This window comes from Polaromonas sp. P5_D5 (genome assembly GCF_054049435.1).
In genome coordinates this window covers 556,623-667,467 of sequence record NZ_JBFUMJ010000001.1, presented here as the reverse complement: position 1 = coordinate 667,467, position 110,845 = coordinate 556,623, and the positions used below count along the sequence as shown (strand labels likewise).

General features: G+C 61.7%; 113 protein-coding genes and 1 tRNA gene (2 of these 114 only partly in view). 50 read left to right on the top strand and 64 right to left on the bottom strand.

Going from position 1 to position 110,845, the window contains the following annotated elements; translation table 11 throughout:
* From trxC to ACXJKE_RS03335, 4 genes are all read right to left on the bottom strand, one after another.
* On the bottom strand, window positions 1–97 hold the 5' portion of the coding sequence (gene trxC / locus ACXJKE_RS03350; RefSeq protein WP_457279151.1) for a thioredoxin TrxC. Its footprint begins 341 nt before the window's first position; 97 of the gene's 438 nt are visible here — the first part of the coding sequence; the start codon lies at window positions 95–97; its stop codon lies off the left edge, out of view.
* Between the two features lie 206 nt (window positions 98–303).
* A complete protein-coding gene (locus ACXJKE_RS03345; protein ID WP_457279150.1) occupies window positions 304–825 on the bottom strand; it encodes a hypothetical protein in 522 nt (173 codons plus the stop codon).
* 213 nt (window positions 826–1,038) lie between these two features.
* Window positions 1,039–1,962 carry a peptidoglycan DD-metalloendopeptidase family protein gene (locus tag ACXJKE_RS03340; protein WP_457279149.1) on the bottom strand — a complete coding sequence of 308 codons (924 nt, stop codon included), beginning with the start codon at window positions 1,960–1,962 and terminating at the stop codon, window positions 1,039–1,041.
* 28 nt (window positions 1,963–1,990) lie between these two features.
* Complete coding sequence (locus tag ACXJKE_RS03335) at window positions 1,991–2,206, bottom strand: hypothetical protein (protein WP_457279148.1); 216 nt, start codon at window positions 2,204–2,206, stop codon at window positions 1,991–1,993.
* A 254-nt stretch (window positions 2,207–2,460) separates the two neighbouring features.
* Between ACXJKE_RS03335 and ACXJKE_RS03330 the strand changes: the two genes are divergently transcribed.
* From ACXJKE_RS03330 to ACXJKE_RS03300, 7 genes are all read left to right on the top strand, one after another.
* The gene (locus ACXJKE_RS03330; protein ID WP_457279147.1) at window positions 2,461–2,796 is read left to right on the top strand and encodes an ArsR/SmtB family transcription factor; all 336 of its coding nucleotides are present in this window, start codon (window positions 2,461–2,463) and stop codon (window positions 2,794–2,796) included.
* Window positions 2,793–3,227, top strand: a complete 435-nt coding sequence (locus ACXJKE_RS03325; RefSeq protein WP_457279146.1) for an SRPBCC family protein — start codon at window positions 2,793–2,795, stop codon at window positions 3,225–3,227. The genes ACXJKE_RS03330 and ACXJKE_RS03325 overlap by 4 nt, the downstream gene beginning before the upstream one ends.
* A 30-nt stretch (window positions 3,228–3,257) precedes the next feature.
* Window positions 3,258–3,734 carry a DUF1801 domain-containing protein gene (locus ACXJKE_RS03320; protein WP_457279145.1) on the top strand — a complete coding sequence of 159 codons (477 nt, stop codon included), beginning with the start codon at window positions 3,258–3,260 and terminating at the stop codon, window positions 3,732–3,734.
* Between the two features lie 33 nt (window positions 3,735–3,767).
* Window positions 3,768–4,175 (top strand): DUF1801 domain-containing protein, encoded by a 408-nt coding sequence (locus ACXJKE_RS03315; RefSeq protein WP_457279144.1) that lies wholly within the window; start codon window positions 3,768–3,770, stop codon window positions 4,173–4,175.
* Between the two features lie 220 nt (window positions 4,176–4,395).
* Window positions 4,396–4,878, top strand: a complete 483-nt coding sequence (locus tag ACXJKE_RS03310; protein WP_457279143.1) for an SRPBCC family protein — start codon at window positions 4,396–4,398, stop codon at window positions 4,876–4,878.
* A gap of 13 nt (window positions 4,879–4,891) precedes the next feature.
* On the top strand, window positions 4,892–5,218 hold the full coding sequence (locus ACXJKE_RS03305) for an ArsR/SmtB family transcription factor (RefSeq protein WP_457279142.1): 327 nt from the start codon (window positions 4,892–4,894) through the stop codon (window positions 5,216–5,218).
* A gap of 22 nt (window positions 5,219–5,240) precedes the next feature.
* The gene (locus ACXJKE_RS03300) at window positions 5,241–5,591 is read left to right on the top strand and encodes a DUF2200 domain-containing protein (RefSeq protein WP_457279141.1); all 351 of its coding nucleotides are present in this window, start codon (window positions 5,241–5,243) and stop codon (window positions 5,589–5,591) included.
* Window position 5,592: 1 nt separating this feature from the next.
* Here the strand turns inward: ACXJKE_RS03300 and ACXJKE_RS03295 are convergent, their stop codons facing one another.
* On the bottom strand, window positions 5,593–6,483 hold the full coding sequence (locus ACXJKE_RS03295; RefSeq protein WP_457279140.1) for an SDR family oxidoreductase: 891 nt from the start codon (window positions 6,481–6,483) through the stop codon (window positions 5,593–5,595).
* Window positions 6,484–6,560: 77 nt separating this feature from the next.
* Between ACXJKE_RS03295 and ACXJKE_RS03290 the strand changes: the two genes are divergently transcribed.
* Complete coding sequence (locus tag ACXJKE_RS03290) at window positions 6,561–7,454, top strand: helix-turn-helix transcriptional regulator (RefSeq protein ID WP_457279139.1); 894 nt, start codon at window positions 6,561–6,563, stop codon at window positions 7,452–7,454.
* Window positions 7,455–7,459: 5 nt separating this feature from the next.
* Here ACXJKE_RS03290 and ACXJKE_RS03285 read toward each other — a convergent pair whose 3' ends face one another.
* Window positions 7,460–8,059, bottom strand: coding sequence for a pseudouridine synthase (locus ACXJKE_RS03285; protein WP_457279138.1), 600 nt, complete (start codon window positions 8,057–8,059; stop codon window positions 7,460–7,462).
* 50 nt (window positions 8,060–8,109) lie between these two features.
* Between ACXJKE_RS03285 and ACXJKE_RS03280 the strand changes: the two genes are divergently transcribed.
* Complete coding sequence (locus ACXJKE_RS03280) at window positions 8,110–8,814, top strand: SOS response-associated peptidase (RefSeq protein WP_457279137.1); 705 nt, start codon at window positions 8,110–8,112, stop codon at window positions 8,812–8,814.
* A gap of 121 nt (window positions 8,815–8,935) precedes the next feature.
* Here the strand turns inward: ACXJKE_RS03280 and ACXJKE_RS03275 are convergent, their stop codons facing one another.
* The 5 genes from ACXJKE_RS03275 to ACXJKE_RS03255 all read right to left on the bottom strand — a co-directional run bounded on the left by ACXJKE_RS03275 (window position 8,936) and on the right by ACXJKE_RS03255 (window position 14,423).
* Window positions 8,936–9,559: a DUF938 domain-containing protein gene (locus ACXJKE_RS03275; RefSeq protein WP_457279136.1), complete on the bottom strand. Its 624-nt coding sequence runs from the start codon at window positions 9,557–9,559 to the stop codon at window positions 8,936–8,938.
* 79 nt (window positions 9,560–9,638) lie between these two features.
* Window positions 9,639–10,820, bottom strand: a complete 1,182-nt coding sequence (locus tag ACXJKE_RS03270; RefSeq protein WP_457279135.1) for a DNA cytosine methyltransferase — start codon at window positions 10,818–10,820, stop codon at window positions 9,639–9,641.
* Window positions 10,813–11,427, bottom strand: a complete 615-nt coding sequence (locus tag ACXJKE_RS03265; protein ID WP_457279134.1) for an MAE_28990/MAE_18760 family HEPN-like nuclease — start codon at window positions 11,425–11,427, stop codon at window positions 10,813–10,815. The genes ACXJKE_RS03270 and ACXJKE_RS03265 overlap by 8 nt, the downstream gene beginning before the upstream one ends.
* Before the next feature lies 1 nt (window position 11,428).
* Window positions 11,429–12,523, bottom strand: coding sequence for a DUF262 domain-containing protein (locus ACXJKE_RS03260; protein WP_457279133.1), 1,095 nt, complete (start codon window positions 12,521–12,523; stop codon window positions 11,429–11,431).
* 55 nt (window positions 12,524–12,578) lie between these two features.
* Window positions 12,579–14,423 carry a glutamine--tRNA ligase/YqeY domain fusion protein gene (locus ACXJKE_RS03255; protein WP_457279132.1) on the bottom strand — a complete coding sequence of 615 codons (1,845 nt, stop codon included), beginning with the start codon at window positions 14,421–14,423 and terminating at the stop codon, window positions 12,579–12,581.
* A 118-nt stretch (window positions 14,424–14,541) separates the two neighbouring features.
* On the opposite strand from ACXJKE_RS03255, the gene ACXJKE_RS03250 reads away from it, so the two are divergent.
* Window positions 14,542–14,937, top strand: a complete 396-nt coding sequence (locus ACXJKE_RS03250) for a hypothetical protein (RefSeq protein WP_457279131.1) — start codon at window positions 14,542–14,544, stop codon at window positions 14,935–14,937.
* 120 nt (window positions 14,938–15,057) lie between these two features.
* Here ACXJKE_RS03250 and ACXJKE_RS03245 read toward each other — a convergent pair whose 3' ends face one another.
* From ACXJKE_RS03245 to ACXJKE_RS03215, 7 genes are all read right to left on the bottom strand, one after another.
* The gene (locus ACXJKE_RS03245; protein WP_457279130.1) at window positions 15,058–15,639 is read right to left on the bottom strand and encodes a DUF3455 domain-containing protein; all 582 of its coding nucleotides are present in this window, start codon (window positions 15,637–15,639) and stop codon (window positions 15,058–15,060) included.
* Between the two features lie 335 nt (window positions 15,640–15,974).
* Complete coding sequence (locus ACXJKE_RS03240; protein ID WP_457279129.1) at window positions 15,975–16,565, bottom strand: DUF3455 domain-containing protein; 591 nt, start codon at window positions 16,563–16,565, stop codon at window positions 15,975–15,977.
* 341 nt (window positions 16,566–16,906) lie between these two features.
* Window positions 16,907–17,461 (bottom strand): DUF3455 domain-containing protein, encoded by a 555-nt coding sequence (locus ACXJKE_RS03235; RefSeq protein WP_457279128.1) that lies wholly within the window; start codon window positions 17,459–17,461, stop codon window positions 16,907–16,909.
* Window positions 17,462–17,810: 349 nt separating this feature from the next.
* The gene (locus tag ACXJKE_RS03230; protein ID WP_457279127.1) at window positions 17,811–18,482 is read right to left on the bottom strand and encodes a DUF924 family protein; all 672 of its coding nucleotides are present in this window, start codon (window positions 18,480–18,482) and stop codon (window positions 17,811–17,813) included.
* A gap of 18 nt (window positions 18,483–18,500) precedes the next feature.
* Window positions 18,501–19,661, bottom strand: a complete 1,161-nt coding sequence (locus ACXJKE_RS03225) for a branched-chain amino acid ABC transporter substrate-binding protein (protein ID WP_457279782.1) — start codon at window positions 19,659–19,661, stop codon at window positions 18,501–18,503.
* 234 nt (window positions 19,662–19,895) lie between these two features.
* Window positions 19,896–20,921 carry an alpha/beta hydrolase family protein gene (locus ACXJKE_RS03220; protein WP_457279126.1) on the bottom strand — a complete coding sequence of 342 codons (1,026 nt, stop codon included), beginning with the start codon at window positions 20,919–20,921 and terminating at the stop codon, window positions 19,896–19,898.
* 136 nt (window positions 20,922–21,057) lie between these two features.
* Window positions 21,058–21,468 carry a DUF2306 domain-containing protein gene (locus ACXJKE_RS03215; protein WP_457279125.1) on the bottom strand — a complete coding sequence of 137 codons (411 nt, stop codon included), beginning with the start codon at window positions 21,466–21,468 and terminating at the stop codon, window positions 21,058–21,060.
* 301 nt (window positions 21,469–21,769) lie between these two features.
* Between ACXJKE_RS03215 and ACXJKE_RS03210 the strand changes: the two genes are divergently transcribed.
* The 3 genes from ACXJKE_RS03210 (at window position 21,770) to ACXJKE_RS03200 (ending at window position 24,338) form a co-directional block, all read left to right on the top strand.
* Window positions 21,770–22,603, top strand: coding sequence for an undecaprenyl-diphosphate phosphatase (locus ACXJKE_RS03210; RefSeq protein ID WP_457279124.1), 834 nt, complete (start codon window positions 21,770–21,772; stop codon window positions 22,601–22,603).
* Between the two features lie 44 nt (window positions 22,604–22,647).
* Window positions 22,648–23,853, top strand: coding sequence for a dienelactone hydrolase family protein (locus ACXJKE_RS03205; RefSeq protein WP_457279123.1), 1,206 nt, complete (start codon window positions 22,648–22,650; stop codon window positions 23,851–23,853).
* Window positions 23,854–23,951: 98 nt separating this feature from the next.
* Complete coding sequence (locus ACXJKE_RS03200; RefSeq protein ID WP_457279122.1) at window positions 23,952–24,338, top strand: DUF3597 domain-containing protein; 387 nt, start codon at window positions 23,952–23,954, stop codon at window positions 24,336–24,338.
* Between the two features lie 18 nt (window positions 24,339–24,356).
* Here ACXJKE_RS03200 and ACXJKE_RS03195 read toward each other — a convergent pair whose 3' ends face one another.
* From ACXJKE_RS03195 to mutS, 5 genes are all read right to left on the bottom strand, one after another.
* Window positions 24,357–25,862: an acyl-CoA-binding protein gene (locus ACXJKE_RS03195; protein ID WP_457279121.1), complete on the bottom strand. Its 1,506-nt coding sequence runs from the start codon at window positions 25,860–25,862 to the stop codon at window positions 24,357–24,359.
* A gap of 1 nt (window position 25,863) precedes the next feature.
* Complete coding sequence (locus ACXJKE_RS03190) at window positions 25,864–27,144, bottom strand: MASE1 domain-containing protein (RefSeq protein ID WP_457279120.1); 1,281 nt, start codon at window positions 27,142–27,144, stop codon at window positions 25,864–25,866.
* An 868-nt stretch (window positions 27,145–28,012) separates the two neighbouring features.
* Window positions 28,013–28,855: an alpha/beta hydrolase gene (locus ACXJKE_RS03185; protein ID WP_457279119.1), complete on the bottom strand. Its 843-nt coding sequence runs from the start codon at window positions 28,853–28,855 to the stop codon at window positions 28,013–28,015.
* Window positions 28,856–28,858: 3 nt separating this feature from the next.
* Window positions 28,859–29,686 (bottom strand): peptidase, encoded by an 828-nt coding sequence (locus tag ACXJKE_RS03180; RefSeq protein WP_457279118.1) that lies wholly within the window; start codon window positions 29,684–29,686, stop codon window positions 28,859–28,861.
* Between the two features lie 50 nt (window positions 29,687–29,736).
* Complete coding sequence (mutS, locus tag ACXJKE_RS03175) at window positions 29,737–32,349, bottom strand: DNA mismatch repair protein MutS (RefSeq protein WP_457279117.1); 2,613 nt, start codon at window positions 32,347–32,349, stop codon at window positions 29,737–29,739.
* A 311-nt stretch (window positions 32,350–32,660) separates the two neighbouring features.
* Between mutS and ACXJKE_RS03170 the strand changes: the two genes are divergently transcribed.
* Together ACXJKE_RS03170 and ACXJKE_RS03165 are read left to right on the top strand one after the other, a co-directional pair.
* Window positions 32,661–33,518 (top strand): lysophospholipid acyltransferase family protein, encoded by an 858-nt coding sequence (locus tag ACXJKE_RS03170; RefSeq protein WP_457279116.1) that lies wholly within the window; start codon window positions 32,661–32,663, stop codon window positions 33,516–33,518.
* A gap of 37 nt (window positions 33,519–33,555) precedes the next feature.
* The gene (locus tag ACXJKE_RS03165) at window positions 33,556–34,332 is read left to right on the top strand and encodes a glycosyltransferase family 2 protein (protein ID WP_457279115.1); all 777 of its coding nucleotides are present in this window, start codon (window positions 33,556–33,558) and stop codon (window positions 34,330–34,332) included.
* On the opposite strand, the gene ACXJKE_RS03160 is transcribed toward ACXJKE_RS03165, so the two are convergent.
* From ACXJKE_RS03160 to ACXJKE_RS03090, 15 genes are all read right to left on the bottom strand, one after another.
* A complete protein-coding gene (locus ACXJKE_RS03160) occupies window positions 34,320–35,120 on the bottom strand; it encodes a class I SAM-dependent methyltransferase (protein ID WP_457279114.1) in 801 nt (266 codons plus the stop codon). The genes ACXJKE_RS03165 and ACXJKE_RS03160 overlap by 13 nt on opposite strands.
* Window positions 35,121–35,131: 11 nt before the next feature.
* A complete protein-coding gene (fabG, locus tag ACXJKE_RS03155; RefSeq protein ID WP_457279113.1) occupies window positions 35,132–35,866 on the bottom strand; it encodes a 3-oxoacyl-ACP reductase FabG in 735 nt (244 codons plus the stop codon).
* Window positions 35,863–36,369: a 3-hydroxylacyl-ACP dehydratase gene (locus ACXJKE_RS03150; RefSeq protein WP_457279781.1), complete on the bottom strand. Its 507-nt coding sequence runs from the start codon at window positions 36,367–36,369 to the stop codon at window positions 35,863–35,865. Before ACXJKE_RS03150 ends, fabG begins: the two co-directional genes overlap by 4 nt.
* 14 nt (window positions 36,370–36,383) lie before the next feature.
* Complete coding sequence (locus ACXJKE_RS03145) at window positions 36,384–37,214, bottom strand: beta-ketoacyl synthase chain length factor (RefSeq protein WP_457279112.1); 831 nt, start codon at window positions 37,212–37,214, stop codon at window positions 36,384–36,386.
* Window positions 37,215–37,223: 9 nt separating this feature from the next.
* Entirely contained in the window at window positions 37,224–38,417 is a 1,194-nt protein-coding gene (locus ACXJKE_RS03140; RefSeq protein ID WP_457279780.1) for a beta-ketoacyl-[acyl-carrier-protein] synthase family protein, read from the bottom strand.
* Window positions 38,418–38,499: 82 nt separating this feature from the next.
* Complete coding sequence (locus ACXJKE_RS03135; RefSeq protein ID WP_457279111.1) at window positions 38,500–39,171, bottom strand: phosphatase PAP2 family protein; 672 nt, start codon at window positions 39,169–39,171, stop codon at window positions 38,500–38,502.
* Window positions 39,168–39,971, bottom strand: coding sequence for a polysaccharide deacetylase family protein (locus ACXJKE_RS03130; RefSeq protein WP_457279110.1), 804 nt, complete (start codon window positions 39,969–39,971; stop codon window positions 39,168–39,170). The genes ACXJKE_RS03135 and ACXJKE_RS03130 overlap by 4 nt, the downstream gene beginning before the upstream one ends.
* A complete protein-coding gene (locus ACXJKE_RS03125; RefSeq protein WP_457279109.1) occupies window positions 39,964–42,306 on the bottom strand; it encodes an MMPL family transporter in 2,343 nt (780 codons plus the stop codon). The genes ACXJKE_RS03130 and ACXJKE_RS03125 overlap by 8 nt, the downstream gene beginning before the upstream one ends.
* Window positions 42,306–42,950, bottom strand: coding sequence for a LolA-related protein (locus ACXJKE_RS03120; protein ID WP_457279108.1), 645 nt, complete (start codon window positions 42,948–42,950; stop codon window positions 42,306–42,308). The genes ACXJKE_RS03125 and ACXJKE_RS03120 overlap by 1 nt, the downstream gene beginning before the upstream one ends.
* Window positions 42,951–42,954: 4 nt before the next feature.
* Window positions 42,955–43,923: an LpxL/LpxP family acyltransferase gene (locus ACXJKE_RS03115; protein ID WP_457279107.1), complete on the bottom strand. Its 969-nt coding sequence runs from the start codon at window positions 43,921–43,923 to the stop codon at window positions 42,955–42,957.
* Window positions 43,920–45,584, bottom strand: a complete 1,665-nt coding sequence (locus tag ACXJKE_RS03110; RefSeq protein ID WP_457279106.1) for an AMP-binding protein — start codon at window positions 45,582–45,584, stop codon at window positions 43,920–43,922. The genes ACXJKE_RS03115 and ACXJKE_RS03110 overlap by 4 nt, the downstream gene beginning before the upstream one ends.
* The gene (locus ACXJKE_RS03105; protein WP_457279105.1) at window positions 45,581–46,252 is read right to left on the bottom strand and encodes a hypothetical protein; all 672 of its coding nucleotides are present in this window, start codon (window positions 46,250–46,252) and stop codon (window positions 45,581–45,583) included. The genes ACXJKE_RS03110 and ACXJKE_RS03105 overlap by 4 nt, the downstream gene beginning before the upstream one ends.
* Window positions 46,249–46,545, bottom strand: coding sequence for a phosphopantetheine-binding protein (locus ACXJKE_RS03100; RefSeq protein ID WP_457279104.1), 297 nt, complete (start codon window positions 46,543–46,545; stop codon window positions 46,249–46,251). The genes ACXJKE_RS03105 and ACXJKE_RS03100 overlap by 4 nt, the downstream gene beginning before the upstream one ends.
* 144 nt (window positions 46,546–46,689) lie before the next feature.
* Window positions 46,690–47,661: an inositol monophosphatase family protein gene (locus ACXJKE_RS03095; protein WP_457279103.1), complete on the bottom strand. Its 972-nt coding sequence runs from the start codon at window positions 47,659–47,661 to the stop codon at window positions 46,690–46,692.
* 152 nt (window positions 47,662–47,813) lie between these two features.
* Window positions 47,814–48,101, bottom strand: coding sequence for a DUF1330 domain-containing protein (locus ACXJKE_RS03090; RefSeq protein WP_457279102.1), 288 nt, complete (start codon window positions 48,099–48,101; stop codon window positions 47,814–47,816).
* A 104-nt stretch (window positions 48,102–48,205) separates the two neighbouring features.
* On the opposite strand from ACXJKE_RS03090, the gene ACXJKE_RS03085 reads away from it, so the two are divergent.
* The 3 genes from ACXJKE_RS03085 to cysE are packed head-to-tail and all read left to right on the top strand — an operon-like array spanning window position 48,206 to window position 50,679.
* Window positions 48,206–49,066 (top strand): LysR substrate-binding domain-containing protein, encoded by an 861-nt coding sequence (locus tag ACXJKE_RS03085; RefSeq protein WP_457279101.1) that lies wholly within the window; start codon window positions 48,206–48,208, stop codon window positions 49,064–49,066.
* Between the two features lie 14 nt (window positions 49,067–49,080).
* A complete protein-coding gene (locus tag ACXJKE_RS03080; RefSeq protein WP_457279100.1) occupies window positions 49,081–49,896 on the top strand; it encodes an RNA methyltransferase in 816 nt (271 codons plus the stop codon).
* Between the two features lie 9 nt (window positions 49,897–49,905).
* On the top strand, window positions 49,906–50,679 hold the full coding sequence (cysE, locus tag ACXJKE_RS03075; protein WP_457279099.1) for a serine O-acetyltransferase: 774 nt from the start codon (window positions 49,906–49,908) through the stop codon (window positions 50,677–50,679).
* A gap of 81 nt (window positions 50,680–50,760) precedes the next feature.
* Here cysE and ACXJKE_RS03070 read toward each other — a convergent pair whose 3' ends face one another.
* From ACXJKE_RS03070 to yjgA, 3 genes are all read right to left on the bottom strand, one after another.
* Window positions 50,761–51,099, bottom strand: coding sequence for a DUF4870 domain-containing protein (locus tag ACXJKE_RS03070; RefSeq protein WP_457279098.1), 339 nt, complete (start codon window positions 51,097–51,099; stop codon window positions 50,761–50,763).
* Window positions 51,100–51,173: 74 nt separating this feature from the next.
* The gene (gene mog, locus ACXJKE_RS03065; RefSeq protein WP_457279097.1) at window positions 51,174–51,767 is read right to left on the bottom strand and encodes a molybdopterin adenylyltransferase; all 594 of its coding nucleotides are present in this window, start codon (window positions 51,765–51,767) and stop codon (window positions 51,174–51,176) included.
* Window positions 51,764–52,372 (bottom strand): ribosome biogenesis factor YjgA, encoded by a 609-nt coding sequence (gene yjgA, locus ACXJKE_RS03060; RefSeq protein WP_457279096.1) that lies wholly within the window; start codon window positions 52,370–52,372, stop codon window positions 51,764–51,766. The genes mog and yjgA overlap by 4 nt, the downstream gene beginning before the upstream one ends.
* Window positions 52,373–52,397: 25 nt before the next feature.
* Here yjgA and pmbA point away from each other — a divergent pair, with 25 nt between their 5' ends.
* Window positions 52,398–53,834: a metalloprotease PmbA gene (gene pmbA / locus ACXJKE_RS03055; protein WP_457279095.1), complete on the top strand. Its 1,437-nt coding sequence runs from the start codon at window positions 52,398–52,400 to the stop codon at window positions 53,832–53,834.
* Between the two features lie 214 nt (window positions 53,835–54,048).
* Here pmbA and ACXJKE_RS03050 read toward each other — a convergent pair whose 3' ends face one another.
* The 4 genes from ACXJKE_RS03050 to ACXJKE_RS03035 form a co-directional block, all read right to left on the bottom strand.
* Complete coding sequence (locus tag ACXJKE_RS03050) at window positions 54,049–54,498, bottom strand: GatB/YqeY domain-containing protein (protein ID WP_457279094.1); 450 nt, start codon at window positions 54,496–54,498, stop codon at window positions 54,049–54,051.
* 111 nt (window positions 54,499–54,609) lie between these two features.
* Window positions 54,610–54,822: a 30S ribosomal protein S21 gene (gene rpsU, locus ACXJKE_RS03045; RefSeq protein WP_007872347.1), complete on the bottom strand. Its 213-nt coding sequence runs from the start codon at window positions 54,820–54,822 to the stop codon at window positions 54,610–54,612.
* A 227-nt stretch (window positions 54,823–55,049) separates the two neighbouring features.
* Window positions 55,050–56,306: an NAD(P)/FAD-dependent oxidoreductase gene (locus ACXJKE_RS03040; RefSeq protein ID WP_457279093.1), complete on the bottom strand. Its 1,257-nt coding sequence runs from the start codon at window positions 56,304–56,306 to the stop codon at window positions 55,050–55,052.
* A 136-nt stretch (window positions 56,307–56,442) separates the two neighbouring features.
* Window positions 56,443–57,567, bottom strand: a complete 1,125-nt coding sequence (locus ACXJKE_RS03035; RefSeq protein ID WP_457279092.1) for a sterol desaturase family protein — start codon at window positions 57,565–57,567, stop codon at window positions 56,443–56,445.
* Between the two features lie 214 nt (window positions 57,568–57,781).
* Between ACXJKE_RS03035 and ACXJKE_RS03030 the strand changes: the two genes are divergently transcribed.
* Window positions 57,782–58,456: a CPBP family glutamic-type intramembrane protease gene (locus ACXJKE_RS03030; RefSeq protein ID WP_457279091.1), complete on the top strand. Its 675-nt coding sequence runs from the start codon at window positions 57,782–57,784 to the stop codon at window positions 58,454–58,456.
* 75 nt (window positions 58,457–58,531) lie between these two features.
* On the opposite strand, the gene cobA is transcribed toward ACXJKE_RS03030, so the two are convergent.
* The 7 genes from cobA to ACXJKE_RS02995 are packed head-to-tail and all read right to left on the bottom strand — an operon-like array spanning window position 58,532 to window position 66,407.
* Entirely contained in the window at window positions 58,532–59,308 is a 777-nt protein-coding gene (cobA, locus tag ACXJKE_RS03025) for a uroporphyrinogen-III C-methyltransferase (RefSeq protein ID WP_457279090.1), read from the bottom strand.
* A complete protein-coding gene (gene ybiB, locus ACXJKE_RS03020; protein ID WP_457279089.1) occupies window positions 59,305–60,234 on the bottom strand; it encodes a DNA-binding protein YbiB in 930 nt (309 codons plus the stop codon). The genes cobA and ybiB overlap by 4 nt, the downstream gene beginning before the upstream one ends.
* Before the next feature lie 43 nt (window positions 60,235–60,277).
* Complete coding sequence (locus ACXJKE_RS03015) at window positions 60,278–63,166, bottom strand: nitrate reductase (RefSeq protein ID WP_457279088.1); 2,889 nt, start codon at window positions 63,164–63,166, stop codon at window positions 60,278–60,280.
* Window positions 63,159–63,281: a hypothetical protein gene (locus ACXJKE_RS03010; RefSeq protein ID WP_457279087.1), complete on the bottom strand. Its 123-nt coding sequence runs from the start codon at window positions 63,279–63,281 to the stop codon at window positions 63,159–63,161. Before ACXJKE_RS03010 ends, ACXJKE_RS03015 begins: the two co-directional genes overlap by 8 nt.
* A gap of 41 nt (window positions 63,282–63,322) precedes the next feature.
* Window positions 63,323–63,745, bottom strand: coding sequence for a nitrite reductase small subunit NirD (gene nirD / locus ACXJKE_RS03005; RefSeq protein ID WP_457279086.1), 423 nt, complete (start codon window positions 63,743–63,745; stop codon window positions 63,323–63,325).
* A gap of 24 nt (window positions 63,746–63,769) precedes the next feature.
* Window positions 63,770–66,205: a nitrite reductase large subunit NirB gene (gene nirB, locus ACXJKE_RS03000; RefSeq protein WP_457279085.1), complete on the bottom strand. Its 2,436-nt coding sequence runs from the start codon at window positions 66,203–66,205 to the stop codon at window positions 63,770–63,772.
* A gap of 52 nt (window positions 66,206–66,257) precedes the next feature.
* Complete coding sequence (locus tag ACXJKE_RS02995; protein ID WP_457279084.1) at window positions 66,258–66,407, bottom strand: hypothetical protein; 150 nt, start codon at window positions 66,405–66,407, stop codon at window positions 66,258–66,260.
* Between the two features lie 248 nt (window positions 66,408–66,655).
* Here ACXJKE_RS02995 and ACXJKE_RS02990 point away from each other — a divergent pair, with 248 nt between their 5' ends.
* Entirely contained in the window at window positions 66,656–67,936 is a 1,281-nt protein-coding gene (locus tag ACXJKE_RS02990; protein ID WP_457279083.1) for a type IV pili methyl-accepting chemotaxis transducer N-terminal domain-containing protein, read from the top strand.
* A gap of 69 nt (window positions 67,937–68,005) precedes the next feature.
* Window positions 68,006–69,754: a protein kinase domain-containing protein gene (locus ACXJKE_RS02985; RefSeq protein WP_457279082.1), complete on the top strand. Its 1,749-nt coding sequence runs from the start codon at window positions 68,006–68,008 to the stop codon at window positions 69,752–69,754.
* 731 nt (window positions 69,755–70,485) lie between these two features.
* On the opposite strand, the gene ACXJKE_RS02980 is transcribed toward ACXJKE_RS02985, so the two are convergent.
* The 8 genes from ACXJKE_RS02980 to ACXJKE_RS02945 all read right to left on the bottom strand — a co-directional run bounded on the left by ACXJKE_RS02980 (window position 70,486) and on the right by ACXJKE_RS02945 (window position 79,153).
* Window positions 70,486–71,700, bottom strand: a complete 1,215-nt coding sequence (locus ACXJKE_RS02980; protein ID WP_457279081.1) for an MFS transporter — start codon at window positions 71,698–71,700, stop codon at window positions 70,486–70,488.
* Window positions 71,701–71,886: 186 nt separating this feature from the next.
* A complete protein-coding gene (locus ACXJKE_RS02975; RefSeq protein ID WP_431097274.1) occupies window positions 71,887–72,345 on the bottom strand; it encodes a chemotaxis protein CheX in 459 nt (152 codons plus the stop codon).
* A gap of 10 nt (window positions 72,346–72,355) precedes the next feature.
* Entirely contained in the window at window positions 72,356–72,727 is a 372-nt protein-coding gene (locus ACXJKE_RS02970) for a response regulator transcription factor (protein WP_457279080.1), read from the bottom strand.
* Window positions 72,728–72,783: 56 nt separating this feature from the next.
* Window positions 72,784–74,925, bottom strand: coding sequence for an ATP-binding protein (locus tag ACXJKE_RS02965; RefSeq protein ID WP_457279079.1), 2,142 nt, complete (start codon window positions 74,923–74,925; stop codon window positions 72,784–72,786).
* Between the two features lie 118 nt (window positions 74,926–75,043).
* Entirely contained in the window at window positions 75,044–75,853 is an 810-nt protein-coding gene (locus ACXJKE_RS02960) for an ABC transporter ATP-binding protein (RefSeq protein ID WP_457279078.1), read from the bottom strand.
* Between the two features lie 28 nt (window positions 75,854–75,881).
* Window positions 75,882–76,709 carry a nitrate ABC transporter permease gene (gene ntrB, locus ACXJKE_RS02955; protein WP_457279077.1) on the bottom strand — a complete coding sequence of 276 codons (828 nt, stop codon included), beginning with the start codon at window positions 76,707–76,709 and terminating at the stop codon, window positions 75,882–75,884.
* Between the two features lie 198 nt (window positions 76,710–76,907).
* Complete coding sequence (locus ACXJKE_RS02950; RefSeq protein WP_457279076.1) at window positions 76,908–78,152, bottom strand: ABC transporter substrate-binding protein; 1,245 nt, start codon at window positions 78,150–78,152, stop codon at window positions 76,908–76,910.
* A 368-nt stretch (window positions 78,153–78,520) separates the two neighbouring features.
* Complete coding sequence (locus tag ACXJKE_RS02945) at window positions 78,521–79,153, bottom strand: ANTAR domain-containing response regulator (protein WP_457279075.1); 633 nt, start codon at window positions 79,151–79,153, stop codon at window positions 78,521–78,523.
* 238 nt (window positions 79,154–79,391) lie between these two features.
* Between ACXJKE_RS02945 and tsaD the strand changes: the two genes are divergently transcribed.
* Window positions 79,392–80,435 (top strand): tRNA (adenosine(37)-N6)-threonylcarbamoyltransferase complex transferase subunit TsaD, encoded by a 1,044-nt coding sequence (gene tsaD, locus ACXJKE_RS02940; protein WP_457279074.1) that lies wholly within the window; start codon window positions 79,392–79,394, stop codon window positions 80,433–80,435.
* Window positions 80,436–80,532: 97 nt separating this feature from the next.
* Here the strand turns inward: tsaD and ACXJKE_RS02935 are convergent, their stop codons facing one another.
* Complete coding sequence (locus ACXJKE_RS02935; protein WP_457279073.1) at window positions 80,533–80,934, bottom strand: Hsp20/alpha crystallin family protein; 402 nt, start codon at window positions 80,932–80,934, stop codon at window positions 80,533–80,535.
* Window positions 80,935–81,102: 168 nt separating this feature from the next.
* Between ACXJKE_RS02935 and ACXJKE_RS02930 the strand changes: the two genes are divergently transcribed.
* The 25 genes from ACXJKE_RS02930 to ACXJKE_RS02810 all read left to right on the top strand — a co-directional run bounded on the left by ACXJKE_RS02930 (window position 81,103) and on the right by ACXJKE_RS02810 (window position 105,289).
* The gene (locus tag ACXJKE_RS02930) at window positions 81,103–82,353 is read left to right on the top strand and encodes a branched-chain amino acid ABC transporter substrate-binding protein (RefSeq protein ID WP_457279072.1); all 1,251 of its coding nucleotides are present in this window, start codon (window positions 81,103–81,105) and stop codon (window positions 82,351–82,353) included.
* Between the two features lie 55 nt (window positions 82,354–82,408).
* Window positions 82,409–83,596, top strand: a complete 1,188-nt coding sequence (locus tag ACXJKE_RS02925; protein ID WP_457279071.1) for a pyridoxal phosphate-dependent aminotransferase — start codon at window positions 82,409–82,411, stop codon at window positions 83,594–83,596.
* A 145-nt stretch (window positions 83,597–83,741) separates the two neighbouring features.
* On the top strand, window positions 83,742–84,008 hold the full coding sequence (gene rpsO / locus ACXJKE_RS02920; protein ID WP_348046953.1) for a 30S ribosomal protein S15: 267 nt from the start codon (window positions 83,742–83,744) through the stop codon (window positions 84,006–84,008).
* A 220-nt stretch (window positions 84,009–84,228) separates the two neighbouring features.
* Window positions 84,229–86,346, top strand: a complete 2,118-nt coding sequence (pnp, locus tag ACXJKE_RS02915) for a polyribonucleotide nucleotidyltransferase (protein WP_457279070.1) — start codon at window positions 84,229–84,231, stop codon at window positions 86,344–86,346.
* Window positions 86,347–86,423: 77 nt separating this feature from the next.
* Window positions 86,424–87,410, top strand: coding sequence for an NAD(P)H-quinone oxidoreductase (locus ACXJKE_RS02910; RefSeq protein ID WP_457279069.1), 987 nt, complete (start codon window positions 86,424–86,426; stop codon window positions 87,408–87,410).
* A 7-nt stretch (window positions 87,411–87,417) separates the two neighbouring features.
* Complete coding sequence (gene tpiA, locus ACXJKE_RS02905) at window positions 87,418–88,188, top strand: triose-phosphate isomerase (RefSeq protein ID WP_457279068.1); 771 nt, start codon at window positions 87,418–87,420, stop codon at window positions 88,186–88,188.
* 33 nt (window positions 88,189–88,221) lie between these two features.
* Entirely contained in the window at window positions 88,222–88,638 is a 417-nt protein-coding gene (gene secG / locus ACXJKE_RS02900; protein ID WP_457279067.1) for a preprotein translocase subunit SecG, read from the top strand.
* A 114-nt stretch (window positions 88,639–88,752) separates the two neighbouring features.
* Window positions 88,753–88,837, top strand: a tRNA-Leu gene (locus tag ACXJKE_RS02895).
* A gap of 98 nt (window positions 88,838–88,935) precedes the next feature.
* The gene (locus tag ACXJKE_RS02890) at window positions 88,936–89,295 is read left to right on the top strand and encodes an NADH-quinone oxidoreductase subunit A (RefSeq protein ID WP_007864471.1); all 360 of its coding nucleotides are present in this window, start codon (window positions 88,936–88,938) and stop codon (window positions 89,293–89,295) included.
* A gap of 152 nt (window positions 89,296–89,447) precedes the next feature.
* Window positions 89,448–89,927, top strand: a complete 480-nt coding sequence (locus ACXJKE_RS02885; protein ID WP_007864469.1) for a NuoB/complex I 20 kDa subunit family protein — start codon at window positions 89,448–89,450, stop codon at window positions 89,925–89,927.
* A gap of 3 nt (window positions 89,928–89,930) precedes the next feature.
* Window positions 89,931–90,539 (top strand): NADH-quinone oxidoreductase subunit C, encoded by a 609-nt coding sequence (locus tag ACXJKE_RS02880; protein WP_457279066.1) that lies wholly within the window; start codon window positions 89,931–89,933, stop codon window positions 90,537–90,539.
* A 25-nt stretch (window positions 90,540–90,564) separates the two neighbouring features.
* Window positions 90,565–91,818: an NADH-quinone oxidoreductase subunit D gene (locus ACXJKE_RS02875; protein ID WP_457279065.1), complete on the top strand. Its 1,254-nt coding sequence runs from the start codon at window positions 90,565–90,567 to the stop codon at window positions 91,816–91,818.
* 17 nt (window positions 91,819–91,835) lie between these two features.
* Window positions 91,836–92,330, top strand: coding sequence for an NADH-quinone oxidoreductase subunit NuoE (gene nuoE, locus ACXJKE_RS02870; protein ID WP_457279064.1), 495 nt, complete (start codon window positions 91,836–91,838; stop codon window positions 92,328–92,330).
* A complete protein-coding gene (gene nuoF / locus ACXJKE_RS02865; protein WP_457279063.1) occupies window positions 92,327–93,730 on the top strand; it encodes an NADH-quinone oxidoreductase subunit NuoF in 1,404 nt (467 codons plus the stop codon). Before nuoE ends, nuoF begins: the two co-directional genes overlap by 4 nt.
* A gap of 19 nt (window positions 93,731–93,749) precedes the next feature.
* Window positions 93,750–95,906 (top strand): NADH-quinone oxidoreductase subunit NuoG, encoded by a 2,157-nt coding sequence (gene nuoG / locus ACXJKE_RS02860; RefSeq protein ID WP_457279062.1) that lies wholly within the window; start codon window positions 93,750–93,752, stop codon window positions 95,904–95,906.
* Window positions 95,903–96,976 (top strand): NADH-quinone oxidoreductase subunit NuoH, encoded by a 1,074-nt coding sequence (gene nuoH, locus ACXJKE_RS02855; RefSeq protein WP_457279061.1) that lies wholly within the window; start codon window positions 95,903–95,905, stop codon window positions 96,974–96,976. The genes nuoG and nuoH overlap by 4 nt, the downstream gene beginning before the upstream one ends.
* A 144-nt stretch (window positions 96,977–97,120) precedes the next feature.
* Window positions 97,121–97,618: an NADH-quinone oxidoreductase subunit NuoI gene (gene nuoI / locus ACXJKE_RS02850; RefSeq protein ID WP_457279060.1), complete on the top strand. Its 498-nt coding sequence runs from the start codon at window positions 97,121–97,123 to the stop codon at window positions 97,616–97,618.
* A gap of 38 nt (window positions 97,619–97,656) precedes the next feature.
* A complete protein-coding gene (locus ACXJKE_RS02845; RefSeq protein ID WP_457279059.1) occupies window positions 97,657–98,316 on the top strand; it encodes an NADH-quinone oxidoreductase subunit J in 660 nt (219 codons plus the stop codon).
* Complete coding sequence (nuoK, locus tag ACXJKE_RS02840) at window positions 98,313–98,621, top strand: NADH-quinone oxidoreductase subunit NuoK (RefSeq protein ID WP_007864437.1); 309 nt, start codon at window positions 98,313–98,315, stop codon at window positions 98,619–98,621. Before ACXJKE_RS02845 ends, nuoK begins: the two co-directional genes overlap by 4 nt.
* 144 nt (window positions 98,622–98,765) lie before the next feature.
* Window positions 98,766–100,790 (top strand): NADH-quinone oxidoreductase subunit L, encoded by a 2,025-nt coding sequence (gene nuoL / locus ACXJKE_RS02835; RefSeq protein WP_457279058.1) that lies wholly within the window; start codon window positions 98,766–98,768, stop codon window positions 100,788–100,790.
* Window positions 100,791–100,820: 30 nt separating this feature from the next.
* Window positions 100,821–102,296 (top strand): NADH-quinone oxidoreductase subunit M, encoded by a 1,476-nt coding sequence (locus ACXJKE_RS02830; RefSeq protein ID WP_457279057.1) that lies wholly within the window; start codon window positions 100,821–100,823, stop codon window positions 102,294–102,296.
* A gap of 31 nt (window positions 102,297–102,327) precedes the next feature.
* Window positions 102,328–103,830, top strand: a complete 1,503-nt coding sequence (nuoN, locus tag ACXJKE_RS02825) for an NADH-quinone oxidoreductase subunit NuoN (RefSeq protein ID WP_457279056.1) — start codon at window positions 102,328–102,330, stop codon at window positions 103,828–103,830.
* A gap of 8 nt (window positions 103,831–103,838) precedes the next feature.
* A complete protein-coding gene (locus ACXJKE_RS02820) occupies window positions 103,839–104,141 on the top strand; it encodes a DUF2818 family protein (protein ID WP_457279055.1) in 303 nt (100 codons plus the stop codon).
* On the top strand, window positions 104,138–104,752 hold the full coding sequence (locus tag ACXJKE_RS02815; RefSeq protein WP_457279054.1) for an NUDIX domain-containing protein: 615 nt from the start codon (window positions 104,138–104,140) through the stop codon (window positions 104,750–104,752). Before ACXJKE_RS02820 ends, ACXJKE_RS02815 begins: the two co-directional genes overlap by 4 nt.
* 21 nt (window positions 104,753–104,773) lie before the next feature.
* Window positions 104,774–105,289 (top strand): DUF1178 family protein, encoded by a 516-nt coding sequence (locus tag ACXJKE_RS02810; RefSeq protein ID WP_457279053.1) that lies wholly within the window; start codon window positions 104,774–104,776, stop codon window positions 105,287–105,289.
* A gap of 19 nt (window positions 105,290–105,308) precedes the next feature.
* On the opposite strand, the gene ACXJKE_RS02805 is transcribed toward ACXJKE_RS02810, so the two are convergent.
* The 3 genes from ACXJKE_RS02805 to ACXJKE_RS02795 all read right to left on the bottom strand — a co-directional run bounded on the left by ACXJKE_RS02805 (window position 105,309) and on the right by ACXJKE_RS02795 (window position 109,118).
* Window positions 105,309–105,635: a hypothetical protein gene (locus ACXJKE_RS02805; RefSeq protein WP_457279052.1), complete on the bottom strand. Its 327-nt coding sequence runs from the start codon at window positions 105,633–105,635 to the stop codon at window positions 105,309–105,311.
* Window positions 105,636–105,827: 192 nt separating this feature from the next.
* On the bottom strand, window positions 105,828–107,144 hold the full coding sequence (locus ACXJKE_RS02800; protein WP_457279051.1) for a Glu/Leu/Phe/Val family dehydrogenase: 1,317 nt from the start codon (window positions 107,142–107,144) through the stop codon (window positions 105,828–105,830).
* 189 nt (window positions 107,145–107,333) lie between these two features.
* Window positions 107,334–109,118 (bottom strand): ABC transporter transmembrane domain-containing protein, encoded by a 1,785-nt coding sequence (locus ACXJKE_RS02795; protein ID WP_457279050.1) that lies wholly within the window; start codon window positions 109,116–109,118, stop codon window positions 107,334–107,336.
* Between the two features lie 79 nt (window positions 109,119–109,197).
* On the opposite strand from ACXJKE_RS02795, the gene ACXJKE_RS02790 reads away from it, so the two are divergent.
* Together ACXJKE_RS02790 and ACXJKE_RS02785 are read left to right on the top strand one after the other, a co-directional pair.
* On the top strand, window positions 109,198–109,749 hold the full coding sequence (locus ACXJKE_RS02790) for a MarR family winged helix-turn-helix transcriptional regulator (protein WP_457279049.1): 552 nt from the start codon (window positions 109,198–109,200) through the stop codon (window positions 109,747–109,749).
* A 106-nt stretch (window positions 109,750–109,855) separates the two neighbouring features.
* Window positions 109,856–110,845, top strand: partial view of an efflux transporter outer membrane subunit gene (locus ACXJKE_RS02785; protein ID WP_457279779.1) — the 5' portion only. Its footprint extends 543 nt past the window's final position; 990 of the gene's 1,533 nt are visible here — the first part of the coding sequence; it begins with the start codon at window positions 109,856–109,858; its stop codon lies beyond the right edge, outside the window.

The following is a 110,845-nucleotide window of genomic DNA, read 5'->3' as shown; positions in this document are numbered from 1 at the left end:
TGCAGCTGCCGCAAGTTGGCTCGCTGCCCAGCTGGTCGGCGCGCACGCGGTTGGTGGTGTGGCAGTGCGGGCAGACGATGTGGAGAGGGTCGGTCATCAGGCGCAGCTGGGGGCCGTGGCCGGCATTTCAAGCGCGGGTCTGCAGTTGCCGGGTCAGCAAGCCGTCGGATTCCGCTCGTGAAAAAGCCGCCTGAAAAGGCGGCTTTTTCTTTGGGGCCCATGCGCTACTTCGGTATGCTACTGATTTGATAGCTGCTTGCGCCCGTCTGTAAAGGGCTAAAGCCCCCTTTTATTCAGAAATGTTCAGGCAGCCTTGGCGGTGCGGCGCTGGCTGAAAGCGGTCTTGCGCTTGGCGGTGCTGGCCTGGTCGCCGGCAATTTTGCTGGCGAGCTGGGCGGTCTTCTGCTCGATCTGCGCGGCGAGTTTGCTCAGTGCCAGGGCGCCCGGCGCGGTGGCCTGGGCCAGCGTGTTCAGGGTGGTCACGCCGGTTTTTTCTTCAAACAGGCTGGCATTGGCGGCAGCGCGTTCCACGCCGCTCTCCAGAACCTTGACCAGCTGGCTCACCACTTGCTGCGCGCCGTTGGTCGTCAGCATCAGGCCCTTGGTGTAATACACGCTGAAGGCCAGTTGTGCTGCCGTGGCATTTTTGGCCGTTTCGGCCGTCAGCTCGGTGCGCGACTGTTTCAGGGCGCGGTTCCAGCGCTGCTCCAGCAGGATGACTGCGCGCTCGCCGCCGGCGCGGTAGGCGTTGATCACGTGGCGGGCGGTGTTGCCGGAAGACTCGATGAGGTCGGTTGCAACGGTAGACAGGTTTTTGGCGGTCATGGTGTTTCCTTCAAAGGGGTTGAACAATGATTCATCATCAATGTTTTCCCTAGTGAGTGCGACCTACCGGGCTAGAGGGGCCGGTCCAGATTCGGTTACAGCCGGTTTTGGTGTGGAGGTGCTACGTTTTTAATAGCTGCTTGCGCAAGACCCTATTGGGTTCCGGCCACTTTTTCCATTAATTAGCCTGCCGCTACTCGCCACTGCTCACAGTTACTCGCTGCCTGCCCGGGCCCCCAGAAACAGCGCCGGGTCCACCATGGCGCGGTTCAGCATCACGCCCCAGTGCAGGTGCGGCCCGGTGACGCGGCCTGTGGCACCCACGGCGCCCAGGCGCTCGCCCGTCTTCAGTGTGTCGCCAACGGCCACGCCAATCGCACTCAGGTGGCACATCATGCTCAGCAGGCCGCCGCCGTGGTCCAGCCACACCGTGTTGCCGTTGAAGAAATAGTCGCCCGTGTCAATGACGCGGGCGGGCAGCGGCGCCACCACCGGCGTGCCTGTGGCTGCGGCGATGTCCATGCCGCTGTGCGGGTTGCGCGACTGCCCGTTAAAGACGCGCCGCAGCCCGAACGAGCTGGAGCGGCGCCCCGGCACCGGCACCTGCATGCGCAGCGGCGCTTGCGGCAAGGGCTCGCTGAAGGTGGACATCACCACTTCCTGGTGCGCGCGCTCGCGCTCGTAGCGCGCCTGGTCTTCGGGCGACAAATCCACCGTGCCGGGCGCTACTTTGAGACGCTGCTCAAGGTAATGCTTGGGCGCCACGGTGTAGGCAAGCTGCTGCTGGCTGCCGTCAGGAGCCAGCACCGAGATGCTTGCCTCGCCGGGCTCTGCAGACAGCGCAATGCCCACCAGCGCCGTCCACCCCGCAGGGTCACCGAGTACCAGCAGGGGCACCCCGCCTGCCTGCGCCACCGGCCGCACTGCCGCCGGGCCCAGTGGCAGCCGGGCAATGCCGCCGGGAACCTGCGACGCGTTGGGCCAGACGCCCGAGGGCGCCGGCGCCGCGGCAAGGCATGAGGCGGGCAAGGCCAGCAAACCCGCGCCCGCCAGCAGCACTGAGCGGCGGGTAGGCGGGGAGGGCTGCAGGGACGGCAAGAAAGGCAGGAAAGTGGAGCGTGAGGAGCTGACAGGCATGGAGTCGATTATTGCGGCGCCGCGGCGCTTACTGCGTGAGCGTAATTTTTCCTTTGCTCACGTAGTCGTCAAACTGGATGCGCGGAATCGCCGTGACGGCGGCAACACCGTCGCCGGCGTCCCAGCTGAGCGTGGCGCTGTCCGGCTCCAGCGCAACTTCCACGCGCACGCGCGGGATCTCGATGGGCGTACCGTCACCCGGTGTGTAAGTCACGTCACCGGTAATCATGGCGAACTGGGGCATGGCTATCTCCTGGAAGGGGTCGTTATGCGCCTCCAACGGCGGCGCTTGAAACCCATTTGGCACGCATCGCAAGCGTTTGTCTGTCAGAGAAAGGCGGCATTGTTGAATGGCGGCGTTCATGAACTGCCTTCCATGATGGCAACGGGCTGTCACGCTCAGGTCACGCTCTTGAAAGGGTTGAATCCCCCGGGCCTTCACTTTTCTGGATGCAGGGCAGGTTGACAAACAGATAACCATATGGTTATGATTTCGGCATGCAAACAGTTTCCAACGAGGTAGCCAACGAAGTTTTCAAAGCCCTGGCCGACCCGACACGCCGGGCGATTTTTGAGCGCCTGGCCCAGGACGGGGCGCAAACCGTGCGTGCGCTGACGGACCGCGCGGGCGTGTCGCAGCCGGCGGTGTCCAAGCACCTGCGCATCCTGAAGCAGGCACGGCTGGTTGACGACAGGCGTGAGGGACGCGAAACGCATTACAGCGCCCAGCCGCTGGCGCTCTCCGTCCTGCGCGACTGGGTGAGTTTTTATGGCGCCTTCTGGAACGACCGCATCGATCATCTCGAATCACTTTTAAAAAGGATGGACCAATGAGCAACACCGCAACCCTTAACACCACCACTGCTTCCACTGAAACGCGCGCCGTCGTCGTCGAACGCGAGATCCCTTACCCGCCCGAAAAAATCTGGCGCGCCCTCACGCAGCCGCACCTGATCGAAGAGTGGCTCATGAAGAACGACTTCAAGCCCGTCATGGACCAGCGTTTCAGCCTGCGCGCAGACTGGGGTGCTGTTGAATGCCAGGTGCTGGCCATTGAGCCCGACAAAACGCTGTCTTACACCTGGGCCGCCTATGGCCTTGAGAGCGTCGTCACCTGGACGCTTAACCCCACAAGCACGGGTACACACCTGCGCATGGAGCAGTCAGGCTTCCGGATGGACCAGGAACAGGCCTACCAGGGCGCCAAGCACGGCTGGCCACAGTTCTTTGCCAAGCTCGAACAGGTTTTGGCGCGGGCAGGTTGACCGCCCGGATCTTCGACACAAGGCATTGAGATGAACGCAATAGCCAAAAAGAAGCCCGATGCGACCAAGGTGCCGGCAAAGGCAGGCAAGCCGGCCCTGCTCGCCGGCGGCAACCCGCAGATTCCCAAGGGTGAGGGCGATGCGCCTGTGCAGGCCTACATCGCGGCCATGCCGGGGTGGAAGCGCGACATCGGCCAACGCCTTGACGCGCTCATCGTGCGCACCATTCCCGGTGTGCACAAGGCCGTCAAATGGAACTCGCCCCTGTATGGTATGGAAGGCGGCGCGAAGGGCGAAGGCCAAGGCTGGTTCCTCAGCATCCATTGCTTCACGAAGTACGTCAAGGTGGCATTCTTTCGCGGCACGTCACTGCGACCCGTTCCTCCTGGTGAGTCCAAGAGCCAAGACACGCGCTACCTCGACATCCATGAAGACGATTCCTTCGACGAAGCGCTGCTAACCGACTGGGTGAAGCAAGCCAGCCAGTTGCCCGGCGAAAAGATGTGAGCGAACACCAGACATGATGAATGGAGCAACAACATGAACAAAACCAAAAGCGCGCCGGCTGAAGCAAAAGAATCAGGCTCAGCTTCCGAGTTGATAGACGCAAAGATCAAAGGCCTCGATGACTGGCGCGCCGAGACGCTCGCCCGCGTCCGGGCCATCGTCACGCAGGCAGTTCCCAATGTGGTCGAGGAATGGAAGTGGAGCGTTCCCGTCTGGTCTAAAGATGGAATCCTCTGCACCGGCGAGACTTACAAGAAGGCCGTGAAGCTGACCTTCCCCAAGGGCGCAAAGATGGAAGACCCTTCAGGCCTCTTTAACTCCAGCCTCGAAGGCAACACCCGCCGCGCCATTGATTTTCATGAGGGCGACAAGGTCGATGAGAAAGCGCTGAAGGCATTGATACGCGAAGCCGCGGCGCTGAACAAGCCAGCGGCCAAATAGCGGGCTCCGGCGCCACTTTCACGCGTCCCTGGGGAATCTCGATCGGCGAACCACTTTGAGGCCTGTAGCGCTCTCACGCGCTGGTGAAGCATTTAGCGTGCAGTTTCACCATCTGGTTGCAATTTATCGCAGGCGATAAAAATGGTTTCAAATTAATGCAACCATTTTGTTGCGGTTTTGGATTGACCTGCGCATAATTAATGCAACCAGGAGATTGCATATGACTTCATCAACGACATCGTCTTCATCATCCACAGACCGCATTGAACGCAGCACCTTGATCAACGCCCCCGTGTCACGGGTCTGGCGCGCGCTGGTGAACGCCGAAGAATTTGGCGGCTGGTTCGGCGTGGCGCTCAAGGGCAAAAACTTTGTCGCCGGCCAGCAGGTGCAAGGCAACATCACCATTCCGGGCTATGAGCATGTGCTGTTTGACGTGCTCATAGAACGCATAGAGCCCGAAAAGCTGTTCTCTTACCGCTGGCACCCCTACGCGGTAGACCCGGCCATCGACTATTCGAAAGAGCCCACCACGCTGGTCGAGTTCACCCTCAAAGACACCGGCAAGGGCACCCTGCTCAGCGTGGCCGAATCAGGCTTTGACAAGATTCCCGTGGCCCGCCGGGCAGAAGCCATTCGCATGAACACCGGCGGCTGGGAAGGCCAGTTGGACAATATCCAGAAATATGTCACCTCGCACTAAAACCTCTGAAGTCTTGACCCCCCAGCCCGGCCCCGCAGGCGTTTTCGCCGCCCTGGGCGACGAAACCCGCCTGCGGCTGGTGGCCGTGCTCTGCGTGGGCGGCGCCGTTTCCATCGCCCAACTCACCTCCACAACCGACATCACCCGCCAGGCCGTGACCAAGCACCTGCATGTGCTGGCCGACGCGGGGCTGGTGCATCACGTCAAAGTGGGGCGAGAGCGCCTGTGGCAGTTTGACCCGCAGCAGCTCGACGAAGCCCGCCGCTCACTCGACCTGATTGCCCAGCAGTGGGACCAGGCACTGGGCCGGTTGAAGGCCTCGCTCGAGGCAGAGGCATAGCCGCTTTGCAGAAGGAATGACGATGCTCCAGCACAAGATATTCAAGATGGCTTTTGCCAAGGTCTACCCGATGCTGGTTCAAAAAGCCGAACGCAAAGGCCGCACCAAAGAAGAAGTCGACCAGATCATTTGCTGGCTGACCGGTTATGACCAAAAGGGGCTGGACAAGCAAATCAAACAGCAAAACGATTTCGAAACTTTCTTCGCCCAGGCCCCAGCCATGCATCCGAATGCGTCGCTGATCAAAGGTGTGGTCTGCGGTGTTCGCGTAGAAGAGGTCGAAGACCCGCTGATGCAAAAAATCCGCTGGCTGGACAAGCTGATTGATGAGCTGGCCAAAGGAAAGGCGATGGAGAAAATTTTGCGCTCTTAATTCACGCAAAGTAGCCGCTATCCCGCATGTCCGCCAGCAAGTCCGCCTCCCGCGGCTGCCACTCCAATACATTGCGCGTCAGCGCGCTTGAGGTCGGGTTGTCGATCGCAACAAACCGGGCCAGCCACCCGAAGTGGTCGGGCGCTTCGCTGGCCGCGATGCCGCGCACAGGCAGGTCCAGCCCCGCGCCTATGGCTTCGGCAATTGCGCGCAGCGTCAGGCCCTGCTCGGCCACGGCATGCAGGCGCGCGCCGGGCAGGGCGCTTTCCAGCGCCAGCCTGAAGAGGCGCGCTGCGTCCAGCCTGTGCACCGCCGGCCAGCGGTTCGCGCCTTCACCGATGAAGGCAGACACGCCCTTGCTGCGCGCGATGCGCACTAGCATCGGCACAAAACCGTAGTCGCCTGCGCCGTGCACCGAGGGTGGCAGCCGCACCACGCTGGCACGCACACCGCGGCTGGCCGCAGCCAGCACCATGGCCTCTGCTTTTGCACGCGGGTTGAGCGAGCTTTCAGGCACGGGCGTGTCTTCCGTCGCCGCGTGGTCCTGCGCCAGCAGCACGGTGACAGATGTGGCCACCAACGATTTACCCGAGCCTTCAAGCGCGTCCAGCATGGCGGTGACGGCCTGGCGGTCTGTTTCGGCGGCAGCGGCGTGTGCTGCAAAGTCATGAATGAAAGCGGTGTGAATCACGCCGTCGCAGGCCTTGGCCGCAGCGGCCAGGCTGGCGGTATCAGCCAGTTCACCGCGATGGGCACGCACACCAAGCCGCGCCAGTGCATCGGCCGCCGCATCGGTGCGCGCCAGGCCCAGCACCTCGTGGCCCGCGGAAAGCAGCTCTTGCACAATAGCTGAGCCGATGAAGCCTGTGGCTCCGGTCAAGAAAACACGCATACTGAACTCCTGAAAATCAATGAGCTCGCATCTTGCGTCGCCACCCCGATTTGCAAAAGCCGTGAGCGTATACAGGTATGAGTACTAACACCCTGACGACCCCCGCCACACCGACCGTACAAGCGGTAACGGCGTCACCCCTCACGCTGGGCGGCTTTCTGCGTGACCGCCGTGCGCGCCTGCCGCCCGCAGCGGGTGCGGACAGCCGCCGCCGCACACCCGGCCTGCGGCGTGAAGAAGTCGCCACGCGCGCCCATGTGAGCGTCACCTGGTACACCTGGCTGGAGCAGGGCCGCGGCGGCCCGCCGTCCGACGAGGTGCTCGAGCGGCTGGCCGGCGCGCTGACGCTGGACCGGGCCGACCGCGAGTTCATGTTTTTGCTGGCCCGGCAGAGGCCGCCACCGATCAGGGTCACCCCACCATCGGCCGCTGTCACGCCCGCCCTGCAGCGTGTGCTCGACGGCCTGACGGCCACCCCTGCCATCATCAAGACCCAGTGCTGGGACATCGTGGCGTGGAATGCCGCAGCGGCCGCGGTACTGAGCGACTACGCCGCGCAGCCGCCCGGCGGGCGCAACCTGCTCAGGCGCCTGTTTACCGACCCGGTCATGCGCGACTTGCCCGACTGGGAGGCCAATGCGCGCTTTGCCGTTGCCGCTTTTCGCGTCGATGCGGCGCGCGCCGGTGACTGCCCGGAAGCGGCAGCGCTGGCTGAGGAATTGCAGGCCGGCAGCAAAGACTTTCGCCGACTTTGGGCCGATAACGAAACCAGCAGTCACTATGAGGGTGTCAAGCGCATAGAGCGCCCGCTGGCCGGCGTCATCACGCTCGAGTACCAGTCCTTCCCGGTCGACAGTGCGATGGGGCTCAGCATGATTGTGTTCACGCCGGTGACGGCGGCGGATGTGGATGCTGTGGCCTTGCTCATGGCGAACAAGGCCAGGGAGTTGAAAAGAACTGAAAAGCGCTGAAAGCGCTAGCCGGCGTCCGCCCGCTCTTCCATTTCACGCCATATGCCCTGCGCCATGCCGTCCAGCGCATAAGGGCCAATGGACGAGCGGATCAGCCGCAAGGTCGGGTAGCCCACGGCCGCCGTCATGCGACGCACCTGCCGGTTGCGCCCCTCGCGAATGCCCAGTTCCAGCCACGTCGTGGGTATGGCCTTGCGCACACGCACCGGCGGCTCGCGCTCCCACAGGCCCGGCGGCGTATCGATCAGCCGCGCGTTGGCGGGGCGCGTCATGCCGTCGTTGAGTTGCACGCCCTGGCGCAATGCATCCACCGCAGCTTCGTCGGGCAGACCTTCAACCTGCACCCAGTAGATTTTTTCCATCTTGAAGCGTGGGTCACTGATGCGCGCCTGCAGCGCGCCGTCGCTCGTCAGCAGCAGCAGGCCCTCGCTGTCCGCATCCAGCCGGCCGGCCACATACACCTCGGGCACTGCAATGAAATCTTTCAACCCGCGCCAGCGGCCTTCGGGCGTGAACTGGCTCAGCACGCCGTAGGGCTTGTTAAAGCAGATCAGGCGCGGCGGCATGCCGGTTGCGGTGGGCGGGGGGAGGCTGGGGCTGGGCATGGGTGTCATTGGACCATGCCCTGGTAGCGGCACTGCGATAGCATCGCCGCATGAGTACCCAATACGAGAGCATCAAAATCGCCACGCTTTATACCGATGCCTTCGGGGTGGCCGCCCCGGCTTCGCCCGTGGAACGCAATGTATGGCCGCGCAAGCCGGGTGTTTTTATCCGCGCGATAAAAGTCGATGAAGCCGAAGAGGTTCACGAGGTCACAGGCGCTGAAAAGCCCGCGCGTGCGCTGCCCTCGCACGAGCTGGTGGCCGGGCAGTTTGGCTTGGTGCCGCGCTGGGTCAAGTCGGCGTCAGACGCCAAGCTGCGTTCGACCAAGCTGGTCAATGCCCGCTCGGAAACCGTCACCACGTCCAGCAACTTCCGCGATGCCTGGCTGGCCGGGCAGCGTTGCATCGTGCCCATGATGGCCTTCATGGAAGACGATTGGCGCAGCGGCAAGGCCGTGCCCACCCGCATTGCCCGGGTAGATGGCCAACCCATGGGTGTGGCGGGCCTGTGGGAGAGCTGGACAGGCGCGGATGGCGAAGTCATCGTCAGCTACGCACTGCTCACCGTGAATGCCAACAGCCACGCCCTGATGAGCCGGTATCAGCAGCCCGGCAACGAAAAACGCATGCTGGCGATTCTGAACGAGGGCGCCTATGACGCCTGGCTCAGTGCCCGCACGGAAAAAGCCAGGGAGTTCATGCGGGCCTATCCGGCCAATTGGTTGACCGCCAACCCGGTTGAGAAAAGCCGCTGATCGCTACGCTAACCGGGTTAGAACGAGAATTTATTGGAAATGATGCTGCAGCCCGTGATGGGAAAGCGCGAGCAGCTATAGAAACAATAGCGAATTCAGCTTGCCGCCGACGAGTGTGCAGCTAATGTTTTGCTGACTGCTGTGATTTGCCCCAGACCAGCAGCAGGTTGTTGGCCGGCATGGCATGCCGGACTTGCAACTGCAGGCTGGCGCGCGCGGCTTCCTGCTCTACGTCTTCCCTGCGCCTGATGCCCCAGGTGGGGTCTTGCGCGCGCAGGCTATGGTCAAAGCTGAGGTTGCCTTCCGATGTGGGCACACCGTCTTCCAGATAAGGCCCATAAGTCACCAGTACACCGCCCGGCGCCAGATGGCGTGCAGCACTCTGCATCAAAGCGGCGCAAGTCGCCCAGGGCGAGATGTGCAGCATGTTGGCGCAGTAGATCAGGTCGAACTTTGAATCGCCTGGCAGCCATTCAGGCGCCATCACATCGAGCACAAGGGGAGGGCGCACATTGCGCAAGCCCTGTTCCGTGATTCGTGCAGCGATGGAGTCCATGGAGGCAGGCATCGCGTCGGTGGGTTGCCATGTCCATTGCGGAAGGGCTGCGGCGAACCAGGTGACGTGTTGGCCTGTGCCTGAGGCGATCTCTAGCGCATTGCCGCGCTCAGGCAAGACTTCGCGCAGCACATCGAGGATGGGTTGCTTGTTGCGGTCTGCGGCGGGGCTGAAGTTGAGTGTTGGCATTGATTCGCGAGACTGTGAACTTAGCTCCTTAAGTTCAATGAGTTTGTCTTAGGAGAAGTATTTGTTGAGCCAGACCTCTTTAGCCAAGAAGCTTTGTGATGAGTGCGAACGAAAGTGCAGGCGCAACTGCATTCCCAATCATTTGACGAAGTTCGGTAGCCGAAGTTGCCGAATCAAACGAAAAATAATCCGGAAAGCCTTGAATACGCGCTGCCTCGTGCGGCGTAATCGTGCGTCTCCGATTTGGATGAACAAACCGGCCCTGACCCATAGAGCCAAATCCGCTGGTGATGGTTTGAGCGGGCTCATCGTTCTTTAGTCGACCGTACATTGATATGTACGAGTGCTTTTTGTCCCTATGGCAAGGCGGGCGTAGAGTGTTTGGAAGATCGAAGAGATCATTGTCAAACATGTAATCGATTCGGTTTCTATTCGTAAGAGAGGGGCGACCAGGAGACGAGAACAGTGATTCTCCGATGCTTGGACTATCTGCCAGGTCGGATATGAAATAGCCCAAGGGAACGTTCTTTCTAGCTATTGGGATAGTGGAAAGCAACGCATCTAATTCCTCTTGAGAGTGCTTTAGAGAAGCGACTAGCAGGTGTCTTCTACGTGTTTGAGGCAAACCAAGTGCTGTGAGGTCGGCGTGAAATTCACTACACGCATATCCGAATTTATTTAGTTTGGCGATGGATCGTGACACTACGTTTGAATGCCCATGCACTACCGCAGGAACGTTTTCAACAATGATCAAGCTCGGAGTCAAATTCTTCGCAAAAAGAGTTGGTACCAAGTACAAATCATTTCGCGGATCCATTCGGCGGCTACTGTTATTTAAATCGGAGTTTCCTTGGCAAGGGGGGCCGGCTAGAAGCACATCGATTTTTCCAATGCTCGAGACCAGCGCATCACCAGTGGTATTGAGTTTGGAAAATGCACTGCCCGCTACATATTCCGCGACGTCCTTTAGTACGACGTTGCGAGATATAGAAGAAAAGTTTGATTGATAAACATCAAGAGCTGGTCGGGATGTATCCAGAGCTAAAGCCACCTCTGGCTTCCTGGATAGGCTAAGAGCTGCTTGCACCGCTCCAAGGGTTAAGCCGCCACAGCCACAAAAAAGATCGACTATCCGAAGCTTTCTTGAGGTGCTTGGCATTTCTGGCCAAGTTTTTCTACGCAGCTCTTTGACTTGGCTTTGAATGCTTAATGATGTTTTTTTTTCTTCTGAAATCGAGGAGACTTCATGGGTTCTAAGCATAGGCTTTGGAATTTATATATTTTTCAAAAGCAGCAATTGTTTTCTCAAGAATCTTGCCCACTTTTATTTGCTTTTCACGTAAGTCTTTTGCAGAGTAGGTTTTTCCGGCATCTGCAAAAGACTTTGATCCGTGCGCAAGGTCATTGCGTGCGGTTTTGATTTCCAACAATACTGGCTCCTTGAATGCGGCCGAGGATGTCACTCCGAATTCCTTAAACGTTTCCCGGATTTTCTGAGTATCTACGTTGCCACTAAATGCGGAGGCCTTGTCAAAACTTGCTATTGCTATGTCAAGTGTTTCCTTGCGCATTTTTTCTACAAGGTTTGCCGGATTCCTTTTTCGAATATTTCCTAAAACCATAATTTTCATCACATCACTCATGCTGCTAAGGCCAATGCTTTTTTGTCGTAGATGGTCAAAAACAGCTTGGACCAAATTTGTCATTGTCGACTCAACGAGGTTGTAAAGCATCAGCAGGGCAGAGGCCTTCATGGTCGCCATAAGTGTCACGGAGAGTCCGGTTACCTTTTCGAGACCTTCAACGTAAGTGAGGTACTCTTCAATCTCTTGATAACGGCGTTGAAACTCAGCCTTTGTTGTGATCACGTTAGATCTCCAGCAACCGATCGCGTACGTATTCGATGCGACCCTTAAGTCGAGGGAGTGAATTACTAGCATCAGAAGAAACTAGATCATTGAACTTCTGAGAATTTATCCAAATCTCAGTATTTAGTGGATTCGGTTTTAACTTTGGGTTTTCTCTTAACGCTAAAGTAATTCCACAAGCCAGTGCCTCAAATCTCACACGCGGTACAGATTTGGAAGTGGGGTTTTTCTTAAAGCCATACGGTAGATGGTCAGTGGAAAACTTAACCATTTGATTAAACTGCTTTAGCAGTTTTGCTTTGCCGAAACTAGTTTGGTTCTTCTTTAAATAGTCGTTCAGAAATTTGCTGACGTCGTGTCTGAAGTCTAAATAGGTGTCGGAATATGCGAAGTATCGAAGAACTAGTTCTTCGGACTCTTCTCGACGCTGCTTCGAGTATGAAACGGGGCAGACCGCCTTGAAGTCTTCTCTCGACGCGCAATCTTTAATGAAATCGTAAAAAGGACCGGTGTAAATTCCTTTGCGCTTTTCCATATCGCGCAGCTCATCGCTTCCGGTGTTTATACGTTCAAAAATATCTCGGCGGCTTTGCTCGTCTGCTTTGTCAGAGAGCTCAATCACCCGTACAGGTTGGCGGTTGAATTTGCGTTGTCTAGACAGGTCAAGATCGCTAAAGCGGAAACCATTTAGTTGATCCAGCTTTTCCAGTTCAACGAGTTTCAATTCGTCGTTCACGAAAGCAGCCAAGGTGCGAATACGCTGAGACCCATCCACAATCTCTGCTCTGCCTTCGTCTTCGGAGATTTCTTTCGGAAGATTCGAGATGAATATGTACGGGATTGGCAGCCCTAACATCACTGACTCTACAAACTTACTCTGGCGAGGAGCATTCCATACAAATTGCCGTTGATATGCTGGAATAAAAATCTCATTCTCATCGTCTTCGAGCCCTGATTGATACTTTTGCACAAGCAGCTCAACAGTGAATTCTTTAGTTTGATAGTCGACTTCTCGTTGCAAGAGTCTTATCTGCTCTTCTGATTTAGTCTTCTGTTGATCGGTGATTGCGCTTTCTTTTTTTACCCTGGAAGCCATATATCCCCCCTTATGTTCACCGTTTATATCCACACAACTACAAGATTCGACTAACTTATTTGCTAAACGAATCCTTCATTCCTGTCACCCGATTGAATACGACTTTGCCAATCTTGTGGTCAACAATGTCTGTGACAAAGTACCCATGCCGCTCAAACTGAAAGCGCGTACCGGCGGGCACATTCGTCAGTGATGGCTCAACGTAGGCCGTCACGGCCTTGAGGCTGTCGGGATTCAACTCATCGTGGAAATCCTTGTCGCCCGTGCCGGGGTGTTCGGTGGTGAACAGGCGGTCATAAAGGCGCACCTCGGCCTGCACCGCATCGTTCACGCCCACCCAGGTGATCACGCCCTTGACCTTGATGGCGTCTGAGCCGGGCGTGCCGCTCTTGGTGTCGGGGATCAAGGTGGCGTGCACTTCTGTCACCTTGTCGTTTGCGTCTTTCACCGCGCCCGTGCATTCAATGACGTGGCCGTACTTCAGGCGCACCTTGCTTCCCGCAATGGCCTGCTTGCTGGCGTTGATGTGGGGCGGGAACAGGCGGAAGAAACCTTTGGGGGGAGTTTCTTCGTAGTCGGTGCGCTCAATCCAGACTTCCTTGCCGATCTTGAACTGGCGCTTGCCCATCTCTTCGTGGTGCGGATGAACCGGGGCGCTGCAATCGTCGAGCTTTCCTGCGCCCATGACTTCGTCCCAGTTGGTCAGTACCAGTTTGACGGGGTCGAGCACGGCCATGGCGCGTGGGGCAATCGGGTCGAGCGTATCGCGCAGCGAGCCTTCGAGCGTGCTGTAGTCGATCCAGCTGTCGCTCTTGGTGACGCCGATGCGTTCGGCAAACAGTTGCAGTGACTCGGGCGTGTAGCCGCGGCGGCGCAGGCCGACGATGGTGGGCATACGGGGGTCGTCCCAGCCGCTCACGCGCTTTTCAGTGACCAGCTGGGCGAGCTTGCGTTTGCTGGTGAGCACGTAGGTGAGGTTCAGGCGCGCAAATTCGTACTGGCGTGGGTGCGGTGTGGCAATGAGTTTGCCTTCGGCCAGGCGGTCGAGCAGCCAGTCGTAAAACGGGCGCTGGTCTTCAAACTCGAGCGTGCAGATGCTGTGGGTGATTTGCTCGAGTGCGTCTTCGACCGGGTGGGCGAAGGTGTACATGGGGTAAATGCACCATTTGTCGCCCGTGTTGTGGTGGTGGGCGCGGCGTATGCGGTAGATGGCCGGGTCACGCATGTTGATGTTGGGCGAGGCCATGTCAATCTTGGCGCGCAGCACGGCGGCGCCGTCGGGCAGCTTGCCGTCTCGCATCTCGCGAAAACGGGCCAGGTTTTCAGCGGGTGTGCGGCCGCGGAAGGGGCTGTTGGTGCCGGGGTGGCCGAAGTCGCCGCGGTTGTGGCGCATTTCTTCGGCGGTTTGTTCGTCAACGTAGGCGTTGCCGCTTTCAATCAGGTATTCGGCCGCGCGGTACATGAAGTCGAAGTAGTCGCTGGCCTGGTAGGGCTTGTCGCCCCCTTTGCCGTTGCCGATCTGCGCCCAGTCATAGCCCAGCCACCTGACGGCTTCAATGATGCTGTCGACGTATTCGGTGTCTTCTTTTTCGGGGTTGGTGTCGTCAAAGCGCAGGTGGCATACGCCGCCGTAGTCGCGTGCCAGGCCGAAGTTCAGGCAAATGCTCTTGGCATGGCCCACATGTAAGTAACCATTGGGTTCGGGCGGAAAGCGCAGGCGCACCTTGGCCGGGTCGGGCTGGCCCCCGGCGTGGTGGGCGGCGTCCCCGGGGCTGCCGCCCCAGCGGCGGCTGGCATAAGTGCCTTCGGCCAGGTCTTTTTCGATGATCTGGCGCAGGAAGTTGCTGGGCTTGTGGGTTTCTTTGTCGGCGGGGGCGGAGGCAGGGGCGGGGGTGGTCATTGGCTGATTTTAGGGGGTTACGTTTGGCTACGCTCTTCACTGTGCATGCGGTACGCCGTTACGGGGGTGGCGCGTTTAATAAACACATGGGCATTTCCTGCCCTGTTAAGGAGATCATATGAAGACAGCATTCAAGGCAAACCGCTCCGTCGCCATGGCTGGTGCCGCAGCCGCATTGGCCCTGGCCGCCTTCGGCTTTGCCGGTGCAGCCCAGGCCCGCGACAACGTGACCTTTTCTGTAGGGGTTGCCGCCCCAGGTGTGCAGGTCGGCGTGACAAACGCCTACCCGGTGTACCAGCAGCCTGTTTATGTGCAGCCGGCACCTGTGTATTACCAGCCTGCGCCGGTGTACTACCAGCCGCGCCCTGTGTACGTCAGGCCTGCGCCTGTGTATTACGCACCGCAGCCGGTGTACTACGGCCCCAGGCACGGCGGCTACTATGGTCCGCGCCCGGTGTATTACCAGGGGCATGGCCACGGCCGCGGACATGGTCACGGCCACGGATATCGCTAAGAATCGTTAAGGGGTTTTGAAAGGCATCCTGCCGGTCAATCACGCCCCAAAACCCTCAAACAAAAAGCCCGCTTCGTGCGGGCTTTTTGTTGGGCGCTGAAAGGTTGGTGGGTTGCAGTACTAGGCGGCCGGGCGCCAAAAGACATAGTCGGCCTCGTAAGGCACCGACACCCGCATGCCCAGGCTGGCGGAGGTGCATGGGGTGGCCGACACAACCCCGCCCGCGGTTCTGCGGCTCTGGATGTAGCTGACGCTGGCGAGGGCACCCGGGGTGTCTGAAGGGCTCACCATGGCCCGCTGCAGCGGAAGGCTGCTGCGGTCGGTGAACACTTCGACCAGTTCCCGCGCGGCGACTTTGGAGCCGTCGCTGTGCACCCAGCGTGAGCGCAAACCCGGGTAGTACATGACGGTCTGGCCATAACTGTCTTGCAGCCGCAGCCCGGGCGTCTGGAGCAGCCAGGCGTATTCATAGGGCGCACGTTTGATGGCCTGGCATTCGTACAGGAGGTCGCCCTTGCCCTGCGCTTCCAGCACGGCCTGGTGGCCCGCCGGCACGCGTATGGCTTCAGGCAGGGCCTGCTGGGCGTTGTAGGGGTTGGGCAGGCGTACGCTGCAGGCGCCAAGCACCCCCACTGCGCCGGTGACCATGAGCACGCTTCGCAGCAGGGCGAAGAAGGGAGCGCGAGAGGCTTTGGTGTTCACGGCAGGTTCCAGGTGAGGGGCGATGGTCTCAGGCACCAGTAAAACACAATAAGCCAGGCCCGCTGTAGGACGCCGAAGAGAATGGGTGCGGGCAAAGGTCGGCAGGTTTCACCGGGTAGGGTGATGGCGCATTGGAAGCGTCCAGCCGGTATTCCATGCCGGTGCCAATGCCGATGTCGTGATGCAGCTCCATCCCAGTGCCAAATATGGCTGTAGCCCAATAAGAATAAGCGCGAGCAGCTATAAATTCAGTAGCAGGTTGATTCTGCCAACGCCAGAAAAAAAGCCCGCAGACCAGGGGCCTGCGGGCTTTTGGGTTCCATTGCCGCTCTGCTTCAAGAGGCTTTCCAGAAAATATAGTCGGCCTGGTAAGACGTTGTCAGCTTGTCGCCGAGGTCGGCTTGCGTGCAGGCCTTGCCCAGCTCCTGGCCGCCCTTGGTCTTGATGCGCTGGATGTAGGTGATGTTTTGCAGGACGCCGGGCGTGGCGCCGGATGCACCGGTGGAAAGCTGGTTCGGCAGGTTGGTGGCGCCTATGCGGGGTGCCAGCGCCACCTGCGTGCCGACGACGCTGGAGCCGTCGATGTGCGTCCAGGTGGCAGGCGGGCCGGAATATTTCGCGACGGTTTTGCCGGTGCGGTCCAGCAGGTCGGCCTCGGGCCTCACGAGAACCCAGCCGATGGTGCCGGCCGTGTCGGCGTTGGCCTTGCACTCGTAATGAAGCAGGCCGCTGGCGGTGGTTTCAAGCGCCACAACATGCCCGGGCGGCACCTTGACCGATGCGTCCAGCGGGTCCTGCGTGTATTCCTTGGGAAGCGGCGCGACGCCGGAGCAGGCGGTGATCAGCGCGGCAGTGCCGGTGACCATGGCCAGCGTGACGGCAACGCTCTTGCTATAGGCCCAAAAGGTGTTGTGTGTGCTTTTCATGAAGGCTCCTCGGGTTGTTGTTTTGCCCGCTAACCAGTAAAGCCCGCTGAAATGTAAACATCTGTAGGACGCCGCGCAGCCTCGTTGCCAGCGCCTGGCCGGACCGTTTGCGGGCAAACGCGACAGCTCAGGCGACACGTCAAAAGACAGGTCACGCAACCAGCCAAAGAGGAGGCCAACTGCCCATAAAAAAGCCCGCAGCGCCGGCCTTGCGGCAAGCCTGCGGGCGTAAGACCAGCCCCGCCTGACTTCAGAGCTGGCGGCTCACCCTGAGGAGATGCGGGTGAAGGGTGTCGGGCGCCGGGAAGTGCCTGTGCGAACCTCCCTGCACTTTCCGGCGTTTACATCGCCTTGTAGAAGATGTAGCCGGCCTGGTACTTCACGACCTGTTTGGCGCCCATGTTGCCGGCGGCGCAGGGCATGGCGGGCGCAATGCCGCCCTGGGTGTCCACGCGCTGGATGTAGGTCACGCCGCTCATGGTGCCGCTGCCCATGGCCGGGTTGCCCTTGACGAGCTGCAAAGGGATGTTGCCCATGCCGCCGGGGGCGACCGCGATTTGCGTTGCCGTCAGTTTGGAGCCGTCCATGCTTTCCCAGGTGGCCGGCGGGCCGTAGTATTTGCCGACCTGCTTGCCGCTGCGGTCATTGAGCTTCGCGTCGGGGCCGACAAAGACCCATTCAAACTGGCCGGCCATGTCTTTTTTTGCGTTGCACTGGTAGGTGATGTCGCCCACGCCGACGGTCTCCATCGCGACCTTGTTGCCGGCCGGTACCTGCACGGCGGCAGGCAGGCTGGCTTGCGAGTACGTGGGCATCATGGGCGACATGCTGCCGCAGGCGGCGAGCAGGGACACGAGCAGAACTGAAGCTGAGGCGGTGGCTGTGCGTAAAGTCATTTTTGAACTCCTGGGTTTTTGTGAACCGGCCAGGCTGGCCGGCATGTACCGGACGTCCGCCCTTGTTGTTGGCGATGTGGCGCGGGACGTCCCGTTGCTAGTACGGCGTAGCCGAGGCTATGGATTCAAAAGCAGGAAAGATGAGGCCTACTGTTGCTTGCTATCAAATTAGTAGCTGCTTTCGCAAGTTCCACTTGGGCTGGAGGCCGATTTGATGCATAACTTCCGCAGAGCCGGTTCTTCGGCGTATTCACCAGCGGGGGCCGCGGAACCGGCTTTGCCGGGCCGCAGGCGCCGCCCCCTGAGGGGGGAACGGGCTACACGAAGTGAGCCTGGACAGGGGGGAACCTTACTGCCCGAAGCGCGGACCCTTGAGGAGAAAGTCGGCTTCCTCGGGCGTATCGGTACGCCCCAGTGCCGCGTTGCGGTAGGGGAAGCGTCCGAAGCGGGCGATGATGTCCCGATGCTGGTGGGCGAAGTCAAGATTGCCGCGCAGGCGCTGCTTGAGTGAATCGGGCGCGTCGTCCACCAGCCGGGTGAAGCGCGCCACGCATTCATCTTGCAGCGCCAGGCTTTCGGCATGCATCAGCGGCATGTACAAAAAGACGCGCCCGGCCCAGGGCAGCTGCAGGTCGGTTTGGGCGGTCAGCGCCTCCAGCACCAGTTGCTGGGCCCGCGCGTCGCCGGCAAAGGCCTTGCCGGAGCCGCGAAAGACATTGCGTGTGAACTGGTCCAAAAGGATGACCAGCGCCAGGCGGTGAAGGGGCGGTTGCGCCCAGCCTTGCAGGCCGCCGTCCACGGCTGCCTCGACCGCATGGCCGAAGCGCGTGCGGATGTCTTCGTCGAGTTCGGCGCCGCCGCCAAACCAGCGTTTGCCAAGGTCTTGCGTGGGCCAGTCTTTTTCGACGCCGTCGCCGAGCCAGAAGTCCAGGACTTCGGCGGGCGTGGCGTGGTGGCGGGCGGGCGCCGCGCCGGAAGATGCGCCAGGGAGTGCGGCAGGCAATGAGGTGGGTTCGGTCATGACGACCGAAAGCTTAGCCTACCAGCGGTCGGAGCGCAGCTGCAGGTCCCAAACACCCTTGCGGATCGAGTAAACGCCGACCACGCCGTAACGCTGCTCACCCACCGAGTCCCACTTCATGGAGCCGGTAATCGGCGCGTAGCCGTCAAAGGTGCGCAGGGTTTCGGTGATCTTTTCGGGCTTGACCGAGTTGGCGCGCCGCATGGCGCCGGCCAGGATGTACATCGCGTCGTAGGTGTAGTGGCCGCCGTAAGCCGGCTCTCTTTTGAAGGTGTCCTGGTACTTGCTCAGGAAGGCCTTGCCGTTGACAAACTCTTTGGCGTCCAGGATGGGCGAAGTGGCGTAGATGCCCTTGACTGTGTCGCTGCCCTTGAGCATGTCGGTCGTCTTGATGGTGTCACCGCCCAGGATGCTGACCTGCTGGTTGTAGTCGATCTTCTTGAGGGCATCAATCAGCGCGAGGATCTGGAAGTCGCCTTGCGTGGACACGACCACTTCGACATTGCCGTCCTTGATCTTGCCGGCCAGCTCGTCAAACTTGGTGGTCTTGTCGTCGGATGAATAGGTGACCACTACTGCCTTGCCGGCTTTCTTCAGCTCGACGGCCGCACCGGCGGCCAGGCCCTTGCCGTAGGTGGTGCCGTCATCGACGATGGCGAACTTGCTGGCACTGAGCTGGTTGGCGGCGAAGGAGCCGATCGCGCGGGCCTGCAGGTTGTCGTTGGCCACCAGGCGGAAGGTGGTGGCCAGGCCCAACTCGGTGAACTTGGGGTTGGTCGAGATGGCCAGCTGGGGAATGTTTTTGGCGGCATAGACCGGTGCGGCCGGGATGCTGACGCCCGAATTGAGGTTGCCGATCACGGCGACCACGCCAGCATCGACGAGCTGCTGCGCGACTTCCACACCGGTTTTTGGATCAGACCGGTCGTCCATGGCCACGATTTCAATCTTGACCGTCTTGCCCTTGATCTGGAAGCCCTCCTTGTTGATCTCGTCCACGGCCATCTTCACGCCGTTGTGCAAGTCTTGGCCGAGCGCGGCGAGGTTTCCCGACAGCGGTTGGGCAACGCCGATCTTGATGGTGTCTGGCGGGTTGTCACAGCCCGAGAGCAGGGCGCCGGCTACGGCAATGGCGGTCAGGCCGACCAGGGTATTGCGGCGGGAGGTGAAGCTGTTCATCGTGAGAACCTTGGTGGTAATGTTGGTGTAACTGAATGTATATTTCACCTTCATGAAGCGGTAGTAGGGTTCACCCATCAGCGAATGAATGTACGAGTAGATAAGTTTTACTAATGGTTCTTATTGGTTCGTTTTTGATTCAAAAATGCACCTGAAAGGCTCATTTTTGGTTCACTTCGATGCGTGACTGCCTGGCGTGCCTGTGGCCAGCCTCACAAACCCGTTGCCGGGAATTTAAGGGAGCAGGTGCCTGCGCAGGAAGCTGCTGATCTTCTGGTCCACCGCGGGAAGCTCGCTGCGGTCAAAGCCGGGCGGGTCCAGCAGCAGGTCTTTGGCCAGGGCCGACATGGCATCGGCCGGTGGCGGCGGCGACAGCAGCGCACCGTGGCCGCCGGTGGGCAGGTCGGCCACGTGTTCGCAGCGCTTGCAGGCCGCAAGCACCACGTCGCTGTGAAAACGGGGCACCAGCCAGCGGTCTTGCCGGGCGGTGACCAGCCCGAGCGGCACGGGCGGTGAGGCCAGCGAGGCCATGTCGAAATCGGCGGCCAGCGGAACGCCGGCAACCACTGCGCGAATGCGCGGATCGGTGTGGGTTTGCCAGCCTGCGTCGCTGAATCTTTGGCGAATCACTGCCAGCGCCACCGTTTTTTTCAGGCCGTCCAGCACGCCGCCCGAGAGCCGCGTGGTCAGCCCGACGCAGGTGTGAAAGTCCTCGGCAATGTTGGCCTCGCAATGCCGGGCCAGCAGCGCCGGGGACCAGCGGCCGCCGGCGAGCGTCAGGGCGGTGTGTCCGCCGGCCGACATGCCGTACATGCCGACCTTGTCCAGCGACAGCAGCGGTGCCAGGCGCTGGTCATGCGCTACCGCGTCAATGGCGCGGGACACTTCGGCGGGCCGCAGCTTCCAGCTGTCGGGTCCGGGGGTGGATGGGTCCATGGCGTTGTCGCCGCGGTGCCGGGGAAACGCGACCACGAAGCCGTCTTCGACCAGGCGGCGTGCCAGGTCGGTGTAGGTCCAGGGCGAGCCGCCCGAGCCGTGCGAGATCACCACCAGGCGCGTATTGCCGCGCACCGGCTGGCCACCGCGATCAAGTTTGAGGGAATAGGAGCCGAACTGGGCCTGCCGGTCTTCACCGGCGGAAGGGTAAAAAACGCTGATGGGGCCATCGTCCTGCAGGCCGGGCAGTTCGGTGAATCCCATGCCGGCCTGCACGCAGGTGGCGGCGAGCAGCAACAGGCCACTCAGGACATAACGGTGCATGGGTGTTCCTTCTTTTTCTGGGCGCCCAGGTGGGGCATTGTGTGCGTCTGAGGGATTTTCACCGGACTCCGTGCACGGACCATCCTGCCACGGGCTCGTCAAAAAATGCTGCGGCTTTTTCGGGCGATGTGGAAAGTCACAGCAGGCCGAGCTGCATCCACAGCATCTTGCCCAGGTAGCGGTCGGGCATCAGCGTGAACACGCCTGCCACAAGGCATGCGCCAATGTAGAGGGACTGCATGGCGCGGCGGTGGCCCGCAATGTTGCCGCGGCTCAAATGCCAGAACGCGCCGCTCAGGCTGAGCAGCGCGAATGGCACCAGCAAATGGATAGGTGTGTAGCCGGCGATATTGGGATAGTCATAGTCGCGGATGAAAACGGCCGTCGCGGCGGTGACCAGCATCATCGTCACAAAAGCATAACCAAAAGCCCGGTGCAGCTTGGGCCGCTGCACGCGTCCTTTGCGCGCCCACAGCGCGACGGGCCCAATGACGATGGCGGTGCTGGCAGCAAACAGGTGAATGGCGATCAGCGGGGTCAGTTGCATGGCGGCGGTGGCGAACGATGCAGGTAACGAATTGTATGAATAAACATTCACCCCTGTCCAGACTCACTGTGTGTAGCCTGTTCTCCCCTTGCAGGGGACGGTGAACCAGATCCACCCCCGTCCAGGCTCACTGCGTGTAGCCCGTTCCCCCCTCCGGGGGCGGCACCTGCGGTCTGGCAAAGCCAGTCCCGCGGCCCCTGCTGGCATGGAACCTGGGCGCCACGGCCTCTCTCTGTCTTTCTGGGCAAGGGGCAGGCCAACAGCTACAGCCATAATCTTGACTTCATTTTCTGGAGACCGCGTGGATATAGCACTGTTGATCAAAGCCGCCGTCATGGGCATCGTCGAGGGCCTGACTGAATTCCTGCCGATCTCTTCGACAGGGCACCTGATATTGGCCGGCGCTCTGCTGGGATTTGACGATGAAAAAGCCAAGGTGTTTGACATCGCGATCCAGACCGGCGCCATTTTTGCGGTGATCCTCGTGTACTGGCAGAAGATCCGCGCCACAGCCGTAGCCCTGCCGACCGAGAAACAGGCGCAACAGTTTGTGCTGAATGTGCTGGTGGCCTTTGTGCCCGCCGTGGTGCTGGGCCTGCTGTTCGGCAAGGCCATCAAGGCCCATCTTTTCACGCCGGTGGTGGTGGCCAGCACCTTCATCATCGGCGGCTTCATCATCCTCTGGGCCGAAAAGCGCCAGCAAAAGAACACCGCGGCTGCGCGCATCCAGGAGGTGGAGGACATGACCGTGATGGACGCGGTGAAGGTCGGCCTGGTGCAATGCCTGGCGATGATTCCCGGCACCAGCCGAAGCGGTGCGACCATCATCGGCGGCATGCTGCTGGGGCTGTCGCGCAAGGCCGCGACCGACTTCTCGTTTTTCCTGGCCATGCCGACGCTGATTGGCGCCGGCGCCTACAGCCTGTACAAGGAACGGGCGCTGCTGTCTGCTGCCGACATGCCCATGTTCGCGGTAGGCCTGGTGTTTTCGTTTTTCAGCGCCTGGCTTTGCGTGCGCTGGCTGCTGCGCTACATCTCGACCAACAGCTTTGTGCCGTTTGCCTGGTACCGCATCGCGTTCGGCATTGTGGTGCTGGCCACGGCATGGAGCGGGCTGGTGGTTTGGGCGGCGTAAACAACTGAGCGTCCGGTAAAAGAGACGCAGAGGAGGGGACTGCCATGACCTGGCTTCGTTATTTTTCTGTTCTTCTTTTTGGCTTTCTGCTGGCACAGCTGTCGCATGCGAGTGGCCCGGTATTTATCCCGTCGCAGGACGGCAAGCTGCAGATTCCCGGCTACTGGTTCGACACCGGCGACAAGGATCCGCGGCCCGTCATCATCGGCCTGCATGGCTGTGGCGGCGGGCTCGACAGCAAAGGCAATTTTGCCGAGCGGCTCTTCCGCTATGGCGGGTACTTCAACGCGGAGCGCATGCATTTCCTCGCGCTGGACAGCTTCACCCCGCGTGGCCAGAAATCGATTTGCGAGACGCCCAACAAGCTTCGCACCATTCACGAAAGCGACCGCCGCGAGGACGTGTTCGCCGCCATCGACTGGCTGGTGAAGCAGCCGTCCGTGGATGCTTCGCGCATTGTGGTCCTGGGCTGGTCGCATGGCGCGCAGACAGTGCTCAGCACCATCGACGCCACAGACAAATTCGTGCAGGCACAGAAGGTGCAGCCGCGCGCCGCCGTGGCTTTTTACCCTGGCTGCCTGCTGAACAACAGGATGTGGAACTATGAAGTCCATGTGCCGCTTTTGATCATGATCGGCGAGCTTGACGACTGGACACTGGCCCCGGAATGCGTCACCCTGCATGGGCGCCTGCAAAAGAACAAAGCCAATGCGCCGGTGGAACTGACGGTTTACCCCGGCAGCTACCACGGCTTTGACGGCCCCGGGCCTGTCAAGCAAATGGAAGGCCTGGGCAACACCAAAACCGGCAAGGCCACGGTGGGCGGCAACCCCGCAGCGCGGGAAGCATCGCATGCGCGCATGTTCGAGTTTCTCTCGGCGCAATTGGGCCAGCCTTTGCTGTTGTCGCACGCCCAGCGCTTCAAAGGGCATCACTACGTGGTGCCGCCTGCCTCCGGCTTTGCGGCGGCCGATGACACGGCGGCCGTGCCGCTCAGCGACGCCGGCAAGGCGCGTTATGCCCACTTCCGTACCTTGCCGTCCCCCAAAGCCTTTGCCGTGACGGAAAAGGGCGGCTGGTACTTCAACGCTGGCGAGCCCGAAGCGATCGCGACGACCTTCCAGCAGTGTGCGAGGGCGAAATCAAGGTGCTGGCTGTATGCGGTAGACGATCAGGTGGTGTGGCAGCCCGATGCGGCGGCGCGAGCGGGTGAAGCGGGCCTGAAACGCGTGAGTGCGCCAGCCCGTTGAGCGATGCGTTGCCCAAGCTGCGATTGGCGTGACGTCTGACAAAAGCTGTCACATCCCGGTGTTACGCTGGATTTTTAAACTTCACCCAGGGGCGCACCATGAGTATTCTCGGCAAAATTTTCGGCAAGATATTTCCCTCGCTGCAAACGCCCGATGCAGCGCCGCCGGTGGCTGCCGCCCCCGCTGACATAGCACCTGCCCCGGCGCCTGCAGCGCCACCCATGCAGCAGGTCGATGTCGAAGCCCTGCTCAACGGCATGGCCAGCAAGAACCCGGAAAAACTCAACTGGAAGACCTCCATCGTCGACCTGATGAAGCTCCTGCACCTGGACAGCAGCCTGGGTGAGCGCAAGGAGCTGGCGAAGGAGCTGGGTTACACGGGCGACATGAATGACAGCGCGACCATGAACATCTGGCTGCACAAGCAGGTCATGAACAAGCTGGCAGCCAACGGCGGCAAGGTACCCGCCGACCTGATGGACTAGGCTTGCGAGGGGTAACGCTCAGGCGGACCTGAGCTTTTCGACCAGGGCTGTGTAGCCGGCCATCGCGTCTTCGCGGGTCATGCCCTTGCGCTGGGCCCATGCATCGTATTTGGCGCGGCCGGTCACGTCCATCATGCCGGGGCGTTCGCCGGTCGCGTCGCCCAGCGTCGCCTGTTTGTACAGGGCATAGAGGCCCAGCAGGGCTTCGTTGTCAGGTGGTTGGGCCAGCGTCTTCACCGCGATGCCGGCGGCTTCAAAAGCGCGTTCGGCTTCGCTGGGGCCGGCAGGGGCCACCGGTTCACCGAAGTGCGCGTCTTCCAGCGCCACGTCGTCGGGAAACCAGCGCGCATCGAGCAGCCGGCCCGAGCGCACCGCAAAGGCCAGCACACCCTGCGACATCAGGCCACCGGCCGTGAGCGTGGCGGGCACCACGGCCACACCGGCATTGAACACCGGCTGCCCGAATGCGGTGAACCGCACTGCAGCGGCCCACGGCAGCATGGCTTGCAGACCCTTGTTGCCGCGGTAGACGCCGCTGGCGCGGTTGGCGCCGGGCTGGAACCATGCCATGTCCGAAGCGCCCCTGGCAAAGATGCCGGTGAAGTCGCCGGCTTCGAGCGCCGTGCGCAGCGTTTGCGCAAAGGCGGCCAGTGCTTCGGGGCTCATCTTCGGATCGTCTACCGCCATGCCCAGTGAGGCCGCGCTGCTGGCGCCGAAAAACTCCAGCACGTTGCGGGCAACCTGTTCGCGGTCGTTGTCGACGCAGATCATGTGATAGCTGTTTTCCAGCACCACCATGCGGGCTTTGGCGCCGCCGATCTGCTCGACCAGGTAGTTGGCCGAGCTCAGGCTGGTGAGTTCATCCTCGCGTGCATGGATCACCAGGGTTTCGCTGGCCATGTCTTTCAGGCCGGTCATGACCCAGCCGCGAAGCCGGTCTACCTGCCGCACGCAGGCCAGCGGTACCCAGCGGTAATGAAAGGCTTCACCGCGCGCAAATTTGGCTTTAACGATGGCGCGCAGCTGTTCGTTCTTGATGCCGAAAGGGTCTTCTTCCTCGACCTTCATGCGTGCCGCAACGCCGGGCACGTGGTACATCAGGTGGCGCAGCGGGGTGTACCAGGCGGTGGCCCAGCCGTCGATGTAGATAGGCGGCGCCAGCGCGATCAGCTTGCCGCGCGTGTGCTTTTGCCGCTTGGCCAGCTCGGTGGCCAGCAGCGCGCCCATGCACATGCCCATGATGTGGAAGTTGTCGTGCAGCGCGGCTACCTCGTGGTACTTGGCCGTAACGGCATCCATCCACTGTTCGGCGGTCACGTTCACCAAATCCTCGGGCGTGGTGCCGTGGCCGGGCAGCGTCAGCGAATGCGTGACGAAGCCCGCGTTTTTCAGCCGCTTGTGCATGGAGCCCAAATCGTATTGCGTGCCGCCCAGCCCGTGGATAAGGAAAACGGCCGGCGTTTTCGTGCCCGCGGCCGGCGCTGGCGACTCGGCGGACGCGGTGCTGGAAGTGTCCAGAGCCACGTCAGGCCTCGACTTCCAGCAGCGCTGCAACCTGTTCGACATTGCCGTCGGCGCCGCGCACACCCGACAGGCGCGCGTTCACGCTGGCCACGCGGCCGTCGCTCCAGCGCAGGGTGTTCTTCCACAGCACGTGGTCGCGCTGGCCCTGCGTCAGGTCGCGCCAGTCGGCTTGCAGTCCGGGCTGCTCTTGCGGGTCGGCGTGGGAGATGAAGTCCTGCACGGTCAGCAGCGCGTTGGCGTTGGTGCGCAGCAACTCGCTGGCGCCTTCGCCCCATTCGGCAGCGCCCGTCCTGGCGTCAAAATTGGCGACCACCGTGCGGTTGGAGTCCAGCACCTGGCGGTAGCGGGTGCGCCAGTCTTGCGCCTGCGCCAGGGCCTGTGCGGCGGTGGCGCCCAGGGCATTGACCACGCCGACCAGCAGCGCCATCACGGCGACATAACCCTGGATCTCGATCACGGCCTCACCGGGAAAGCCTTCCACCTCGGCGAAGGGGCCGCCGCCGGCGTTGGTCCATGCGACCAGGGCCAGCGCGCCGATGAGCGTGGCCACCGTGGCGCCGCGTTCTTTCCAGAGGATGGCGGTTACCACCATGAAGGGCAGCGGCAGGTAGGTGAGGGTGGGGCCCAGTGATGCGCTGAACCGGTCGGACACATCGCTCGAAAAGATCAGCCCCGCCACCACAAAGAAAAGCAGAAAGGTGCCGGCGCCCGCCAGGAACTGGCTGGTGGCCATGCCGCCCGATCGCTTGACCTTGAAGCTGGAAAACGCAGTGATGAGCGGCGCAATCAGCAAGATGCCGACAAAGGTGGTGCAGGTCCACACGCGCCATTCTGTCAGCAGGACAACGGGCTCGGGCAGGGCCCAGCTCCAGAGCATCACGCCGATGCTGGCACCCAGCGCGGAGGTCAGCAGTGCACCCAGCAGCACGCCGGCGTAAGCCTTGCCCGGCTCCATGCCGCCGTCAGGCCCGGTGCTGCGCAGCAGGCGCGCCACCCAGGCGCCCAGGCTTGCGCAGAGGGCTTCGTTCAGGCCAAAGGCGATGGCCGGCAGCACGGCCAGGCCGTCCAGCAAGGCCAGCGCGATGGCCGCCAGCGCGGCGCCCGCCAGCACGGCAGGGCGCTTGGGCGGTTTCACGGCCAGCAGCGCGCCAAAGGTGACACCCGTGGCCAGCCAGACGGATGCGCTCAGCGTCATCGCGTCGCCCATGCTTTGGGACAGCACCGCTGCAACGGCCCAGGCTAGAAAGGTCACGGCAAGGGTGACGATAAAGGACAGGGCCATGAGAAACCTCCTCTGAGAGTCGTTCTGATGCGCGGCGCAGGGGCTACCGGATGATGTGGGCTAGTTTATCCAGTCTGTTGCAAATGTAGAACCGCGGTCTTAAGGGTAAGTCCCCCGCGGCGTCAACATCGCTGAGATCTACACTTTTAGGTGATTTTTGGCCTTTGGGGAAATAGGAACGGGCGCTGGCAGCTATTGAATTGATAGCGGTTCCTTGAGGCCGGTTTGTGTTCCGACTGGGCGCTTTCGTCTAGGAGCTGCTGGCCGGGGGTTGCCCGGCATGCAAGTAACTTTCTTTTGCTTCGCCAAAAGAAAGTCACCAAAGAAAAGGCGACCCTGCTGTCTGCGACCCTTCGCTTCGCTACGGGCAACCTGCGGTGCTCCGTTCAGGCGGGGTCTCGCTCGAACTCGCTTCGCTCAGACAATCGCGATCCCTGATCCGCCTGAACCTCCGCTCCTCGGCGCAGACAGAAGGGGCTAGCGGGAGCGGGGACCGAATACCAATACCCAAGACAAATACCAACAAGGACTCGCCACGGCGAGTCCTTGTTTCTTCCGGAATTTGGGGTTTGTCTTCGGCTGTTGGGTATTGGGTGTTGGCTCCCTCCCACCCCCTTGTGGATGCGCCGAGGAGCGGAGGTTCAGACGGATCAGGGCAAAAACTTGTTTGAGCGAAGCGAGTTGTTTTTGACCCCGGCTGGACCGAGCACCGCAGGCTGCCCGCAGCGCAGCGGAGGGACGCAGGAACCAGGGTCGCCTTTCTTTTGCTTACTTTTCTTTGGCGAAGCAAAGAAAAGTGAGTTGCATGCCGGGCAACCCCCGGCCAGCCGCCCTCGGCAAAGAGTGCACCGCCGGAAACAACAGCAGCCTACTCGAGGAAATTCCTCAAAGCCGCCTCAATCGCAGCCGCCGTTGCCAACGGCTTCTCCATCGGAAACAGATGACTCCCATCCAGCATCATGATCCGCCCCTTCGTCACTTTTTCGGTCATCGCCATCCCAACCTGCTTCATCTCCACCGATTGCCGCCCGCCGATAAAGGCAACGGGGCATTTCAGCGGATGGCGTTTGAGCAAACCTTCCAGATTGTGCGGAAGCGTGTTGTAGATCGCGGTTTCGACGTCGCGGTCGAAGCTCAGCAACTGCTTTCCATCGTCGTCGCCGGTGCCTTCGTAGGTGCCATGCTCGATGTAGTCACGCAGCACTTGTTCGTCCCAGGCGGCAAACGCCTTCTTGCTGCGAAAGTGTTCAAACACTTCCTCCTTGCCCAGCCACTGGTTCTTGCGTTTGCGGCTGATGGCGCCGGGGGAGATGGAGCCCACCAGTTGTGCGCGCTTGGCCACGCTCAGCGCTGCGGCGCGCCAGCCGCCGAGGATGGGGGAGTCGACCAGCACCACGCCCTTGACGGGCTGGCCGCCCAGCACAGGATTACGTGCGGCGCACATCAGGCTTAAAAAGCCGCCCAGCGAATGGCCCACCAGGAAAGCCGGCTGGCCGGATTTTTCAACCTCGCGGGCCGTGAAGTCGGCCAACTGCTGCACCAGGTGCGGCCAGTTGCTGGTGACCGGGTAGCGCGGGTCGTGGCCGAATTTTTCAATCGCCTTGACCTGAAAGCCGCGTGCTTTCAGGCTCTGGAACACCGCGCTGTAGGTGCTGGCCGGGAAGCTGTTGCCGTGGGAAAAAATGACCAGCGGCTTTGCGTTGGCGGGCACGGCTTAAATCAGTTTTTCGTCAGGCGTGCTGATCTTCTTCAACGGCTCATGGCGCGTGGCCGGCATCTTCAACGGGATGTCGGTGTGCGCGTCGTCCCACACCGGGTCTTCGATGCTGTCGAACACCTCGCGCAGCTTCTGGCCCCAGCTGCTGTGCATCATGCGGTAGTAGGGGTTGTCGTTGTCGATGCAGACGATCTTGTCGCTCCGGTAGGTGTCGGCCTCATAGACCACCAGGTCCAGCGGCAGGCCAACCGAGAGATTCGACTTCATGGTCGAGTCCATGGACACCAGCACGCACTTGGCGGCTTCGGCCAGCGGCGTGGCCGGGGTGAGCACGCGGTCCAGCACGGGTTTGCCGTATTTGGATTCGCCGACCTGGAAATAAGGCGTCTCGTCGGTGGCTTCGATGAAGTTGCCGGCCGAATACATCTGGAAGAGGCGCATGTTCTCGCCGCGGATTTGTCCGCCGAAGACCAGCGAGACGTTGAAGTCGACATCGGCGTTTTTCAATGCTTCGGCGTCGCGGTCGTAGACGCGGCGTATCGCCGAGCCCAGCACGCGGGCTGCGTCGAACATGCTTTTGGCGTTCCAGATCGTGATGGCTTCGCCGCCGTCGGGGTCCTTGAGCTGCTCGACCTGCAGGATTTCGCGGATCGACTGGGAAATCGACAGATTGCCGGCCGACAGCAGCACCATGAAACGGTCGCCCGGCTTTTCATAGACGATCATTTTGCGGAAGGTGCTGATGTGGTCCAGGCCCGCGTTCGTGCGGGAGTCTGACAGGAACACCAGCCCGGCGTTGAGTTTGGCGGCGACGCAGTAAGTCATGAGGTGGCTTTGGTGGCTTGGAAGTGTGGGGGCGGTCGGGTTGCGCTGGGTCACGGTGAGGCGGAGATCTTTTTCAGGCGGTACAGGGCGTCCAGCGCTTCGCGCGGACTCAGTGCGTCAGGGTCTATGGTACCCAATGCCTTGTCCACGGCACTTTGCTCGGGCGCCGCCGCTTCGGGAGGGGCGGCAAACAGGTCGACCTGGGCGCGGGCTTCGGTCTGGTGGGCTTCCAGCGCGGTGAGCGCATGACGGGCGTGGTTGACGACGGCGGCGGGCACGCCGGCCAGCTTGGCCACGGCAATCCCGTAGCTTTTGCTGGCGGGGCCGGGCTCGATGTGGTGCAAAAACACGATGTCGGCGCCGGACTCGACCGCGCTCACGTGCACGTTGATCGCACCGTGGTGCTGCGCCGGGAATTCGGTGAGCTCGAAGTAATGCGTGGCAAACAGCGTGAAAGCCTGCGTCTTGTTGTGCAGGTAGGCCGCGATGCCGCCGGCCAGCGCCAGGCCGTCGAATGTCGAGGTGCCGCGGCCGATTTCGTCCATCAGCACCAGCGAATGCGGTGTGGCGGCGTGCAGGATCTGCGCGGCCTCGGTCATCTCCAGCATGAAGGTCGATTGCGCGTTGGCCACGTCGTCGGCCGCACCTATGCGGGTGTGGATAGCATCTATGGGCCCGAGCCGGCAGCTGGCCGCCGGCACGTAAGAGCCCACGCTGGCCAGCAGCACGATCAACGCCACCTGGCGCATATAGGTCGATTTACCGCCCATGTTGGGGCCGGTGATGACCTGCATGCGGTGTTTGCCGCTCATGACGGAATCGTTGGCGATGAAGGCGCCGCCGCCCGTCTCGGCCAGGCGTGCCTCCACCACCGGGTGGCGGCCCTGGACGATGTCGATGCAGGGCTCGCGCACAAACACCGGCGCGGCCCAGTTGAGGGTGAGCGAGCGTTCGGCCAACGCGCACAGCGCGTCGAGTGAGGCGAGAGCGCGCGCCAGGCGGCTCAGCGCGGGAATGAAGTCCTGCAACTGGTCGAGCAGCTGTTCATACAGCCACTTCTCGCGCGCCAGTGCGCGCTCCTGTGCCGACAGGGCCTTGTCTTCAAAGGCTTTGAGCTCGGGCGTGATGTAGCGCTCGGCATTTTTCAGTGTCTGGCGGCGTCGGTAGTCGTCGGGCACCTTGTCGAGTTGGCCCTGCGTGACTTCAATATAAAAGCCGTGCACCTTGTTGAACTGCACGCGCAGGTTGGCGATGCCGGTGCGGGCTTTCTCGCGGCCTTCCAGGTCCAGCAGAAAGTCGTCGCAATTGGTCTGGATGGCGCGCAGCTCATCCAGGTCGGCATCGCAGCCGTGGTTGATGACGCCGCCGTCGCGTATCAGCGCGGCAGGCTCGTCCAGCACATAGCGGCCGAGCAGTTCACGGCAGCCTTCCGGCGGCTTCAGGTCTTCAAAAATTTTGGTTAAAAGTGCCGGCAGTCCAATACTGGCGGGCGCAACCAGCTCTGTTTTTTGTAGCGTGTCTTTCAGGGCCACGAGCTCGCGCGGTCGCACCTGGCGCAGCGCGATGCGGGCGGTGATGCGTTCCACATCGCTGCAGCCCTTGAGCCTGGCGCGCAGGGTTTGCTGGGAGCCGCTGCGCAGGTGGGTAATGGCATCCAGCCTGTCGGCGGCCTGTGCCCGGTCACGGCGCGGGGTGAGCAGCCAGCTTTTCAGTGCACGGCTGCCCATGCCGGTGGTGCAGGTGTCCAGCAGCGAAAACAACGTGGGCGAATCTTCGCCGCGCAGGGTCTGCGTGAGTTCCAGGTTGCGGCGCGTGGTTTGCGGCAGCTCGATCAGCTCGCCCGAACGCACCACCTGCAGGCCTTGCACGTGCGACAGTGCCCTGCCTTGCGTGTGTTCGGCGTAGCCCAGCAGCGCCGAGGCGGCGGCGTGCGCCTCATTCAGTGCTTCGGCATTCCAGGATGCGAGCGAGGCGACCTTGAGCTGGTCCAGCAAGCGGCGCGCGCCCAGGGCGGAATCAAACTGCCATGCCGGGCGGGCGCTGACGGCGCAGCGCTGGGCTTTGAGGCGCTGCTCAAAGGCCGGCGTCACATCGACGTTGTAAAGCAGTTCGCTGGGCGCCACGCGCGCCAGCCAGGCTTCGAGTTCGTCATTGGCGCAGTGCGCCAGATGGATTTCGCCCTGCGTCACGCTGAGCCAGGCCAGGCCGCAGGTGTTGCGCGCGCCCTGGTGCACGGCCAGCAGGATGGATTCGGTTTTGTCGCTCAGCAGTTCAGTGTCTGTGAGTGTGCCGGGCGTGACCACGCGCACCACTTTGCGCTCCACGGGGCCTTTGCTGGTGGCGACGTCGCCGACCTGCTCGCAGATGGCCACCGACTCGCCGAGTTTGATGAGTTTGGCCAGGTAGCCTTCCAGCGAATGAAAGGGCACACCCGCCATGACGACCGGCTCGCCCGCGGACTGGCCGCGCCGTGTCAGCGTGATGTCCAGCAGGCGGGAGGCCTTTTCGGCATCGGCAAAGAAGACTTCATAGAAATCCCCCATGCGGTAAAAAACCAGGGTGTCGGGGTACTCCGCCTTGATGCGCTTGTATTGCGTCATCATGGGCGTGTCTTCCGGCGCGCTGCCTGTTGGGTTTTTGCCCCGAATTGTTTCTTTTTGCATCAATGACCTGGCGCATGCGCGCTTCCTTCTTTTCGCATTTTCGTCTCACCTGGCGCCTATCTTAGGGGCCGTTCTTCGATGTTTCCGGACCCTGATTGTCCTTTACTATCAGGCACTTACTGCCACCACCGGCTTTTGCCGGGAAAGATTGCGCTGGACCCGTCAGTCGGCATAAAACCTTACGCTGGAATCCGGAAATCCGCCAAAGAGAGGCATTTTTGGGGAGGTAGACTCGCTTGCATTCATCTATTCAAAAAGCAAACCGGATACGGTCTGCGCCAGGGCCCACGACCTCAACCGAAAGGCAAGCAATGACCGAGCCGAGTATCCCGCCTTTCAACAGCGTAAGCGGGGCGGAGCCGACTGACACTGTGCTGCTTGCCGAGCCGTCCCTGGCCAATAAGGGCCGCAGGGCGGTGCATGAAACTGCCCGTCTTTGCGTGGGTTACCTGGTGCTTGTCGGCGTCAGCCTGGCGGTCTCGTTGCTGGCGGTGGTCATGCGGCCATTGTTGCCGAGGGTATTAAGCAAACGCTGGGGGCGCAGGCTTGTCGCAGCCACTTTCCGGTCTTACCTGCGCCTGCTGGTGTTGATGGGGGCCTGCCGGTTCGACCTGACGGCGCTGGATGCGCTTCAGGCAGGCCCTCCAGTGATCATCGCGCCCAATCATCCTTCCCTGCTGGACGCCATCATGATCCTGTCGCGTTTGCCGGACGCCACCTGCATCATGAAGGCGGACATCGTCAACAGCGTTTTTTTTGGGGCCGGTGCGCGGCTGGTAGGTTATATCCGCAATACGCCGCTGCGCACCATGGTGCAGCTGGCTGTCGCCGACTTGCGCCAGGGCAGCAGCTTGTTGCTTTTCCCGGAAGGCACCCGCACGCGGCGGTTTCCTGTAGGGCGTATGCAGGGAACGACCAGCCTGATTTCCAAATACGCGGGTGTGCCGGTACAAACCGTTTTTATCGAAACCGATTCGAGGTTTCTGGGCAAGGGCTGGTCCCTGCTATGGACGCCGAAAATGCCGGTCACTTACCGTGTTCGCCTCGGCAAATGCTTTGAGCCGGTCAGCGACACGGCGCACTTCACCGCAGAGCTGGAGCAATACTTCCAGACCGAGCTGGGGCGTACCCGGGCGTCCTCCCTGACTGCTTCTGCGCCGCCGGCGTGAAGCTGCACGCAGTTTTCCGTTCAAGCTATATCCCTCGATGAATGACTCCCTTCGCGACATGTCCAGGACGCACCTCGTCCTGATTCCCAGTTACAACCCCGGTGTCAAAGTTGACGAAACAGTTCGCAGTGCGCTTGCGCAGTGGGCGCCGGTCTGGGTGGTCGTTGACGGCAGCACGGACGGTAGCACCGACCGTCTGCTGGCAATGGCCGCAGACGATGCGCGCTTGCGTGTCGTGGTGTTGCCGCGCAATGTGGGCAAGGGTGCCGCGGTGCTGCACGGCATTGAGCTGGCTGCGGCCCAGGGGTTCACGCATGTGCTGACCATGGACTCCGATGGGCAGCACCCCGCCCACCTGATTCCGGAGTTCATGGTCGCGTCGCTGGCCCAACCCGCTGTCATGGTGCTCGGCGTGCCGGTGTTCGCCGCAGATGCACCGCGCCTGCGTGTCAATGGACGCAAGGTGTCCAATGGATGGGCCGACCTGGAAACCCTGTGGGCCGGCATCGGGGACTCCCTGTTCGGCTTTCGTGTGTACCCGATCGCGCCGCTGCGTGATGTGATGGCCGGGCAGCGCTGGATGCGCCGGTTTGATTTTGACCCGGAAGCGGTGGTGCGCATGTGCTGGCGCGGCGTGAAACCAGTCAACCTGCCGGCCACCGTGAAGTATTTTCGGCCCGACGAAGGGGGGGTGTCGCACTTCAACTACTTGCGCGACAACCTTTTGCTCACCTGGATGCATTCCCGGCTTTTCATCGGGTTTGTGCTGCGCTTGCCGGTGTTGCTGGCCCGGCGCCTGTTTCAGCGATCGTGATGAGTTGAGGCCAGGGCCGCGGAGCCGGGCAGCGACTTGACTGCCTGGTATTCTGAAAATACGCCGGCTTCCAGGTGTTGCCGGACATCCGCCAGGCCCGCCGCGCGCAGCGTGGCCAGCACCTGTTCGGGCGGCACGCAGGCTTCTATGCTGTCCCAGTAGTAGCGCCAGATGGACGCGGTTTCTTTTTGCCGCGAAACGAAGCGCGTCAGCAGCGGTATGACGCCGCGCATGTAGGTTTTGAGCAACCAGCGGCCCCAAGGGCTTTTTGCCTGGGTGATTTCGAGCACGCAGAGCCGTCCACCGGGCTTCAACACGCGTTCAAATTCTGCAAATGCCACCCCCAGGTCGCTGATGTGGCGCAGGGCATAGCCCATGCTTAAAAAATCGAAATGGTTGTCTGGAAACGGCAGGGACTCGGCCCGGCCTTCCACCAGCACCATGGTTTTTGGCAGCTTGCTGGCGGCCATCATGCCGGGGCTGGGATCAAGGCCGGTCACCAGCGTGGGGTCTCCGGTCAAGAGACACGCCTGGGCGGCAACCAGGCCGGTTCCCACGCCCACGTCGAGCACTTTCATGCCGGTTTTCAGGCCGCCGCGAATCAGTGCGTCGCGTCGATAGCGTGAACCGCTGCCCCAGGCCAGGATCGCCTCGATGCGGTCGTAGTCCGGCGCCGTGCTGTCAAAAATCCTGCGCAGATAGGTTTGCCGGTCCTGCTCTGTCTGGTAATACTCGGTCAGCGGGACATGAGGTGCATGCACCGTGGGAGTGTTTTCAGGAATGGTCATGGAGTGCCTTTTTAAATCATGCCGCCGTTGATGGAAATAACCTGGCCGCTGATGTAAGCTGCGCGCTCTGAAGTCAGAAAACTCACGAGGTCGGCGACTTCTTCGGGTCGGCCGGCTCGTTTCATGGGTACCAGCTGCGCGATGGCAGTGGCATCAAAACTGTCCTGGCTCATCGGCGTTGCGATGATGCCGGGCGCGACCGCATTGACCGTGATGCCGCGGCTGGCCACCTCCAGTGCAAGGGATTTTGTGGCCGAATGCAATGCGCCTTTGGCAGCCGAATAATTCACCTGTCCGCGGTTGCCTGCCACTGCGGCGACCGACGTGATGTTGATGATACGCCCCCAGCGCGTACGGATCATCGGCATCATCAAGGGCTGGGTGACATGAAAAAAACCATTCAGCGAGACGTCAATGACCTGTTGCCATTGCCGCAGCTGCATGCCCGGAAAGACCGCGTCGTCATGGATGCCGGCGTTGTTCACGATCACCTGGACCGGCCCCTGCAGCAGCAGGGTTTCCAGGGCAATGGCGGTTGCGGCGGCATCAGTGACATCAAACGCCACAGCCTCCGCATGACCGCCTGCCGCCTGGATGGAGGCCACCAGCGCTAAGGCGGCATCAAGGCCGCGGTTGGCATGCACGATGACGTGAAATCCATCGGCAGCCAGTTGCCGGCAAATGGCCGAGCCAATGGCGCCACTGCCACCGGTGACCAGCGCGCGTTTGAGTACGGAGGCGTTCATGCAGTCCCCTTGGATGGTGCGCCGAGCATCACCACGGCGCGGCCTGACAGAAGCAATGCAGGGCCCGCGTGGACCGTGAACCCATAAAGAATACTGCCGGCGTCGCCGCTCGTGCGCTCGGCATGGATGGTGAGCGCGAGGTTGATGTCGTCGAGTCTTTCGACATGCAGGGTGACGCCGCGAACGCTGACCAGGTAGCCGAAGGGGGCGGCATCGCCGGCCTGCGGGTGATTTTCCTGGGTACCGGCCACGGCTTCCGAGATCAGTGCGCCATGCACGGCCATGGCTTGCGCCGCATATTCAATCCCGCATGCGGCGCCCAGCCTTCCGTAGGCACGCAGGGGATTGCCGGCAGCGCGGTGGCTCGTGGCTTCGCAAGAAATTTGACTGTTGTCCCACGCCGTGACGCGTTCAAGCAGGCACATGCTGCCTTGATGGGGAATACGGCGCGCGATCTCGTCGTGCCCAAGGCTCAAAGGCGCGCTGCAGGCCTTGGTGGGCATCAGGCCTGCAAGTATCACGGTGCCACCTGCAGGGCCAGCTGCCGGCCGTCAAGGTAGTCCAGCACGATCCGGCCGCTTTGCTGCCGCGCGATGCTGCGCAGTAGAGGCAGGCAGCGTGCCGCAGGAATGTCTGTGCGCAGCTGTTCGAGCGCGGCGTCATCGAGCCGGTCGGCAGGCAAGGCCGTCAGGCAGTTGTCTGGTTCCAGCGTCCACTGCGCCTGGCTGCGTTCACTGCGGTGGGGTGTCAGCACCAGTCCCAGGCCGAAGGTGTCGGGAATGGGGCGTGTGCTGTACAGCGGCTCCGGGTAATCGGTGTCATAAGCGACCAGCAGCACGGGTATCTGGTCCACCGCTACCTGGGTCATGGCCTCCAGCAGGCCTGCCGAAAAACTTGCATCGCGCGCGCAAAGCACCGAGGACGAAACCATCGAGCCGCTTGAAATGCTCCAGTAGCCGGAGGCGGCGTTGTGCACTGAATTGTGAAAGCGCGTCGGGGAGATCAGCCTGTCGCTGGAGGCCAGCGCATTGCAGATTTCGTGGCAATTGACGGCGTCGCCGCTGGAAGATGAAAACACGGATGCCAGCATGGCAGCTTGCAGGCCCGAAGCTGCAACCGCTTCCTCGCTCACTGCCAGCGACACCTTGACCACCGCGCCGGCCCGGCGGCGTTCGGCCTGCGGCAAAGCCATGGGTGGCGGAAGAACGCAGCGCGTGGCTTGATAAGCGGTGCTGCCTTTGAGATATTCGCGCCCTTGCGCCCACCCCGCCAGTCCGGGGCCCAGCAGCCCGATACCTTCGACAAAAACCGTCAGCGCTGTTGCGGATGGGGATTGTGCTTGTGTCATGTCGGAACCTTAACCGGCACGGCCAAAAATCAGGCTGCAATTGGTTCCGCCGAAGCCGAAGGAATTGCTGAGCACATGCCGGGGGGCGGCCTCCTGGTTGTCCATGAGGTAGTTGACGGCCAGGGCCGGGTCGCGCTCGTGGGTGTTGATGCCGCCGGGCAGCAGGCCGTGCTGCAATGCGAGCGCGCAGATCACGGCTTCAAGCCCGCCTGCGGCGCCCAGCGTGTGGCCGGTGGCGCCCTTGGTGGAACTGCAGGGGGTGCCAGGGCCGAACAGCCCGGACACTGCCTTGGCTTCCGCGGCATCGTTGCTTTGTGTGGCTGTGCCGTGCAGGTTGATGTAGTCGATCCCGGCCGTGGTGAGGCCGGCCATATCCAGGGCCTGCTGCATGGCCAGCCGTGCACCCAGGCCGTCGGGATGGGGGGAGGACATGTGGTGGGCGTCGCTGGATTCGCCGACGCCCAGCAGCAGCACGTCACCTGGGGCGGGTTGTGCCGGCGTGGGCTCCAGCAGGGCGAAAGCGGCAGCTTCGCCAATGGTGATGCCGTTGCGCGCGGCGTCGAATGGCCTGCAAGCCTGGGGGGAAATCAGACCCAGCGAGTTAAAGCCATACAAGGTTGTGAGACACAGCGAATCTACCCCACCGACCACGGCAGCATCGATCAGACCCGCCCGCATCATTCTTCGCGCTGAAGCGAACACCTTGGCACTGGATGAGCAGGCTGACGAGACGACGGCGGCCGGGCCGGTCAGCCCAAGGTACTGGCGCGTGAAATCAGCGACAGAAAATGTATTGTGTGTTGTGCCGTAAATGAAATCGGGGGGCAGGGCGCCGGTTCCCGGGTCGCGCCGGCGATAGGCCAGTTCGGTTTGCAAAATGCCCGATGTACTGGTGCCGATGAAGACCCCCACGCGGTGCGCGCCGTATTTTTTGCTGGCGGCTGCCGCCGCTTCAGTAAAGCCGTCCTGTTGAAGCCCCAGCAGGGCGAGCCGGTTGTTGCGGCAGTCGAAGCGGGCCCATTGCGCAGGAAGCTGCACGCTGTCCGTGCCCGTGACCTCGCCTGCAAAGGTCGGCAGGTCGACTGTGTCGAACGTGCATGGGGCGAGCCCGCCCCGCCGCGTACGCAACGCGTCGAGAGTTTGTGCAAGACCGCGACCCATGCTGCTGGTTGCGGTGAAGTGGGAGAGCCAAAGTGGATACAGAGAAAAAACCAATCTGAAGAAAAAGACACTTTAGCAAATCAGGTGGAAAATCCGGCGCCGTTGCGATGCCGGACACCAGCTGTTACTTGCCTGCGGTGTGCTGTTTGTGAAGATACAGGGACAACCAGGCTGCCACCCCCCCGAGGAGCAGGCCCCCGGCTACGTCCACCGCGACGTGCTGCCTTGTGGCCAGTGTGGAATAGGCAATGCCGAAACACCAGAGCGCGTTTACCGCCAGCAACCACGCGGGTACGGAGAATCGGCGCAGCAGATGGTGCAGCCAGATGCCCGAAAAAAAGGCTGTTGCCACATGAAGCGAAGGGCAGGCGTTGCCCGACGCATCCATGTTTTTCAGGAAAAGCATCTGAGGGTATTTCGGCCAGTCAATGTCTGGAGCGGGTGCGGCCGTGGGCCAGAAATAAAACACCAGCAGGCCCGCCAGGCAGGTCAGCGCAATGGCGCCGCCATAGCGCAAGAGTTCACGCCGGTCACCAAAGAAGAGGGGTGGCAGCGAGACATAAACCCACAGCGAGAGGTAAACCGGCAAGGCCAGTGGTTCAAAACCGATGAGGTGGTCGGGCCAGGTGAGAGGCATCACCGCGATCGGAAAGGCCGGGTGCTTGAGCAGGTAAAAGTAGGCGCCAAAAAATACGCCGATGAAAAGCATCGTCCCGATGGCTTTCAGATAGATGTGCTGAAAGACGACCCGTCCCATGTGTGACCACGGGCCTTGCCGGGTTTGCACGGGATTCATGCGAGGGCCTGCTGCAGGGTCACGGTGCGCAGGTCGGCCGCTGCAATGGACTCCAGCAAGGCGGGCAGGACATCCAGGATGACCGGAACACCTTGCGGTGTGCGTGCCGCATTGCCGTCATGCAACAGCAGGATGGCGCCGGCTTGCAGCCCGGCCGTGAGTTTGCGTTTTACACGCTCGGCATTGGCGACGCGGGTGTCGAAGCCGCGCACGGACCAGCTGGCGAGCTTCAGGCCGAGCCGGGCCAGTACCGGATCAAGAAAGGGGTTGCGCAGGCCGGCGGGAGCGCGAAAGAAGAGAGGCCGCTGGCCTGTCAGGCCGCTCAGTGTGTTTTGCGCTGCCTGCAACTCGCGAAACATGCTGCGCGGGCCCGTCAGGGCAAAGTAGTGGCGGTGGTGCTGGCTGTGGTTTTCAACGGCATGTCCGCGCCGCACCAGCTCGCGGCACAACTCGGGATGGCGGGCGGCTTTGTCACCGACGCAAAAAAAGGTCGCGCGGGCCGCATACCGGTCGAGCAGGTCCAGGACTTTGGGTGTCACGGCGGGGTCGGGGCCGTCATCGATGGTCAGGGCGATTTCCCGCCTGGCGACGGAGGCCTGGGGCAGGCGGGTCCAGTTGGGGCCCAGCCACTGGCTGCGGGGCCACATACCCACGACGGTAAGCAACAGATGGTTGAGGACCACGGCGGCAAGCGCCCAGCGCCACCAGCCGGAATCAACAAGAACGGCCGCAAGTGCCGCCGCGTGTAGCGCGATGCTCGCACGTACCAGGATGCTGGGCTTCCACCGGAGGTCAGGCATGGGGCTTCCTGGCAAAAATTGCGGCATAGACCAGCGCCAGGATGACGCCCGGTGCAACGGTGACACCCATGGCCTGCAGGATGGATACTTTGGAAAATGCGAGCAGGCCAAACCCTGCGACGGTAGTCAGATTGGCCAGCAACATGGACGCCAGGGTTCGGGGCGCTATCGGGGCATGGGGATCAGGCCGGTCAAAAAACAGCGCGTAGTTGGAGCCCACGGCCACGACCAGCAACAGGCCCACCAGGTGCAGGATGATCAGTTGCTGGCCCAGCAGGGCCAGCCCGGCCGTGACTGTGACGACCGCGGCCGCCAGCGGCGCAATGATCCGCAGCACCCGGGAAGGGGAGCGGAAAACCACCAGCAACAGGGCCACGAGGACTGCCAGCCCGCCCAGTGACAGCACGATGGCTTCGTGCAGGTAGCTGGAATACAAACGGTCAGACTCGGTTTTCATGTCGACAAAAAGTACGCCAGGCAAGGGCTTGGTGGCCAGCGCGGCACGAATGTTGTCGGCGTCGATGTTTCGTCCCTGGGACGCAGTCAAAGGTAGCAGGGCGCTCCAGCGGCCGTCCTTACCAATGAGCAGTGCAGCCAGGGCCATGGCCATCGAGGTTTTTTCAAGGTCGGCTGGCTGCAGCAAGGGCTGGCTGCGGGCGGCAGCGACCTCTGCCAGGAAAGGTGAAAACACCCCCGGGCGCACTGGCAGCCCTTGCGTGGCCTGGGTCATGCGGGCCTGCAACACCTCAGCAGCGGGCAGGCTGGCCTGGCGGGCGCGTTGTGTGGCCACGCTGGGGAGGTAGCGGCTGGGGCTCTCAAACCCGGCAATTTCACCGCGCTCGACCTGTGCCTGGAGCAGGGTTGAAACCTGTTCGGCGGTCTGGAGTACCGACTCCTGGCTGGTGCCGGAAACCACCACCACATAGCGCACGTCAGGCGCTCCCATATCGGCACGCAGGCTTTCATCCAGCGCCACATCGGCTTGCGAGACCGGGCTGAGCGAGGAAATCTTGTCGTTGAACAGGCTGGCGTGATTTCCCGCAAGGACGGCACAGGCGGCTATCAGCAGGGCCGCGGCAGGCCATCGCAACAAGGCCGCATGTTGCACCAGCCCCTCCAGCGCCCGCCCGATGGCCGACACATCATGGATGCGGAAATGGCGCGGTAGCAGATGCGGCAGTACATAGCGGGTCACGGCGGCGGCCACGACCAGGCCGGCAATCGAATACAGGCCGAGTTGCGCCAGGCCCGGAAAGCCCGAGAACAAGAGAGAGGCAAAACCGGCTATGGAGGTCAGAACGCCGAGCCGGACGGTCGGCCAGAAGCGCTTGACCCAATGCGCCTGGTCGGCGCCTGCATCTTCGGACTGCACAAAAAGATAGATGGAGTAGTCCACAGCTTCGCCGATCAGCGCTGTGCCGAAGCCCAGTGTGATGCCGTGCACCGACCCAAAACCCAGGCTGACTGCGGCAATCCCCGCCAGCGCGCCGCTCAGCACGGGCAAAAATCCGAGCAAAAGGGCGCTGACAGAACGGTAAACCAGCAGTAACAGCGTCGCGATCAGCATCACGCTGATCAGCGAGAGGTGGCTCACCTGGCTTTGAATGGTTTCGCGGGACGTGACCGAAAATACGCCAGGGCCTGTCATGACGAAGCTGGCACCAGCTGAGGAACCGCCCGCCGCATCGAAGGCCTGGCGAATCGCGGCCATGGCACGTTGCTGGGCATCGGTGTCAGAGCCTGCTGCGTGGGTCTGCAGCAGCATCAGTGCCCGCTTGCCGTCACGGGAAGTCCAGGCGCCATGGGCCTGTTGCGGCTGGCTTCCGCCGTTGAGCTGGCCCAGCAACTGCACCATTTCGCCGGTGGGGTCGCGGGGCAGCAGGGCCTTGACCATCAGGCCTGCGGGCGATGCGAGCAATTCGATGCTGTCAGTGAGGGCCGTGTGCAACCCATCCGCGCTGAATCGTTCCGGCGTCACTGAAGGGCTCAGCAGATAGCGATGGTTGAGCAGGAAATTGCGGTCCCGCTCGCTATTGACGGGTTCGCCATTCGCCACGCTGGCAAAAGCGGAATCGGTGCGCAGCTGCTGCGCCATTTTTTTGGAAAGCGCTGCACGTTGAGGGGCGTCGGAGTCTTCTATGCCTACCAGGACAAGGCGCGAGGCCAGGCCCTCGGTCAGCTGGTCCATCAGCAGTTGTTGCTCGGGTGTGGGAGTACGCGGCAAAAACGCCGACAGGTCGGTCGTGAACTGTGTGCGGCTGATGACAATGCCGCAACCGATCAGGAATGCCAGCCATACCGCAATGGCTGCCATGCGGCCGCGTGCGCCGTTCATCACGGGGCGGCCACTTGCTCGATGGTCATGGTGGAGCTGTCGCCATCGGCCTGGGCGATGTCGATGTTGCGCAACTGGTCACGCACACCCGTAATGCGGATGCGTTGGATCACCGCCTGCATTTTGGGATCGACGGGCTGCAATTGCAGGGTCCAGCGTTCGGCCGTGCCTTCGAGGCTGAGCCGGTAGTTGCGCTCCAGGGCGCTGCGGTCGCCCGCCAGGGTGCCGCGAATGCTGTCAATGAATGCGGCCAGCTCGGGGTACGCCTGGAGCCGCAACTGGTATTTTTGCTTCCCGCGTTCAATCACCAGTTCTCCGCCGTTCACCACCATGGATTCAGGCTTCGGTTTGAGCGTCCGCTTTTCCAGCCGGTCTGGCGCGGTATAGAGCAGTTCCCCGGACGATTCCACCGGTTTGTCGAGCAACGCAATGCTCTTTTTTTCGACGAAGGTGGCGCGGCCCGACTTGGTTTGCGCCAGCGAATCCATCAGTTGCTGAAGGTCCCAGGCGGCCAGCGCTGCCGGGCTCAATGCGGCCAACACCAGACCCACCACAACTGCGGCCACCGCGAAGACGGGCCGTGACGGCTGTTGCGTGATGTGCGATGAGGCGGGGGTGGATGTTTGCTGAATAAGGTGTGTCATATGCTCAGGTGTTTTGTTCGGGCTGGCCGGACTGCCGCGGCGCAGGTCGCCAGAAATCAAAAAAATTGAACCAGTTGTAAGGCGCGCTGCGGCAGTATTGCGCCATCAGTGCAGCATAGCGCGTCATGGCGGATTGCACCGCCGCTGTGCGGCCGCGCGAAGGTAGCGTCGAGAAATCCGCCAGAGGTTCGAAATGAATGTCATAACGATTGCCGCCGCGGTACAGCCCCGTCATGAACAACACGGGGCGTTTCAGTATGGCGGCCATGCGAAAAGGACCCAGCGGCAGCTCGGCGGCGTCTCCGAGGAACTCGATGGAATAGGTGTCGTCCTTACCCAGTGACCGATCACCCAGCATGCCGACGACGGCACCCTCATCCAGCAGTTCGTGCACCCTGATCATGGAATCGATATGTCCCAATGCCACGACGTCCAGCTGCGCTTTGGGATTGATGGCGCCCATCGCCGCGTTGATTTTCCGCGCGTTTTCCTCGTACATCACCATGGCAATGCGCAGGCCCGGTTGCTGGCGCCCGATGGCCCGCAGAACTTCAAAACTGCCCAGATGGGCGCCGATGAGGAACACGCCTCTTCCGTCAGCCACCACCTTGTCGATCAGTTGCTGGTTGTGCACCCGGATATCAAACAGCTCGAAGCGGTCATTCAGCAGGTAAACACGGTCGTGAATGGCAGAAGCAAAACTCAGGAAATGCCGGAACAGATGACGCCAGCCGACCGCAGCGGGCGACGGCAGGTCGAACACGCGCCGCAAGTAGTTTCGCGACGTCCGGCGCGCCGCCGGCGCGAAAATAAGGAAATAGGCTGCAATCCCGTAAAGGACGATGCGGCTGGCGCTACGGCCCAGGTTCAGCGAGATCCCGGTCATGACACGCAGCATGAAGCCGTTGCTGCGTTCCGGGAGCTGCTGCCATTCGGCGCCGGATGTCGCATTGGCTCCGCGTGGCGTGTTCATGGCTGCGGCGATAGCAGCAAGGTTCCGGTGGCAACTTTTCGGTCGCCGCTGGAAATGTCAAAGCGCGTGCTGCCGGAGGCGGTGGTGCTGCAGGAGATGGTCAGCGTCTCACCGGGCCCCACCGTGCTGAGGAATTTCGCCGAGCTGATCTGGCAGACCTCCGGGGCATGGCCGGTACGTGCGTGTTGTACCGCGTGTATGGCGGCGTCGAGCAACACCACACCGGGAACAATGGGTGTACCGGGGAAATGCCCGGCAAGCGCCGGATGGTCAGGGGCGATGGAAAACCGGGTTTCGCCCGGAACGGGAGATTTCTTTTGAAGATGGTCGCGCGCCAGGGTAACCAGCGTATCGCGCGGCAATTTCCCGGTGCTGTTGCGTGGCAGGCTGCCCAGCAGCACGAGGGGCCGCGGGATGAAGATGGCGTCAATCCGCTCCCTCAGTGCCGCCAAAAGGGCCGGCGCCGTCAGGCCCGGTGCCACAACGAAAGCCATCAACCGGACCACGGTGTCGCCGGAACCCTCGTCCGGCATGAAGAAGGCGCCGTCCATCACGCCCGGTATGGCGTGGAGCTGATGGTTCAGGTAGCCCAGCGAGCTTCGCTTGCCCGCGATATTGATCAGGTCGGCAGTCCGGCCGTGCAAAAGAAATTGTGTGTCCGACACCGACTCCAGTTCATCGGCCAGCGGGGTGGGTTGGTCGACATGGCCGCCTGAGGCCCAGGTCTGGCCTTGCCTGATGCTCAGCGTGACGTCCGGAAAGAGTGTCCACGCCAGGGCCTCGGTCATGCGTCGCGTGGCGATTTGTCCCGTTTCGGTGGAGCCGTAGATTTCCAGCAGAGGAACCTGCAGCCGGGCTTCGGTGGCCAATGCCAGCTGGGGTGGCAGGGGTGCCGTGGCGGACAGCACGAGGTCAACCTGCGGAATGTCCAGGCCTGAAGCCAGCAGCGCTTTCAAATGCACGGGCGTGGTCACCAGCATGCGGGGGCGCTCCGCTTGCGCCAGTGCGGCGCAGATATCGGCCGGATAAAACGGATGGGCCGCGACCAGAATGGCGCCACTTTGCAAAGGCTGCAACACGGTGGATTCGAAGCCGAACATGTGCTGCGGCGGCACCGTCGCCACGATGCTGTGCTTGCGGCCATCCAGCAAGCCGAGCCGGCCGGCTTCAGCCCGCGTGCTGCGAACCAGCCCGCCCCAGCTTTTACGGTGCGCCACCGGGGTGCCGGTCGAGCCGGAGGTGAACATGATGGTGGCAATGCGCGATGCGGGAATTTGCGGAATATCGCACTGCGTGCCAGTTGCGGTTCCTGGCGGACGTGGCGTCATCGCATCCGTCCAGCTCAGTAACGGCAGGGCCAGAGACTGTGGTTGGTCCGCGAGGCAAAACACGTCGGGTGCAAAGCTGCGGACCTGTTTCACCATTTCCGGCGTCAGCGTGGGTGGCAGCAGGCTGACCTTGTCTGCCAGCAGGGCGGCCGCCATACCCACGGCAAATCGGTAGCGGTCTGCGCAGACATTGAGAACATGCTTGCCTGAGGGCAGGGCCGCCGCAAGCTGCCTGACATCGGCCAGAAAATGTTCAACGGTAACGGCCTGGCCATGGCTGCAAGCCACAACGTCTTCAGCCCGGGTGTGCGAGATCAGCGGAAACGTCGTCATGGCCGGCGCGCGCGGCTTTCTGCGGAAGCCTGCCGGTAGGCGCGAATGGCCTCCAGCGGACCGGCACGATCTGCTGCCGGCAATGCGTAGCAGCGAACGGCATATTCCGCTGCAAACATCAGTGCGAGCAGGGGAATGCCCAGAAGATTGGCAAAAGTGGACCACACAGCAATGGGCGCCAGCCAGAACAGCAGTAATGAAAAGCCCGCAATGATTCCGAAATACAAGGCCCACGCCAAGGTGGCCGACCGCGTGTACGAAACAAGCGCAGGCGAAAGCTCGCCATGCACGATGCGGGCAAACTGCGCAATCATCGGTGTGCGTCCTTGCACGAGTGTGCGGCCGAAAGTTCCGCATAGCAGGGCATATGTGCCCGCATGCTGAAGCAGGAAAACCCAGTTGTAATGGGTGATCAGCCATTCCCTGAACAGATAAAACCCGAGGCAGGCTACACCACAAAGGGCCAGCATGACAGGGCGCTGCGGTGAACGCCAGGCCAGGACAACGGCCAGCACCAGCAGCGGAAGCACGGCGACCAGCGCCTCAAGCAAGCCCGGCGCCGTCGATGCCGCGGCCAGATGGGAAAGCACGGCGTAGCCGATTCCCAGAGCCGCGATGCCGCCCCAGCGACAGGCTTGGGTAAACCGTGTCGCCAGCACAGCTGTCACTGGGTTCGCCAGGCGGCAATATGGTCGCCCAGGCTTCGCAGCGAATGAAAGATGGCGTGGTTGTCTTCGTGGTCCGCCCTGAGCTGCAGGCCATAGTGCTTGGAGACAACCAGCGCAATTTCCAGGATGTCGATGGAATCCAGCCCCAAGCCGTCGCCGTAGAGCGGTTCGTCGGGTTGTACATCGTCGGCGCTCACCTCAAGGTTGAGGGCGCTCACCACCAGTTCCGCGACCTCGCGCAGCAAGGCTGCATCAGCCGATGTGGAAGAGGTTTTTACGGTGGATTCAGGCATAGTTTTATTACTAGTTATTACCAGGTGCGAAAACAGTTCGGTCGGGGCCGCTGCATGCATGCGACTCCCTGCGCAGTGCGGAAATTTTAGCTGAGGCTATACGGCTCAAGCCTTCATCGCGGCCTTTGCCTACAACGGCTGGTGCTAGAAGGGTGCGTCCGGTGTGGTATCGGGGCGTGCCGCGGGGGCCTTGATCTTTTTGGCGGTCAGCTTTGGTTTGTCTGCGGGCTGGGCGGTGGTGTCGGCGGTCTCGGTGCTCACAGTGTCTTCCTGCAGGGTCTGACGTACCGTGGCTTTGTCGCCGGCGCCGGCAAATTTGCTGTATTTACCCAAAGTGGCCACCATCTGCCCGTAAATGCGCGGATTGCCGGCCACGCATTCGCCGTGGTCGATGAAGTCGGCCTCGCCGGTGAAGTTACCGATCAGGCCGCCGGCCTCGGTGACCAGCAGTGAGCCGGCCGCCACGTCCCAGGGCTTGAGGCCGGTTTCAAAAAAGCCGTCGCTGAAGCCCGCTGCCACGTAGGCCAGGTCCAGCGCCGCAGCGCCCGGGCGGCGCACGCCGGCGCACTGGCTCATGACTTCACCGAGCATGTTGAGATAGCTTTTGAGCTTGTCGCCGGGGCGGTAGGGGAAACCGGTGGAGATCAGACATTCCTGCAGGCGGGTGCGCTTGGCCACACGGATGCGGCGGTCGTTCATGTAGGCGCCGCGGCCTTTGGTGGCGCAAAAAATGTCGTTGCGGGTGGGGTCGTACACCACGGCTTGCTCGACCTTGCCCTTGACGGCCAGCGCGATGCTGACGCAATAGACGGGAAAGCCGTGGATGAAGTTGGTGGTGCCGTCCAGCGGGTCGATGATCCACACGAAGTCGGAGTCTTTGGCGCCATGCTCGCTGCCGGATTCTTCGGCCAGGATGCCGTGGCCGGGGTAGGCGGTCAGCAGGGTTTCGATGATCGCCGCTTCAGCGGCCTGGTCGATTTCGGTGACAAAGTCGTTGGTCTGCTTGACCGAAATGCGAACCGATTCGACGTCAAGCGCCGCACGGTTGATGATGGCGCCTGCAGCGCGCGCGGCCTTGATGGCCACGTTGAGCATGGGGTGGAGATTGCTGGACATAACTTGTAGGGAAGAGCGGAACGAACCGGCGCCGGCGATGCGGGCGGCGGGCAATGCCGGTATTTTCCCATAAACGCGATACGACCCTTTCCAGTCCCCTTTCAACCCCTCCTCAAGGGCGATATCGCGTCCCAATCGTCCAGAAACCTGTTCTAGGCGCCTTCCGCGATCAGGAAATCTGCGTCTGCATGTTGCTGGCGTATCGCCCGGGCCGCCTGGTATTCAGGGCTGGCATAACAGGCCCTTGCGGTCACCATGTCGGCAAACTCCACGACGACGTTGCGCTCGCGCGAGCTGCCCTCCATGCATTCGTACGCGCCGCCGCGCACCAGAAAGCGCGCCCCGAACTTCTCGAAGGCCGGCCGCGCCGCCGTGAGGTAACGAGGATATTCCTCGATATTGCGCACCGAGACGCGCACGATCCAGTAAGCCTTTGCCATTCTTGTTCCTTGGGTGGTGTGAAGTGATGAAGGCTGGACGATACGCGTGACAATTCATTCTGAAAAATGAATAATAAAGATAATTAATATCTTTTCAAGAGATCATGGAGCTGAGCGACTTGGTTATTTTTCGCGCCGTGGTGGAGGCGGGCGGTGTGACACGTGCCGCCGAGCGCCTGCACCGCGTGCAATCCAACATCACGACGCGTATCCGTCAGCTGGAGGAAAAGCTCGGCGTGCCGCTTTTTATCCGTGAGGGCAAGCGGCTGCACCTGTCGCCAGCCGGGCAGGTGTTGCTGGACTATGCCGGGCGCCTGATCAGCCTGGCTGACGAAGCACGCGATGCGGTGCAGGGCGGGCAGCCGCGCGGCGCATTTGTGCTTGGCGCCATGGAAAGCACTTCGGCTGTGCGGTTGCCGGCCCCTCTGAGCGATTTTGTGCGTCTCTATCCGGAGGTCAGGCTTGCGCTTAAAACCGGCAACCCGCAGCAACTGGCCGCAGCTGTGCTGGCGGGAGAGATGGACGCGGCGCTGGTCACTGGGGCTATTGCGGAGGGTCCCTTTGAACGAGAGGCGATTTACACCGAGGAACTGGTCATTGTTGCGAGTGCCGGGCACCCGCCCATTACGGCAATCCACAGTGAGCCTCCGCGTGCCATGGTGGCTTTCGAAAAGGGCTGCCCGCATCGCGCGCGGCTGGAAGCCTGGTACTTGCTGAAAAACAGCATGCCGGTGCAGACGATTGAAATCACGTCCTACCATGCCATGCTGGGCTGCGTGGTGGTGGGCATGGGCATTTCGCTGGTGCCGCGCAGCGTGCTGGCAACCTTTCCGGAGCGGGGCCGGCTCAGCATCCACGCATTGCCGCCGGGCAGCGACTGCGCCCAGACTGACCTGATCTGGCGCAAAGGGGCGAAGTCGCCGAAGGTGGAGGCATTGCTCCGCGTCCTGAAGCCGCCGGCATAGGACAATCCAGCTCCATGCACACGCGATTCATCCTGATCAATACCAGCCATGCCGGCAATGTGGGGGCCACGGCCCGTGCCATGAAAACCATGGGCTTTGACGACCTGGTGCTGGTGGCGCCGCGCTGGGCCAATGTGCTCAACCGCGAAGAAACCATCCAGCGGGCCAGCGGGGCGCTCGACGTTCTCAAAAACGCCCGCATTGTGGCCACCCTGGACGAAGCCGTGGACGGCATGGCGCACCTGTGCGCCACCGCCATGACGCCACGCGACTTTGGCCCGCCCACGCGGGCGCCGCGCCAGCACTTTGCGCAGCTGCTGGGCCTGGCAGGTCTGCTATCAAAAGAGGAGCTGCTTGCGCTTTCCCCTATTGGGCAGAAGCCCGATTCCGTTGCTTTTTTGTTTGGTTCCGAGCGTTTTGGCATGCAGAACGAGGACGTTTACCGCTGCCATGTGGCGCTGAGCATTCCGACCGACCCGAAGTTCGGCTCGCTCAACCTGGGCGCGGCGGTGCAGCTGATTGCCTATGACTGGCGCCAGGCGCTGGGCGGTTTCAGCGTGCAGCCCGCCACGGCGGAGCCGACGCTGGCCGACGCGGCCGCAGTGGCGGGCATGCTCAGGCACTGGGAAGAGGCCTTGACCGGCATCGGCTTCCTGGATCCGGCCTCGCCCAAAAAACTGATGCCGCGGCTTAATCAGTTGTTCAACCGTGCGCAGCTCAGCCCCGAAGAGATCCACATTCTGCGCGGCGTGGCCAAAGCCATGCTGCAGAAGGCCTCCGAAGCCAGGGGCAAAAGCGTGGTCCCAGCAAGCAGCTCACAGCCTCAGTAGACTTCGCCTATGTTTTCCCGACTTCGCTCAGACATTCAGTGCATTCTCGACCGCGATCCTGCCGCCCGTACGGCCTGGGAAGCACTGACCTGCTACCCCGGCGTGCATGCGCAGGTGCTGCACCGCCGGGCGCACTGGTGCTGGAACCACGGTTTCAAGTGGCTGGGCCGTTTCATTTCACATTTTTCACGCTGGGTGACTGGCATTGAAATCCACCCTGGCGCCAAAATTGGTGAACGCGTGTTTTTCGACCATGCCATGGGGGTTGTCATCGGCGAAACCGCTGAAATCGGCGACGGCTGCACGATCTACCAGGGCGTGACTTTGGGCGGCACCTCGCTGTACAAAGGCACCAAACGCCACCCGACCCTGGGCCGCGATGTGGTGGTGAGTGCGGGGGCCAAGGTGCTTGGCGGTTTCCTGGTGGGTGACGGTGCCAAGATTGGCAGCAACGCAGTGGTGATCAAGCCCGTTCCGGCAGGCGCCACGGCGGTGGGCATCCCGGCGCGCATCATTCCTTCCAAGACCGGGGAAAGCGCCGACGTCACCATTACCCAGTTTTCGGCTTATGGCATCACGCAAGAGGATGACCCGCTGTCGCAAGCCATGCGCGGGCTGATCGACAGCGCCGCCGGCCAGGAGCACCAGATCGCCCTGCTGTGGCAAGCGATTGAGAAACTCTCCGGACCGCAGACGGCCATGAGCAAGGATTGCGTGCCGCAGGACGCCGCGCTTACAGAAACCTTTGAGGCCGACAAGCTCAATCAGCTGGTCGGTAAATAAGGCAGTGAGACAGGCAGGCGAATAAGACGGGCAAAAAAAAGGAAGGGCGAGCCCTTCCTTTTTTGTTTTCGCCGGTGGGCTTCAGTTGATCAGGCGAAGCGCGAACGGCACGCGGAAGGCCTTGCCATTGGAGGCGCCCAGCGCGCCCATGACGCAGAACACCAGGTGGCAGATGCCCAGCGCCGCGAACACCAGAAAGCCGATCAGCACAAAAGTCAGGATCAATGCCGCCACATAGCCGATGGTCGCGGTGATTGACCAGTTGAGCGCTTCCTTGGACTGGTCCAGGATATAGGCGTCGTCCTTTTTCACCAGGTAGACAATCAGCCCCGGAATGAAACCCAGAAACAGGGTTCCGATCCAGATCAGCACGGCGGTGTTTTTCGATTCCTTGCTCGGTGTTTCAATCAGGTCGTCCATCTCAGCTCCTCGTGTTGTAAAGCCCGAATACTACGTGAGAAAGAGGCCAGGCCCAAACTGGCGAGCGGCAAGGTTCAGCGCGGCGGGCGTATGGCGCTTTTGGGCCTGAAGGCCCGGCACACCGCTTCATCGGTTTCCAGGTAAGGGCCGCCGATCAGGTCGATGCAATAAGGCACGGCGGCGAAGATGCCCGCCACAGCCTGGGAGCCGTCGGCGTTTTTGAGCCCTTCTAGGGTTTCGGCAATCGATTTGGGCTGGCCCGGCAGGTTCATGATCAGGCATTTGTCGCGTATGACGGCGCACTGCCGCGACAGGATGGCCGTCGGGACAAACTTCAGGCTGATCTGCCGCATCTGCTCGCCAAAACCCGGCATTTCCTTGTGGGCAACAGCCAGCGTGGCTTCAGGCGTCACGTCGCGCAGCGCGGGGCCAGTGCCGCCGGTCGTCAGCACGAGCGAGCAGCCGGTGTCGACCAACTCAATCAATGCGGCGCTGATACCCGCCTGCTCGTCGGGGATCAGGCGCTCTTCAAAGGTGATGGGGTTGCGCAGGGCGCGGGTGAGCCAGTCCTTGAGTGCCGGCAGGCCTTTGTCGACATAGACGCCGGCGGATGCGCGGTCGCTGACCGAGACAATACCGATCTTCACCGCGTCAAAGGCGCTGCTCACGCTTCTGGCTCCTCGCCATCTTCAGGACCTCGTGCCATGCCTTGCCTGACCAGCTGAAAAATCTCGCGGTAGGACTTGCCGTGCCGCGGCGCTTCGCCGGGTTTTTCGGGCTTGGCGTCCTTGCGGGCCTGGCGGATCAGCGCGCGCAGTTGCTGGGAGTCGGTGCCGGGGTGTTCTTCGAGCCAGGCGCCCAGCGCGGCGTCGTCGGCGATCAGCCTGTCGCGCCACTGCTCGGCCAGGTGCAGGGCCAGCGTCAGGTCGGCCGATCCGTTGAGCTGCTCATTGATGGCTTCGCGGATGGGGTCAGGGTCCAGCGGGCGCATCAGCTTGCCGATGAACTGCATCTGGCGGCGTCTGCCCTCGAAGTTGGTAATTTTTTTGGCATCGGCGATCGCGTCGCGCAGCTTGTCGGGCAGGTCCAGGCGCGCCATCAAATCGGCGCGCAGGGTCAGCAGCGCTTCACCGAGCGCCTGTTTTTCGTCGGCCTCGGCCTTGAGCTGGGTTTTGCTGGGCGGGCCGACTTCTTCAAGCGCGATTTCCTCGGGTTTGACGAAGCGGCCGTTGGACCAGTAGCCCTTGATGGCCTTGGGAGTCTTGTTGTTCATAGCAGTCAGTATCATAGCTACCCATATGACCCAAAAAGCTTCTTCTCGCGCCAGCGGCGCAACACGCAGTGCTTCCCGCCCCGTCCCGGGCCCCAAGAGCCAGTCAGCCCAGCCCGAATCCGGTTTCAGCTACCACCGCGATTTTTTCGAGGAACTCGTCGACAGTGCCCTTGGCCATGCCAAAAAACTGGGGGCCACCGATGCCGCCGCGGAAGCCTCCGAAGGCTGCGGGCTCTCAGTCAGCGTGCGCAAGGGCGAGCTTGAAAACGTCGAGCGCAACCGTGACAAGTCGCTGGGCATCACCGTCTACATCGGCAAAAAGCGCGGCAATGCCGCCACCAGCGACTTTTCCAAGGCGGCGATTGAACAGACCGTGAAAGCGGCATACGACATCGCGCGTTTCACGGCGGAAGACGAAACCTCCGGCCTGCCCGATGACCGCGACATCGCGCGCGTGCATCCGGCGCTCGACCTCTTTCATCCCTGGTCCATCAATTCGGAAGAAGCCGCCCAGCTCGCCCTGCAGTGCGAAGCCGCCGCCCTGAGTACCAGCCGCCTGATCACCAACAGCGAAGGCGCCGGTGTGTCGGCGCAGCAAAGCCATTTTTTCAGTGCGCATACCAAGGGCTTTCGCGGCGGTTACGCCAGTTCGCGACACAGCATCTCGGTGGCGCCGATTGCGGGCAAGGGCGACCAGATGCAGCGCGATGCCTGGTACAGCTCCATGCGTGATGCAGGTGAATTGGCGGCCCCCGAAGCGGTAGGCCGCTATGCCGCCGAGCGTGCACTGGCACGGCTCAAGAGCCGCAAAATCCCGACCACGCAATGCCCGGTGCTGTTCGAGTCGCCGCTGGCAGCGGGCCTGCTGGGCGGCTTTGTGCAGGCCGTGAGCGGCGGCGCGCTGTACCGCAAAAGCACCTTCCTGGCCGACAGCCTGGGCAAGCCGGCTTTCCCCAAACACATCGACATCGCCGAAGACCCGCACCTGCGCAAAGGCAAAGGCAGCGCACCCTTTGACGAAGAGGGCGTCAAGACCAAGGCACGACAGGTGGTGGAAGCCGGCCGCGTTGAGGGCTATTTCCTGAGCACTTACTCAGCCCGCAAGCTGGGCATGCGCACCACCGGCAACGCCGGCGGCTCACACAACCTCATCATGACCAGCCGCCATACCCGCAAGGGCGACGACCTGGACGCCATGCTGCGCAAGCTGGGCCGCGGCCTTTTTGTGACCGAGCTGATGGGGCAGGGCGTGAACTATGTGACGGGCGACTACTCACGCGGCGCTTCGGGTTTCTGGGTCGAGAATGGCCGCATCGCCTTTCCGGTCGAGGAAATCACGATTGCGGGCAACCTCAAGGACATGCTGATGGGCATTGAGGCGGTGGGTGCGGACGCCTACAACTACGGCGCCAAAACCGTGGGCTCGATTCTCGTCAACCGGATGAAGGTCGCCGGTAGTTAGAGCCCCCACGGTCGCTCACTTCGTGTAGCTCCCGAGGCCTTGCAGGCCGCGGCTCGCGAGACGCTTCGCCTCTGTCGCCTGTCCAAAGCTGCTCAAGCAGCTTTGGAGCCGCAGGCTCCAGCCCCTCGGGGGCCGCCCGCCTGCGGCCCGGCAAAGCCGGTTCCGCGGCTTGAACTGGCTTAAGGCGGGTACATGTAGCCGCCCACCTCTGTATTCAGCCGGCTAGCGCTGCCTTCACTGCGGCAGACACCTGGCCCATGTCGGCCTTGCTGGCGAGCTTGGCTTTCACCGCGCCCATCACTTTGCCCATGTCGCCGGGACCGGTGGCGCCCAGTTCGGCGACGATGGCTTTCACGGCGGCGGCGACTTCGTCGGCGCTCAGGCGCGCTGGCAGGTAGGCCTGCAGCACGACCAGCTCGGCCGCTTCCTTGTCGGCCAGATCCTTGCGTTCGGCCTTCTGGAATGCTTCCAGTGAGTCCTTGCGCTGCTTGATCAGCTTGTCGACGATGGCGACCACGGCTGCGTCGTCCAGCACCACACGCTCATCCACCTCTTTTTGCTTGAGGGCCGCCAGCAGCAGGCGGATGGTGCCCAGGCGCTCGCTGTCCTTGGCGCGCATGGCGGTTTTCATGTCTTCGGTGATCTGATCTTTGAGTGCTGACATTGGTGATGCTCCTGAAGCGAATAGGGTGGGGTGGCGCATTGCGCCAAAAACACAAAAGCCCGCAGAGCGTCCTCGTGCGGGCTTTTTGTTGCCGTGAGGCGGTACTAAAGATTAGTACAGCTTTTTCGGCAATTGCATCGAGCGGATACGCTTGTAGTTGCGCTTGACGGCGGCTGCCTTCTTGCGCTTGCGCTCTGCCGTTGGCTTTTCGTAAAACTCGCGGGCGCGCAGGTCGGTCAGCAGGCCGAGTTTTTCAATGGTGCGCTTGAAACGGCGCAGAGCCACGTCGAAGGGCTCATTGTCTTTTACACGGATGGTGGTCATTGTTCAGTTGATCCAAAAGGTGCGCCTTAATTGATCTGATCAGGATCAGGCCAGGCGCGGGTTTGCTAGCAAAGCCTTGGATTATATACCACCCCCACGCTTGTCACTTTGTGTACTGCGCTGCCCCCCGAGGGGGCGCTGCGCCTGCGGCCCGGCGAAGCCGGTTCCGCGGCCCCGGCTTGCCTGAAAACCCCGGGGCCGGGCTGTGTTTTGTGGCCTTTTTGGCCCTATTCGGCTACCGCGCGGGCGGCCAGCGCCTCCGCGCAGGCGTGGGCGCTGGCCCACGCCCACTGGAAGTTGTAACCGCCGAGCCAGCCGGTGACGTCGACGACTTCGCCGATGAAATAGAGGCCTGGCTGCTTCGATTCCAGGGTCTGGGAGGATAAATCGCGGGTGTCTACGCCGCCAACGGTGACTTCGGCCTTTTTGTAGCCTTCGGAGCCGTCGGGGGTGAGTTCCCAGTCGGCCAGGCGTTGCGCAAGGGCCAGCAAGGCCTTGTCGGTGGCTTCGCTGATGGGGCGCTGCAGGGCAGGGTCCTGGCTGACCCACGCGTCGGCCAGGCGGCTGGGCACCAGGGTGGCGAGTTCGTTGGCGATCAGTTTTTTGGAGGTGGCCTTGGCGCGCAGCAGCAGGGCCGGAAGGTCCACGCCGGGTGCCAGGTTGATGCGGATGGGCTGGCCTTCGCGCCAGAAGCTGGAGATTTGCAGGACTGCCGGGCCGCTCAGGCCGCGGTGGGTGAAGAGCAGGTCTTCCGAAAAAACCACGGCCTTTTTGCGTTGCTTGGGCGTCGCGTCGGCGGGGCTGGTCTCGATGAGCACCGGCAGCGCCAGGCCTGCCAGCTGGGCATAGGGCGCCCAGGCTTCGCCGTCAAAGGTGAGGGGTACCAGTGCCGCGCGGGGCTCGACCAGGCGCAGCCCGAACTGCTTGGCGATGCGGTAGCCGAAATCGGTGGCGCCAATCTTCGGGATCGACAGGCCGCCGGTGGCGATGACCACTTGCGGCGCTTCGACCGGCCCGCGATCGCTCTCAATTTGATAGCTGCTGGCGCCTGTTCCGTCTGGGCTGGAGCCGTATTTGATGCTTTTTATGGCGCAGGGTTGCCAGCGCGTCACGTGCCCGGCATCGCATTCGACCAGCAGCATATTGATGATGTCTTCGGCCGAGCGATCGCAAAACAGCTGGCCCTTGTGCTTCTCATGAAACGGGATGCCATGGCGCTGCAGCAGTTCGATGAAATCCTGCGGGGTGTAGCGCGACAGGGCCGAACGGCAGAAGTGCGGGTTCTCGCTCAGGAAGTTGGCGGGCGTGGCGTCGCGGTTGGTGAAGTTGCAGCGGCCACCGCCCGAGATCCGGATCTTCTCGGCGACCTTTTCGCTGTGATCGACCAGCAGCACTTTCAGGCCGCGCTGGCCGGCCTGGGCAGCGCAGAACAGGCCGGCGGCTCCCGCGCCGATCACGACCACATCGAATGATTGGACGGGCACGCTCAGACCGCCGCTCGCCGTTCTGCGAGTTTCAGCCAGCAGGGGCCGCGGAACCGGCTTTGCCGGGCCGCAGGCGCAGCGGCCCCCTCGGGGGGCAGCGCATTACGCGAAGCGAAAAGCGTGGGGGCCAAGTACTTCAACCTTTCCAGGTGAAAGGAAACTTCAGCTGCTTCAAAAAGCCATTCGGCACGTAGTCGCCCAGCACGCCGTAGCGCTCCGGCCAGAGCCGGGTGCTTTTCACGGCTGTGCCGAAGAGGTAGTCGATGAAGGCATAGTGGGCCGAGTAATTGCGGTCCAGTGCTTCCTGGTCCTGGCTATGGTGCCAGTGGTGGAAGTTGGGCGTGACGATGACGTAGCGCAGCGGGCCGAGGCGCACGCTCACGTTGGCATGGTTGAAGACCGCCTGGAAGCCGACGATGACGATGTAGGCGTCGATCACTTCCTTGGAAAAACCCAGCACGTAGATGGGTGCCAGGATGAGCGTGCGGGTGATCAAGAGCTCCAGGATGTGCTGGCGCGAGCCGGCGAGCCAGTCCATGCTTTTGGCGCTGTGATGCACTGCGTGCAGGCGCCACAGCACCGGCACCTCGTGGTAGGCGCGGTGGGTCCAGTACTGCACCAGGTCGGCCACAAGAACGATCAGCAACACGCCACCCCAGAAGGGCAGGCCCTGCACCCAGCCGCGTATGCCGTCGTTGGCGGCCCAGCCGAAGAACTTGTGTACCAGCAGGTTGGTTGCCAGCAGCACAAAGCCCACGATCATGTGGTTGACGATGAAGTGATGAAAGTCGGTTTGCCATTCGGCGCGAAACACCGGCTGCTCCTTGCGCAGCGCAAACAGCTTTTCAATGAAGATGAAGATCAGCGAGGAGCCCAGCAGGTCGAGGATGAACCAGTCCAGGCCGATGTAAGGCGTGTTGTCGGCGAAGTCGTTCACCGGCACCTTGTGCCCGCCCAGCAGCGCGGTGGCCACCACCAGCAAAAAGGCGGCGCCGGCCAGCCAGCGCGAGCGGTTGAAGATGATGTTGACCAGCGAGATGCCACCCGCGATCACCAGCGACGTAAACATCACGATGCGGATCACGTCGACGTTGTAGCTTTTGCGCAATTCCGGTGTGGTGAGGTATTCGGGGAAGTGAAAGGCCAACACGCCCAGGAAGCACAGCACACCCAGGCTGAGGGCGATCACTCCGCTCATGAGGCCCTTGCCGCGGCGCAGCTCGCCGTGGCTTTCCGTCAGTTCATTGAGTTTTTCAAGCATTTTTCGCCTCTCCAGCGGGTGATGTGTTTGCAAGGAGTTTAGCTGGCGGCGACTGCGAGCCAAAAGTGATCGAGCGTGGGCAAGAGTGCGCAACTGCTGCTGTATTCGGTAGTTTTTGGCACTCCTTGCAGATTGACGGAATGGCGCCGTCTTGAGCCGGGGCACACTGGCGCGCATGAATGGAGTGATTCGATTTGCTGTCAGGGGGAGGGGCTTGACGAAGCGGGAGGCCGTTCTGGCCGCTGCATTCCCGTTTGTTGCGCTCAGCTTGCTGAATGACTTTTACCACGGCTGGCTGTTCTCGTTTAACCCGGGCCTGTACTGGTTGGTCGATGTTGTGCAATTCATCGTCGCACCTGCTGCGGGCTGGTATTTTTTCCTGCGACCCGCTGGCATCACGCCCCGTGATTGGGGAATGCCAGGGCACAAGAGACCGCACGAACGACGCGACGGCGCCGCTGTCATGCTGTTCGTTGCGTTTTTGCTGGTGGCGGCCGACTGGCCAGTGATCCTGTTGACTCAACGCCTTTACTGGGCGTATGCGGACCATTTTCAGCCCGTTCAAGCCATGCCCGTCGGCTTCTCCGCAAAGCTGGCGTTAGCCGTCTACATGTCGGCAAGTGCGGCAATGGTGGAAGAGGCCGTATGGCGCGGCCTGGGTTGGCTCTACCTGTCGGCGGTTCTTCCGCCCAAGAGGCTGCACCTTTGGTATGTGCTGATCACGTCGGCGGCCTTTGCACTTGCCCATTCGGAGCAGGGCATCGGCGGCGTCATCGCCGCTTTCTGGTTTGGTGTTCTGGCCGCAGGGCTCTACACGAAGCTGCGAATCCTGTGGCCAATCGTTCTGGGCCACTTCATCATCGACATGATTATTTTCGGCCCGTGGTAATGCGACAGGGCAGATAAAGAAGGTGCCAACAATTGTGGCCCGTACGCCGTTTTACCGCGCGGCAGGAGACGGTAATTAGGCAGCGCGCCCACCCACCAATGCGCGGTCATGCGAAACAGCAGCAGCCACACCACGAACCACGTCCCCGACAACGATCACCGAGGGACTGGCCAACTGTTCACGCTCAATGGTCAGATGCAGTTCACCGAGCGTGGTGACAGCATGACGCTGCGAAGCCAGGCTCACCCCTTGAACGATGGCCACGGGGGTGGTGGCAGGCAGGCCACTCAAAAGCTCGTCCTGGATGCGACATGCACTACTGACACCCATGTAAATCACCAGTGTGAGGCGTGCGCTGTGCGCGGTGGCGGCCAGGGCCTTCCAGTCGGTGCCGGTGTCGCCGGGCTTGGCATGCCCGGTGACAAACACCACGCCGTGTGCATGTTCGCGGTGCGTGAGCGGCACGCCCAGCGAAGTGACGGCGGCCAGGCCTGAAGTAATGCCGTTGATGACGTCCACCGTAATGCCCGCGGCGCGCAGGTGTTCAACTTCTTCGCCGCCACGACCGAAGATGAATGGGTCGCCGCCCTTGAGCCGCACCACGTCTTCGCCTTCGCGCGCGGCCATCAGCATGAGCTTTTCAATAAAGGCCTGGGGTGTGGACTTGCAGCCGCCGCGCTTGCCCACATACACGACGCGGGCTTCGGGCCGCGCAAACGCCACGATTTCGTCGCTGACGAGGTCGTCCACCAGCAGCACGGTGGCGCGCTGGATGGCTTTCAGGGCCTTGAGGGTCAACAGTTCCGGGTCGCCGGGGCCGGCGCCTACCAAAGTGACTTTTCCGTTGTTCATGATGTCGTGATGTGAGGCAGCTTGATTTGAGGGAGCAACTGCAAGATATGTTCCACTTGCCGTGCAATCGAAGGCGGCACAGGCACGCCGCCTGCCAGCACGGCGCGAATGTAGTCCGCTGTGGTGGCGGCGTCCACTGTTTTGGGAAAGTCGGGGATGGAGGCGAGCGTGCCGGCCTGGGTTTCCTGCAGAAGTGAGCGCTGCCCGCCGATAAAAGCGTCCATCTGCGGCATGCGGCGCGCGTCGGCCACCACTTCGCCTTCGGTGCCGCGCAACAGCAGTGCATTGGCGCCCGTCAGCTCAAAGGTCTGCGCCATCGACACAGCGTATTCCGGGTGCGTGTAGCTGCTCACGACCAGGCTCTTGCCCAGGCAGGGTGTCATGATCTTGACCAGGCTGTGCGCCGGGTTGCGCAGGCCCACGGCACGGCGCACGTCCAGGAGGCGCTTTAACGCAGGCAGCAGCAGCTCGGTGGGGGCAAATACCACTTTGCCGTTTGCTATCTTTTTAATAGCTGTCTGCGCAGGTATATCAAGGGCTAGAAGCACTTCTGATGCAAAAATCCGGCTCGATTCGGTGGGTGTTCCGTGGATCAGTACCGGAACGCCTTCACGCGCCAGCAGCAGCGCCAGCAGCGGCGTGAGCACCGGCAGCTTGCGCGCGCCGTTGTAGCTGGGCAGCACCACCGTGGGGCTGTCGCCGGCGGGCAGATGATTGAGGCGCTGGTGCAGCGCATCGAGGAAACCCGCCATCTCTTCGGGCGTTTCACCCTTGATGCGCATGGCCAGGCAAAAGCCGCCGATTTCCAGATCAGTCACGGTGCCGTCGAGCACCTGACCCATCAGGTCCGTAGCCTGCTCGCGTGACAAAGCGCGGGCGCCATCCTTGCCGCGACCGATTTCCTTGATGTATTGGCTAATGCCCATAAGCGTGATTGTCCGCCAATGCAGATAACTTCTTGTTATGAGCTTAAGCCACTTGCCGGATAGGGATCACGGTACGGGGTGCTGAAGGCGGTGCGTCGTTGCGCGATGACCGCACCCGGCGTTTGAGTTCGGGCACACAGGAGCCGCAATTGGTGCCGCACTTCAGCGTGGATTGCAGCGAGGCCAGGCGCTCTTCATCAGTGCCCAGATGGCCGGCGCCGCCACCACCGGCCACTAACAGCGACAAGTGCTCGTCGATGGCCATGTCGCTGACGTTAAAGCAGGTGCACACCGGCTTGCCGCGCGACTGCACCGCCACCGGTGGCTTGGCGCCGGGCAGCAGCAACAGGCGTCCATACGATTGCGCGGCCAGCTCGTCCTGCAGCAAGGTTTTGATCCAGGCCTGGGCGCTGGTGTCGCCCGCCAGTACAAAGCCGGCGAGGTGGACGTCGCCTTCGCTGCGCATCAGTCGCATGGTGCGGCGCTGGCCTTTTTTGCGGTCGGCGTAGCGCAGCACATCGGCCGCATCCAACCCGAGGATGCGTTCCAGCGCGGCCAGTGTTTCGTCAGGCGGCGCCTCATGGCTGGCCGCGCGAAACAGCACGCCGGTGCGTTCGCGGCTGCGGTCGGCCAGCGGGGTGTTGTTGGAAAACGGCACGCAGCTGGTGAAGGGAAATTGCGCCATCAGCGGCTTGAGCTGCTCACGCGCCGCCAGCGCATCGCCCTCGGGCAGCCAGGCCATCGCCAGCAGCGTCCACGGCATTTCGGCTTTCAGGATCTTCACCGCAGCGTGCTTGAGCTCGGGCTGTTTGGAGCTCGGGCAATAAGCCGACGTGGTCAGCGCATTGACGCCTGCCAGCGGCGTGCCGCCGGTCGACTGACCGCTTAAATACTCTTCGCCCCAGTGCATGGCCATGAAAGCCTGGCTTACTGCCACTTCAGGTGAAGACTGCAGCGGCACCACGATGGAGCCACGCTTGGACGTGACATGCACCAGATCGCCGTCTTTCAGCAGGCGCCGCGCCATGTCCTGCACGTTCATTTGAATCGAGGGTTCGGCCACGTGGCCGAACAAGCGCCCCAGCGTGCCGGTGCGGCTCATGCCGTGCCACTGGTCGCGCAGCCGGCCGGTGGTAAGCGAAAACGGGTAGCGCGATTCGCGCGGCTCGGCTACCGGCTTGTAGACCGTGTTGACAAAGCGGGCCTTGCCGTCGGCGGTGGGGAACACGCCGTCTTCATACAGCCGCACTTTGCCCGCCGTGTCGCCCGTCTTGAAGGGCCACTGTTGCGGTGCGTCGTCGAGCAGTGCGTAACTCAAGCCGGTGATGTCGAGGTCGCGGCCGCGGGTGGATTCGCGGTGCTCGTTCCAGATGGTTTCCGCGCCTGATGCTTCCTCGGCCAGCGAATAGGGGAAGAGGGTGGCGCCGGCTGCCGCGCGGCTGGGCAGCAGCTTTTCAAGCCGCAGTGCAAAGTCCACCGCGATGGACCAGTCATGGCGTGTCTGGCCTGGCGCAGCCACGGCCGGCCGCACTCGGCTGATGCGGCGCTCGCTGTTGGTCACCGTGCCGATCTTCTCGCCCCAGGTGGTGGCCGGCAGCAGCAGGTCGGCGTAGTCGCAGCTAGACGTGGTGGAAAAAGCCTCCTGCACGATCACCAGCTCGGCGCGCTCCATGGCGCGGCGCACGGTGGCCTGGTCGGGCATGGACTGGGCCGGGTTGGTGCAGGCAATCCATAGCGCCTTGATTTCGCCATCGGCCGCGGCCTGGAACATTTCGACGGCAGTCTTGCCTGGTGCTTCGGGCACGGATGGGATGCCCCACAGCGCGGCGACTTCGGCGCGGTGATCCGGGTTGGCCAGGTCGCGGTGCGCGCTCAGCAGGTTGGCCAGGCCGCCCACTTCGCGTCCGCCCATGGCATTGGGCTGCCCCGTCAATGAAAAGGGGCCGGCGCCCGGTTTGCCGATCTGGCCTGTGGCCAGGTGGAGGTTGATGAGTGCGGCATTCTTGGCGGTGCCGCTGCTGGACTGGTTCAGGCCCTGGCAGTACAGGCTCAGCGTGGTGGCCGAGGTGGCGAAGAGTTTGGCCGCGGCCAGCAGGTCTTCTTTTTTGATGCCGCAGGTTTCGGCCACCAGGTCGGGCGTGTAGTCGCGCACCGTGGCCTTGAGCGCGTCAAAGCCCGTGGTGTGCGCCGCAATGTAAGCGGCGTCCGTCCAGCCTTCCCACAGCATGATGTGCAGCATGCCGTTGAAGAGCGACACATCGGTGCCCGGCTGTATGCCCAGGTAGAGGTCGGCGATCTCGGCCGTGTCGGTGCGGCGCGGGTCGCAAAAAATGATCTTGAGCGCGGGGTTCGCGGCCTTGGCGTCTTCAATGCGGCGAAACAGGATGGGGTGCGCGTAGGCGGTGTTGCTGCCGACGATAAAAATGCACTGCGCATGATTCACGTCGTCGTAGCAGGCAGGCGGTGCGTCTGCGCCCAGCGTTTGTTTGTAACCCGCCACCGCGCTGCTCATGCACAGGCGCGAGTTGGTGTCGACGTTGTTGGTGCCGATCAAGCCCTTGGCCAGCTTGTTGAAGACGTAATAGTCTTCCGTTAGCAATTGGCCTGAAATGTAAAAACCGACCGCATCGGGCCCATGCTCGCGGATGATCTGCGCAAAGCTTTCGCTCGCAAAGCCGAGCGCGTTGTCCCAGGACACCGGCTTGGGCGCTTCATGCCGATGTTCGCGCCGCATCGGCTGCAGCAAGCGCGTCTGTCGCGTAACGGCCGCCGTCGCGGTCAGCGCCAGCGTTGAGCCCTTGGTGCACAGCCGCCCGAAATTGGCCGGGTGATCCGGGTCACCGCGTACCCCGGTGATTTCGTCGCCTTGCGATTCAATGATGACGCCGCAGCCGACACCGCAATAGGGGCAAGTTGACCGGGTCTCAGCCATGATGGACGAAGCCAAGGCTGCGGCCTTTGTCGTGCATCGCAAAGCGATCAACAGCATGAGCTGTTAGATCGCAGCCGACACCGCAATACGGGCAAGTTGATCGGGTATCAGTCATGAATGTTCAGGGAGCCTTCGCGTTTATTCCGGTGATGCGGCTTATGCCGTGTGAGGCGCCTGCACGCTGAAGCTTTCGTCGCCCAATGCGCCACTGGTTGCACCCGGGCCGGCGCGAGGGGGCTGCAAATCCAGCGCCAGCGTGTCCAGCTCGACAGCGTCCAGGAAGACCTGGCCTGTTTCTACCTTGCAGGTGAATTTGGGCGTGCAGCCTTCGTCGGGCTGCTTGGCGCAGCCGTCCGCCAGGCCTATGGTCCAGTTGTGCAGGGGACAGGCCACGCTGGTGCCGAACACGATGCCCTGCGACAGCGGGCCGCCCTTGTGCGGGCAGCGGTCCAGCAGCGCAAACACCTGGTCCTGGTCGTTGCGGAACACAGCCACATCAATACCCTTGGCGCGTGACACACGTCGCGAGCCGAGCACCGGGATGTCGGTGACCAGGCAGATTTTTTTCCATTCAGACATAGTGATCTCTCAAAATTCGGCCGGTCAGGCGGGTGTGAGTTTTTCAAACTGGCGGGCATCCACAGACGCTTCTTTCAGGTCGAACCAGGGGTCCGGTTCACCGTCCAGCGCAAACTGCAGCTGCTCCCACAGGGCTTTGCGGCCTTCGTGGTCTTCCAGGATTTTTTTCTTCACATAGTCCAGGCCGACGCGGTTGACGTAGTGCACCGTGCGCTCCAGGTACCAGCCTTCCTGGCGATAGAGCTCGCAGAAGGCACCGGTGTATTCGAGCACCTCGGCCGCGGTCTTGAGCTTGGTGAAGAAATGGGCCACTTCCGTCTTGATGCCGCCGTTGCCGGCGATGTACATCTCCCAGCCCGAGTCGACGCCGATGATGCCGACGTCCTTGATGCCGGACTCCGCGCAGTTGCGCGGGCAGCCGCTCACCGCAAACTTGACCTTGTGTGGTGCATACATGCGCCACATGGCGCGCTCCAGGTCCTTGCCCATTTGCGTGCTGTCCTGCGTGCCCATGCGGCACCATTCGCTGCCCACGCAGGTTTTCACCGTGCGCAGGGCCTTGGCGTAGGCGTGGCCCGAAGGCATGCCGATGTCTTTCCAGACGTTTTGCAGGTCTTCCTTTTTCACGCCCAGCAAGTCGATTCGCTGACCGCCTGTCACCTTGACGGTCGGGATCTTGTATTTGTCGACCGCGTCGGCAATGCGGCGCAACTCGCTGGCCGTGGTTTCGCCGCCCCACATGCGCGGGATGACGCTGTAGGTGCCGTCTTTCTGGATGTTGGCGTGGCTGCGTTCGTTGATGAAGCGGCTTTGCGGGTCGTCCTTGGCCTGTTTGGGCCAGGTGCTGATCAGGTAGTAGTTGACGGCCGGGCGGCAGGTGGCGCAGCCGTTGGGTGTCTTCCAGTCCAGGAACTTGAAGGTGTCGGAGATGCTGAGCAGCTTGTTGGCGCGTATGGCGTCGCGCACCGCCTGGTGACCGTGGTCGGTGCAGGCGCACATGGCCTTGAGCTTGGGCGTGGCCGAGTAGTCGCCGCCGGCGGTGAACATGAGGATCTGCTCGACCAGCCCGGTGCAGGAGCCGCAGGAGGCGCTGGCCTTGGTGTGCTTGCGCACTTCGTCAAGCGTGAAAAGGCCTTTTTCCTTGATGGCCTTGCAGATGGTGCCCTTGTTGACACCATTGCAGCCGCAGACTTCCGCATCGTCGGCCATCAGCGCCGCCTTGTTTTGGCCTTCGTGGCCGGCGTCGCCGAGGTTGGACTCTCCGAAAATCAGCTTGTCGCGGATGTCGCTGACATTGCGGCCGTCACGCAGCAGCTTGAAGTAATAGCTGCCGTCCACGGTGTCGCCGTAAAGGCAGGCGCCGATGAGTTTGTCGTCCTTGATGACGAGTTTTTTGTAGACGCCGCCGAAGGGGTCGCTCATCACGATTTCTTCAGCGCCGTTGCCGCCCATGAATTCGCCGGCGCTGAAAAGGTCGATGCCGGTGACTTTCAGTTTGGTTGACGTGAGCGAACCGGAATAGCGGCCTATGCCGAACTGCGCCAGGTGGTTGGCTGCAACCTTGGCCTGTTCGAACAGCGGGGCCACGAGGCCGTAGGCAATGCCGCGGTGGGCTGCGCATTCGCCGACCGAGTAGATGCGCGCATCGGTGACGGTCTGCATGGTGTCGTTGACCACGATGCCCTTGTTGCAGTGCAGGCGCATGGATTCCGCGAGCTGTGTGTTCGGCCGGATGCCGACCGCCATGACCACGAGGTCAGTGGCCACTTCCGTGCCATCCTTGAATTTGATCGAGGTCACGCGGCCGTCTTCACCACCCACCAGTTCCTGCGTCTGCGCGCCGATCATGAACTTGAGGCCGCGGTCTTCCAGGGATTTTTGCAGCAGCTTGCCCGCCACGTCGTCAAGCTGGCGCTCCATCAGCCAGGGCATGACGTGCACCACGGTGACTTCCATGCCGCGCAGCATCAGGCCGTTGGCCGCTTCCAGGCCCAGCAGGCCGCCGCCGATGACCACCGCTTTTTTGTACTTCTGGGCTGTGGCGATCATCTCGTTGGTGTCGGCGATGTCGCGGTAGGCAATCACGCCCTTGAGGTCTTTGCCGGGCACGGGCAGGATGAAGGGGTTGGAGCCGGTGCACATCAGCAGGCGGTCGTATTCCTCTTCGGTGCCGTCTTCGGCGCGGACCACGCGCTTGATGCGGTCCACTTCAACCACTTTTTTGCCGGCATGCAGCGTAATGTGGTTGTCCTTGTACCAGTCCCAGCTGTTCAGCACGATTTCGTCGAGCGTCTGCTCACCGGCCAGCACGGGGCTGAGCAGGATGCGGTTGTAGTTGGGATGGGGCTCGGCGCCGAAGACTGTAATGTCGTAGAGGTCGGGGGCGACCTTGAGCAGCTCCTCAAGGGTGCGAACGCCGGCCATGCCATTGCCGACCATCACCAGTTTTGATTTTTTCATGGGGCTACTCCAGATTGATTCGATGTCATGTTCAAGGTCCAATGTGCAAGCGTCATGCCACGGCGAACGCGGCAGCAGATGGGCAACGGGCGGGCTGGGCGCGGTGAATGGCCTCGGCGCCAGGATGAGGCGCAGCAACGCAGCGGTAGTTCGCCAACACCAGCGGATCTGTCTGATTTGTCAAAAATTGAGTGGAAATCATGATGCTCTCTCCCGGAAACAGGGATCCGGGCTGTCAACCCGGTATGAGGCACACCATTACGCACGTCGTTGTGCGCAGAACCCGCAGTGCATTCGCTAAGGTTGGGCGCGTCGTTACGCCCGCTGCAAATGACGCAAGACTTGTGCCATATCATTGGGATTCGCAGCTTTCCCGGCACCGGCGTGGCGGTGGCATGGCCTGCGACTTGCGAACTGTGTCGCTGTTCCCCGCTTAACCTCTTGATTTGTATGACCTCCGCATTGGTAAACCTGAACGGCCCTGGTGGCGCACATCCCCTGGTTTCAGACCTGGAGGCAGCTGGTATCCAGGTACTGGGGCCTGTGGATGAGCGCAGCAAACTGGTGCAGGAAGTGCTTCGGCAAGCACCCGATGTGGTGATTTGCCATGACCCGCTTCCGGGTGATGAGCTTTTCAAGGTGCTGCAGCTGGTGGCTGACACGGCGCCGTGTCCCGTCATTGTTTTCACCAGCGACACAGACGCGGGAAAGATCACACGGGCCACCGAGGTGGGGGTTCATGCCTATGTGGTCAACGGTTATGGTGCGCAGCGCCTGCGGCCCCTCATTCACCTCGCCAAGGCGCGTTTTACCCGCGAGCAGGCCCTGCGCGCCCAGGTGCAGGAGGCCGCCAGCCGGCTTGAAGAGCGCAAGGCGGTGGACCGGGCCAAAGGTATTTTGATGCGGGCCCGGCAGATGTCGGACGACGACGCTTTCCACATTTTGCGGACCGCCTCCATGCATACCAACCAGCGGCTGGGGCAGGTGTCGGAGCACATCATCCATTCGGCGCGCTTCGCCGAGGATGTCAACCGTTCCGGCCAGTTGCGCATGTTGTCGCAGCGGCTGGTCAAGCTTGCCCTGCTACAGCTTGCGGGGGTGCAGGCCGCCCGGGCCAAAGAGCTGCTGAAAGAGTCGGTGCTGCGCATCGACGCCAACCTGGTTTCGCTGGGGAAAAGCCTTTCGCAGCCCACATTTGGAGACCTGCTCGGGCAGGTGTCCATTACCTGGGGGCGGCTCAAGATTGCCTTGCAGGACACGCCCACCGCTGGCAGCATGGCTCACCTGGATGAACTGGCAGACCTGCTTTTGCAGGATGCCGAGCGCATGACCAGCAGCCTGGAGAGCGCCGGCGCAATGCCTCCCTTGCAGATGCTGAACCTGGCTGGCCGGCAGCGCATGCTGAGCCAGCGTTTTGCCAAATATGCCCTGCTCAGGGCCACGGGTGGCAAGGCAACGCTGGCCCGCAGCGAGGCCGGCATGGCCGAGTCCCAGGCGGCATTCGAGCAGGCCTTGCAATACCTGAACGACATTCCGCTGACCAGCAAGGACATCCGCCTGTCGCTGGACCGGGCGGCCATCAGCTGGCAGCACATGCGCGAGGGCGCGCTTGCCATGGACAAAGATCCCCGGCGCCTGGAGGGTCTGGCGACGGCCAGCGAAGACCTCCTCGACGTCTTTGAGCAGCTGTCGGCCCAGTACGAACACAGCATGCAAATGCTGGTGGGCTAGGGCCTGCACGCCAGTCGTGCATTGTTGCGATGCACCAAATTCGGGCATTAAACTTGCTTATCTTGGTGCATGGCATTTGATCTGGACATTGGCTTCGCTTCATTGGCGGGCCGCAAGAACACCAACGAAGACTTTTGCGCTGCGATGCTGCCCGAGGCGGGGCAGGAGGGTATGGGTTCCATCGTGGCGATTGCTGATGGCGTGAGCACAGGCGGCATGGGCCGGGAGGCGGCGCAGACCACCGTGACCAGCCTGGTCCGTGACTACTACGGCACGCCCGAAACGTGGGACACCACCGTGGCCCTGGACCGCATCATCGGGGCGCAAAACGCCTGGCTGGCGGGTATCAACCAGCGCCGCAGTCCGGCCATGGGCCTGACCACCCTCACGGCGCTGGTACTGCGCGGGCAGTCGTACACGCTTGCGCATGTCGGCGATTCGCGGGCCTATTTGCTGCGCGGCGGCAAAACCCAGCAGCTCACGCACGACCATGCAGTCAATCACCCGGACTTTCGGCACCAGTTGCTGCGTTCGGTGGGGGCCGAGGACCATGTGGTGGTGGACTACATGCAGGGTGACCTGCAGGTCGGCGACGTTTTTGTGTTGCTGACGGACGGCGTGCACGGCGTGGTGCGTGACGCGCGGCTGCAGGGCTTTGCCGATCTTGAGGAGCCTGGAGGTGCCCAGCTTGCAAGCCAGAACCTCGTCGAGGCGGCCCTGGCGGCCGGCAGCAACGACAACGTGACGGCCGTGGTGGTGCGGGTGCGCGGTTTGCTCGACGCAACACTGCAGGACGTCAACCGCATTGCGCAGACCCTGCCCATCCCGACCCGCCTGAAGGTGGGCGATGTGATGGACGGCCTGAGCGTGACGGCGCCGGTGGCCGACAACGGCATCAATGTGCTGTATCAGGTGCGCGATCCCGCTACACGGGTGCTGTATGCCCTCAAGACGCTGCACCCGTCGAGGTCGCATGACGAAGAAGAGCGTGCCATGCTGGCTCACGAGGCCTGGCTGGCCATGCGCATGCAGTCGGGCCGGGCGGCGGAGCATCTGGTCAACCTTCATGAGCGCCTGCCGGGCGGGCAAGAGCGCAGTGCGTTTTACCTGCTGTATGACTGGCACAGCGGCGAGACACTTCAGCAGCAGCTTGACCGCCGCCACAAGTTCAGCGTGGAGCAGCTGCTGGGCGTGGCCACCCAGGCCGCGCGGGCCTTGGGCCGGCTGCACCGGCAGTGCGTCATTCATCGCGACATCAAGCCGGCCAACCTCCATCAGGGCGAAGATGGCGTGCTGCGGCTGCTGGACCTCGGCGTGGCATTGAGCGGGCGCGAGCCCGAAGCGATGCGAAAGCTGCACGCCGGCACGCCCAGTTTTATCAATCCCGAGCAATGGGGCTTCAGCGCAAGCAGCACAGATGGGCCGGAGGAGCTGCCCGATGTGCAAAGCGATTTGTTCGCTCTGGGTGTGACGCTGTACCAGTTGCTGACCGCGCGCCTGCCGTATGGCGAGGTGCTGCCCTACCAGGCCGGCCGGTATTACCGCGACCCGGTGGCACCCAGCCGCATCAACCCCGAAGTGCCGATCTGGCTGGACCACATCGTGCTCAAGGCCGTGGCGCGCGACAAGCGCCGGCGCTTCGAAACCGCCGAAGAGCTGCTGCTGGCGTTGGAGCGCGGAGCCTCGCGGCCGCTGACGGCACCGCAGGCGACGCCGCTGATCCATCGGGATCCTGTGGTGTTGTGGAAATTGCTGCTGGGTGTGAGTGTGCTGGTCAATGTGTTGCTGATTTACTGGCTGCTGTTTTTGCCTCGGTAGGGTGGTTGAGTATTGAATTGACTTCTGGGGCAATGGGGACGGGCGCCAGCAGCTATTGAATTGATAGCGGCCTTTTTTTGGGGTTGTTGTTGGTTTGATGGAGGCGCTCTCGTCTGAGGGTTGCTGGCCGGGGGTTGCCCGGCATGCAACTCACTTTTCTTTGCTTCGCCAAAGAAAAGTAAGCAAAAGAAAGGCGACCCTGGTTCCTGCGTCCCTGCGCTTTCGCTACGGGCAACCTGCGGTGCTCGGTCCAGCCGGGGTCAAAAACAACTCGCTTCGCTCAAACAAGTTTTTGCCCTGATCCGTCTGGCCCTGCGCTCCTCGGCGCATACACAAGGGGTGGGGGAAGGAATACCGAACAGCCAACAACCGAATACCAGAACCCGAACGCCTGAAGAAACAAGGACACGCCATGGCGTGTCCTTGTTGGTATTGGAGTTGGTATTGGAGTTGGTATTTGTCTTCAGTCCCCGCTCCCGATTACCCCTTCTGTCTGCGCCGAGGAGCGCAGGTTCAGGCGGATCAGGGATCGCGATTGTCTGAGCGAAGTGCAACGTAGCGAGTTCGAGCGAGACCCCGCCTGAACCGAGCACCGCAGGTTGCCCGCAGCGAAGCGGAGGGACGCAGACAGCAGGGTCGCCTTTTCTTTGGTGACTTTCTTTTGGCGACGCAAAAGAAAGTTACTTGCCGCCGGGCAACCCCGGCCAGCGGCCTCAGCTAAACGCCCATCCTCAAGCAGTCCTCGCCCGTCCACCTTTCTCCGCCCAGGTCCGTGTCCACCGGATCTGCATCACCCGCAGCATCACCAGCATGCCCAGCGACAAGGCTGCAAAGAAGAAGAACCCCCACATGTAAGTGCCCGCATACTGCTTGGAAATACCCATGGCATTGGGCACCAGGCCGCCGCCCAGTGCGCCGATTTCCCCGATCATGGAGCCGGCCACCGCGGTGGCCAGGGGCCAGCGCAGCGGTACCAGCTGGAAAAGGGCGCCATTGCCTGCACCCAATGCGGCAAAGCACAGCATCACCAGCAAGGTGGTGGCGACCAGGGATTTGCTGGCCAGGCCGCATGCCACGAGCGTGACGGCAATCGTCAGCAGCACGACGCTCAAGGTGTTCACGCCGCCCCAGCGGTCCGAGATCCAGCCGCCGAAGATGCGCAGCGCCGCGCCCATGAAAGCTGCCAGCATGGACAACTGGCCCGCCTGCACCTTGCTGACACCGAACTGGTCGTAGTAGTAGGAAGGCAAAAACGTCGCCAGCCCGATGAAGCCGCCAAAACTCACGGCGTAGATCAGGCTGAAAGCCCAGCCGTCTTTTTCGAACAGGCAGGCCACGTGTTCGCGCAGGGTGGCGTGGCTGTCCACATCGTCGGGTTCTTTGGCAAAAAGAATCATCGCGATCATCGGCAGCAGCATGGCTACGGCGGCAATGCCGTAGACCGACTGCCAGCCGAAGCGCTGCGCCAGCGCCGGCGCGACAAGCACGGAGACAGCGGTGCCCACGTTGCCCGCACCGACCAGACCCATGGCCAGGCCCTTGTAGCGGGGAGGGAAGGAGCCCGAACCCAGGCTGAGCGCTACGCCGAAACTGGCGCCGGCAATGCCCAGCAGCACGCCCATGGCCAGCAGGCTGCTGTAGGAGTCAACCACGAAGTAGCCGAACAGCAGCGCCACCATGATCAGGCCCATTTCGACCAGCGTGGCATTTTTGCGGCCAATGTATTGCGCCAGCACGCCCAGCGGAAAGCGCATCAGCGCGCCGGCGAAGATGGGAACCGACAGCATCACGCCTTTTTCTGTGGGCGAGAGCTTGTAGGTTTCCGAAATGAAAGGCGCCATGGCGCCGTTCATGACCCAGATGCAGCACGAAAACGCGAAGTAGAAAAACGCTGCACCCAGTGTGGGCGCGTGGCCAGCCTTGAGAAAATTACGAAACCCCGCCATGGTGCAAGCTCTTTCTGTGAAGATGGTTGATTCACAGAAACAGTGCGAAAAGCATGCCAACTTGGGGCATGCAAAACGCACCCTTGCAGCGCAATTTAGGGGCGTTGGCCTGATTTTTTTGGTGCGCCGCACAAATAGCGTGCGCGCGGCCTCAAGAGAGGTTGCGTGTAGCGCTGGGTGTGCGGTTCAGTTTTTGCGGTCCATGTCGACGCAGACCATCGCCGCGTAGTGGTTCCAGCGCAAGGTGATCACGTAGGGGCGCTTGCGTACCCGGGCCTTCATGCCCTGCGCGCCCTGCAGCTTGATCGGCACTGAAATCTGCAGCTCGGACCCCAAAGCCTTGCGTGCATTGCCTGCCAGGGTGTTGGCGATTTCACCCACCGCGTCAAGCAGGTTGCCATCGCTGAGGTCAGTCTCATGCTGGAGCAGCAAAATTTCCCGCACCAGTTTCCCCGGCATGGACACCACCACATGTCCGTTGTGGCTTCCCGAGAAGGTGACGATGCCGTTGAATTCAAAGGCTTCGATATCTCCCGTGCCGAGATAGGCCGAGGTGATCTGCGGTTCCTGCCGGGTCGTGATCTTGAGGTAATGCCGGATGGAATCGACAAAGAGCTTGAGGTCGTTTTCGTTCAGTGTGGCCATCGCAGTGTCCTTAGCGCACGTCTGCAACGTCGAGCAGTGCAATCTGCAGCTCTTCGTCGGTAAAGGGTTTGGCAACGAATCCGCGGGCGCCCAGCTTGAGTGCCTGGATGGCTGTCGATTTGTCGCTGAGCGCGCTGACCACCAGTATCTTGATGGACGGGTCGAACTTCAGCAATGCGGTGATGCATTCAATGCCGTCCATCTCGGGCATGGTCAGGTCCATGGTGACGACCTCGGGGCGGGTTGCCCGGGCCAGCCGCACGGCTTCGAGGCCGTTCTTGGCCAGGCCTGCGAGCACCACGCCCTTGATGCCGCCGTTTTGCACCACTCTCGAAATCCGGGTCCGGATCATGTTGGAGTCGTCAACAATCAGCAGTCGCATGGAGAAGCTCCTGTGTGGGGTTTGTGATGGCCATTGCTGGATTGCTTCAGGAAAATTCAGGAAAAAGAAACCTTGAATTCGGTGTGCTGGCCGGGCGTGCTGGACAACAGCAGGCGCGCCCCCAGCTGCTGCACGTTGGTCTGCACCAGGTCCAGGCCCACGCCGCGGCCTGCGTGGCGGGAGGTGGCCCCGGCCGTGGAAAAGCCCGGCTTGAAAATATGCGCAACGATCTGCTGCTCACTGAAGCTTTGCAGCTGCTCAGGCGTATACCAGCCCAGTTCAAGCAGACGGCGGCGAACGTCGGCCGCATTCAGGCCCGCGCCGTCGTCGCGCACGCTGAGCTGCCACTGGCCGTCTTCGTTCCGGGTGAGGTTGACGGCAATCCGCCCGGCCTCCGCCTTGCCCGCAGCGCGCCGCACGGAGGGCGCCTCCACGCCGTGCACCACGGCGTTACGCAGCAACTGGATGGCGATTTCGCGCAGCAGGTTCATCTTGTCGGCCGGCATGTCCTGGGCACTGCCCATACGCACCTCGGCATCCACGCGTTTGCCGCAGTCGGTGCCGACCTCGTTCGCCAGCTGGGTTAGCACGGCGTTCAGTCCTTGCGATGCGGAACCGTCCGGGGCGGGCGCCGTGTCACCGCCTGAGCGCTTCTGGCCCAGCGCCTTGAAGGCGCCGACCTTGGCCAGCAGGTCCTCGAGCGGCAAAGGCAGGGCCAGCAGAGCGTCGCCGGTGGCGGCGCCGTTGTCCTTGAGCTTTTGCAACTCGCTTTCGAACTGATGGGCCAGTGTGGCCAGGATTTCCAGTCCGAGCGATGCTGCGTCGCCCTTGAAGGCGTGGATGCGGCGGTAGGCGCCGTCCACAGCTTTGAGCACCTGGACTTCCGAGGCGGCCGATGAAGTGCTTCGCAGCAGGTCGTTGACTTCCAGCAGGGACGCTTCAGCCCGCTCGACAAAGGCGCGCATCATGGCCGGCTCCGTCTCGAAAGCCTTGAGCATCATGGACAGCTCTTTTTGCGAGCGCTGGCGTTCGCCGGTCAACCGGGCCTGCAACTCGACCTTTTGCGTGATGTCCTGTACGGTGACCAGCAGGTGCCGCACCGTGGCGCCGTCCTGCACCCGGTTGAAATGGAAAGAAAGATAGCGCTTGGTGTCCTGGCCCAGCCGGTTCCTGACGGTGAGTTCCACTTCCGACAGCGGGTTGATGCCCTGGATCAGCTGCTCCTTGACGTGTGGAGAGAACAGCAACTCGACATAGTCCCGCGCATCGGTCAATGCCTTGTCGGAAACCAGGGTGGACAGCTGGTAGAAAAAGTTTTGCCCCGGTGCCAGTGTTTTGCCGAACAGTGCATGGGTCGAGCGGGACAACTGGGAGCCGAGCTGGTGCTGGGGTGTCAGCAGGAACAGGCCTTCGCGCACGCTGGCGAGAATTTCCCGGTTTTCTTCGGTGGCAGCTTCAATCGCGGCGTCTGAAGTTTTCAGGCGGCGCAGGAACTTGAACAGAATGAAGGCGAAATTCAGCAGTGCCAGCACGATGCCGACGGTTTGCACCATGCGCAGTACGCTGGCGCGCGAGGCGCCGATCTGCTGCGTTTCCGTGACGAAGTCGTTGGCAACGCCCAGCAGTTTGATGTTGTTGGCCTGGCTATAGGCCAGCGCGGCAGCCAGTTCCGTCTGCGTGAAGCCGTCGCCGGCAAGCAGGGGCTGGAGCAGCTCGAAGTAGGGCTTCCACAGCGCATCCACCTTGTCCTCCAGCTCGCGGCCCCGGCTGGACACCACGGGCTCCAGGTACACCGGTTTGCCGTCGCCGCCGGGAATGGTGCCGCCTTCGCGGAATGCGACATGGGAGGCCTGGAAGATCTTTGCGCCTGAACGCAGCTCGGCCAGTGTCTCGGGCTTGTAAGGCGTGCCCGCCACCCGCATGGCGTCGAGTTCGAGCAGGGTGCGTGCGACACGCTGAGAAACATAGCGCTGGCGGCCGGAAAGGTTGATGGCCACGGTGTCCTGGTCGATCTTGAACGAGGTGTAGAAGTTCAGGACCAGCACCCCCAGGTCAAACAGCAGGAAAAGCGCGACCGCGATGATGATTTCACGGTACTTCCCGAGCGAGGCGAGGCCGCTCGAGCGCGCAGGCCGTGTGCTGGCCGGTGCGCCATGGGCGATTCTGCCGGCGCCGGGGATTGGCAAAACTGCAGACATTGGAAACCTCCTGCTTGGTTGTTTAGTCGCGGGCCACCGCAGAACCGGCTTTGCCGGGCTGCTGGTGGCGCCCCCTCGAGGGGGAGGCGCCAAAGGCGCTTCGGGGGCGAGTCTTTACTCAGGCTGCTTTTTCGACGTGACCCTGGCGGGTGTAAAGGAAATCGATCACGGCTTTGCGGTAACCCAGGTAGCGGATGTCTTCGGCCAGCGCCACGCGGGAACGCGGGCGGGGCAGTTCCACCGGCAGCACTTCGCCGATCGTGGCGGCGGGACCGTTGGTCATCATCACAATGCGGTCGCTCAGCAGCACGGCTTCGTCGACGTCATGGGTCACCATGACCACCGTGCTTTGCGTGGTGGCGACGATTTGCAGCAGTTCGTCCTGCAGCTTGGCGCGGGTCAGGGCGTCAAGGGCGCCGAAAGGCTCGTCCAGCAGCAACACCTTGGGTTCCATCGACAGCGCGCGTGCAATGCCGACGCGTTGCTTCATGCCGCCCGAAATCTCGCCGGGACGTTTTTGCGCAGCCGGCGTCAGTCCGACCATGGCCAGTGCGGCGTCGGTGCGGGCCTTGAGTTGCGCCTTGCTTTCGGTGGCTGAGAACACGCGCTCGACAGCGAGGTAGACATTTTCAAAGCAGGTGAGCCAGGGCAGCAGCGAATGGTTCTGGAATACGACAGCGCGCTCGGGGCCGGGTCCGGCAATCTCGCGGTTGGCGCACAGCAGGCTGCCCTCTGTCGGCGTGGTCAGGCCGGCAATCAGGTTGAGCAGCGTGGATTTGCCGCAGCCTGAATGGCCGATCAGTGTGACGAACTCGCCTTTGGCGACCGTGAGGTTGATGTGCTGCAGTGCGCAGAACGGCCCCTTTTTGGTCTTGAAGGTTTGCTCGACGCCCTGGATTTCGATGTATTTGGTGGTGAAGGATGTCATGGCTTGGTTCTCCTTTTGTTCGAGCGGTTCAGTTCTTGACTTCTTCAAACGTGAAGGCTGTGGCGAGCTTGATCAAGGCGAACTCCAGCACCAGGCCGACGATGCCGATCACGAAGATCGCGATGATGATGTTCTTGACGTTGAGGTTGTTCCACTCGTCCCAGACCCAGAAGCCGATGCCGACGCCGCCGGTCAGCATCTCTGCCGCCACGATCACCAGCCAGGCGGTGCCGACAGCCAGACGAACGCCGGTCAGCATGTAGGGCAGCACGGCAGGAAAGAGAATCTTGGTCACTATCTTCCACTCGCTGAGGTTGAGCACGCGAGCCACGTTCATGTAGTCCTGGGGCACGCGTTGCACACCTACAGCCGTGTTGATGATCATGGGCCAGATGGAGCAGATGAAGATGGTCCAGATGGCGGCCGGGTTGGCGCCCTTGAAGACCAGCAGACCAATCGGCAACCAGGCCAGCGGCGACACCGGGCGCAAGAGGCTGATCAGCGGGTTGAACATGCGGCTCAAAAAATTGAAACGGCCGATCATGAAGCCGACCGGTATGCCGACGACAGCCGCCATGCCGAAGCCCATGGCCACGCGCTTGAGTGACGACAGCACGTTCCAGCCCACACCCTGGTCATTCGGCCCCTTGCTGTAGAACGGATCACTGAAGATCTGCACCGCCTGCACAAAGGTGTCTTTGGGCGAGGGAATGCTGCCGGCCGTGCCCATGAAAACAAGCTCCCAGATCAGCACCAGCAAACCCAGGCCCAGGAGGGGGGGCAGGACGCTGAGCCAGAGCCAGGAGGCATCGCCGGATGGCTTGGTGATGGGGGTGGGTTTTGTTGGAGCGTTCATGCTGTTTTGGGCTGTAGCGCCCGTTGGATGAGCGCCACCAGCTATCGAATTGATAGCGGCAGCATCTCTGGGCCTTTCGTTGCTGCGGCTTGCCGGGGTTGCCGCCTCCAGCGGGTTGTGAAATACGGCACTGACCATGGCGTCACCTCTTTACGTAGGAAGGTTGGGTGGGGTGTAGCGTGGATATCGCGTGGGTGTTCAGGCGTGAACCTTGAAACTGTCGGCGTATTTTTTCGGGTCCTTGCCGTCCCACACGGTGCCGTCCATCAGCTTGCTGCTGCGCATGATGTCTTTGGGAACGCTGGCCTTGGCCGCCGTGGCTGCCTGCTTGTAGACGTCGATGTGGTTGATTTGCTTGGCAATGCCCAGGTAGTCTGGATGGTCCTTGATCAGGCCCCAGCGCTTGTGCTGTGTGAGGAACCACATGCCGTCGGACAGGTAAGGGAAGCTCACCGCACCGTCGTTGTAGAACTTCATGTAGTTCGGGTCGTCCCAGGTCTTGCCCATGCCGTTCTGGTAGCGGCCCAGGATGCGCTGGTTGATGGCGTCCACGCTGGTGTTGACGTAGCTCTTGTCGGCCACGGTCTCGGCCATCTTGTTTTTGTTGGAGAGGCTGGCGTCAATCCACTTGCCGGCTTCGATGATGGCGGCGGTCACGGCACGCGCGGTGTTGGGGTATTTCTTGACGAAGTCGGCGGTGGTGCCTAGTACTTTTTCTGGGTGGTCCTTCCAGACGTCCTGGGTGGTCACGGCGGTCACGCCGATGCCGTCGATGATGGCGCGGTGGCCCCAAGGCTCGCCCACGCAGAAGCCGTCCATGTTGCCCACGCGCATGTTGGCCACCATCTGCGGCGGCGGCACGGTGATGACTTTGGCATCCTTCATCGGATTGATGCCATTGGCAGCCAGCCAGTAGTAGAGCCACATGGCGTGGGTGCCGGTGGGGAAGGTCTGGGCGAAGGTGTATTCGCGCTTGTCGGTCGCCATGAGCTTGGCCAGGCCCGCGCCGTCAACCGCGCCTTTGTCGGCGAGTTTTTTGGACAGCGTGATGGCCTGGCCGTTGTTGTTGAGCGTCATCAGCACAGCCATGTCTTTCTTGGGGCCTGCCGTGCCCATGTGCACGCCGTAGACCAGGCCGTAGAGCACGTGGGCGAAGTCCAGCTCGCCGTTGACGAGCTTGTCGCGCACACCGGCCCAGCTGGCTTCTTTGGTCGGGATGATCTTGACGCCATATTTCTGGTCAATGCCCAGCACCGAGGCCATGACCACGGAGGCGCAGTCGGTCAGCGGTATGAAGCCGATCTTCACTTCCTTTTTCTCCGGCGCGTCGGAGCCCTGGGCGTACACGGCAGCGCGCAGGGCGGGGTTGATGCCCACGGCGCCTACGGCCGCGGCCTGCAGCACGGTGCGGCGTGTCAGCGAAGATTTCAGCAGTTCAGTCATGTTGGCGGCTCCTGATAGTTAAAAACGAAAGACAAAAACAAAAAAGGCGCTCGACCCGGGCAACACGTTGAACGTGATGCAGGGTGCGAACGCCTTTGTTCCTTGGGGGCACCACACACTTCGCCATTGAAGTGCTGTGCCGGTTGGCCATCTTTGACCAGTGCCTAGGGCATTGCAAAAGCTGTGCCAGGGTTGGCGGGTGTCGTTAGGACGCGGTGGTTTTGAGAGTGGGTGCGCCCAGTTGCGCGAGCCATGTGAAGTGCGCTGTGGGCAGTTGCGGGGCGGGATGACGCAGGGTTGCAGGTTGATGCTTGCACCGTATTTGTGCGCCGCACCAATTGAGGGTTTATTGAGGCCTGGCCGGCGATTCAGCCCAGCAGGTCCAGGGCGTCCAGCATGCGCTGGGCAACTTCACCCAGTCGAAGGCCCTTGTCCATGGCGGCCTTGCGCAGCTTTTCGTAAGCGGCCTGCTCAGACAATCCCTGGCGCTGCATCAGCATGCCTTTGGCCCGGTCTATGACTTTTCGGTCATGCAGCTCTGTTTTGGCATGGGCCAGTTCTTTGCGCAGGCCCTGTTCGTGTTCAAAGCGCGCCATGGCCACATCCAGGATGGGGCGGATTCGATCCGGGGAGAGGCCGGCCACCACATAGGCCGACACGCCGGCGGCGACGGCATCCTTCACGTGGCTGGTGTCGTTGTCGTTGGTGAACAGCACGATGGGCCGGCGGGCGTCCCGCGTTGCCATGACCACATGCTCCAGCGAATCGCGGGCCTCACTTTCGGCGTCCACGATGATCATGTCGGGTTGCAGTTGCGCCAGGCGCTCGTCCAGGAAGGTATCGGCCGGGAGCACTGCGACGATGTTGTAACCGTTTTCCAGCAGGCCGATACGCAGCTGGCGCGAGCGCTCGGCCAGCTCCCGCGCATGGGCGTCATCGGACACGGACTCCAGCAGATCCGGGGCGATGATGACAAGGCGCAGGGATTGGGACGGTGTCATGTGCGTAGTCGTGCAAGAAACGTGCCCCCACAGTCGTTCACTGCGTGTAACTCCTTGCCCCACGAGGGGTGCCGCCCGCCTGCGGCCCGGCAAAGCCGGTTCCACGGCTCATGCTGGGTTAAAGAGTACCAGCGGGCAGCCGCGGGACTGGCTTTGCCAGACCGCAGGCGCCGCCCCCTGGAGGGGGGAACAGGCTACACGCAGTGAGCCTGGACGGGGGTGGGTCTACACTTGGACGATGCTAGTTCTAGGAATCGAATCGAGTTGCGATGAAACCGGTGTGGCGCTGGTGGATGCCAGCGGCGGCGGAGTGCCGCGCCTGCTGTCGCACGCCTTGTTTAGCCAGATAGACATGCACCAGGCGTATGGCGGTGTGGTGCCCGAGCTGGCCAGCCGGGACCATATCCGGCGCGTCTTGCCCTTGACACATCAGGTCATGGCAGAGGCGGGAAGCAGCCTTGCACAGGTAGATGTGGTGGCTTATACGCGCGGCCCTGGGCTTGCAGGTGCGTTGCTCGTGGGGGCGGGTGTGGCCTGCTCGCTGGCGGCGGCGCTGGGCAAGCCGGCCATGGGTGTGCATCACCTGGAAGGGCATTTGCTGTCGCCTTTTTTGAGTGCCGACCCGCCTGAATTTCCTTTTGTGGCGCTACTGGTATCCGGCGGGCATACCCAATTGATGCGCGTGGACCGTGTGGGAAGTTATGAATTGCTGGGTGAAACCATTGACGATGCGGCGGGTGAGGCCTTTGACAAGTCGGCCAAGCTGATGGGCCTGCCTTATCCAGGAGGGCCACATCTGTCGAAGCTGGCTGAGGGCGGTGACGGCGCGGCCTTTAAGTTGCCGCGACCCTTGCTGCACAGCGGCGATCTTGATTTTTCCTTTGCCGGGCTCAAAACCGCGGTGCTGACGCAGGCCAAAAAACTGGGGCCGGATCTGGAAAGCCGCAAAGCCGATCTGGCCGCGTCTACGCAGGCGGCCATCGTTGAAGTGCTGGTGAAAAAATCACTCACAGCCATGACGCAAACCGGGTTGAAGCGCCTGGTGGTGGCTGGCGGCGTGGGCGCCAATGCGTTGCTGCGCAGCCAACTCAATACCGTATGCAAACAGCGCGGCATCCGCGTGCATTACCCCGAGCTGCATTTATGCACCGACAACGGCGCCATGATTGCCCTGGCGGCTGGCATGCGCCTGCAAGCCGGGCTTGAAACGCTTCAGCGCGACTACACGTTTGATGTGAAGCCGCGCTGGAGTTTGACCCCCACGGTCGCTCGCGCCGCGTAGCTTCCTGCCCCCCGAGGGGGCCGCTGCGCCTGCGGCCCGGCAAAGCCGGTTCTGCGGCCCTGGCTGGCAGGGACGGCTACCCGGCTTTGGTCGGTGGCTACTGGATGTCGAGGTGGGTGACGTTGCTGACAGGGACTTTTTTGCCCAGTGTCAGGGTCAACACGCCGTTTTCCAGTTTGGCGCTGCTGTTGGCGGTATCGATTTCCAGCGGGAAGCGCCATGCGGCCTTGATCTTGCGGGGTGCGTCTTCCTTGCTGGAGACACGAACCACGTCGCCTTCAATGCCGATATCCAGTTGTTCGCGGGCCAGGCCGGGAACGTCGAATTGCAGGGTATAGGCCTTCTCGAGGTCTTCCACGTTGGCAGCCTTGGCGGCGCCGGTGTCAGACAGCGACGAGAAGGTATCGTTGAGGAATTTTTCCAGGGCGCCGTTGCTCACGACGGGTGCGTAGTGGCGTTGAAAGGCACGGGCAGGGCGATGGGCGAGAGAGTAAAACATGGCTATTCCTTGATGGATGAACAAGGGGTGTTTTCCCCTTACACTGCGCGGCGCTCACCGTGATTGCCGCTTGCACCCCAGTTAGGTGTGCAAGCGGTTTATTCAAGCCAAATCAGGCAAAAGACCAGGGTCTATTTTTTTATGCAGAAACACTTGAAACGCTTCCTCATGGCCCTATGTCTTTGCGCCTCGGCGGCGGCGTTCGCGCAGACCGCAAGCCAGCCGCCTGTGCCGGCACCTGTTCGTATTGCGCTGATCGAAAGCCTGTCAGGCGCATTCGCCAATACCGGCGAAGCGGTGTTCCGAAACCTCGTCTGGGCCACTGAGCGCGTCAATGCCCGCGGCGGTGTGAAGCTGGCAGGCGGCCCGCGCAACCTGGTCGTTGAGCGCTACGACAGCAAGGGCCAGAACGAAGAGGCGCTGGCGGCATTGCGCTCGGCGATCGACGACGGCGTGACCATCGTTGCACAGGGCAATTCCTCCGCGATTGCGGCTGTGCTGATCGACGCCATCAACAAGCACAACGAACGTGAGCCGAACAAGCGCGTGCTGTTTCTCAACTACTCGGCGGTCGACCCGATCCTGACGAATGAAAAGTGCAGCTACTGGCATTTCCGCTTTGATGCGCATGCAGACATGCGCATGGCCGCGCTCATGGATGTGCTCCGGGACGACAAGGCGCTCAAAAGCATTTACCTGATCGGCCAGGACTACAGTTTCGGCCAGGCCGTGCTGCGCGAGGCGCGCAAGCAACTGGGTGCGCAGCGACCCGACGTGCAGATCGTGGGCGACGAGTTGCACGCGCTGGGCCGTGTCAAGGACTTCATTCCCTATGCCGCGAAGATCAAGGCCAGCGGAGCGCAGGCAGTGCTTACGGGCAACTGGGGTAACGACCTGACGCTGTTGATCAAGGCGGCAAGGGAAGTCGGTTACGAGGGCAAGTTCTATACCTTCTACGGCAACGCGCTGGGCGTGCCGGGCGCGCTGGGCGATGCCGGCGTAGGCAAGGTGATCGCGGTGGCCGACTGGTTCCCGAATGAGGCGGGCGTGCAGTCCGAAGCCTTCTACCAGTCCTTCCGCCAGCGCTTTCCCAAGCCTCAGGACGACTATGTGCATATGCGCATGCAGCTGATGATTGAGGCCCTGGCCCAAAGCCTTGACAAAGCGGGCAGTGCTGACGCCGGCGCGGTGGCGGCGCAGCTTGAGCGCAGTACGGTCACTTTTGCGGGCCACAAAGGCGCGATGCGCTCGGCCGACCACCAGTTCCAGCAGCCGCTGCTGGTGGCGTTGATGGGCAAGCAGGGTTCGCCGGGTGTGAAATTTGACGTGGAGGGTTCCGGCTACGGTTTTCGCGTCATCAAGACTATTTCGCCCGAAAAGGCCGAGCAGCCCAACAGCTGCAAGATGGTCCGGCCTTGAGTTCAAATTGGCTGATTGAATAATTGATTGAAGCCGGCAGGCGGACGGACTATCCATGAGAAAAACTGTTTTAGATCTTGAAGAATCGATGATCCGCCAGGTGGCCAACGCGGGCATGGGGCGCGATGACGTCCTCAAGTTCTGGTTTGGCGAGAGCGATGAGGTCACGCCCGCGTTTATCCGCGATGCGGCGGCTGCATCGTTGCAGCAGGGCGAGACTTTTTATGCGCAAAACCTGGGCTTGCCAGAGCTGCGGGAGGCTATTGCCAATTACGCGACGGGCCTGCGCTGTGCGGGGGCCGCGCCGATCACGGCCGAGCGCATCGCTGTGACTTCCGGCGGCGTCAATGCGCTAATGCTGGCGGTGCAGGCGCTGGTGGATGCCGGCGACGAAGTTGTGGCCGTGACGCCTGTCTGGCCCAACCTGACGGCCCAGCCGGCCATCATGGGCGCGCAGGTCAAATGCGTCAGCCTCAAGCCGGTGGCAGGCGAGTGGCGGCTTGATGTGGCCGAGCTACTGGCCGCCATCACGCCGAAAACCAAACTACTCATCGTCAACGCGCCCAACAATCCCACTGGCTGGACGCTGTCGCGCGCCGAGCAGGAGGCCATCCTGGCGCATTGCCGCAAGACCGGGACCTGGATCCTGGCGGACGAGGTCTATGAACGGCTTTATTACGAGGCCACCCCTAACGGTTGCGCCCCCAGTTTTCTGGATATCGCCGCGCCCGAGGATCGACTGGTGGTCGTTCACAGCTTTTCCAAGAGCTTTTTGATGACCGGGTGGCGCCTGGGCTGGCTGGTGATGCCGGCTGCCATGACGCCACACATGGGCAAGCTGGTGGAGTTCAACACCTCCTGCGCGCCGGTGTTCGTGCAGCGGGCCGGGCTGGTGGCTATCGAACGCACGGCCGATATCACGCCCCGGGTGGTTGCCCATCTGAAAACCTGCCGCGACACTTTGGTGCCGCTGCTGCAGGCCGTGCCGGGCGTGCAGTTGGCGCCGGCCAAAGGCGGCATGTACGCCTTTTTCAGGCTGGAAGACCAGGCGCGCTTTGGGGACTCGCTGGAGACGGCCAAACGCCTGGTCGTGGAGGCCGGGCTGGGTCTGGCGCCCGGCAATGCCTTCATGGTCAACCCAGGCCCGGAGGCCCAGGGCTGGCTGCGCTGGTGTTTCGCCAGCCAGGACGTGGACAGGCTTGGGCAGGGGGTGGGGCGCCTGAGGCGCTGGCTTGGGCTATAATCCAAGGCTCTGCGCAAATTGAGGCCCCAGATAGAAGTTTTAGGGGCCTTTTCATGCCGGAACACGACGAAAGCGGTTTATTCAACTCCCATGTCGGGAACGCTGCTTCGCTCGCAAGCGCACCTCGGTGCAAGAAAGAGAAAACATGATTGCAAAATCAATCAAGGCCGAAATCGTTCAGGCCAACGCACGTGCCGCCGGCGACACCGGCAGCCCTGAAGTTCAAGTGGCGCTGCTGACCGGCCGCATCAACGAACTGACCCCCCATTTCAAGGCCAACGCCAAGGATCACCATGGCCGCCGCGGTCTGCTGCGCATGGTGAGCCGCCGCCGCAAGCTGCTGGACTACCTGAAGTCCAAAGATGCCGAACGTTACACCGCGCTGATCGCCAAGCTTGGCCTGCGCAAGTAATCGGTAACAACGATTTGAAAGCGCCTGAGTTAGTTCACTAGCTCAGGCGCTTTTTACTTCGGAGCAAGGCAAAACGAGCACGCGCTGTGTCATTCCACAAGAAAAGCCCTGGTCAGGCCTCTGATCCCAGGCATTTTGTGGAATGGCATCGTGTTCAGCCAGCCGCCGCTCCGGGCCTCCCGCACTGCCTCAAGTGCGTGAATTTAGTGGAGATAAGAACATGAGCATTTTCAACAAAGTCACCAAGTCTTTCCAATGGGGCCAGCACAAAGTCACGATGGAAACCGGCGAAATCGCACGCCAGTCCAGCGGCGCCGTCATCGTTGATATGGACGGCACCGTGGTGCTGGCCACCGTGGTTGCCAAGACCGATGCCAAGCCCGGCCAGGATTTCTTCCCCCTGACGGTTGACTACCTTGAGAAAACCTACGCCGCCGGCCGCATTCCCGGCAGCTTCTTCAAGCGCGAAGGCCGCCCCAGCGAATTCGAAACGCTGACCTCCCGCCTGATCGACCGCCCGATTCGCCCGCTGTTCCCCGAAGGCTTCTTCAACGAAGTGCAGGTCGTGATCCACGTGCTGTCGTTGAACCCTGAAGTGGAAGGCGACATCCCCGCGCTGATCGCTTCGAGCGCCGCCTTGTCGATCTCCGGCATCCCGTTCAACGGCCCCATCGGCGCCGCCCGCGTTGCTTACATCGACGGCCAATACGTTCTGAACCCCGGCAAGACCCAGCTCAAGGATTCGAAGATGGACCTCGTCGTGGCCGGCACTGAAGCCGCCGTGCTGATGGTCGAGTCCGAAGCCCAGCAACTGTCCGAAGAAATCATGCTCGGCGCCGTGGTGTTCGGCCATGAGCAGGGCAACATCGCCATCAACGCGATCCACGAACTCGTGCGCGACGCCGGCAAGCCGGTCTGGGACTGGAAAGCTCCCGCCAAGAACGAACCGCTGATCGCCAGGGTCAACGAACTGGCCGGCGCCAAGCTGCAAGCCGCGTACCAGATCCGCGCCAAGCAAGCCCGTACGCAAGCCTGCCGCGTGGTGACTTCCGAGGTGATGGCCGCACTGAAGGCTGACGGCGTTGAATTCGACGGCGTGGCCGTTGAAGGCATGCTGTTCGACATCGAAGCCAAGATCGTTCGCAGCCAGATCCTGGCCGGCGAGCCCCGTATCGACGGCCGCGACACACGCACCGTGCGCGCGATTGAAATCCGCAACAGCGTGCTGCCACGCACCCACGGTTCGGCCCTCTTCACGCGTGGCGAAACCCAGGCGTTGGTCGTGACCACACTGGGTACCGAGCGCGACGCGCAGCGCATCGACGCACTGTCGGGCGACTACGAAGACCGCTTCATGCTGCACTACAACATGCCCCCGTTCGCCACCGGCGAAACCGGCCGTGTTGGTTCGCCAAAACGCCGCGAGATTGGTCATGGGCGGCTTGCGAAGCGCGCGCTGATCGCCGTGCTGCCCACAAAGGAAGAATTCCCGTACACCATGCGTGTGGTGTCTGAGATCACCGAGTCCAATGGCTCCTCGTCGATGGCTTCGGTTTGCGGCGGCTGCCTGTCGCTGATGGACGCCGGCGTGCCGATGAAAGCCCACGTGGCCGGTATCGCCATGGGCCTGATCAAGGAAGACAACCGCTTTGCCGTGCTGACCGACATCCTGGGTGATGAAGATCACCTGGGCGACATGGACTTCAAGGTTGCGGGTACCACCTTCGGTATCACCGCGCTGCAGATGGACATCAAGATCCAGGGCATCACCAAGGAAATCATGCAGGTCGCACTGGCCCAGGCCAAGGAAGCCCGCATGCACATCCTGGGCAAGATGCAGGAAGCCATGGGTGAAGCCAAGGCCGAAGTCTCCGACTTCGCGCCGCGCCTCTATGTGATGAAGATCAATCCCGAGAAGATCCGCGACGTGATCGGCAAGGGCGGCGCCGTCATCCGCGCGCTGACCGAAGAAACCGGCACGCAGATCAACATCGAAGAAGACGGCACCATCACCATCGCGTCGAACGACAGCGCCAAGGCCGATGAAGCCAAGCGCCGCATCGCCGAGATCACCGCAGAAGTCGAAATCGGCAAGGTCTACGAAGGCCCGGTCACCAAGATCCTGGACTTCGGTGCACTGATCAACCTGCTGCCCGGCAAGGACGGCCTGCTGCACATCAGCCAGATCGCCCACGAGCGCGTCGAGAAGGTCACCGACTACCTGAGCGAAGGCCAGATCGTCAAGGTCAAGGTTCTTGAGACCGACGAAAAAGGCCGTGTCAAGCTGTCGATGAAGGCCCTGCTGGATCGTCCGGCCCAGGACCAGGACCGGGGCTGATCAATATCCGCTATTGATTTTGTAGCTGCTTGCGCTCTTGTACAGAGGGCTGGCGGCTCAAATGACCTTGATACGCCATGAAAGTTGTTGAAATTACCTCCTACGGCAAGCCTGAGGTGTTGTGCCTGGCTGATCGCCCGGCGCCCATCGAAGGTTCTGGCGAGGTAGTGATCCGCGTGAGCGCCAGTGGCGTCAACCGCCCTGATGTTCTTCAGCGCATGGGTCACTACCCGGTACCGCCAGGGGCGTCCGACATTCCCGGGCTTGAGGTCGCGGGTGTGATCGTGTCCGGCGATGCCGGGGCCATGACTGCAGCCGGTCTCAAAATCGGTGACCGTGTCTGCGCGTTGGTCGCCGGTGGTGGCTATGCCGAGTTGTGCGTTGCTCCGATTGGGCAGTGCCTGCCGGTGCCTTCAGGGCTGAGCGACATCGAGGCGGCATCTTTGCCCGAGACTTTTTTCACCGTCTGGAGCAATGTGTTTGAGCGCGCTTACCTGCAGCCGGGTGAAACCTTGCTGATCCAGGGCGGTTCCAGCGGTATCGGCGTTACGGCCATCCAGATTGCCAAGGCCTTGGGGGCCACGGTGCTGGTAACGGCCGGCAGCGACGAAAAATGCGCTGCCTGTGTGGCCCTGGGCGCGGACCATGCCATCAACTACAAGACCAGCGACTTTGCAGAAGAGGCAAAAAAGCTGACCAACGGGAAGGGCGTCGACGTCATTCTTGATATGGTTGCCGGTGGTTATGTTGCGCGAGAAGTTGACTGCATGGCCGAAGACGGCCGTCTGGTCATCATTGCGATACAGGGCGGGGTCAAGTCCGAGATCAATGCAGGATTGGTGTTGCGCAAGCGCTTGACCGTCACCGGTTCAACCCTGCGTGCGCGATCTGTTGAATTCAAGACCGCGATTGCGAAGGCCTTGAAAGAAAAAGTCTGGCCGCTGATTGCCAGCGGCGCTGTCAAGCCGGTGATTCACAGCACGTTTGCCGCTGCGGATGCAGCCAAGGCGCACGCGCTGATGGAGTCCAACCAGCATGTCGGCAAGATCGTTTTGACCTGGTGAGCCAAGAATGAAAAAACTCATTGCGGGAAACTGGAAGATGAACGGCAAGTTTGGCCAGAACAAGGCCTTGCTTGACGCTGTGCTTGCCGGATTGAAGGCGAAGCCCCCGGCTTGCGGCGTTGCTGTTTGTGTGCCGTTTCCGTACTTTGTGCAGGTACAGGATTACCAAGATCGAAGCCGTGACGAATCAGGCAACCCGATGCTTTCTCTCGGTGCGCAGGACGTGTCTGCTCACGAAGCAGGTGCGTATACCGGAGAAGTCGCAGCGTCCATGCTCAAAGAGTTGACGGTGCGTTATGTCATCGTCGGCCATTCGGAACGCCGCCAGTACCACGGTGAAACGGATCAGCTGGTGGCAGACAAAGCCAAGGCGGCACTCGCCGCCGGCATCACGCCCATTGTCTGCGTGGGTGAAACCCTGGCAGAGCGTGAAGCCGGCCACACTGAAGAGGTCGTCAAGCGTCAGCTGGCCGCAGTCATACATACCAACGGTCATTGCATCAGCGAAATCGTGGTGGCCTACGAACCCGTATGGGCTATCGGTACCGGCAAGACGGCGTCACCGGACGAGGCGCAGGCGGTGCATGCAGTGCTGCGGACCCAGCTGAAAGCGGCAACCGACCAGTTTGCCCGCGTGAAAATCCTGTATGGCGGCAGCATGAATGCGGCCAACGCGGCAACGCTGCTGGCCCAGTCCGATATCGATGGCGGCCTGATTGGCGGTGCCTCGCTCAAAGCCCCCGATTTTTTGACAATTATTGCTGCAGCCCGCAACTGACGAGCGCAGAACGCTATTAATTTAGGAGTAGATATGAACGTTGTATTAACCATTGTCCTCGCCGTGCAAATGCTCTCGGCACTCGGCATGATTGGCCTGATCCTGGTGCAACACGGCAAGGGCGCAGACATGGGCGCGGCATTTGGCAGCGGCGGTTCGGGCAGTCTTTTTGGCGCCAGCGGCAGTGCCAATTTCCTGTCACGCACTACCGGTGTTCTCGCCGCGTTGTTTTTTGCCTGCACCTTGCTGCTTGCTTACTTTGGCAATGCTCCTGCACGCACAAGCTCCAGCGTCCTGGAGGGGGCCGCCGTGACCGCTCCGGCGCCGGCTGCTGCAGCTTCCGGCGCGGCCCAGATTCCGGGAACCTCTGCACCTGCGGGCACCGGCACTGCTGTTCCTGTCCCGCCTGCACCTGCCGCCTCCGGTGCTGCGCAAATCCCGACGAAATAACGAGATTTTGCTGTTGCCCGCAGTCGGGAGCAGCAATATTTCGGGGTAAACTCTAAGACTGTCTGGAAAGCCAAAACCGCAAGGTTCCTCATGCCATCCAGGCAGTTAAATACCGCGGACGTGGTGAAATTGGTAGACACGCTATCTTGAGGGGGTAGTGCCGAAAGGTGTGCGAGTTCGAGTCTCGCCGTCCGCACCAGATTGACATGCATCGGCAGCAACGCTCCGGCAGTGCTGTCGGCTCAAACGGCAAGCTGAAGCAACCGCGCAAGTGGCTTTTCAGAAGTTGAATCCACGATGAACCTCGATCAATACCTTCCTGTTCTTTTGTTTATTCTGGTGGGTGTGGGTGTCGGTGTGGTGCCTCAGGTCCTGGGGCGTTTGTTGGGCCCTGTGCGTCCCGACAGCGAAAAAAATTCCCCTTACGAATGCGGCTTCGAGGCTTTCGAAGATGCCCGCATGAAATTCGATGTGCGCTACTACCTGGTCGCCATCCTCTTCATTCTTTTTGACCTCGAAATCGCGTTTCTTTTTCCTTGGGCCGTGGCGCTCAAGGAAATCGGCCCCGTCGGTTTCTGGTCCGTCATGATTTTCCTGGGCATTCTGGTCGTGGGCTTTGTCTACGAGTGGAAAAAGGGTGCGCTGGACTGGGAGTGATTTCATTTCCAAATCGAGCGTGAACGCGAAGGTCCGCCGTAGACAGTGCTAAGGCACGGCAAGGCGGGCCGACAAAGTGCAAGTTTGATTTGGAAATGAAATAAGAAGATCCCGAGGGTTCTCTAGGCGGGTCACGCCACAAAGGTACGGGTATGTCACTTGAAGGTGTTTTCAACGAAGGCTTCATGACCACGAGTTACGACTCGGTGGTGAACTGGGCCAAGACGGGTTCGCTTTGGCCCATGACGTTCGGCCTGGCCTGCTGCGCCGTCGAAATGATGCATGCGGGCGCGGCGCGTTACGACCTGGATCGCTTCGGCATGTTGTTTCGTCCCAGCCCACGTCAGTCCGACCTGATGATCGTGGCTGGCACGCTGTGCAACAAGATGGGACCGGCACTGCGCAAGGTGTATGACCAGATGTCCGAGCCGCGCTGGGTGTTGTCCATGGGCTCTTGCGCCAATGGCGGCGGCTATTATCACTACAGTTACTCCGTGGTTCGCGGCTGCGACCGTATCGTGCCGGTTGACGTGTATGTGCCCGGCTGCCCACCCACAGCGGAAGCGCTGATGTACGGCATCATCCAGCTGCAGCAGAAAATTCGTCGCACCAACACGATTGCGAGGGCATAAGACATGTCCTCTTCTCCTGTTTCCATGGAGCAACTCGCCGAAACGATTCGTGCAGTGCTCGGCGACAAAGTCAAGAATCTGAACATCGCGCTCGGTGAGATCACTCTTACGGTTTCTGCTGCCGACTACCTGGCTGCCGCAACCCAGTTACGTGATGCGCCCGGTTGCCGCTTCGAGCAACTGATCGACCTGTGCGGCGTCGATTACTCCGAATACAAGGACGGCCAATACGACGGTTTGCGCTATTGCGTGGCGTCGCATCTGTTGTCGGTCAGCCTCAACCAGCGTGTTCGCCTCAAGGTGTTCTGCCCCGACGATGATTTCCCCGTGGTGGATTCGCTCAATGGCATCTGGAACTCGGCCAACTGGTTCGAGCGCGAGGCCTTCGACCTCTACGGGATCATCTTCGAGGGCCACAACGACCTGCGCCGCATCCTGACCGACTACGGCTTCATCGGCCATCCTTTCCGCAAGGACTTCCCGACTTCGGGCCACGTGGAAATGCGCTACGACCCCGAGCAAAAGCGCGTGATTTACCAGCCGGTCACCATCGAGCCGCGTGAGATCACTCCCCGTGTGATCCGCGAAGACAACTATGGCGGGCTGCAGTAAGCGGCGCTTGCAAGAGATACCCCACATGGCAGAAATCAAAAACTACACGCTCAACTTTGGGCCACAGCATCCCGCGGCACACGGTGTGCTGCGCCTGGTGCTCGAGCTCGACGGCGAAGTGATTCAGCGCGCCGACCCGCATATCGGCCTGCTGCACCGCGCGACCGAAAAACTCGCCGAAAGCAAGACCTACATCCAGTCGCTGCCCTACATGGACAGGCTGGACTATGTCTCGATGATGTCCAACGAGCATGCCTACTGTCTGGCCATCGAAAAACTGCTCGGCGTCGACGTGCCGGTTCGCGCGCAGTACATCCGCGTGATGTACGCCGAAATCACGCGCCTGCTCAACCACCTGCTGTGGCTGGGCGCGCACGGTTTCGACTGCGGCGCGATGAACATCCTGATTTATTGTTTCCGCGAACGAGAGGCGCTCTTCGACATGTACGAGGCCGTGTCCGGCGCGCGCATGCATGCGGCCTACTTCCGCCCGGGCGGCGTCTACCGCGACCTGCCCGACAGCATGCCGCAATACCGCGTCAGCAAGGTCAAGAACGCCAAGGCCATCGCGGCGCTCAACGAGAACCGCCAGGGTTCTTTGCTCGACTTCATCGAGGACTTCAGCAACAAATTCCCCGGTTATGTCGATGAGTACGAAACCCTGCTGACGGACAACCGCATCTGGAAGCAGCGCACCGTCGGTGTCGGCGTTGTGTCGCCTGAGCGTGCCCTCAACCTCGGCTTCACCGGCCCCATGCTCCGCGGCTCGGGTTTCGCCTGGGACTTGCGCAAGCAGCAGCCCTATGATGTCTACGACAAGATGGACTTCGACATCCCGGTCGGCAAGACCGGCGACTGCTACGACCGTTACCTCGTCCGTATCGAAGAGATGCGCCAGTCCAACCGCATCATCAAGCAGTGCATTGACTGGTTGCGTGTCAACCCCGGACCTGTGATCACCAGCAACCACAAGGTGGCCGCACCCGACCGCGAATCCATGAAGACCAACATGGAAGAGCTGATCCACCACTTCAAGCTCTTCACCGAAGGCTTCCATGTGCCCGAAGGCGAAGCCTATGCGGCGGTCGAGCACCCCAAGGGCGAGTTTGGTATCTACATCGTCAGCGACGGCGCCAACAAGCCGTATCGCCTGAAGATTCGTCCGCCGGGTTTCCCGCACCTTGCGGCCATGGACGAAATGTCGCGCGGCCACATGATCGCCGATGCCGTCGCCGTGATCGGCACCATGGACATTGTGTTCGGTGAGATTGATCGCTAAACCGGATGGTTTCCCCCATGATTTCTGAACAAACCAGAGCGCGCTTCGACCGCGAAGTCGCCAAATACCCCGCGGACCAGAAACAGTCGGCCGTCATGGCCTGCCTGACCGTCCTGCAGGAAGAGCACGGCTACGTGAGCGCCGAGAGCGAAAAAGTCGTGGCCGAATACCTCGGCATGGCGCCCATCGCCGTGCATGAAGTCACCACCTTCTACAACATGTACAACCAGCGCCCCGTTGGCAAGTACAAGCTCAACGTCTGCACCAACCTGCCTTGCCAGCTGCGCGACGGCGCCAAGGCGCTGAAGCACCTGGAGCACAAACTGGGCATCGCCATGGGCGAGACCAGTGCCGACGGCCTCTTCACGCTGCAGCAATCCGAATGCCTGGGCGCCTGCGCGGATTCCCCGGTGATGCTCGTCAATGACCTCACCATGTGCAGCTTCATGAGCAACGAGAAGCTGGACCAGCTCATCGAAGGCCTTCAATCCGCCGAGGCAAAGCAACCATGACGCTCGCACCCCTGAATCCCCACAGCGCAGCCGCGCAAAGCGTGCTGTCCCAGTTCTCGGCCACCGGCGTGCAGACCTGCTTTCACGGCCGGCACATCAACCCGCAAATTCTGGCTGACCTCGACGGCAGCAACTGGCGCCTCAAGGATTACGAAGCCCGTGGCGGCTACCAGGCCCTGCGCAAGATCCTGAAACAGGATGGCGGCGAGGGCATGACGCCCGACCAGGTCATCGCTGAAGTCAAGGCCGGCAGCTTGCGCGGCCGCGGCGGCGCGGGTTTCCCGACCGGGCTCAAGTGGAGCTTCATGCCGCGCCAGTTCCCGGGCCAGAAATACCTGGTCTGCAACTCGGATGAGGGTGAGCCGGGCACCTGCAAAGATCGCGACATCATGCAGTACAACCCGCACAGCGTGATCGAGGGCATGGCGATCGCCGCCTACGCCATGGGCATCAGCGTGGGTTACAACTACATTCACGGCGAAATCTTCGCGACCTACCAGCGCTTTGAAGAAGCCCTGGAAGAAGCACGCGCTGCCGGCCTGCTGGGCGACAACATTTTCGGCAGCGGTTACAGCTTTCAGCTCCACGCCTCGCACGGTTTCGGCGCCTACATCTGCGGCGAAGAAACCGCGCTGCTCGAATCGCTCGAAGGCAAAAAAGGCCAGCCGCGCTTCAAGCCGCCGTTCCCGGCCAGCTTCGGTCTCTATGGCAAGCCCACCACCATCAACAACACCGAGACCTTTGCGGCCGTGCCCTGGATCATCCGCAACGGCGGCCAGGCCTACCTTGAATGCGGCAAGCCCAACAACGGCGGCACCAAGATCTATTCGGTTTCGGGCGACGTCGAGCTGCCCGGCAACTACGAAGTACCCATGGGCACGCCGTTCTCCAGGCTGCTCGAACTCGCCGGCGGCGTGCGCAAGGGTCGCACACTCAAGGCCGTGATTCCCGGTGGGTCGTCGGCGCCCGTGTTGCCGGCTTCCATCATGATGGAATGCACCATGGACTACGACTCCATCGCCAAGGCCGGCTCCATGCTGGGCTCGGGTGCGGTGATCGTGATGGACGACAGCCGCTGTATGGTCGAGTCGCTTAAGCGCCTGTCCTACTTCTACATGCACGAATCCTGCGGCCAATGTACCCCCTGCCGCGAAGGCACGGGCTGGCTCTGGCGCGTCGTGGACCGCATCCACAACGGCCACGGCAAACAAACCGACATGGACCTGCTCAACTCGGTGGCTGACAACATCCAGGGCCGCACCATCTGCGCGCTGGGCGACGCTGCGGCCATGCCGGTGCGCGCCATGATCAAGCATTTCCGCCATGAGTTTGAAGCCATGATCAAGACGCCAGCCCCTCAGGCTCCCACATCCCAGGCTTCGGCTGCTGCGCAAGCCTGAGTAGCGGAAAGAAAAAAATATGGTTGAAATAGAACTCGACGGCCAGAAGGTGGAAGTGCTGGAAGGCAGCACGGTGATGCATGCGGCCGAAAAAGCCGGCACCTACATTCCGCACTTCTGCTATCACAAGAAACTCAGCATTGCCGCCAACTGCCGCATGTGCCTGGTCGACGTGGAGAAGGCGCCCAAGCCCATGCCGGCCTGCGCTACGCCCGTCACGCAAGGCATGATCGTGCGCACCAAGAACGACAAAGCCATCAAGGCCCAGAAGGGCGTGATGGAGTTCCTGCTGATCAATCACCCGCTGGACTGCCCGATCTGCGATCAGGGCGGCGAGTGTCAGTTGCAGGATCTTGCCGTAGGTTACGGCGGCAGCGAATCGCGCTACGAAGAAGAAAAGCGCGTGGTCTTCCACAAGGACGTCGGCCCGCTGATTTCCATGCAGGAAATGAGCCGCTGCATCCATTGCACGCGCTGCGTGCGCTTCGGCCAGGAAGTGGCCGGCGTGATGGAACTCGGCATGTCGCATCGCGGCGAACACGCCGAGATCGAAACCTTCGTCGGCATGTCGGTGGATTCCGAGCTGTCCGGCAACATGATCGACATCTGCCCGGTTGGCGCGCTGACCAGCAAGCCTTTCCGCTACAGCGCCCGTACCTGGGAGCTGTCGCGCCGCAAGTCGGTCAGCCCGCACGATTCGACCGGTGCCAACCTGATCGTCCAGGTCAAGAGCAACAAGGTCATGCGTGTCGTGCCCCTGGAGAACGAAGACGTCAACGAATGCTGGATCGCCGATCGCGACCGCTTTTCGTATGAAGCCCTCAACGGCGATGAGCGCCTGACCAGCCCCATGCTCAAGCAAGGCGGCGAATGGAAAACCGTCGACTGGCAGACCGCCCTTGAATACGTGGCCAACGGCCTCAAGCAGATCAAGGCCGATCACGGCGCCGGCAGCATCGGTACTCTGGCTAGCCCGCACAGCACGCTCGAAGAGCTGTACCTGGCCGCCTCCCTGATGCGCGGCCTGGGCAGCGAGAACATCGATTACCGCCTGCGCAACGCCGAGTTCGCCCCGCCCTCGGCCATCCGCTGGCTGGGCACCTCCATCGCCTCGCTGTCGCAGCTGCAGCGCGTGCTGGTGGTCGGGTCTAACCTGCGCAAGGACCATCCGCTGTTCGCGCAGCGCATACGTCAGGCTGTCCGCAAGGGCGGGGCGTTGAGCGCCATTAACTCCGCCGCCGAACTGGCAAACGCCGACGCGTGGGCCATGCCTGTCGCCAATAGGCTGCTGGCAGCGCCCGAAGCCTGGACCCAGTCCCTGGCCGATGTGGCGGCAGCGATTGCCGCCGACAAAGGCGTCACGGCGCCGGCCGTCGGCCAGGCCACCGATGCCGCCAAGGCCATCGCCAAGTCCCTGCAGGGCGGCGAGCGCAAAGCCATCCTGCTGGGCAACGCCGCAGCGCACCATGCCAACGCTTCCAGCCTGCTGGCGCTTGCCAACTGGATAGGCGCGCAGACCGGCGCCACCGTGGGTTACCTGACAGAAGCCGCCAATACCGTGGGTGCCCAACTGGCCGGCGCCTTGCCTGCCGGCAAGGGCCTGAATGCCGGTCAGATGCTGGGCGGCCAGCTCAAGGCCGTGATTCTGCTCAACAACGAACCCGAGTTTGACTCGGCTGCCGGCGCCAGTGCCAAGTCTTCGCTCAACGCCGCACAGATGGTCGTGACGCTGAGCCCTTTCAAGGCCAACATGGGCTTCAGCGATGTGCTGCTGCCGATTGCGCCTTTCACCGAAACGCCCGGCACCTTTGTGAACGCCGAGGGCCGCGTGCAAAGCTTTCACGCCGTCGTCAAGCCGCTGGGCGATACCCGTCCGGCCTGGAAGGTGCTGCGCGTGCTCGCCAACGTGCTGGGCTTGCCCGGCTTTGATTTCGAATCCTCGCAGGACGTACTCAAGCAGGTCGCGGGTGCCGATGCGGCGCAGCTTCCCGCGGACAAGCTCGGCAACAGCACCCAGGCCGCTATCGACCTGTCGGCCGTTATCGTCCAGGTGCCTGCGGTGGCCAGCATTTACCAGCTCGACGGGCTGGTCAGGCGCGCGACATCGCTGCAGCTGACGGCGGATGCCCGCCAGGCCGCCGGCCTCGAAGCCAGGCTCGAAGGAGTGACGGCATGATTGATGGAATCTTCGCCTTCGGCCAGGGTTTGATGGGCGGCATCTGGCCAGCCACGGTGTGGCCAGTGTTGTGGACGCTCATCAAAATCGTCTGCGTGCTGTTGCCGCTGATGGGTCTGGTGGCCTACCTCACCTTGTGGGAACGCAAGGCCATCGGCTTCACCCAGATTCGCCTGGGCCCCAACCGGGTCGGGCCTTTCGGCCTGCTGCAGCCGATTGCCGATGCGCTCAAGCTGCTGACCAAGGAAATCATCATCCCCACGGCAGCCAGCAAGGGCCTGTTTGTGCTCGGCCCCATCATGACCATCATGCCGGCCCTGGCCGCCTGGGCCGTGATTCCCTTCGGGCCCGAGATCGCGCTGGCCAACATCAATGCAGGCTTGCTATTCCTGATGGCTATTACCTCACTCGAGGTCTATGGCGTGATCATCGCGGGATGGGCTTCGAACTCCAAATACGCCTTTCTGGGCGCCATGCGCGCTTCGGCGCAAATGGTCAGCTATGAAATCGCGATGGGCTTCTGCCTGGTGGTGGTGCTCATGGTGTCGGGCAGTCTCAACATGACAGACATCGTGATGAGCCAGGGCAAGGGCACGCTGGCCAGCCATGGCTGGACTTTCCTGTCCTGGAACTGGCTGCCACTGCTGCCGATCTTTGTCGTGTACTTCATCTCCGGCCTGGCTGAGACCAACCGCCACCCCTTCGACGTCGTCGAAGGCGAGTCCGAAATCGTGGCTGGCCATATGGTCGAGTACTCGGGCATGGCTTTCGCGATGTTCTTTCTCGCTGAATACGCGAACATGTGGCTGGTCGCCATCCTGGCCGTGCTGCTGTTCCTGGGCGGATGGCTGCCGCCTGTTGAAGCCCTGAGCTTCATCCCCGGCTGGATCTGGCTAGGCGCCAAGACCTTTGTGGTCGTCACCATGTTCCTGTGGGTGCGCGCCACCTTCCCGCGCTTTCGTTATGACCAGATCATGCGTTTGGGTTGGAAGATTTTTATCCCCGTGACCCTGGTCTGGCTGGTGGTCGTCGGGGCCTGGATGCAGACGCCGTACAACATCTGGAAGTGACTATGAGCCCCCACGTTCGCTCACTTCGTGTAGCTCTCTGCCCCCCGAGGGGGCCGCTGCGCCTGCGGTCTGGCAAAGCCAGTCCCGCGGCCCCTGCTTGCATCAACGCATCGCCGGCAAGCTCCACTTCCGCAGGAAATTGATATGTCCACCGTAGCTTCCATCAAAGACTTTGCGTCGAGCTTCATGCTCACCGAGCTGTTCAAGGGCATGGCCCTGACTGGCAAGTACATGTTCAGCCGCAAGATCACGGTCCAGTTCCCTGAGGAAAAAACCCCGCTGAGCCCGCGTTTTCGCGGCCTGCACGCGCTGCGCCGTTATGAAAACGGCGAAGAGCGCTGCATCGCCTGCAAGCTCTGCGAAGCGGTGTGCCCGGCCATGGCCATCACCATCGAATCTGACGTGCGCGAAGACGGCAGCCGCCGCACCTCGCGCTACGACATCGACCTGACCAAATGCATCTTCTGCGGTTTCTGCGAAGAAAGCTGCCCGGTCGACTCCATCGTCGAGACTCACATCTTTGAATACCACGGCGAAAAACGCGGTGACCTGTATTTCACCAAAGAGATGCTGCTGGCCGTGGGTGACCGGTATGAATCCGAAATCGCCGCCAGTCGCGCGGCTGACGCCAAGTACCGCTGAATCCCAAGCCGCTGGCTCAAGAAAGAATCCACAACAACATGGACGCTAAAACAGGTCTTTTTTATGTTTTTGCCGCGGTGCTGCTGTTTGCAGCATTCAAGGTGATTACCGCGCGCAACCCCGTGCATGCGGCGCTGTACCTCGTGCTGGCATTTTTCCAGGCATCCGCCGTCTGGATTCTGCTCAAGGCCGAGTTCCTGGCCATCACGCTGGTGCTGGTTTATGTGGGCGCCGTGATGGTGCTGTTCCTGTTCGTCGTGATGATGCTGGACATCAACATCGACAGTGTGCGAAAAGGTTTCTGGAAGCACTTCCCGCTGGCCGGCTCCGTGGGGGCCATCATCGCGCTGGAAATGTCCTATGTGCTGATGGGTGGCTTCCGTGAACCCCCGAAAGCTGCAACTGCGGCGGGTCAGATCGGCGCGMAGGTCTCCAATACCAAGGAACTCGGCAAGCTGCTGTACTCGGAATACCTCTATCCACTGGAAGTTGCCGCGGTGATCCTGCTGGTGGCCATCATTGCCGCCATCGCGTTGACCTTGCGTGCGCGCAAGGACTCCAAATACCAAAATCCTTCAGAGCAGATCCGGGTTAAGCGCGCGGACCGCGTCAGCTTGGTCAAGATGAAATCCGTCGTGGCCGCACCGGTTGCCGCGACCGCTACAACCGCCGTTCCCGCCGAGGAGAAGAAAGCATGACTCTCACCCTGGGACATTTTCTTTCGCTGGGCGCGATGCTGTTCGCGCTGTCGGTCATCGGCATCTTCCTGAACCGCAAAAACCTGATCGTGCTGCTGATGGCCATCGAACTCATGCTGCTGGCGGTCAACATGAACTTCGTGGCCTTCTCGTACTACCTGAATGACATGGCTGGTCAGGTTTTTGTGTTCTTTATCCTGACCGTCGCGGCGGCTGAATCGGCCATCGGCCTGGCCATCCTGGTGCTGCTGTTCCGCAACAAGTCCAGCATTAACGTAGACGAACTCAATACGCTCCAGGGCTAATGATGACGCTCCCCCCCGAAGCGGCCTTCGGCCGCCTCCCCCTCAAGGGGGCGCCGCTGACGGTCCGGCAAAGCCGGTTCCGTGGCGGCCTTGGCATGGCTTCCTTGTTTGCCTGCGTAACTTGCTTGGCGGAAAAAAACTAATATGGCATCCACCCTCAACGCTTCAACTCTGCTGGCCGTTCCGTTGGCACCCCTGGCCGGCGCCCTGGCGGCCGGTATCCTCGGCACCTCTTTTGGCGGCAACTGGATAGGCCGTCGCCTGTCGCACACCCTCACCATCCTCGGCGTGCTGGTGGCCTTCATCATTTCGGCAATGACGCTCAAGAGCGTGGCCATCGATGGCGCGCGCTTCAACGAGACGCTCTACACCTGGATGAACGTCGGCGGCCTGAAGATGGAAATCGGCTTCCTGGTTGACGGCCTCACGGCCATGATGATGTGCGTGGTGACCTTTGTGTCGCTCATGGTGCACATCTACACCATAGGCTACATGGAAGAAGACGAGGGCTACAACCGCTTCTTTGCCTACATCTCGCTGTTCACCTTCTCCATGCTGATGCTGGTGATGAGCAACAACATGCTGCAGCTGTTTTTCGGCTGGGAAGCCGTGGGCCTGGTGTCTTACCTGCTGATCGGCTTCTGGTTCAACAAGCCGACCGCCATCTTCGCGAACATGAAGGCCTTCCTCGTCAACCGCGTGGGCGACTTCGGTTTCATCCTCGGCATTGGCCTGATCGCTGCCTATGCCGGCACACTGAACTACGGTGAGGCCTTTGCCAAGGCCGGCGAGCTTTCCAAGCTGAGCTTCCCGGGCACCGGCTGGATGCTGGTAACCGTGATCTGCATCTGCCTCTTCATTGGCGCCATGGGCAAGTCGGCGCAATTCCCTTTGCACGTCTGGTTGCCGGATTCCATGGAAGGCCCAACCCCGATCTCCGCGCTGATTCACGCGGCAACCATGGTGACGGCCGGCATCTTCATGGTGGCGCGCATGTCACCGCTGTTTGAGCTCAGCGATACCGCGCTCAGTTTCATCATGGTGATTGGCGCCATCACGGCCTTGTTCATGGGTTTCCTCGGCATCATCCAGAACGACATCAAGCGCGTGGTTGCGTATTCCACACTCTCGCAGCTGGGTTACATGACGGTGGCGCTGGGCGCCTCGGCCTATTCTGTCGCGGTGTTCCATCTGATGACGCACGCTTTCTTCAAGGCGCTGCTGTTCCTGGCCGCCGGCTCGGTCATCATCGGCATGCACCACAACCAGGACATCCGCTGGATGGGCGGCGTGCGCAAGTACATGCCTATCACCTGGATCACCTCACTGCTGGGTACACTGGCCCTTATAGGCACGCCTTTGTTCGCGGGGTTCTACTCCAAGGACAGCATCATTGAAGCCGTGCATGAAAGCCATCTGGCAGGCGCCGGCTTTGCCTACTTCGCGGTGCTGGCGGGCGTTTTTGTGACGGCCTTCTATTCATTCCGCCTGTATTTTCTGGTGTTCCACGGCAAGGAACGTTTTGACCAGAACCCCGATGCGCACCACCATGGCCACGACGATCACGGCCACCATGACGAGCATCATGAGCCGCACGAGTCCCCCTGGGTCGTGACAGTGCCGTTGATCCTGCTGGCGATCCCGTCCGTGGTCATCGGCTTTATGACGATTGAGCCCATGCTGTACGGTGACTTCTTCAAGGATGCCATCCTGGTGAATCTCGAAAAACATCCCGCCATGGAAGAGCTGAAGCGGCTGTTCCACGGTCCGGCCCAGATGGCCTTGCACGGGCTGACGGCTGCGCCGTTCTGGCTGGCCTTGTCGGGCTCGGTGCTGGCCTGGTACATGTACATGATCAACCCGGCCCTGCCGGCCGCGATCAAGCGCATGTGCATGCCAGTCTTCACGTTGCTCGAGAACAAGTACTACCTTGACTGGTTCAATGAGAACGTATTGGCCCGGGGCACGCGCGCACTTGGTACCGCACTCTGGAAGGGCGGCGACCAGAAGCTGATCGATGGCGCGCTGGTCAACGGTTCATGGAAGCTGGTTGGCTGGGTTTCCGGCATGGTGCGCCGGCTGCAGTCCGGCTACATCTACCACTATGCCTTCGGCATGATCATTGGCGTGTTTGTGTTGATGACGTATTTCGTCTGGCTCAATCGCTGATCAGTTCAACAAAATCAAGGAAGAACAAGAATGGGTTTGTTGAGTCTTGCGATCTGGACGCCGATTGTTTTCGGTGTGGTTCTGCTGGCACTGGGCCGTGACGAGCAGGCGCGCAGCGTTCGCTGGGTCGCGCTGATAGGCGCGGTCGTCAGCTTCCTGGTGACGTTGCCTTTGTACAGCGGTTTTCAGCTGGATACGTCGGCCATGCAGTTTGTCGAAAAGGGCAGCTGGATCCAGCGGTTTAATGTCAACTACCACGTGGGTGTTGACGGCATTTCGCTGTGGTTTGTGCTGCTGACGGCTTTCATCAATGTGGTCGTCATCATCGCCAGCTGGGAAGCCATCACCACGCGCGTGAACCAGTACATGGCTTCTTTCCTGATCCTCAGCGGACTCATGATTGGCGTGTTTGCGGCACTGGACGGCATTCTGTTTTACGTGTTCTTTGAAGCCACGCTGATCCCGATGTACCTGATCATCGGCATCTGGGGCGGTCCCAACAAGATCTATGCGGCCTTCAAGTTTTTCCTGTACACCTTGCTCGGCTCCCTGCTGATGCTGGTGGCACTGATCTTCCTGTACAACAAGTCGGGCGGCAGCTTCGACATCCTGACCTGGCACAAGCTGCCTCTGGGCAGCACGGTGCAGACATTGCTGTTCTTCGCCTTCTTCGCAGCCTTTGCCGTCAAAGTGCCGATGTGGCCAGTCCACACCTGGCTGCCCGATGTGCACGTTGAGGCCCCCACAGGTGGTTCGGCCGTGCTGGCCGCCATCATGCTGAAGCTGGGCGCTTACGGTTTCCTGCGCTTCTCGATGCCTATCGCTCCGGATGCTGCGCATGAATGGTCCTGGCTGATGATTGCCCTGTCCTTGATTGCTGTCATCTATGTTGGTTTGGTTGCACTGGTGCAGCAGGACATGAAAAAGCTGGTGGCTTATTCGTCTGTGGCCCACATGGGCTTTGTCACCCTGGGCTTTTTCATCTTCAACGACCTGGGCGTTTCCGGCGGCATCGTGCAGATGATCGCCCACGGCTTTGTGTCGGGCGCGATGTTCCTGTGCATTGGTGTACTGTACGACCGCGTCCATTCGCGCGAAATTGCCAGCTACGGCGGCGTGGTGAACACCATGCCCAAGTTTGCGGCCTTTGCCCTGCTTTTTGCCATGGCCAACTGCGGCCTGCCGGCCACAGCCGGTTTCGTCGGCGAGTGGATGGTGATTCTGGGTGCGGTCAAATACAACTTCTGGATAGGCGGCGCGGCAGCGACGGCGCTCATATTTGGCGCAGCCTACACCCTGTGGATGTACAAGCGCGTTTACCTGGGCCCCGTGGCCAATGACGACGTCAAGGCACTCGTCGACATCAACAGCCGCGAATTCCTGATGCTGGCGTTGTTGGCTATCGCTGTGCTGTACATGGGCATCTATCCCAAGCCGTTTACCGATGTGATGAATACTTCAGTGGCGGACCTGCTCAAGCATGTCGCAGCCTCCAAACTGAACTGAAGATGAACTGAAGCAACTACAAAGAATTCAGATGATTGACAAACTCTCCTGGATCACGGTTTATCCGGAAATCGTCCTCCTGACCATGGCCTGCGTGATTGCGCTGGTGGATCTGGGCGTCAAGACGCCACAGCGTACGCTGACCTACGTGCTCACGCTGTTGACCCTGGCCGTCGTGGCGGCCATGGAGGCTGCCTACGCCTCTGGAGGCCAGACCTTCTATGGTTTCGGCAACATGGTTGTCAGCGACCCCATGGGCGGCTGGCTCAAGTGCTTTGCCTGTATCACCGTGATGATTACGCTGGTCTATGGCCGCCCTTACGCGGCAGATCGCGACATGTTGCGCGGCGGTGAATTCTTCACGCTGAGCCTGTTCGCGCTGCTGGGCATGTTCGTCATGATCTCGGGCCACAACTTCCTGGTGATCTACATGGGCCTGGAATTGCTGACCCTGTCCAGCTATGCGCTGGTGGCCCTGCGTCGCGACAACGCCACTGCCACCGAAGCCGCCATGAAGTACTTCGTGCTGGGCGCGCTGGCTTCGGGTTTCCTGCTGTATGGTCTTTCGATGCTGTACGGCGCGACCGGCTCCCTGGACCTCAACGAGGTGTTCAACGCGATTGCCAGCCGCCAGGTCAAGCATCAGGTACTGATTTTCGGCTTGGTCTTCATCGTGGCTGGCCTGGCCTTCAAACTGGGCGCTGTGCCTTTCCATATGTGGCTGCCTGACGTCTACCAGGGTGCGCCTACAGCCGTGACCCTCCTGATCGGTGGAGCGCCGCAGCTCGCGGCCTTCGCTATCTGTATCCGCCTGCTGGTCGAAGGCCTGTTGCCGCTGGCAATTGACTGGCAGCAGATGCTGGGATTGATGGCGATCGGCTCGCTGCTGGTGGGCAATCTGGCCGCAATTGCGCAGTCCAACCTCAAACGCATGCTGGCGTTCTCCACCATCTCGCAAATGGGTTTCCTGTTGCTCGGCCTGCTGGCCGGCGTGGTCAACGGCAACCAGCTCAACACCGAATCGGCCTACAGCGCAGCGATGTTCTATGCCCTGACTTATGTGCTCACCACCCTGGGTGCTTTCGGCATCATCATGCTGCTGGCACGCGCCGGGCACGAGTCCGAAGAGATCGTCGATCTGGCCGGCCTGAACCAGCGCAGCCCGTTGTACGCCGGCGTGATGGCCATCAGCATGTTCTCGCTGGCCGGCCTGCCGCCGCTGGTGGGGTTTTATGCCAAGTTGTCCGTCCTGCAGGCGCTGATTTCCTCGCAACAAACCAGCTACATTGTGCTGGCCGTTTTTGCGGTGATCATGTCGCTGGTGGGCTCCTTCTATTACTTGCGTGTGGTCAAGGTTATGTACTTTGATGCACCCTTGGCCCATAACGCCCAGCCGGTTTCTGCGCCGGCAGATGCCAAGGCAGTGCTGGCCATCAATGGTGCGCTCATCCTGATCCTGGGCATCATGCCTGGCGGTTTGATGACCCTGTGCGCGCAGTCCATCAGCAGCATCGTCAAATCACTGGGTAGCTGACCCCTGCCATGACCCAAACTGCTTCAGTCTGGCTGGTCGTGCTGCTGGCCTTGCTGGCAGCCAACCTGCCTTTCATCAGCAATCGCCTGTTCGCGGTCTACGCGCTCAAGTTGCCGAAAAACCTGGCGATCAGGGCCGCAGAGCTGGTGGTCTGGTACCTGGTTGTCGGCGGTCTGGGTTTATACCTTGAGCAGCGGAGCGGCCAGATTGCACCGCAAGGCTGGGAGTTTTATGCCATCACCGGCACGCTCTTCATCACCTTTGCGTTTCCCGGATTCACCTGGCGCTACCTGTTCAAGCACCGCCCATGAGCGCATCTTCCGGTCCTGATCAAGCCGGTGCAATTGCCGACGCGCACCTCGTCGAGACCTGCATCGACTCGGTCGAGATCCTGAGAGGGAATTTCCTGCATGCCTTGCGTGATACCGTCAGGCTGCCCGACGGCAAGCAGGCAACGCGCGAATACGTCATTCACTCCGGTGCCGTGATGGTCGTGGCGCAACTGGACGACGGGCGTCTGGTGCTGGAGCGCCAGTACCGCTACCCCATGCGTTCCGTGATGGTGGAGTTTCCCGCGGGCAAGCTCGATCCGGGCGAAGGCTCGCTGGCCTGCGCCCAGCGTGAACTGCTGGAGGAAACCGGTTACACCGCGCGTGAGTGGGCGAGGGCAGGCGTGCTGCATCCGGTGATCTCCTATTCCACCGAATTTATTGACATCTGGTTTGCGCGCGGGTTGACCCCCGGCCAGCGCAAGCTGGATGCCGGGGAGTTTCTGGACGTCTTTACGGCAACACCCGCTGAGCTTCTTGCCTGGTGTGCCAGCGGCGAGGTCACGGATGCAAAAACATTGACAGGCGCCCTGTGGCTGCAAAACGTGCTGTCCGGGGCGTGGGCTTTGGACTGGCAAACTGCAACACCCTGATCCCCCGGCGATAATCCGGCCATGAAAGTCCTGAATCTCCAGTGTGCGCACCAGCATTCATTTGAAGGCTGGTTTGCGTCCGAGGACGACTTCCAGGCCCAGCTGTCGCGCGGCCTGATCGAATGCCCGATGTGCGCCGACAAAAGCATCCAGAAACTTCCCAGTGCACCACGCCTCAACCTGGGCGGCCATGACATCGTAAGCGCAGGCAGCCGGGCTGCTGCGTCTTCACAAGTTGCCATTCCGAACCCGGCGCGGGGCGCCGAAGGCGAGGCCACCGCCATGGCGGGTATACCGGCCGCAAAGAGTCACGCAGAGCAGGCCGCGTTCCTGAAGGCCTTGCGTCATGTGATGGCGCATACCGAAGATGTCGGAAGCCAGTTTGCGGATCAGGCCCGCCGCATGCACTATGGCGAACTTGAGGCGCGCAGCATTCGCGGCCAGGCCAGTGTGCGCGAAGCTGTGGAGCTGATCGAGGAAGGCATAGACGTTATGCCTTTGCCCTTGCCGGCGGCGGTCAAGGAAACACTTCAGTAAAGCGATTTCCCGCAGCCTGTCAGGGATTCAACTCTTCAACAGAGATTTCTCCATACAGGCTCAGAAGTCGCTGGTCGCCCAGAATGTAGTCACGCATACGCCGTACGACCAGGCTTTTCCACTCCGAAAACCACGGGATGGTTGTCACGCCTTTAAATTCATTGGGTAGCAGAGCCTTATAAGTGAGGCGGCCATTTTCACCAGTTTGCTCCTTAACGTAGAAGTACGCTTCTCTCTTGAAATACACATCGGCTCCAGCTTCTTTGTAAATGAGGCAGAAGTCATTCGAGTCGTTTCGTATCATGGCTGGTGAAACGTACTCGATGGAGAATTCGGTGCTTTGCATGGATTGCCTGATCCTGAGTGAGCGGGTGAGCCGAACTTCCTGGCGCCGGCCAGGCACTGGAGGTCATGGTGTGCGGGCCATGGTAATTGAGGTCACCCATAACGCGTGGCCGCTTAAAAAAGCGGCGGCACCCGAGAGTACCGCCGCTTCATGGCTATCGTTGCTTCTGCCGACTCTCAGGGCAGTACCGGATCAAGGATACAGGCCGCGCAACTCGCGCGTGTGCAGGATTCGCTTGCAGGCCACGATGAAGGTGGCGGTACGCAGGCTGACCTTCTGGTCTTGCGCCACGGCCCAAACACCGGCAAAGGCGTCTTTCATGATTTTCACCAGGCGCTTGTTGATTTCTTCTTCGTCCCAGAAGAAGCTGGAAAAATCCTGCACCCATTCAAAGTAGCTGACGGTCACGCCGCCGGCATTGGCGATCACGTCCGGCAGCACCAGCACGTTGCGGTCATGCAGGATGTCGTCGGCGGCGGGCGTGGTCGGGCCGTTCGCGCCTTCAATGATCATGCGCGCCTTGATGCGGCCGGCATTGGCCGCCGTGATCTGCTGCTCAAGTGCGGCCGGGATCAGGATGTCGCACTCCACGTCCCAGAACGCGTCATTGGCAATGACTTCGGCTTCGGTGAATCCGGCCACGCTGCCGTTGGCTTCCACATGACGCAGCAGCGCCGGCACATCGAGGCCGGCTTCACGGTAAATCGTGCCACCGTGGTCTTGCACCGCGACCACGCGTGCACCGGTTTCGGCAAACAGTTTGCCCGCCACGCCGCCCACATTGCCAAAGCCCTGCACGGCGACTCGCGCCGTACTGATATCGAGGCCGATGTGCTTGGCCGCTTCGGTGCCCACGGTGAACACGCCGCGCCCCGTGGCTTCACGCCGGCCCAGCGAGCCGCCCAGGTCGACCGGCTTGCCCGTGACAACGCCGGTTGAGGTAGAGCCGGTGTTCATCGAGTAGGTGTCCATCATCCACGCCATGATCTGGTCGTTGGTGTTGACGTCCGGCGCCGGGATGTCCTTGTTGGGGCCGATGATGATGCCGATCTCGCTGGTGTAGCGGCGCGTCATACGCTCCAGCTCGCCACGCGAAAGCTTCTTCGGGTCGACGCGGATGCCGCCTTTGGCACCGCCGTAAGGCACGTTCACCGCCGCGTTCTTGACCGACATCCAGGCCGACAGTGCCATCACTTCAGACAGTGTGACGTCCTGGTGGAAACGCACGCCGCCCTTGCCTGGGCCGCGCGAAACGTTGTGCTGCACACGGTAGCCTTCAAAGTGCGCCACGGTGCCGTCGTCCATGTGAATCGGCACGTCCACGATCAGCACACGCTTGGGCCGCTTCAGGGTTTCAGCCCAGCGCGCCAGGCTGCCCAGGTGGGGAATGACGCGGTCTACCTGCTGCAGGTAGTTGCCCCAAGGGCCCAGGTTGTCCGCCTGCAGGTAAGAGGGAAGCGGGTGAGACCCGGCAGGGGTGGAAACGGAAGAGGCGGCTGCGTGTGACATTGAAAAAGCTCCTTGTGGGATTTCTTGCGGGAAAGTCTGCGGGAAGAATCAATGCACGGAGCTTAAGAGCCCCGGTCTAAATAGTCCAAGGCATTGTTGAGCAAAATCTATGCAAATAATGCATATCACTGATTTTGATGGCCGCCAGAGCTGCGGCGAAAGCCGGGAAGCCCGCACATGCCAAGGCCGTCACACCGTGAATTGCAATGCCGCCAGCCGCGCATAAACGCCCCCGCGGTTCACCAGCTCGGCATGTGTGCCTTGCTCCACCAGCTGTCCATGGTCCAGCACCAGGATGCGGTCAGCCTGCTGCACAGTGGCCAGCCGGTGCGCAATCACCAGCGTCGTGCGGTCCTTCATGGCCGACTCCAGGGCCGCCTGCACCATGCGTTCGCTTTCGGCATCGAGCGCGCTGGTCGCTTCATCCAGCAGCAGCAGCGGGGCGTTTTTCAGCATCGCCCGGGCAATCGCAATGCGCTGGCGCTGGCCGCCGGAAAGCCGCACGCCGCGCTCCCCCAGGAAGGTGTCGTAGCCTTCGGGAAGGGCTGTGATGAACTCATGTGCGAAGGCCGCCCTGGCCGCTGCACGGGTCTCTTCATCAGTGGCTTCAGGTTTGCCGTAGCGGATGTTCTCCAGCGCGCTGGTCGAGAAGATGACAGCGTCCTGCGGCACGATGCCGATGCGCTGCCGCAAATCATGYAGCGCCATGTCGGCAGTGCGCACGCCATCCAGTTCGATGCGGCCTGAAGCCGGGTCGTAAAACCGCAGCAGCAGCTGGAACACCGTACTCTTGCCCGCGCCGCTGGGCCCCACGATGGCCACCGTTTCGCCGGGCGCCACGCTCAGGGAAAAGTTTGTCAGCGCGGCCTGCGCAGGCCGCGACGGGTAGTGAAATGTCACGGCATCAAATTTGACCGCGCTGCCGGCCCGCGTGACTTGTGCGGGAACCGGGTTGGCCGGTGATGCCACGGGTGAACGCGACGTCAGCAACTCCATCAGCCGTTCGGTGGCGCCCGCAGCCCGCAGCAGGTCGCCATAGACCTCGCCCAGCACGGCCGCCGCGCTGGCCAGGATGATCACGTACACCACGGTCTGACCCAGGTGCCCTGCCGTAATATCGCCGCGCATTACCGCCTGCGTGCCCTGGTACAGGCCCCACAGCAGCGCCGCCGACGTAGCGATGATGATGAAGGCCACCAGCACCGAGCGCGCCCTGGTGCGGCGAATCGCGGTGTTGAAGGCATTGGTCGTTGACGCATCAAAGCGCGCGGCTTCGCGGCCTTCAGCGGTGTAGCTTTGCACCACCGGAATGGCGTTAAGCACTTCGGCCGCGATCGCGCTGGAGTCTGCCACGCGGTCCTGGCTGGCGCGCGACAGCTTGCGCACACGCCGGCCAAACCAGACCGAGGGCGCGACGATCAACACCAGCACCACCAGTACCTGCACCATGAGGTAAGGGTTGGTATAGACCAGCATGCCCAGCGCGCCCACGCCCATGACTGCATTGCGCAGGCCCATGCTGAGCGAGGAGCCCACCACCGTCTGCACCAGTGTCGTGTCCCCTGTCAGGCGCGAGAGCACTTCGCCGGTTTGCGTGGTTTCAAAAAACTCGGGGCTTTGCCGCACCACATGCGCGTAGACCGCGTTGCGCAGGTCCGCCGTCACACGCTCGCCCAGCCAGCTCACCATGTAAAAGCGGCCTGCCGAAAAAAGGCCCAGCGCCGCCGCCACGCCAAACAGTTCAAAGAAATGGGTGCGCAGCGCCATCAGCTGCTGGCCCTTGTCCGCCGCGCTGAGCCCGCCGTCGATCAGGCTGCGCAGGGCCAGCGGAAACACCAGCGTGGCAACGGCCGCCATCACCAGGAAAAACATCGCCAGAACAATCCGCCCCCGGTAGGGACGCAGGAAGGGAACGAGGCCGGAAAGGGAGCGGGGCGCGCCTTTGGGCGCGTTGGAAAGGGAGGAAGTAGCCATGCGGGGAGTTTAGCCATAAAAGATGTCTGTACAAACACAGCCTTGACAATGTTTGTCTAGGCATGTATTATTCGTGTCCATGAAATCCGAATCCACCCGTCCGCCAGCGACCTCAATTCCTTCAACTCCCTTGTGCGGGTTGCCGGCCGAGTTTTATTGCGCGACCGATTACGACGCCGGACAAAGCACCGGTGCGCTGATGCGCCAGATTCTCAACAGCGTCTCCCAGCAGGTCACGCGTGAACTGGAGCCCCAGGGCCTCACCAACGCTCAGTGGGTGCCCATGCTCAAGATCTACCTCGGCAAGGCCTCCACGGTGGCAGAACTCGCCCGTGTGTGCCAGCTCGACGCCGGTTCCATGACCCGCCTGCTCGACCGGCTCGAAGCCAAGGGCTTTTGCCGCCGCATCCGCTCCAGCGAAGACAGGCGCGTGGTCAACATCGAACTGACACCCGAAGGCCGCGAAGCCGCAAAAGAAATCCCCGCGGTGCTCAGCCGTGTGCAAAACGCCCACCTGGCCGGCTTCACGGTCGATGAGTGGCAAAACCTCAAAGGCTACCTGCGCCGCATCCTTGAAACAGCGCAGACCCTTCAAGCCCTTCAAGCAGCGAATGAAAAAGATGACAAATAACAGCAACACCCTTTGCAGCGCGTCCGCTTCTGTCTCGGCTTGCGTTTCGGTGAACCAGTCCGAACACGCCGAGCCGCGCCTGCCGCTCTGGCGCGCCTCTTTCCGCATGGCCCTGGTGGCCGCCGCCAGCGTGGTGGCCGTGGGCCTGATGGCAACCGGCCTCACCGGCTGTGCCGACATGTCGGGCATCGCACCGCATTCCAGCCTGCGTGACGCGCCTTCGCTGGGCCTGGCTGCCGACACCGCCGGCCAAACGCCGGCGCAGGCGCCCATGGCCGCCGAATGGTGGCGCGAGTTTGGCGATGTGCAGCTCAACGGCCTGGTTGACCAGGCCCTGCAAACCAGCCCGACCTTGAAGCTCGCGCAGGCCCGCCTGGCGCGCGCACTGGCAGTCACCGAGGTTGCCGATGCCGCCACATTGCCGCAGGTCACCGGGCAACTGGACCTGACACGCCAGCAGTACACCGCCAATGGCGCGGTGCCCGCACCACTGGCAGGCTCCATCCGCAACAGCGGTACCGCGCAGCTCGCGGTGAGCTGGGAGCTTGATTTTTTTGGCAAGAACCGCGCCGCGCTGGATGCTGCGCTGGGCACCGCCAGTGCCGCTGAAGCAGACGCGCAGGCCGCACGCTTGCTGCTGGCCAGCAATGTGACCCGCACTTACTTTCAGCTGGTTCGCCTGAACGAGCAGGTGACGGTGGCCCGCCGAACACTCGCCCAGCGTGAAGAAACCCTCAAGCTGGTGCGTGACCGCGTTGACGCCGGCCTGGACACCCGCCTGGAGCTGCGCCAGAGCGAAGGCGGCCTGCCCGAAGCGCGCCTGCAGCTCGAAACCCTGCAAGAGCAGATGGCGCTCACCCGCAATGCGCTCGACGCCCTCATTGGCAAGCCAAATGGCACTGCAGCCCTTTCCCTTCCTGCGCAAGCAGCTATCAAAAATGTAGCAACCGCCACGGCCATTCCGGCCGACCTGCTGGGCCGGCGCGCCGACATTGCCGCCGCGCGGTGGCGCGTAGAGGCTTCGTCCAAAGACGTGGTCAACGCCAAAACCCAGTTCTACCCCAACGTCAACCTGGTCGCCTTCGCCGGTTTTTCC

Bases quoted from the DNA above. Each gene is read 5' to 3' on its own strand.
- ACXJKE_RS03345 (WP_457279150.1), bottom strand. From the start codon at position 825: ATGACCGCCAAAAACCTGTCTACCGTTGCAACCGACCTCATCGAGTCT.
- ACXJKE_RS03340 (WP_457279149.1), bottom strand. From the start codon at position 1,962: ATGCCTGTCAGCTCCTCACGCTCCACTTTCCTGCCTTTCTTGCCGTCC.
- ACXJKE_RS03335 (WP_457279148.1), bottom strand. From the start codon at position 2,206: ATGCCCCAGTTCGCCATGATTACCGGTGACGTGACTTACACACCGGGT.
- ACXJKE_RS03330 (WP_457279147.1), top strand. From the start codon at position 2,461: ATGCAAACAGTTTCCAACGAGGTAGCCAACGAAGTTTTCAAAGCCCTG.
- ACXJKE_RS03325 (WP_457279146.1), top strand. From the start codon at position 2,793: ATGAGCAACACCGCAACCCTTAACACCACCACTGCTTCCACTGAAACG.
- ACXJKE_RS03320 (WP_457279145.1), top strand. From the start codon at position 3,258: ATGAACGCAATAGCCAAAAAGAAGCCCGATGCGACCAAGGTGCCGGCA.
- ACXJKE_RS03315 (WP_457279144.1), top strand. From the start codon at position 3,768: ATGAACAAAACCAAAAGCGCGCCGGCTGAAGCAAAAGAATCAGGCTCA.
- ACXJKE_RS03310 (WP_457279143.1), top strand. From the start codon at position 4,396: ATGACTTCATCAACGACATCGTCTTCATCATCCACAGACCGCATTGAA.
- ACXJKE_RS03300 (WP_457279141.1), top strand. From the start codon at position 5,241: ATGCTCCAGCACAAGATATTCAAGATGGCTTTTGCCAAGGTCTACCCG.
- ACXJKE_RS03295 (WP_457279140.1), bottom strand. From the start codon at position 6,483: ATGCGTGTTTTCTTGACCGGAGCCACAGGCTTCATCGGCTCAGCTATT.
- ACXJKE_RS03290 (WP_457279139.1), top strand. From the start codon at position 6,561: ATGAGTACTAACACCCTGACGACCCCCGCCACACCGACCGTACAAGCG.
- ACXJKE_RS03285 (WP_457279138.1), bottom strand. From the start codon at position 8,059: ATGCCCAGCCCCAGCCTCCCCCCGCCCACCGCAACCGGCATGCCGCCG.
- ACXJKE_RS03280 (WP_457279137.1), top strand. From the start codon at position 8,110: ATGAGTACCCAATACGAGAGCATCAAAATCGCCACGCTTTATACCGAT.
- ACXJKE_RS03275 (WP_457279136.1), bottom strand. From the start codon at position 9,559: ATGCCAACACTCAACTTCAGCCCCGCCGCAGACCGCAACAAGCAACCC.
- ACXJKE_RS03270 (WP_457279135.1), bottom strand. From the start codon at position 10,820: ATGCTTAGAACCCATGAAGTCTCCTCGATTTCAGAAGAAAAAAAAACA.
- ACXJKE_RS03260 (WP_457279133.1), bottom strand. From the start codon at position 12,523: ATGGCTTCCAGGGTAAAAAAAGAAAGCGCAATCACCGATCAACAGAAG.
- ACXJKE_RS03255 (WP_457279132.1), bottom strand. From the start codon at position 14,423: ATGACCACCCCCGCCCCTGCCTCCGCCCCCGCCGACAAAGAAACCCAC.
- ACXJKE_RS03250 (WP_457279131.1), top strand. From the start codon at position 14,542: ATGAAGACAGCATTCAAGGCAAACCGCTCCGTCGCCATGGCTGGTGCC.
- ACXJKE_RS03240 (WP_457279129.1), bottom strand. From the start codon at position 16,565: ATGAAAAGCACACACAACACCTTTTGGGCCTATAGCAAGAGCGTTGCC.
- ACXJKE_RS03235 (WP_457279128.1), bottom strand. From the start codon at position 17,461: ATGACTTTACGCACAGCCACCGCCTCAGCTTCAGTTCTGCTCGTGTCC.
- ACXJKE_RS03230 (WP_457279127.1), bottom strand. From the start codon at position 18,482: ATGACCGAACCCACCTCATTGCCTGCCGCACTCCCTGGCGCATCTTCC.
- ACXJKE_RS03225 (WP_457279782.1), bottom strand. From the start codon at position 19,661: ATGAACAGCTTCACCTCCCGCCGCAATACCCTGGTCGGCCTGACCGCC.
- ACXJKE_RS03220 (WP_457279126.1), bottom strand. From the start codon at position 20,921: ATGCACCGTTATGTCCTGAGTGGCCTGTTGCTGCTCGCCGCCACCTGC.
- ACXJKE_RS03215 (WP_457279125.1), bottom strand. From the start codon at position 21,468: ATGCAACTGACCCCGCTGATCGCCATTCACCTGTTTGCTGCCAGCACC.
- ACXJKE_RS03205 (WP_457279123.1), top strand. From the start codon at position 22,648: ATGACCTGGCTTCGTTATTTTTCTGTTCTTCTTTTTGGCTTTCTGCTG.
- ACXJKE_RS03200 (WP_457279122.1), top strand. From the start codon at position 23,952: ATGAGTATTCTCGGCAAAATTTTCGGCAAGATATTTCCCTCGCTGCAA.
- ACXJKE_RS03190 (WP_457279120.1), bottom strand. From the start codon at position 27,144: ATGGCCCTGTCCTTTATCGTCACCCTTGCCGTGACCTTTCTAGCCTGG.
- ACXJKE_RS03180 (WP_457279118.1), bottom strand. From the start codon at position 29,686: ATGACTTACTGCGTCGCCGCCAAACTCAACGCCGGGCTGGTGTTCCTG.
- mutS (WP_457279117.1), bottom strand. From the start codon at position 32,349: ATGCAAAAAGAAACAATTCGGGGCAAAAACCCAACAGGCAGCGCGCCG.
- ACXJKE_RS03170 (WP_457279116.1), top strand. From the start codon at position 32,661: ATGACCGAGCCGAGTATCCCGCCTTTCAACAGCGTAAGCGGGGCGGAG.
- ACXJKE_RS03165 (WP_457279115.1), top strand. From the start codon at position 33,556: ATGAATGACTCCCTTCGCGACATGTCCAGGACGCACCTCGTCCTGATT.
- ACXJKE_RS03160 (WP_457279114.1), bottom strand. From the start codon at position 35,120: ATGACCATTCCTGAAAACACTCCCACGGTGCATGCACCTCATGTCCCG.
- fabG (WP_457279113.1), bottom strand. From the start codon at position 35,866: ATGAACGCCTCCGTACTCAAACGCGCGCTGGTCACCGGTGGCAGTGGC.
- ACXJKE_RS03150 (WP_457279781.1), bottom strand. From the start codon at position 36,369: ATGCCCACCAAGGCCTGCAGCGCGCCTTTGAGCCTTGGGCACGACGAG.
- ACXJKE_RS03145 (WP_457279112.1), bottom strand. From the start codon at position 37,214: ATGACACAAGCACAATCCCCATCCGCAACAGCGCTGACGGTTTTTGTC.
- ACXJKE_RS03135 (WP_457279111.1), bottom strand. From the start codon at position 39,171: ATGAATCCCGTGCAAACCCGGCAAGGCCCGTGGTCACACATGGGACGG.
- ACXJKE_RS03130 (WP_457279110.1), bottom strand. From the start codon at position 39,971: ATGCCTGACCTCCGGTGGAAGCCCAGCATCCTGGTACGTGCGAGCATC.
- ACXJKE_RS03125 (WP_457279109.1), bottom strand. From the start codon at position 42,306: ATGAACGGCGCACGCGGCCGCATGGCAGCCATTGCGGTATGGCTGGCA.
- ACXJKE_RS03120 (WP_457279108.1), bottom strand. From the start codon at position 42,950: ATGACACACCTTATTCAGCAAACATCCACCCCCGCCTCATCGCACATC.
- ACXJKE_RS03115 (WP_457279107.1), bottom strand. From the start codon at position 43,923: ATGAACACGCCACGCGGAGCCAATGCGACATCCGGCGCCGAATGGCAG.
- ACXJKE_RS03110 (WP_457279106.1), bottom strand. From the start codon at position 45,584: ATGACGACGTTTCCGCTGATCTCGCACACCCGGGCTGAAGACGTTGTG.
- ACXJKE_RS03100 (WP_457279104.1), bottom strand. From the start codon at position 46,545: ATGCCTGAATCCACCGTAAAAACCTCTTCCACATCGGCTGATGCAGCC.
- ACXJKE_RS03095 (WP_457279103.1), bottom strand. From the start codon at position 47,661: ATGTCCAGCAATCTCCACCCCATGCTCAACGTGGCCATCAAGGCCGCG.
- ACXJKE_RS03090 (WP_457279102.1), bottom strand. From the start codon at position 48,101: ATGGCAAAGGCTTACTGGATCGTGCGCGTCTCGGTGCGCAATATCGAG.
- ACXJKE_RS03085 (WP_457279101.1), top strand. From the start codon at position 48,206: ATGGAGCTGAGCGACTTGGTTATTTTTCGCGCCGTGGTGGAGGCGGGC.
- ACXJKE_RS03080 (WP_457279100.1), top strand. From the start codon at position 49,081: ATGCACACGCGATTCATCCTGATCAATACCAGCCATGCCGGCAATGTG.
- cysE (WP_457279099.1), top strand. From the start codon at position 49,906: ATGTTTTCCCGACTTCGCTCAGACATTCAGTGCATTCTCGACCGCGAT.
- ACXJKE_RS03070 (WP_457279098.1), bottom strand. From the start codon at position 51,099: ATGGACGACCTGATTGAAACACCGAGCAAGGAATCGAAAAACACCGCC.
- yjgA (WP_457279096.1), bottom strand. From the start codon at position 52,372: ATGAACAACAAGACTCCCAAGGCCATCAAGGGCTACTGGTCCAACGGC.
- pmbA (WP_457279095.1), top strand. From the start codon at position 52,398: ATGACCCAAAAAGCTTCTTCTCGCGCCAGCGGCGCAACACGCAGTGCT.
- ACXJKE_RS03050 (WP_457279094.1), bottom strand. From the start codon at position 54,498: ATGTCAGCACTCAAAGATCAGATCACCGAAGACATGAAAACCGCCATG.
- rpsU (WP_007872347.1), bottom strand. From the start codon at position 54,822: ATGACCACCATCCGTGTAAAAGACAATGAGCCCTTCGACGTGGCTCTG.
- ACXJKE_RS03035 (WP_457279092.1), bottom strand. From the start codon at position 57,567: ATGCTTGAAAAACTCAATGAACTGACGGAAAGCCACGGCGAGCTGCGC.
- cobA (WP_457279090.1), bottom strand. From the start codon at position 59,308: ATGAACAACGGAAAAGTCACTTTGGTAGGCGCCGGCCCCGGCGACCCG.
- ybiB (WP_457279089.1), bottom strand. From the start codon at position 60,234: ATGGGCATTAGCCAATACATCAAGGAAATCGGTCGCGGCAAGGATGGC.
- ACXJKE_RS03015 (WP_457279088.1), bottom strand. From the start codon at position 63,166: ATGGCTGAGACCCGGTCAACTTGCCCCTATTGCGGTGTCGGCTGCGGC.
- ACXJKE_RS03010 (WP_457279087.1), bottom strand. From the start codon at position 63,281: ATGACTGATACCCGATCAACTTGCCCGTATTGCGGTGTCGGCTGCGAT.
- nirD (WP_457279086.1), bottom strand. From the start codon at position 63,745: ATGTCTGAATGGAAAAAAATCTGCCTGGTCACCGACATCCCGGTGCTC.
- nirB (WP_457279085.1), bottom strand. From the start codon at position 66,205: ATGAAAAAATCAAAACTGGTGATGGTCGGCAATGGCATGGCCGGCGTT.
- ACXJKE_RS02995 (WP_457279084.1), bottom strand. From the start codon at position 66,407: ATGATTTCCACTCAATTTTTGACAAATCAGACAGATCCGCTGGTGTTG.
- ACXJKE_RS02990 (WP_457279083.1), top strand. From the start codon at position 66,656: ATGACCTCCGCATTGGTAAACCTGAACGGCCCTGGTGGCGCACATCCC.
- ACXJKE_RS02985 (WP_457279082.1), top strand. From the start codon at position 68,006: ATGGCATTTGATCTGGACATTGGCTTCGCTTCATTGGCGGGCCGCAAG.
- ACXJKE_RS02980 (WP_457279081.1), bottom strand. From the start codon at position 71,700: ATGGCGGGGTTTCGTAATTTTCTCAAGGCTGGCCACGCGCCCACACTG.
- ACXJKE_RS02975 (WP_431097274.1), bottom strand. From the start codon at position 72,345: ATGGCCACACTGAACGAAAACGACCTCAAGCTCTTTGTCGATTCCATC.
- ACXJKE_RS02970 (WP_457279080.1), bottom strand. From the start codon at position 72,727: ATGCGACTGCTGATTGTTGACGACTCCAACATGATCCGGACCCGGATT.
- ACXJKE_RS02965 (WP_457279079.1), bottom strand. From the start codon at position 74,925: ATGTCTGCAGTTTTGCCAATCCCCGGCGCCGGCAGAATCGCCCATGGC.
- ACXJKE_RS02960 (WP_457279078.1), bottom strand. From the start codon at position 75,853: ATGACATCCTTCACCACCAAATACATCGAAATCCAGGGCGTCGAGCAA.
- ntrB (WP_457279077.1), bottom strand. From the start codon at position 76,709: ATGAACGCTCCAACAAAACCCACCCCCATCACCAAGCCATCCGGCGAT.
- ACXJKE_RS02950 (WP_457279076.1), bottom strand. From the start codon at position 78,152: ATGACTGAACTGCTGAAATCTTCGCTGACACGCCGCACCGTGCTGCAG.
- ACXJKE_RS02945 (WP_457279075.1), bottom strand. From the start codon at position 79,153: ATGACACCGTCCCAATCCCTGCGCCTTGTCATCATCGCCCCGGATCTG.
- tsaD (WP_457279074.1), top strand. From the start codon at position 79,392: ATGCTAGTTCTAGGAATCGAATCGAGTTGCGATGAAACCGGTGTGGCG.
- ACXJKE_RS02935 (WP_457279073.1), bottom strand. From the start codon at position 80,934: ATGTTTTACTCTCTCGCCCATCGCCCTGCCCGTGCCTTTCAACGCCAC.
- ACXJKE_RS02930 (WP_457279072.1), top strand. From the start codon at position 81,103: ATGGCCCTATGTCTTTGCGCCTCGGCGGCGGCGTTCGCGCAGACCGCA.
- ACXJKE_RS02925 (WP_457279071.1), top strand. From the start codon at position 82,409: ATGAGAAAAACTGTTTTAGATCTTGAAGAATCGATGATCCGCCAGGTG.
- rpsO (WP_348046953.1), top strand. From the start codon at position 83,742: ATGATTGCAAAATCAATCAAGGCCGAAATCGTTCAGGCCAACGCACGT.
- pnp (WP_457279070.1), top strand. From the start codon at position 84,229: ATGAGCATTTTCAACAAAGTCACCAAGTCTTTCCAATGGGGCCAGCAC.
- ACXJKE_RS02910 (WP_457279069.1), top strand. From the start codon at position 86,424: ATGAAAGTTGTTGAAATTACCTCCTACGGCAAGCCTGAGGTGTTGTGC.
- tpiA (WP_457279068.1), top strand. From the start codon at position 87,418: ATGAAAAAACTCATTGCGGGAAACTGGAAGATGAACGGCAAGTTTGGC.
- secG (WP_457279067.1), top strand. From the start codon at position 88,222: ATGAACGTTGTATTAACCATTGTCCTCGCCGTGCAAATGCTCTCGGCA.
- ACXJKE_RS02890 (WP_007864471.1), top strand. From the start codon at position 88,936: ATGAACCTCGATCAATACCTTCCTGTTCTTTTGTTTATTCTGGTGGGT.
- ACXJKE_RS02885 (WP_007864469.1), top strand. From the start codon at position 89,448: ATGTCACTTGAAGGTGTTTTCAACGAAGGCTTCATGACCACGAGTTAC.
- ACXJKE_RS02880 (WP_457279066.1), top strand. From the start codon at position 89,931: ATGTCCTCTTCTCCTGTTTCCATGGAGCAACTCGCCGAAACGATTCGT.
- ACXJKE_RS02875 (WP_457279065.1), top strand. From the start codon at position 90,565: ATGGCAGAAATCAAAAACTACACGCTCAACTTTGGGCCACAGCATCCC.
- nuoE (WP_457279064.1), top strand. From the start codon at position 91,836: ATGATTTCTGAACAAACCAGAGCGCGCTTCGACCGCGAAGTCGCCAAA.
- nuoF (WP_457279063.1), top strand. From the start codon at position 92,327: ATGACGCTCGCACCCCTGAATCCCCACAGCGCAGCCGCGCAAAGCGTG.
- nuoG (WP_457279062.1), top strand. From the start codon at position 93,750: ATGGTTGAAATAGAACTCGACGGCCAGAAGGTGGAAGTGCTGGAAGGC.
- nuoH (WP_457279061.1), top strand. From the start codon at position 95,903: ATGATTGATGGAATCTTCGCCTTCGGCCAGGGTTTGATGGGCGGCATC.
- nuoI (WP_457279060.1), top strand. From the start codon at position 97,121: ATGTCCACCGTAGCTTCCATCAAAGACTTTGCGTCGAGCTTCATGCTC.
- nuoK (WP_007864437.1), top strand. From the start codon at position 98,313: ATGACTCTCACCCTGGGACATTTTCTTTCGCTGGGCGCGATGCTGTTC.
- nuoL (WP_457279058.1), top strand. From the start codon at position 98,766: ATGGCATCCACCCTCAACGCTTCAACTCTGCTGGCCGTTCCGTTGGCA.
- ACXJKE_RS02830 (WP_457279057.1), top strand. From the start codon at position 100,821: ATGGGTTTGTTGAGTCTTGCGATCTGGACGCCGATTGTTTTCGGTGTG.
- nuoN (WP_457279056.1), top strand. From the start codon at position 102,328: ATGATTGACAAACTCTCCTGGATCACGGTTTATCCGGAAATCGTCCTC.
- ACXJKE_RS02820 (WP_457279055.1), top strand. From the start codon at position 103,839: ATGACCCAAACTGCTTCAGTCTGGCTGGTCGTGCTGCTGGCCTTGCTG.
- ACXJKE_RS02815 (WP_457279054.1), top strand. From the start codon at position 104,138: ATGAGCGCATCTTCCGGTCCTGATCAAGCCGGTGCAATTGCCGACGCG.
- ACXJKE_RS02810 (WP_457279053.1), top strand. From the start codon at position 104,774: ATGAAAGTCCTGAATCTCCAGTGTGCGCACCAGCATTCATTTGAAGGC.
- ACXJKE_RS02805 (WP_457279052.1), bottom strand. From the start codon at position 105,635: ATGCAAAGCACCGAATTCTCCATCGAGTACGTTTCACCAGCCATGATA.
- ACXJKE_RS02800 (WP_457279051.1), bottom strand. From the start codon at position 107,144: ATGTCACACGCAGCCGCCTCTTCCGTTTCCACCCCTGCCGGGTCTCAC.
- ACXJKE_RS02790 (WP_457279049.1), top strand. From the start codon at position 109,198: ATGAAATCCGAATCCACCCGTCCGCCAGCGACCTCAATTCCTTCAACT.